Raw genomic sequence first — 115,343 nt, forward strand, 5'->3', positions numbered from 1 at the left:
AGTAGTAGAAGATAGTTGAACTAGCTAGAAAATTAAAAGGGACAAGGGTTAGAGATTTTTTCAATTAAATATAAACATTCTTGAGAGATACTTGCTCATCTCTTGTGGGTTCATTTATACAAATTTCTCTCATTTTTGTTCTCGTAAATAAAACGAGAACAGTTTCTTCGGAATTTTAGGCTTCACTTTCCCTTAACCGAGCAGTATTGCCACCACTCTTGCCCAAGCTATTCAACGAGACGAGGCGATCGCCCGTAGTGTTTTAGAAAGATTAGTTGAGGCAGGTTTAGTAGAAGCACATGGAGTCAAAAAAGGACGCACCTACACCTTAAGTCCTCAAATATACCGAGAATTAGGACAGTCAGCCGATTATGTTAGACAAGCAGGCTTTAATTTGATACAGCAAGAGCAAATGGTTCTGAGTTATGTAAAAACTCATGGCAAAATTACTAGACAAGAGGCAATAGAACTGTGTCGCATTAGTCAAGATCGAGTAACGCGCTTACTGCGGAGGTTAACAGACGCTCAGCAATTAAAATTAGTTGGTCAACGTCGGGGCGCACACTACGTCATTCCATAGCTTAGAAATACGCGCCGCGCTTTTTTCAGTCCGTTTTAGCTAAAACCAAAAGAAGCCCCAAGTTACAGCAATTTTCGCTCTTATTAGACCACATGGAGTGGGGTGGGGCCACATGGAGTGGGGTGGGCGTCCTCGCCCGCCCTCTATGATGTACGGGCGGGGACGCCCGTTCCACAAGAGCATAGTGTGGTTCATTTATTTGAAAACTGCTGTAACTTTAGTTGTGCCGACTTACTTAACAACAAGCAAATCTCCACCTATATGCTCTATCTATAGGACAGTAAAAGAAGTTTATTTAATCTTATTTTTATGACTTTGGCTAGAAGAAATGATTGCAGAAAATCCTTTAATCTAACTACAGACTTAACCGATTAAAAAGTACTTGTCTACTTAATCTATGTTTCATCAATAGAATAGATAGAAAATATGGCAAAAACGTTTCTTGAATTTCTTAGATTTACTTGCCAAGAAATGTAAATTTTCTGTTGTTTTGAAAACCAATATTTATTGAACCATGAATCTAGGTAATAAAAGCCCGGTAAAAGTGGATGTAAGTAACAAAAGCCAGGTTAATGGAGACGCTATGTCTAGCACTAAGGATATGTTTCAAAACCTTTGGAATGCAAAGGTAGTCTTAGCCACAGCAGTGTTGGCGTTGTTTGTTCGATTGGGGTACGGTAGCGATTCAGCTTCACCTCCAGGGCTTGCTAGTACATATGATATCAGCAGCAATACCGATGATTATATTGGTAGAACCGTGACCATTATTAGCAAGCCTTTTGAAAAAGTTAGTTCAAGCTCTTTTACAGTCAGTGATAGTCGATTTATGAGCGGTGAGCCTTTTGTGGTCGTAAACGCCACAGGTGTCCCTTTTGATTTACCTAAAAATAAAGATGTAAAAGTTCAAGTTACTGGTCAAGTTCGTAATTTAGACATTCCACAAATCGAGCGTGACTACCAGTTAAATTTGCAGGATGAATACTACAAAGACCATGTCAACAAACCTGCAATTATTGCTCAAGAGATAATACAAGCACCAACACCCGGTCAAATTACGAGCAAACCCACAAGATTCTATGGTAAAACTCTTGCAGTTAGGGCTGAAGTTGACAACGTTCAAAGTCCGGCTTTATTTACTCTAGATGAAAATTATGTAATAGGTGCAGAGGATTTGCTAGTTTTTCTCAAGCCTGAGCCACAAGAGGAGATTAAGAAGGCTCAAACTGTGATGGTTATGGGTGAATTGCGTCCTTTTAACGTTAATGAAATTGAGAGAGCCTATAACGTTAGGTGGGATGAAAAAGTGAAAACCCAGTTAGACGCTGATTATAGAAATAAGCCCGTATTGGTTGCTGACGCTATCTATCCATAAAGTAAGTGTTTAATTAAAAAACATTCCACCTTTTTCTTGTAGGATGGGCGTCCTCGCCCGTCCTATGACTCAATACAGTTCAGTTAAGCAGTTATTTAGAAACCCAGTATCTTGGAGATACCGGGTGTGGTGCTCCCCTCTCGACCCTTAACTGAACCGTATTGTCCTATGACTTGGGCGGGCGAGGACGCCCACCCCACAAGATAGATTGATTTCTTGGGACTGGTGTACTCAGTTCCCCCTGAGCTAATTTTTTATCTAGCACGATAGGTGAATAACATACCTTGAGATAGGTGTATTGTCATTACCTTTAGAGATACTACTGTAATTGAACCTACCTTTTTACCAAGGAGATATGTTCGTTCTTACGGTAACGGATATAACTCGTTGAAGATACTATTGATAAAGTCAAGATATTAGGTAGGATATACAATGTTGTAATATTTTTGACTAACAATGAATCCGGAAAAAGCAATTATTGTAGAGCAGACTCTTAGTGAGCCACCTCAAAATTCTGCGTCAAGAACAGAGTTGGTGATTCCCAGTGAAAGTGTATTTTTAATTCCTCTCTTTTTTTTACTCATTTTCTCAATTGCTTTTTTAAAGCAAACTAATTTTACACAAGCTTTATATCAAAAAATAGTTACTTCAAAACTTTACTCTCGAATTCCGTGTTTTAGATGTCAGTTTTTTAAACACAATCAATACTTACAATGTGCTGTGCAGCCTTGTTTAGTCATGACAAAAGCAGCTAGTGACTGTCCTGATTATTTACCTCAAAAAGGTAATTAATTTGTGTTTTTCAGAGAATTGATCAGTCAATTCACACAAGTCTCTTAAAATAAGTGGCAAATCAATATTGTTGAGAAGAGGAGGTTTGATGAAAGACCAGTGGTACAAAAACGCGATCGCATACTCTCTGGATGTCGAAACGTTTATGGACTCAGATGGCAATGGTATAGGTGACTTTCAAGGACTAACTCACTGCTTAGACCATCTTGCTGGACTGGGTATTACTTGTTTATGGCTCCTACCTTTTTATCCTTCCCCGAATCGAGACAATGGCTACGATGTGATGGATTACTACAATGTAGACCCTCGATTGGGAACACTGGGAGATTTTGTGGAGTTCATGTATCAAGCACGAGAGCGTGGGATTCGGGTTATGGTGGATTTGGTGGTGAATCACACCTCCAATCAACATCCCTGGTCCCAAGCAGCGGGAGCCGATAAAAACTCTAAGTACCGGGATTATTACGTGTGGACAGATAAACTTCCCGAACACGAAGTAGAACCTGTTTTTCCTGATGTTGAACGCAGTGTTTGGGAGTATGACGAAACTTCCCAAGCCTATTACCTGCACCACTTCTACAAAGAACAACCAGATTTGAACATTGCTAACCCCGCAGTGCAAGAAGAAATTTATAAAATTATGGGTTTTTGGTTGGAACTAGGGGTGTCTGGTTTTCGGATAGATGCTGCTCCTTTCTTGATAACGGGAATTGGGATTGAAGGTGCAGACGAAAAATGCCTGCAAAATTTCCTCTCTCATATGCGGGAATTTCTTTCGTCTCGCAGTATTGATGCAATCCTGCTTGCAGAAGCAAATGTAACACCAGACAAATTCTCCGTGTACTTTGGAGATGGCGATCGCATGGATATGCTATTCAACTTTTTGTTGAATCGTCATATGTTCCTCGCTCTTGCTCGTCAGCAAGCCGCACCTTTGATTGATGGGTTAAAGTCAATACCAAAAATTCCTCAAATTGGGCAATGGCTTAACTTTGTGCGAAATCACGATGAACTCGATCTTTCTGGGTTGGCTTCAGAAGAACTAGAAGAGGTCTTTGCGGCTTTCGCTCCTGAAGAAAATATGCGGAGTTTTGGACGGGGTATTCGTCGCCGACTACCACCTATGCTAGAAGGCAATTGTCATCGTATAGAACTGACCTATAGTTTGATGTTCAGCTTGCCCGGTACTCCCATGCTACGTTACGGTGATGAAATCGGTATGGGTGATGACTTGTCTCTAGAAGGTCGCGAAAGCGTTCGTACTCTGATGCAGTGGTCAGATGAACCCAATGGTGGTTTTTCCACTTCCCCTGAAAAGAATCTTGCCAAACCAACTATTTCACAAGGCAACTACGGTTACACACACGTTAACGTTGCTACCGAACAGCGCGACCCGAATTCCTTAATGAATTGGATGGAACGCCTTATCCGTATTCGCAAGCAATGCCCAGAATTTGGTCGGGGAGAGTGGCAAATTCTAGAAACCGATGAACCTTGCGTTTTTGCTCACTGCTGTGAATGGCAAGGTAGAGCTGCGATCGCAGTTCACAATCTTGCAGATCGAGAGTGTATCGCCACCATCAAAACAAAAAAGTACAAGCACCTGATTGAGTTATTTTGCGATCGACAATACGAACCAATTGAAGGCGAGTTATTTTCCATTCCTTTATCAGCATACGGTTACCGTTGGTTCCGAGTCAACACGATGCGTTAAATGGCTAATACTATTTTGGATTTTGGATTTTGGATTTTGGATTGGGAAAGCTTTGCTTGGACTAAATTTCACACTACGATCTGTCGCATTCTTTTTTCAACTTTATGGTAAAAATTGGTTGTCAGGCTTCTCACGAACAATTTAAACCCAGCGAACTGCTTAAGTACGTCCAAATGGCAGAACAAGCTGGCTTCACTCATGTCCTATCTTCCGATCACTTCCATCCGTGGAGCGAACAACAAGGACAAAGCGGTTTTGCCTGGTCTTGGCTAGGTGCTGCAATGCAAGCCACCCCCACACTTTCCTACCGAGTGGTTTGTGCTCCAGGTCAGAGGTATCATCCTGCGATCGTTGCTCAGGCTGTAGCAACTTTATTAGAAATGTTTCCCAATCGCTTTGTGTTAACGGTTGGTAGCGGTCAAGCACTCAACGAACAAATTACTGGAGACGGTTGGCCTACCAAATCTCAACGAAACGCTCGCCTCAAAGAGTGTGTTGATGTGATGCGTGCTCTTTGGACAGGAGAAACAGTCACTCATCACGGTTTAGTTTGTGTCGAAGAGGCAAAACTATACACCCGTCCGGAAACACCGCCTCCAGTTATTGGAGCTGCTATCACCTCTAAAACAGCAGAATGGCTTGGCAGTTGGGCTGATGGGCTGATTACTATTTCTCATCCACTTCCCAAGCTGAAAGAAGTTGTTGAGGCTTTTCGTCGTGGTGGTGGTGAAGGTAAACCCATGATTTTAAAAGTGCAGCTTTCTTACGATCGCAATGAGGAAGCAGCACGGCAAAAAGCACACCAGCAATGGCGCAACAATATTTTTGAAAATATTTTGATGACAGAGTTGCGGACTCCACAGCAATTTGATGCGGCTGGAGCATTTGTTCAACCCCAGGAGTTGGATCTACACGTCCGCATTTCCTCAGATCCACAACAGTATATTGAGTGGCTTCAGGAATACGTTGAACTCGGATTTGATGAACTTATCCTGCACAATGTTAACCGGGAACAGGAGAAGTTTATTGAAGTTTTTGGTGAAAAAGTGTTGCCAGTAGTAGCACGTAATTAATTTTCAGACCAAATAGGCAATTGATTCACTTTCTGCACGGTTAACTCTACGTAAGAAGTTTTCTTTCCTTCCACAGGTGCTGTCCCAAAATAGCCTTCAGGACCATCGTGAGCATGGGGTCCGCTACTAACGACGGTATAACGTCCTTGTTGCTGTGCTTGATTAAAGGGAGAACCAACAGTTATGGGCCAACGTGACGCAAACAAGAAACGAGCTACATCCTCAACCCAATCTCGACGACCTTGAAGGTGATACACATGATGAACGGTCTCAAAGCCAGTGTTTCCATCAAAGCTACCCCCAACAGAGATAACGATTAACTTGGCATTCAACCAATCCTCTAGATAGGAGACTGCACCAAGAGACACTTGTGCTCCTCCACTAGTACCAATTAAGATGAGTTTAAGGGGTTGCTGCGATCGCGAAATAGGATATACGGCGTTCATGCGATCGACGATTGCTGTTGCAATTCCCTGGTTATAAACAGAACCGTAACGTTCGTCTGCGGAAATGGCAAACCGCCAGAGATTGCGAATTTTAATTAAAATATCGGCATTTTTTAGCCAACCATCTGCTTCATCTGCAGCACGCCATAAAGGACTGAGAAACCTCTGTCCTCCCAAACTCTCGTTTGCAGCTGAATAAGGAAAGACATCCCGAACAGTCACACAATTAGAATGAAACTGTTCCAATCGATTTAGAAAGAATTCTTCGCCTGGAGTTAACTGGTTAGCTGAAAAATCTCCCACTCCTGGCAAAAAGACAATGTAGCAGTTAATTTTTGCAGACCGAGTACTTCCACCCGATTGATTAGCACCTGATAATAGTTTCTTTGTCCGATCTTGATTTTTTAAACCCAAACTTTCCGCACCTTCTTGCAACCACCAAATCAAAGTTCCCACAGGCGCTAAGGTTCCCCAAGCTAGAAGCAAAACTCCTGCCAAAACAAGTAGCTTTAAAGTATCACCTTGTACCCTTAGCAATATCTGTTGAATAAATCGAAGCATTTTACAGTTAGTGGTTAGTTGTTAGTGGTTAGTGGTTAGTGGTTAGTGGTCACTGATTACTGGTCACTGGTCACTGATTAGTTGTTAGTGGTAAAATAATCATATTATCAGACTTGTACCCACTAAATATTAACTCTCAACTATTAATCACTAACTACTAAATATCAATTCTGAACTACTAACAACCAACAACTAACCACTAACAACCAACAAATGATAGAATCAAAGCAGGGGTTTTGGAAAACTCTTAAAGATGCTTTATTGTTAAATTCTAGCCTTTATGAAAATGCTCGTAACACTCCACAAACTCGTCAGTTAGCCTTATCTATCGTGATTTTATCTGCTCTTTCTCATGCTTTGGGAAGTAGTGTTATTTTGATCATCAATCTTGTTTCTTTGCCAATCGCGATCGCAGTGCTTGTACTTGATATACTCTCAATCATAGCAGGCTACTATTTTTGGACTTTTACGATTTGGAAAATTGGACAGTGGTTAAAGCCAATAGATCCAACTTTTGGTGACTTATTGAGTCCTATCGGATTTGCTTATGCACCACAAGTCCTCAATTTTTTAACTTTGATACCTTTACTGGGACGACCAATTGAGTTGATATTAGCAGTATGGAGTTTGCTGGCGGCGATCGTAGCAGTTCGTCAAGGGTTAGATATTAGCACCACTCAAGCAGCGTTAATATGTTTGGTAGGTTGGCCTTTGATTCAGATTGCGATCGGTGTGTTGCAAGTTACAGAGCAACAAGTTATAAGATTTGTACGATTATGAAGGTTGCATCTCTATGACATCATGACTAGAAAGTAGGATTTCTTGCTTTTTTGTGAAACACATGGCAACGCCCTTTTCATAGTACGCAGCTTCATTGATAAATATTGGATAAACAGTTGACTCTCCTACATAAGGAATCTCTTTACCATCGAAAGTAAGAAACATTGGATCGCCAGGATGAAGAGGTTCGTAATCTCTAAACTGAAGCTGAGGATGAATCATTGCTTGAATCTCTCCCCGCTCATTTCTGGGATAATCCACATCACTTATAGTAAAATAAACCGTAACTGCGCTGGGAGATGGTGGTGCTGTTCCTTGGTTGCTAGAATCTAAATAATTCAAGATAGTATATATGAGTTCTTCGGTTTTTTGAAACCATTCTGCACTCAAAACACTTTGTGCAACCGGACCTACCTCAACAACAAAGCCTAATTCGCAAAGAGAACGGAGAAAACTACTTTCTCTATCGGAAGCAGCACAACAAACTTTTACCAATGGATTAATTGAACTTAAGTAAGCAGCTAACTTAAGTAAAAAAGGATGCTCGTTTTTCAAAATAATGCTGAGTCCCATGTTTGTAGTTGTCGAGTGTAAATCCACAATGACATCTACTTGGGAGTTTCCTTTTGGCCCTAAAATTTTGTGTATATTTTTTGCGCGAATGTCTTCATAACTAGATAGTGTGGTATCATGTAGGTCTTTTTTCAAAAAACAACGATTTAAGTCTTTATCAATATACCGCCTACTTTCTTCAAAAGCTCTAGGATTTCCCAGTAATGTGAAGGTTTCAAAGCTATGGCGTTTAATTAAAGCAGGATATTTTTCAAACTTTTTAATTAAATAGATTCCTGTAAATTCATTTCCATGGGTTCCGCCTACTATTGCAGCCCTTTTGATTTTGGTCATGCTACGAGATCGCCAAAAATGAGGATGAGCACTTAAGAACTGCCTTTAATTATAAATAAAGACAAGGAAGTTCAACACGTCAGATCCCCGACTTCTTTAAGAAGTCGGGGATCTTGGAGGATCTTGCAACTCAAAAGGTTAAGCTTTACACAAAACTTCTGGTCTAGCGAAAGTCTCATCCCAGTATTGAGTACACAATTCTGGACGCTGCGGAGGATTGGCAGTGTAAACAAAAAACAGCGCTGACCTGTCTTGTGTTCTCAAAGTTCCATGATGCAAAGCGCGTCTTGGATCTACAAAAATAACTGTACCTGCTGGTCCGGGACATGATTTCCAGTACTTTTTAGGAATAATGTCCTGCAACTGCTCATCGTTAATCCCTATATAACCAGACCGCCAAAGCTTGTAATAAATCCGGTAATAATTCAAGTTAGGCAGTGAGGTTAAAGACAGGGGTATATATTCAAAAGGTCCGTGACGATCTTCTACATCACTTAGATAAACAATAATTTTGACAATACGACGGTCTTCGGAGTCTTTGTGCCAAAGCAGAGTCCCAAATTGGTTCTCGTTAGGAAAGTCTTTACGCAAATGCACTCCATGAAAGGCAACCGGAAGTCCGATATAGTTTTCAATTATCGAGAGTAATTTTTTTTCTTGTGCCCATTGAGAAAACTCAGACAAATCTGTCATCGTGTAAATTTGCGGTAATCTTTCAGTTTTTTCGCTGTGATTTACCGACAACATTTCAGACAAATAATTGTGTGCTGTTTTGAGAAGAGTGGAAGTAGAGCTTATTTTCAATTCTTCAAGAGAAGTAACGTAAACTCCTTCTGTGTTCAGGGCATCTACAATTTTGCGATCGCTATCTTTCAATACAGGAACTTTTCCTGCATGCTTCAGAAGTTCTCCCCTATAGATTAATTGAGACTGTAAGTCAATTACTTTACTTTTGATTATGTTTCCAATGCTGCTAATCATGACATAACTATTGGCTAAATTTTAAACTACTTTTTTGTTATTTTTACCCTAGATTATATCTCATAATTTGATAGATTTTTCGTAGATAATTCTGGGTTTTCTACTCCATTTATTTGGCGATTACCTATTATATCTAAAATAGATAAAACAACTAGAGTAAAGAAGGGAACAACAGTCTTTATCGTAAATAAAGGCCATCTCCTTAATGCACCGAAGAGAACTTTCAAGTTAGCTTCTTGGAAGTTCTTCCAAACCATCTGCCTGCAATATTGCCTAGAATAACCGTTTTGTTCTAGTTTCATCAACACTTCAGATATATGTTTGTATTGCATTAACAGTGCTGACTTTTGCTCTTTCTGCCAATAGCTTACACCAACGATACATTCTACGTAAGTCTTTTTAGTCACAATGACTCTGCCATTAGCAGCACAATAGCCTGCTATGTACGCTAAAGATATCCAGTTTTGTGCTGCATCTTCCCATTTTTGAAGAGATTTATGTACTAGATTGGTTCTATATATAGAAGCTGTCAGAAAAATCACTGCTCCCACGCTCTTGGAAAAACAGTGTTCAAATACAGCTTTTCCGTCGCGATCGCCATCTTCACTATCAACATCAAACCAACGGTTTCCAACTATTGTTGGTGGATGAACTGGTTCACCAGTGGTTTTGTTGCGACCGGAAAAATTGAGAAATAATAGCGCTAAATTCTCATGCTTTTTAATTTTTCCCAAGGCATATGACACTGCCTCATTTTCAATTGGATCGTCATCACCAATTGCCCAAACATATTTTGTTGTTGCTGATTTTAGGCAATTGATGATGTTGGGCATTACACCAAGATTTTCGGAATTTCTGTTTGACTTAAATGTGATATGGCTGAGTTGAGTTTGCCATTTTTTGATGATTTCCTGAGTATTATCAGTTGAACAATTATCTGAGACAAAAATTTCGCAGTCAGACTCAAAACCTTGGATGGCTTGAGCAATCCATGCCAATTGTTTGTCAAGTAGTTCGGCACGATTGTAAGTGGGGATAGCGATAGTCAGTAATTTATTCACAGTCTTCACAGTTTACGACGAGTACTTTTACACCCTGTGCCGCTCGGCTAGCTCTCAGATTTTCCATGTATCAAAATGGAGGCAATTGAACTAAAAAAACCTTAGACCGATAGCTTGTACAGTAATTCGGTTGGGGTTTCCATCATTTTTCGCTTGCTATAAGAAAGCTTACAATTATCCCTTAACAAAACTGTGTAAATCTTATGACGAAATTGTGACTATTTTTTGAGATTCAAAAGTTTATTTTTATTTTTTTATCGAATTTTTTTTCCTCTGACATAACTCATCATACTATTTTTTAGATTAATTTTTTATGTTAATAAACAGTGATTTTCGTAAATTTCTTATAAAGTAGTTGATTGGATGTAATTCTTTGAAAATAGCATAATAATTGTATCTAAAAATACTGAAGTTCATTTAATTAATCCAATCTTTGTTAAAATAGCGTATCTCAATGGGTTATAAATGAAAAAATTCTGTTACTTAGACGAAAAGTGAGCAAGGTTAGCCTGCGATGGCGATTACTATTCTCCCACGCTATTGTAATGTTAGTTGGGTTGAGTACCCTGGTGATAGTGGGCAGGTTCTTCTCGCCCCACCTGTTTGGATTGCATTTAAAGTCTTTAGAGGGAAGGGGATTTGACCTAAGTAAAATTCGCCACGAATTAGTTGAGGAGTTTGAAACAGCCTGGAACAGAGGAGCTTGGTACTCTATACTAACAGGTGCAACTGTAGCAGGTGGCTTAAGTTACCTAGTTGCACGACGAATTGTACAACCTCTCAATCAAATGGAGAAGATTACTCGGCAATTCGCGCAAGGAGATTTAAAAGCACGAATACCTAAAAATGAGATTCCAGAGTTAAATCGTCTTGCCACTAGCTTCAATCGAATGGCCGCCAACCTTGAAGGGGTGGAACAGCGCCGTCGAGAACTTATAGGAGACTTAACCCATGAACTCCGTACCCCTCTGACAATTTTAGAGGGGTACTTAGAGGGTTTAGCAGATGGCACAATTGAACCTTCAGCAGAAGTTTTTCAGCGATTGGCCAGGGAGACAACTCGATTACATCGATTGGTTGATGATACACAAGAACTTTCTAAAGCCGAAGCAGGATATTTACCTATCAACATACAACCCGTTAATCTATATCCACTGTTTCTGTCCCTAATTCAGCGATTCTCCGATCAACTTTTAGAAGAAGGTCCGGTGTTGTGGTTGGACTGTCCGCCCAATCCTCCCTTAGTCTCTGCCGATCCCGAACGAGTTGAGCAAATTTTGGTCAACCTGCTTGGCAATGCGGTACGCTACACTTTGGAAGGTTCCATCACAATAAAAGTTTGGAGCGAACCTCCTAAATTATGGATTGCAGTTATTGATACAGGTCATGGCATTAGTACAGATGATCTAAAATTTGTCTTTGACCGCTTTTGGCGCTCGGATCGTTCTCGTGTTCGCAGCCCAGGAGGTACCGGAATTGGCTTAGCTATTTCGCGTCGTCTTGTAGAGTTACAAGGAGGGGAAATTCAAGTATACAGCAAGCTAAATGAGGGAAGCACGTTTCAATTCTCGCTGCCATTAGTTTGAAAAATCATTGCACCAATACATCAGTTATTCTTATAGATGCCTGAAAATATCTCATTGACAAGGTTAGATTTATTGTGATAAATGTTATACCTAGCTCGCGTACATATAGTCTAAGTAAATTAACTCTTAGTATTAGGTGCAATTTACCGTGTTAGAGTATCTAGCATTTGGCTCGGAGTCAGTATTTTTGCTGCGAACTCTCTGCTGTACGCAGAAGAAAATTTCCCCATTCTTTTCCCTAGATTGCTCTTCCCTAAGAACTTCTCTAAACTCTAGTTTTAATTTTTGGGTAGTTTTAAAATTGTGAAGATTACGAGAAGAATGATGAAAAACAACATGATGGGTTTGCTTGTTCCATCTTTCTGTTTTAAAGTTATATGAGAAACTAAAAGCTTTATATTGTTGACAAGGCTTGACTTTAAGTAGTAAGCAATGAAGCAGCAGAAGAGCTTAAAATTTTGAAGAGTTGGGTGTATACTCCAATCGTTATCTATATGTTATCAGATTAACTTTTCGTAGATTATAATGCAAAATCCCGAATGCTGAATCAGTATTAAATAAGCATCTTAATATACATATCGTTTTGATTTACCAGGGTTTACAAACGGGATTATAATCGCAGGGGATCTGATGGCTTTAATGTGGCTGTGCAAACTTCACAATATATGATGAAGTTGCGACTTGGCATATTTACATTGTTGCGATCGCATTGATGCAACTTTGCTTACAGCTATTTTCAAGTAGATAAACTGCATCTTTGTTACCTCACATAAAGGTGCAAAGATGAGGTTTTGCGTTGCCGAGCATAAGCTTTGGACGGGTGTCCTGACTTGTTCGTGTAGCGTCTCCTTAAGGAGATAGCTATGAGTACTATCATGTCCTCTACTTTGATGTCGATGGTACAGGTAGCGCATAGAGCGTGCAACTTCTCACCATGCCTTTGGCACCCAATCTCAAATTTGAAAGAGGGGAGTAGTGAGAGTTGCAAAAACAAACTAGTACGACTTAATAGTGTACATTAAGTCCGTTCAAGTGAGCTAAAATTCTTGATTCTTTTTGAAAGGAGCAATTTATGGTAGTCAGAAACGGAACACTGGAATCAGATACTCTTCAAGGTTCTAATCAAGCCGACACTCTGCGCGGTCAAGCAGGTGAAGACCTTTTAATTGGCTTAGGCGGTAATGATCTGCTCCAAGGTGGACTCGATAAAGACACTCTGTTTGGTGGAGACGGTACCGACAGATTGTTTGGGGATGATGGTGAAGATGAACTGTATGGTGAGGATGGTAATGACAGCCTCAATGGTGGGCTAGATAAAGACACTCTGTTTGGTGGAGATGGTGCTGATAGCCTACGTGGGGATGCAGGCGAGGACGAACTCTATGGTGAAGAAGGCAATGACACCCTCAATGGCGGACAAGCTCTGAGTGATGACAAAGACTTCCTAGATGGAGGTGCGGGCAATGACTATCTCTTTGGTGGATTTGAGGATACTGTACTTGGTGGTGAAGATGCAGACACGTTGATTGGTAGCAGCTCTGATGACTTGCTTTACGGCGATGACACAGAAGGATTGATTGAAGGTGGTAATGACATCCTCTTAGGCGGAGGTGGCAACGATACTCTCTATGGTGGAGGTGGTGATGACAGTCTGAACGGTGAGGCTGGCAGTAGCACTTTGTATGGGGAGGGTGGCAATGACACTCTCCAGGGTGGCACTGAAGGTGATTACCTTGAGGGTGGAGAAGGTGTTGACAGGATTTTAGGTGCAGGTGGCAATGACACTCTCTACGGTGATGGCGAGGACAGTCTTGGTGGTAATGACGTCCTTGATGGCGGTGCTGGTGATGACTTCCTTGATGGTGGTGCTGGTACCGACAGGATTATAGGTGGATCTGGCAATGATACCCTCACTGGCGGTGAAGAGGACGGAGTCGTTGACACTCTCATTGGTGGAGCAGGTACTGACATCTTTGCATTATCATTTGTTGATTTTGAGCCTGGCGATCCTGTTCCACAAGGCGATCGGATCAATGATTTTCAGGATGGCGTAGATTTCTTCGAGGTTGATTTACCGTTTGGGGATCTTTCTCTCACCCGTGTCACGATTGATGGTCAAATTAGTACTCGGATATCAGTGACTGAAACTCGCGAAGTCTTAGCGAACGTCATTAACGTGCGTCCCACACTGATTACTGAAGCAGATTTTATCGCTTAGGAAATGGGCAACCAGGCGGATGAACTTAGATAGCTCCGAGACACACGCGCCTGAGAAGTTACCCTGAACAAATTCACTGTCTTTATTTTAGTATCTTCTGCTGTCTCTTACCAAAGGGACAGTGGGATTGAAATCACAAAAAGAATTCGGAATTCCGAACTTTATATTTCCGAGTTCATTTCACTCAACCAATCATGCGAATTTTATTCCTGCACCCCAATTTCCCAGCCCAATTTCGTCACGTTGCTGCGGCTTTAGCTCAAGACAAACGACACCAAGTGGTTTTTGGCACCACCCGTCGCGAGGGTAGTATCCCTGGTGTTCATAAGGTCATCTATACCTCAAAACGAGAGGCGCGACCAGAAACCCATCACTATGTCAGACCTTTAGAAAATGCTGTGCTTCAGGGTCAGGCTGTTTATCGCATGGCGGAACAACTTTCTTCTCGTGGGTTTGTTCCGGATGTTGTCTACGGTCATTCCGGTTGGGGTCCAACTCTGTTAATTAAAGATATTTTCCCAAAAGCGCAATTACTTTGTTATTTTGAATGGTTTTACCACGCTCATGGCACCGATGCCGATTTTGACCCCAATGAACCCCTGAATGCTGACGATGAAGCCAGAATTCGGCTGAAAAATGCGCCCATCTTAATGGATTTATACAGTTGCGATCGCGGTCTTTCTCCCACCAATTGGCAAAGGCAACAATTTCCTCCAGAATATCACAGTAAAATTACTGTGTGTCATGATGGCATTGATACCAAATTTTTTTGTCCCAAGCCAGGAGCCAAATTGGTATTACCACGCATCAATTTAGACCTGTCGCACGCAAAAGAACTGGTGACTTATGTAGCAAGGGGCATGGAACCTTATCGAGGTTTTCCGCAGTTTATGGAGGCGGTTGCCTTACTTCAAGAGCGGCGACCCCAGTGTCATGTGGCGATTGTGGGAGAAAACCGGGTAGCCTACGGTAAAGCATTGCCAGAGGGTAAAACTTACAAAGAGGCGATGCTGGAAAAATATGACCTCGACCTCAACAGAATTCATTTTACAGGTTGGTTGCCTTACTCTGAATACCTGCAAGTTCTTCAAGCATCCTCTGTACACGTTTATCTCACTCGTCCCTTTGTTCTGTCTTGGTCAATGTTGGAGGTTTTATCCGCCGGGTGCTTGCTAGTAGCTTCCAACACTTCCCCTGTTACCGAGATCATCCGAGATGGTGTCAACGGTTTGTTGGTAAATTTCTTTTCACCACAAGAAATATGCGATCGCGTAGAAGAAGCACTCCAGCATCCAGAAAAAATGGCTGCCATTCGCGATCGAGCAAGGCAAACAATTCTAGAGCACTATGACTTGTCGCATTTGTTACCTCAACACCTACGATGGATACAGCAACAAGAAGAGAACAACAACCGCAAACAAGTAGTGCATTACCTACATCAAGTAAATCCAGGGAACATAGAGACGCGCCATGACACGTCTTTACAAGTTTTTGTCAGTTAAAAACCTCACAGAATTAATGGGTCAGATTGCTCATTCTCTTACATCTCTAGCTCACACCAATTAGATTTTTTATGTACAAAATATGGCAGTTTTAAACTTTAGCGAACAAAGATTGGAAGGAAGAAATTTCAACGGTCGAGACCTCAATGGCTCAACATTTTTCAAAGCCGAGTTGTACGGTGTTCAATTTGTTAAGACGTTATTAAGCGGCACTAATTTTGAAGAAGCAAAGCTGTTCAATGTGAATGCATCGGATGCCATCTTTAGTCCTAACAGTAGCTTTCGTAAACCTGTTAATTTCTTCAAGGCAACATTAGAAAATGTCAATCTCAGTGGAGCTAGACTACAACAAGCCAATCTGTCAATGATTGAGGCGAAAGTCATTAACCTGTCTAAAGCCAACCTGACCAATGCTAACCTGCGAGAAGCAAATCTCAGTGGCGAACAATCCGAACGAGCAAATCTGAGAGGGGTAAACCTGACAGGAGCCGATCTCTACAAGGCGAAGCTAAAAGCTGCTGACTTAACGGGTGCCACGCTAGTGAATGCTAAGTTGGAAGAGACCGAGCTGGAGTCCGCGCTTCTAGTCAATGTCAATGCCACGGGTGCTGATTTCCGAGAGGTAAAACTCACAGACTTTACCGTGCAAAACTCTATCTTTGACCGAGCTAATCTCAGTGGTGTATCTTTCAGTGACGTAGAATCACCAGATCCAAATCAACCAGCTAATGTCAGGTTTCGTGGCGCTGATTTAAGCAACTTTACATTAGATGATGTTATTTTGCCCGGTTCTGATTTTAGTCCTCATATAGATGCCAATGGCAATGTGACAGTTACAAACCTGACTGGAGCCAAACTGGCTGACAGCAATTTAAGAGGATCGAATTTCACCAATGCCAACTTGAGAAATGCTGACCTGTCTAAAACCGACTTCACAAATGCTATCTTCGTCGGAGCTGATCTCACGGGTGCGATCGCAGTTGATGCTATTGGTCTAGTACTTGGGACTTCCAGTCAGGATAACCTAACTGGAACAAGCGCCAAAGATAACTTTTTCGGCGATGATGGTGACGACAACTTCAACAGTCAGGGAGGGAATGATTATCTTGACGGAGGTGACGGCAATGATACTTTAACAGGTGGTAGCGGAAATGACATTTTCTTTGGTGGTGCTGGCAATGACATATTCAATGGTGGGACTGGTCGCGATACAATTCTCTACAGGAGTGGCGATGGCCAAGACCGGGTTAATGGATTTACAACAGGAACAGGGGGAGATGTCCTATCCTTCAGTGATATTGACGCAATTGATGTGCGTATAGTCAACGGTAGTAGCCAGTTCCGAGTTGGAGATGGCACTGCTGGAAACGCAGGCTTTGGCACAGGTGATTTGTTACTCACCCTTGTTAACACCTCCTTTACCAGAGCACATGTCAGCACCAACATCGATTCAGTCAACAGGCCTGTCTTCCAATTCTCTTAAGAAACAGGGGAGTGGGGAATAGGGAGTAGGGAGTAGGGGAAAGAGTGTTTCTTTCATTCGTAGCGGGCGGTGCGCCTCCCGTGGAGTTGCTCCTAAGAGCGTGATGTTTGGAATCCCCACCCTTAGCCTCTGGCAAGGTGGGGAAGATATCAATCTTTTTTCATCCAACTAAACATGGCACGTAAATCTTTGCCAACAGCCTCAATGGGGTGTTCGGCTTCTTGACGGCGCATGGAGGTAAAACCCGGTTTACCTGCTTGGTTTTCTAAAACGAATTCTCGTGCAAATTGACCGGATTGAATTTCTTTGAGAATGCGGCGCATTTCTGCTTTGGTTTGGTCGTTCACAATCCGAGGTCCGCGAGTGAAGTCTCCATATTCAGCAGTGTTTGAAATGCTATCGCGCATTTTAGCTAAGCCGCCTTCTACAATTAAGTCAACAATCAATTTGACTTCATGGAGACATTCAAAGTAAGCCAATTCTGGCTGATATCCTGCTTCCACTAAAGTTTCAAAACCAGCTTTGATGAGGGCGCTTAAACCACCGCACAGGACAGTTTGTTCGCCAAACAAATCCGTTTCTGTTTCTTCGCGGAAAGTCGTTTCCAGAATTCCCGCACGAGTACCGCCAATACCTTTAGCATATGCCATTGCGCGATCGCGTGCTTGACCGCTAGCATTTTGATAGACCGCAAACAAAGCAGGTACGCCTTGTCCCTGTTCGTAGGTTCGCCGTACCAAATGTCCCGGTCCTTTGGGTGCAACCATCACCACATCCACAGTGGGAGGTGGTACAACTTGACCAAAGTGAATATTAAAGCCGTGAGCAAATAATAAAACGTTTCCTTCTTCCAAATGAGGTTCAATCTCATCTTTGTAAATAGTTTTCTGCACCTCATCTGGCAGCAAAATCATAATTAAGTCAGAAGCTTTAGCCGCGTCGGCAACATTCTTAACGGTCAATCCAGCAGCTTCAGCTTTTGCCACTGACTTACTGCCCGGATATAGTCCAACAATTACATTCAGACCGCTATCTTTGAGATTGAGGGCGTGGGCATGACCTTGGGAACCATAGCCAATAATAGCGATAGTTTTTCCCGCCAAAAGGTCTAAATTCGCATCTTCGTCGTAGTACATCCGGGCCATAATTTAGCTTCTCCAGTCACCAAGCATCATCTTCGTTGCAAACTTGTTATTATACCGGATTATGATGCCGTTTCTCGATCGATTCTTTGAACTTCATCTTCAGATAATTTTACGTCAACAGCACGAACTGAATCTTCAATGCTGGAAACTTTGCTAGCACCGGGAATTGGTAAAATACAAGGTGACTTGGAACGCAACCAAGCTAAAACAATACAGTAAACCGATACACCTTTTTCTTTTGCTATTTTGGCAATTGTAGGAAAATCAGCCAATCCCTGGTGACGGCGGCTACCACCAAAGGGACTCCAAGGTAAAAATGTCAAGCTTTCTTTTTCGCAATACTCTAACACTCCGTCAAACTCTGGTTGACGGTACCAAGGATTGTACTGGTTTTGCACGGAGACAATATCGACTATATCCCGCGCCCGCTTGATTTGTTCAACAGAAAAGTTGGAAACTCCTACAAACCGAATCATACCCGCATCCACTGCTTTTTTTGCTGGTGCAAGAGATTCCTCAATGGTGTAATTTGGATCGGGAGCGTGATATTGCCAAACATCAATGGGTTTTTGTCCTCCCAATGCCTCAAAGCTGATACGGATGGTTTCCTGTAAGTGCTTGGGTTCCCCGTTGCGAGTCCAGTTACCGTTGGGACGCATCAAACCGCCTTTGGTTGCGATCGTAACGCGATCCGGCTTATCGCCTTTATAAGTTTGCAATGCTTGGTGAATCAATCCTTCGCTGTGGTGCTTGTCTGATTCGTCTTTACAGTAGGAGTCAGCCGTATCAATGAATGTAATACCTAAATCCAAGGCGCGATGGATAACTTCTATAGATTCTGACTCAGGAGGACGACTACTGAGTGACATTGGCATAGTCCCCAAACCAATCGCACTGACCGATAAACCTGTTTTTCCTAGCTGTTTTGTTTCCATGTTTCTCGCTCTAGATTTCAGTGTTATTCATCCACTTGGATGATACCTGCCTTAGCGATTATAAATCCCACGGCAGGTGCTAAAACGGGCTGATTCACGGATTTGCTTAGTTTGCTTAGGTTCTAGCGGTTCAATCGGTGGCAAGCACAGTCGGTCGAATTCGCGCAATGTGACCCGATCCATCACGCCAGCTTTATGTAGTCCTTTAGCCGTTTCTTGAACGGCTTCAAGAATCGCTGATTTAGTTTTCTGCATTATATTATCAGTGTATAATTTCTCTTTTAGGAGGATGCTAAATGACTCAAAATCGTAATAAAAATTCAGAAAATAAACCTCCCAATAACAATTTTCAGAAAATACTGTTTATTTTGGGTTTTTTGGTTATCCTCGTAGTTTTTGTAGGTGGTGTTGCAACGACTTTAGTCATTCTGAATTGGAAGAAAATTTTTGGCGATATTTCACTGACGCCTAATGTTAATCCATTGCCCACAGCAAGTTCATCTCCTACGCCATCATCTACAGTTGTACCATTGCCTTCTCCATCTCCATCCCCTACAGAAAGTTCATCTCCATCTCCATCCCCTACAGAAAGTTCATTGCCTTCTCCATCTTCAGCACCGGAAATAAAGTCTCCAATTAGTGCGATCGAGCAACAAGATATTTCCTTTGAACTTCTAGGTTGTCAAAAATCAACTACAGATACAACAGCGCAGAGGATACAGTGTTCTCTCAACATAATAAGTACGCGAGAAAACGCTAGAGTTTCTTTGTATCCTAATTCTAATGAGTTGAGGAGAACGAGAATATTTGATACAGGAAACGAAAATATTGCTACACAAGTTGAATTTGGTAGTAATACAGGTCCGTATAGTGTAAGTAACAACTTGATTAAAGATGTTGCATTGAAAGCCATTTTTTCCTTTAACAGAGTTCCAATAGAAGTCAACAAAATAGAAGTTTTAGAAATCAGTTCTTATTTGGAGAGTTCTTACTACCAAGGTGATATTAAAATTGAGTTTCGCAATGTTCCTTTGTCTAATCCGTAATTATATGCCTTGGCAAATAGAATTTGCGGCTATACAGGCAAAACCCACCTGCGTGGGTTTCGGGCTTAAAAGGATGCCACTTAGGGACTTCCAAATCAAAAAAATCTCCCAAAATTTCTTTAGAAGCAGCAGTTTCCGCCAAGGCAACGCAACCGGCTTTTGGTTCGCAAGTACAAGAAGCTTGGAATAATTCTACTCACTCTTTGGGAGAATTCACTGTTGGTTTGCTGAAGTTGGGTATTTGGTTGCTGGTCTACAGCCCCTATTTGTTGGTTCTGGTAGCTGCTGGCTATGGTTTGACTCGGTGGAGGCGTAATTCTCAACGTTTGGTACAAACACCCGACTCTTCTGGGCTGGATCGAACATAATAAATACAGGAGAGAAAAATAGTAAATTGAAAATTAAAAATTGAAATTGCCTATTGTGCAGCTAACAATTTTAATTAAAAATTAAAAAATCTCTCCTAATTGTTCTTTGAGTCGATTATTTTCTTGTTACCTTCCCTCTTCGCTCCTCATTTGTACTAATTAAGACTAAATGATGAGCCTCTAGAATGCCAAGATATGTAGCAGAAGCATATTTATACATCTTATGCCGGAATTACGCCAATCCATTGCTCAGCACTACCACGAACGGACTAAGTATGACCCTCAGACCATTGCCTCTAAAAATAAGGGGTTGGATTGGTCTAAGCAACCAGTACCATTTAAAGAGTACAAAATTGGCTCTGTTTTTGACCTCAAGCCTTACATCCAAGAAAAGCCAGAAGCATTTGCTGGTAACCCAGAAAGTCAGTGGTGGCAGAGGCTGGCGCGGTTGCTATTTTGCAGTTACGGGTTAACGGCAAGAATGCCTTCTATGGGAAGTGGGGTGTATCTTCGTGCTGCACCTAGCGCCGGTGGCTTGTATCCTGCGGAGATGTACTTAGTGTCTCGTGGAACACCGTTGTTGCCGCCCGGTCTGTATAATTACCAATGCCGCACTCATTCCTTAATGCATTATTGGGAAAGTGATGTTTGGCAAAAGTTGCAGGAAGCCTGTTTTTGGCACCCTGCTTTGGAAGCAACTCAACTGGCGATTGTCGTCACTGCCATTTTCCATCGTTCGGCATGGCGCTATGAAGACAGGGCTTACCGACGGATTTTTTTGGATACAGGGCATCTCCTGGGGAATATCGAGTTAGCTGGCGCTATTACTGATTATCGCCCCCACCCAATCGGTGGTTTTATTGACGAACAAATGAACGAACTGCTTTATATCGATCCGCTACAGGAAGGTGCGATCGCAGTTCTTCCCCTAGCAGATTTACTGGATATCAAACAGAACTTATCCACAGGGCGCACGACTTTACCTTCCGCGACAGAGACGAATTTTCCTCACATTCCTGATGGAGAACTGCTGAAATATTTTCATCGCGCAACAGAAATTAAACCGGGTACAACTGGTAAGCTCAATTTACCTACAGTCAAGCAAGAAAAGTCTTTAGAAGACAAATACAACTTTTCTTTTTGCGAAAAAATTCCCACTGCAAGCCAACCGATTGATTGGGGAGAAAAACTAGAGGGGTTAGAAGTTACTATTCTTAAGAGACGATCGACCCGCGCCTACAGTGGTGAGGAGTTAACTTTTGAGGAACTGAACGCTTTACTTGATTTTACTTATCAACCTGAAAATTACATTTACCAAGGTTTTGATAGTTCAACCGATTACTTTGACCTAAATTTAATAGAAACATTTATTACTGTATCCGGGGTCAAAGGGCTAGAAACAGGCTGTTACTATTACGCACCTAAAGCACAAGAATTACGACAAATTCGCTTTAAAAACTTCAGAAGAGAACTCCACTTTCTCTGCTTGGGACAAGAGTTGGGGCGAGATGCAGCAGCTATTGTTTTTCATACAGCCGATTTAAAATCAGCAGTTGCTCAGTATGGCGATCGCGTTTATCGATACTTACACATGGATGCCGGTCATTTAGGTCAAAGATTGAATTTAGCAGCAATTCGCCTTGGTTTAGGCGTAAGCGGTATAGGTGGCTTTTTTGACGATCGAGTCAATGAAGTCTTAGGTATTCCTAGTGATGAAGCAGTTTTATATATGACAACATTAGGAAGACCAAGGTAATTTTCCGGTACCTTATAACTTTTTACGGGGTTTGGGAGTAGGAAGTTTATTTCCCTCTTGTCTACTTGGAACCCCCCTACCTCTTGCTTTAGCAGCACTTTGTACTATAGCTTTATCTTGCTTGGATGCTTTAAGAAATTTAGGTGCTGTTTCCAATGGTTCTCCTAATTGCTCAACAAAACCAAAGACATCGCGATGGGGCAAAAATTTGGCTTTGATAGAAACAAATGCAGGGTGTCCTTGTTGCTCTTTCTCAGCTTTGGGATTAAATCTAAATGGTCTAACTGGTCCATCCCTCCAAAGCACAGGAAGATGGCTAGCCTTCATAAATTTAACTTTCTTCGCTGGTTCAGCTTGCTTGATATAGTCCAGTCTTTCACGAGTAAAATTGCGGAAAACTGAAATGCAGGGAGTGGGACAGACAGGAATAAACTGCCACAATCCTGAAATCTTGAATTCCAAATCTTGAAGTTCTCCTGAGATTGCCTCTTCTTCCCGTCCCTTGTCAAAGCCAACGAGTTGAAAAGCGATCTGATGCGTTTGTTCTCTGCGCGGAAAATGAATGACTTTTGGATAGACAACCAATCTTTGATTGTATTCGCCAGTTGCTTCTATTTCTTTTTTGAGAGCTTCAAAAGCTCTCTGTTTTCGTGGAGCATAGAAAAGTGGGTATTCCCTTTGACCGATAGTGAGAGTGCTTTTGTTCTCATCAGCAAATTTAACAATCCCAATAACGATCCCAACAGCTTGAAACAAGGGTCCGGAATCTTTCGCACTGTTTATCTGCTCTTGTGTATTTGTTGTCAGGAGTTCGGAATCTGATTCCACTTGAGTCGTCGGGATAACTTCTGTAGGTTCATTGGGGATAGGGTCAGGGAACGTCATAATTATTACTCGAAAGAATTTTGCCCAGAGAAAAGCAAGTTTCTCTATTATGCCTCTACTAATTCAAGAAAGCGGAGAGCAACTCAATAAATATTAGGAGTGAAAAACATTATCCTAGTTTCATGCGCTTTTTAAATTCTTCTGCTCTTTGTTGATGAGGGATTTCTGCCATCAAAGCTTCTACAAGCTGGCTGGGTGTCATGTTAGGGAATTGGGTCAAAGTTTCTTCAATAAGAAGATTAGCAAATGGTCCTACAGAACGGGTAAGTTCTTGACGGCAAAGTTCTAAAAACTCTGGATTAATAGGAGTTATTTTAGAAGTTTCTTTTTTCAAATTTAGCGTCGGAGGAATTCCTACAGTTTGGGTAGCTTCATTGCTAATGGTATATCCCAATGCAGTTGATTGGAGCGCAGAAAACACTTCATGAGCTGACTGATATCGTTGTGCTGGTTGCTCTGCTAGCATTTTGTCCAGTATCTTACCTAATGGCTCGCTGATACTGATATGGGAGCGCCATTGCCACTTCAGTGTGAGATAATCAATTAATACATTTGGCGTTTTTCCTGTCAGAAGAACAAGCGCACTCACTCCTAGCGCATAAATATCGCTGCAAGGATAGCATTGTCCCATATAAATCTGCTCTGGTGGAGAATAACCAACTTTCCCCACTATTGAACCTTGGGCAAAGGGAGAAGCGTTTTGCTCGGTTATCGAAAAAATTTCCGTGACTTTTTCTTTAACCACTCCAAAATCAATCAGTACAGGTTTAGATTGTCTGTTAGAGAACATAACATTATCCAGTGAAATGTCTCGATGAATAATATTTTGCAGGTGGATATATGTCAGCACTGGCAATAAATCCTGCAGCCACTGAATAACCTCAGCTTCAGAAAATGGTCCTTTTTGCTGAGAAAGACGCTCATACAAGAGTTCGGAGTAGGTTTTACCTTGAATGTACTCCTGCACAATAAATAACCGATCTTCCTCAGTTAACCAAGCCAGAAACTTGGGAATTTGGGGATGGTTAATTTGGTACAAAATTTTAGCTTCCCGCTCAAATAACTCGCGGGATTTACGCACTAAGTCTTCTTTTGTGTTTTCTGGGACAAATTCTTTAAGAACACAGGATTCACCAAAACGCTGAATGTCGAATGCTAGGTAAGTTCTCCCAAAGCCTCCCTGTCCTAAAACTTGCTGAATTTGGTAGCGATTGTTGATTAAAGTTCCTGGGTTAATTTCTTGTAACATTACGGCATCGCTGTTTGGTGAGTGTGTCTTGCTTTTAACAACCTTTCGGGTAAGGCTGTGAGTGGGTAGAGAGAGGGTATGGGCATAGTAAAAATAATTTATTGCCTACTACCCCCCCATTTTTGTGTGTCCTGGTATATACACTTCGTTTAGAACTGACAAATTGTCTTCTTCAGGTTATTCTTTATACAAAATTAAGCTTAAAATTTTAGTAAATAATTATATCGTTTTTGATAATAAATATTTAATTATTAAACAATTGTTATTGTAATCCGTTATATTAAAGCGTCAATACCGTAAGTATATGTAGGTCAGTTCGTGATGGCGATCGCTCTGACAACAGTAGAGGATGGTCATGACTTGATTCAAGTCCAACTAAATTTTAATTGACCAATAAAAAATTGAGTGTGTAAAAATGAACACTGGTTCTTCTTCTCGATCCATATATCAATTCCTTGAAGAAGACCCATACCTTAATAAACTCGTTTTCTTTTACTAACCTCTAGCCCTTATTACTCGCATGCTAACTCAATATCGCAAGACCGTTTGTCTATCCCTCATGTCTGTTGACTTGCCAGTTTCTTCTGTTGTAGAAACTGCTGCTACACTCTATCAAAAAGACCGCAATAGATTTCATTTGCTCTTGAGCGCACCACCTGTAAATATTCTAGATTCAGAGAATATAAATAACTTAGAGCAAGACGATGCTAACTCCTCTAACAACACCCAACAATGGTGGTTGGAAATAACTCCCGAACAAGCTATTATGACCATACAAGGTAATGGCCGATTGAGTTACCGTCATTTTTGGCAACAGGGAGCATATGGCAGAACTCGCTATTGGTTGCCCAATGAATCATCACAGCAAAACGAACCTATTCGCTTGCATAATTTTACCCGTCATCTCACACTTAATGGAGACCCTTTTCCAGAAAATTTGCGTATAGAATACGAGTTATGGGCTGGAGAAGTTCAACTAGGTAGTTATATTCTCAATTTAGAAATTCGACATTAACATATCATTATTAATAGTTAATTGCAATTAGCAGTTAGCAATTAACTATTAGTATTCTAAGTTTAGACTACAAACCAAAGCAGCAACATCCCCTGTTGAAGCGTCTGGAGTAGCAATAGCTTCTATGTTAAGTTGTTTGATCGCTCCAAGTGGAACAGATTTTACTAATTTATCTTGGCTGTCGTAAACTTTTGCTTGTCTGTATGTAGTATATTTGGTACTGCAATTAGTAACTCCCTGGGCTAATATCTTAGACCATCCCTGGGGACTTGGTTTATTGACAGTTACGTATAGCCAAAAGGTTTTTGTATTACCTGTATGGGTAATACTGTTCACGTCTAAATAAGTAGACCCATCTGTTCTATTGTTAATAGGTATCCAAAGCTTATCTTCATTCGCTTGGGCTGGAAAAGGGCTGTTCAGGGTAATGATAGCAGTGACTGCTAAGATGCCTTTGTAAAAAAAGCTTTTCATATGTCCGTAGAAATATTTAAACCTAATTTACTTTATTTAGAGTAAATAATTTTAATAGAATCAAGAAATATGTTTAAAGTTTTCATTAACTCCATGTTTCTACGGAGAGACGTATCTTAGTACAGACCTGTATTTTTTAGGCATGGTGGCTGAACTTGGGAATATGGGAAGACTGAGTGCGGTATCTGTAACTTTCGTCATACGTGTACGTGATAGTAATCACTTACATCAAACTTCCTATATTGTATATTTTTCGACATTATATTGTAAAAATAGAAAAGAAAAGTAAACAGCATATGAAGGAAGTCAGTTGATGAAGAAAAGACAATGGCTTAAATTAGCTTTACAGATTAAAGGCTCTGTTATCCCATCAATTTATCATCGAGTGATTTTCATTGGTGCGTTTGCTATTTTTATTTCTGTACTTTACCACTTTAAAATTCCTGTATCCCAACCTACTTTCGGATCTGTTATTCCCAGTGTAGTGTTAGGCTTATTACTAGTTTTCCGAACTAATACCGCTTACGATCGATTTTGGGAAGGTCGTAGGTTGTGGGGGATTATAGTCAATGACTCCCGTAATCTGTCTTGGCTAATTTGGGTAACAATTAACAACATTGAACGAGAAGATAGAGCTAAGAAAATTGCAGCAATGAGACTAGTAGCTGCTTTTTCCGTAGCAACTAAATTACATCTAAGATCGGAACTTGTAAATAGTGAATTAGAAGAATTGATGCCTAGATCTCAGTATTTACGTTTAAAAAGCATCAAACATACACCGTTAGAAATTGCTATTTGGATAGGAGATTATCTTCAACAGCAATATCAACATAAGTGTGTAGATTCCGTGCAAGTGACTGCTATGCAAGCCACACTGAAGAGTATGATCGATTGTGTAGGAGGTTGTGAGCGCATTTTGAAGACGCCTCTACCTCTAGCTTATAGCATTCACATCAAGCAATTGTTATTAATTTACTGTCTGTTATTGCCTTTTCATCTAGTTCAAGATCTGGGTTTGTTTACAAGTCCAGTAGTTGCTTTAGTTAGTTTTACCGTATTTGGCGTTGAAGAAATTGGTCTGGAAATAGAAAACCCTTTTGGTCACGATCCCAACGACTTACCCTTAGATGCTATTTGTACCACAATCCGAAGCAATATTGAAGAATTGATCGCTGAGAATTCCGACATTCAATGATATCAAAGCTTGACCGGAGCATCCCGAATGTGCAACAACCTTACCTACCCTCATCCCCTAACCTCTGTTCCCTGTTCCCTGTTCCCCATTCCCTTGTTTTTGTAAAATACCCCTTAGGTTTTTACCCAAGGGGAGGTTAACATAAGTGTTTAGAAATAGAAAGTTAGCATATAAGGCTCAAAAACAAATCTTGTTTGGAACCTATTCTTTACTGTAAACAGACAAAATGAAGAACTTGTGAAGGTCTTTCAAATAGACACATCATTTTTAATAGCGATCGCACGGATTCTGCGATAATCAGCTTTCCATATGCCATTTTGATAAAGCACTGGTTTTAAACGCTGTTCCACAGCATGAATAACATGGGTTTGTTGCTCAAGAGACAGCCCGGACAAAAAGCGATCGCCAAACATCCGAATCCAATTTGCCAAGCCTGTATCTCCATCTTCTAATGGTGTGGGGCGATCGAACAGAACTGCATAACGCACTTCAAATCCATGCTGTTCCAAAGAAGTTGCGTACTCACCAATACTAGGAAAATACCAAGGGTTTAACTGTTCGGGCGATCGCAAACCATTTTCTCTAGCAACATCATAAAGAGCTTCTGCGATCGCTTGAATATTTCCTTTACCACCAAACTCTGCCACAAAACGACCCCCAGGTTTCAGGGCTTGATAAATACAGCGAATCACTGCGTTTGCTTCTGGAATCCAGTGCAGTGCTGCATTAGAGAAAACAGCATCAAATGGTTCATTGACTTGAAAATCTCGCGCATCAGCGACTAAAAATTTCAACTGAGGATAGTTTTGCCTTGCTTTTTCAATCATCATCACATCGGTATCAATCCCCATCACAATAGCCCCTGCATCTGCGATTTTTGCCGCAAGCTGTCCGGTACCACAACCAACATCCAAAATGCGCTCTTCAGGTTGTGCGGATAATAATTGCAACAATTCTTCACCGTAATGCCACACAAAAGCATGTTTTCCCTCATACAGGGATGTATCCCATTGATTCTGAAGCACGATAAACGTCTCCTAATATTTACAGAGCTTGCTCTCAAACATTAACTTGAAAAGGATCAATTTTTGAGTATTTGACGAGTTGATACAATTCACTCTAGATTTCTTTTGTTATCCATACGACAAGGGAGGGTCGGTCTTGACTTGCAAAATCCCTTCTGTAACAAAACGTGTAATAAGCGGTGCAATGTCACCATCTAAATCCATTTCAGGTGCCCAATCGGCAATGTCATATAGACTAAACTCATCTCGATTAAATAAATTTTCCACGAGATTCACCGGAACTCCCTTGAGGTCAATTTGTTTCGATCCTACCTGCACTTGATAGTGTTCGGAGCCGATTTGCTTGACGCGAATGCGGTGCAACGGAGACCACGCAAACTCAGTCATGAATCCATATTGAAAAATGTCAGTTCCTATCTGGGTAGGTAAAGTAACTGCAAGCGGCGGCTGCTTGCGATAAGTTAGAGACTCAGTATACCTGCACAAAATGTCAGGCTGATGTAGGGTCTCAATGAGATGCAGGCGCAACGCACTTAACTGCTGTTGCATAGCATTCGTGTCGCCATCTACGATCGCGGGTAAGCTTTGCCGCCACGAAGGATTCTGTTGTATGTCACGGATGAGCCGCCCCAGCCAGTCAAGCCCTGTCTGGCATTCAATTCCAACAGTAAGATGAAGAGATGGTTGTTCGCAAGCAACAGCATAGTGCCAGTGTCCTCGCGGTATGTAAAGCAAATCACCAGCTTTAAGCATACACTCCAGATAAGGAGGTTCTTTAGGTTGAAGTTGTTCTGACGATCCCATATCTGAGGTTGGATAAAGCACCGTTTCTCGGTAAACGAACCACTGCTTTTCACCGTCAATCTGAAGGATCAGCACATCGTGAGTATCGTAGTGACAATCAAACCCCTGCTGTTTAGCTGGCGAACAATACAAATTTATATGAGTTTCATAGCCAATGTCATGTCGAAGATTTGCCGCCAGTTGAGCTACTGTTGGAACACGATGATGCACGCCGTTGACGATGAGAGTCGCTCCTTGTCGCACGAGATCGCTCCAGTCTTGTGGATTACGAGTCTGAGGCAAGGATTTGCCATTCATTGAGAAGCGTAAATCTGGTTCTGTAAGTCTGTGATAGTTGAGCAGATAATTAAGATCGTTCCATGAAAAGATGGTCTGAAACTTTTGAGAATCACCCGCACAAATATGAATTGCCTTTTGTGTCCAGTTTTCTGCCAAAAACTCATCGGTTGGATACGGCGCAAGTAGCTGTTGCAAAGTCTTCATGACATATTTAATGCCTAAACTTAACTCAAGCCAAGGAACCCGTCCACGGCGATGACTCCCCTAACACATTGAGCCTTACTACCACCAGGACTACTAATCATTATCATTGCGGTTGCTATTACTGTTGCTATTGCTATTACTGTTACTGTTACTGTCACTGTTGCTATTGCTATTACTGTTACTGTCACTGTTGCTATTGCTATTGCTATTGCTATTACTGTTACTGTTGCCCGCTAGGATGAATTCAGGAGACTTACGGTCTAAATCAACTACTTCAACTTCAATGAACCTTTGCCGTGCATACGTAGTCTGTTCTGAGAGTGTAGCGGAAGTAGCCGATGGGCTTACTATAGCTAACAGCAGCCCAACATTGGCACTCATGAATAAGCCAAAGATGAATTTAGGATTCATATGCCTATGCTGTTCTATCATCTGCAACTTTAATTTGGAATTTGTATACTTACATTATATCCCATACTTTAGATACCCAGCGCTCGTATAATTTTGGCGGGCAAGATGCTCCGCAGTCGCCTCAACGGGGACGGCTGGTGCTTTAACGGGGGGAACCCTTCCTTGGCTACAGCGCCCAAGGAACCAGCATCTTGAGCGTAAAACACATCAGCCGGGCTGTTCTTACCTTCTTCAATAAGAGCGATCGCTAATTCAGTAGAGTCCCCATAGCGCACTTCAATATCCATTCCAAATCTTTCTCAGCTTTTTCGATCAGGGGACTCATGATTTTTTCTTCTCGCCCTGAATAAATTGTGAGCTTTTTCGGTGCAGCCTGCGCCGAAATTTCGACTCCCCATACTAACAGCGTAGCAGCAATAACAAATGAGATTTGCTGTACTTGAGTTGGCATCATCAATTGACCTCCGATTTCAAAGCTAATTACAGACAATTGCTTTAAAAGTTCTTGTTATATTGCAAGTATGTAGGAAATTAACGGCTATCTTAGGTAAGGGAAGGTTACATTAAGGTATTAATTTGGTTAATTTTAGCCAATCGATAGGTTAAGGGATATGGGGCTTTGCGACTAGAAGTCGCGGCTATACAGGCAAAACCCACCTACGTGGGTTTTAAAACCTTGATTCTTTAATAGTTAGATTTTTAAAACACCCTCTAAAGCAGTATAATTAGAATATTGAAGATAACCAATCAATTTATAGGCTCGACCAAACACTTAATGTTACCGGATTAACCCCAGAACAAATTGAGCAAATCAAAGCCATAATCGAGGTATTTCACGCTAAAAATCAATTAATTCGTAATGAGACTAGCCAAGAAGAACAATCAATTTACACTAATAATCAAGATGTTAACATGAGCGATATATTTTTTGTTAGTGAAATTTTAGCACCCACAACATCACCAAATTTATAATTGGTCATATTCAGCATCATCGGGGTTACCCCATATTTTTTCCAAAGTTGGCTCAGAAAGCTTTGCAGCTGCTAGAGTGAGGCTGAACTCCGTATTTTGTTGGTATAGGGAATCGATAAAATTTTCAACTAGCACGATTTGTTCAGGAACTAACTGACGAATTTTTTCAAGTAATCTTTGCTCTAATATTTTGTCAGCTTGCATTTTTCGCACCTTCTTATTACCAAATAGTTTGAAGAGTTGTTAGTCCTTGGATTCGTAAATCACAGGTAACTACGGGAAGACCTAAAGAGAAAGCAGTAGCTGCTATAATCCTATCTGGCATATCAGGAACAGTTAATCGGTCTATTTTTCGAATATCTGCCGAAATATTCCGATCCAAAGGTGCTAGTACGATACCTACACTGGGGTTATCTAAAGCATTTAGAATTCGTGTTAATACCTCTTCAGAAATGCGTCTCTTTTCAACTAGATAAGCAATTTCTACCACTGAAATTGCTGATACATAAATAGGATTACCACCACTAACTGCTTGCTCCAAAGCTGTTAAAGCAGTTTTCGATAGTCTCTCTAGGTCAAAAATATACCAAATTAAAGTGTGTGTATCAGCCACTACTGATGTCATTAGACGATATCCCTTGGAAAATTCCCCCACATTTCTTGACGCGCTTGGGTAATGTCTTCTTCTGTGATATCTATTGCTAAATCAGCACATAACCCTCTAATACTACGTAGGGGAGTTTTAGAAGTATTTTTTTGATATAAAAATTCTGCGAAATTCAATAACTCTTGCTGCTTATCCACAGGTAACTGGCGGAATTTTTCCAAGACGGCTTGTTCAAGGCTCATGATTTTAAAAAAGTGTAATCAGTTATCTTACTTGTATTTTATAGCAGATTCTTCCATTTCCACATGTACACCCCCCTTTCATCCCCCCTTGGTAAGGAGGGACAGAGGGGGGTAATTTTTGTACCTCACCAAGTTGAAATTTGCTGTAATTCTATTTTAATCTCTAAATCCAAAACTTCAGCCTCTTATATCTTGCATTTTTTGTAAAATATGATATTAAATTACATTATTTAAATGTAAATGATTTTGTCATGTTCGCGATCGCAGTTCCCAACAACACCAAACCACAGCCCAATATCATTGTCATCGTTACGGTTTCTTGCAGTACGATCGCACCCCAGAGCATTGCAAACAGGGGAATAAGATAAGCCACTGTTAAAGCTTTAGTCGAGCCAATATTTTGAATGAGTCTAAAGTAGAGAAAATAAGCAAAAACTGTTGATAGCAAAGCTAAGGCAATGACTGATACAACTACAGCAATGGATGGTATTTGTTGAGGTATTGTGAACGGTAACATAGGTAAGAGTAAGAATGCTGCACTAAGTTGACTGCCAGTTGTAATAACTAGTGAAGGAACACCTGTGAGATTTTGTTTGATATAGGGGGCTGAAATTGCATACATCAAAGCTGCACATAATCCAGCTAATACTGCCATAAAGAAAGTTGGTGTGGCTACAACAGCTTTCCAACCAACCAAAATGACTACGCCTATGAACCCTAACACAAAGCCAATCATTCGAGTTGTAGTTAATTTCTCCTTCAACCAAACAGAAGCAATAATCGTGCCAAATAAGGGTACTGTAGCATTCAAAATGGAAGTAAATCCAGCAGGAAGAGACACTGATGCAAAAGCAAGAAGTAAAAACGGAATAGCAGAATTCATCCAGCCAACGACAACGATTGGAATGAGATTTCGTCGAATCTCCTGCAAAAGATCCAATCGCATCAGGATTGGTAGTAATATTAATCCAGCTAATAATACTCGAAACTCAATTAACCAAACAGGACCTAACACAGGGGCTGCAATTCGCATAAACAGGAACGAGCCACCCCACAATGCTGCAAGCAACAAAAGCTCAAGGGTATCTGAGATTTTCATGATGTTGGATTAAAAAACTAGAAATTCTGAACAGTAAGGGCTTTAGCTTACATTAAATAGAGCGATCGCTCTCACTGGATTAAATGTTTGCTCGTGCTGAAGTAACCATTGCTTGCGATCGAGTCCACCTGCCGCTAACCGACCCACTGCATCAATTTTAGCTTGTCCTGGAGCCAATTCAGGACGGCAGCGCAAGCAAGGACGGTAACCATCTTGTTCTGCTGCGGCTGCACTGGGATAGAACGTACAGTTTTCACGACGGGGTGTTTTAACCGTACAAATCGTGCGACAGTAAATGCCTGTACTAGAGACGCCAACAAAAAAAATCCCATCGAAACGCCGATCTCGGCTCAAAATAGCACGATAACATTGCTCGTCGGTCAGCATAAACTTATGTCGAGTAGAATAAGGGACTTCCAAATAAAAAAAATAATCAACTTTTTCTTGTGGTACGGGCGTCCCGCCCGTCACTAGTTTAGAACGGGTGAGGACGCCCGTACCACAACATGGATAATTGAACGGGTGAGGACGCCCGTACCACAACATGGATAATTGAACGGGCGAGGACGCCCGTACCACAACATGGATAATTGAACGGGCGAGGACGCCCGTACCACAACATGGATAATTTATTTCTTGGAAAACCCTAACCTCAGCATAAAAGGAATTTCACTCACCGTCTCGCCATTTTCGGACATTATTAGCAATTTAGGGAAATATCGTCCGGGAGAAGGAGTCTGTGAACTGAAAATTAATGATTATCTTGATTACCAAGTTTATTTGAACTCGAATTTTGCTAGTGCATAAGTTAATCTCGCTTACTCCTATATAAAAAGTAGAAGGAGGGCTTATGTCCTTCCTTGCCAATATTAGGTATTTCATCAGGGTTGATTAGAACTATCAGGTCATTGCCAAATTTTCGATTTCATAAGCTCCACGAATATGACCTTTTCTCATGAATCATTTAGGATTACTATATATAAATTCTAGAGATAAAAATAATGTTGAAAATAGAAGATTTAGGAAAATTGGTTGAAATTTTGAAAAAATTAATGCCCGGTATAGAATTATCTGGTGTTAAATTTCAAGACTTGCTCTCAATTAAAGAGCTTAAAGTAGAATTAGGAAACAAACAACAAACATACAATGCAATAAATGTTAACATTGGATTAATAAGTAGCCACAATGAGTTTATAGCTACAGATAGTCTCAAGCAACCAATAAATACGAAATCAATAGAGAAAACTTTACCAGAAAATACACCAACAATAGACTCTCAAAGTCTTCCTTTTACTTTTAGTAAGGGATTTCATTTAATAATTAATCAGAGAAATTGGTGGCATCAAGAGGGAGAGGAGGATAAATCAGTTTTAATTCGATACATTAAATTAATTCCTGCATATAAGACAGTTTGGTCTTATGTCAGGACAATCGAAAATAAAAATCGTTTTGGATTCAAAATAGATAAAAATGGGGAAGTATATGTAAAAATTTGGGCAAATCAAATAAATGGGGTAAAGACGACAGAATTATCACCACCGTTTTCGCAATTATTTAAATTTGAAGAATACTCTTCTGGTGACATAATACAGTTTGAAACTTTTCCGGAAATAGTAATCTCATTAGAGAAAAGTGTTGTTGAAAAGGCAGTGATTGTTAGATATAACCCTAAAAACAGTCAGTCAGAATATTTCGTATTTATCTTAGTGAAGGAGTAAAGTGTTATGAAGTTACAATTAAATGATTATAATGACAATGCTCAGAGAAATAGATATTCGTTTAAAGACCAAGAAAGCGAGCAAATCTTTTATTTAGAAGTTGACAATAATAACGAACCTATTAAACTTGGTGACGGAACTTTTGGTGTAGTATTTGCAGCCTCAAATCGTGTAAATGATAAATTAGCTGTTAAAGTTCTTTACGAATATTCTGCTCCTGGTGTTAGCAATGAAAATTCCTTATCTATGCTAGATAAGGAAAATACTAAATCTACACCAGATGGTATAAAAGAACGTTTTGAAAGTGAAATTCAATCTACAAAACATATTTTAGAACTTAGCCCTGACTCAAAGCTTACTCGTGTTATTAAAATAGTAGGTTGGACAAGAAATTTTCAAGAATCAGAACTATATCAAGAATTAAAGAGTAAGTTTAGCTCCTTGAATCTCTCAAACTATGCTCTTGTAACAGAGAGATACGACTCTACACTTAAAAATCTTTTAGAAGAAGGTATTGGAAAATTTATAGAGCTACCGACTGGAAATAAGCCTTCAAATTCTCGCAAAAAATCAGAAGAAGAAAAACAAAAGAAAAGCAGTACAAATGAAGAGAAAAAAATAAGATACGAGCGGACAGGTTACGACATTCTAAGACATATGACTTTTGAAGATCGTATAGCTACTATACTCCCGTATTTATTGGATATTGCTCAAGGTCTTGAAACTATTCATAAAGCAGATTTATATCACCTTGATTTGAAACCTGCAAACATCTTTGTTAAAGCAGATGGTCTTGAGGTTAAGAGTGTGATTGGTGACTTAGGTTTCCTTTATACAGGGGAGCAGCCAAAATTTGAAGCTTTGCCAGTAGCTAATTTACAACTACCTCTTGGTACCCGTCACTATCGTTCACCCGAACAAAAAGATTATTTCGATATTTGTGATGTAGAAGTTGAAGTATGCGATCGCAATGGAGACAATTGTGATGTCAAGCTAATTACTTACGATCCTAAACTTCGCGATACAATTATTGAGAACGATGATTATATAGTCTTCAGTAAGAATAGAAAAGCATATCGTATTAAGTCAATTGTTATTGATAATAAAACTGAAAATTCACCCATATATATTACTTTAAATACAAAAACAAATGATTTAACTAATGATAAAAAAACTCAAATTATTTTGTACAAAATGCAAACAATACGAACTGACTTGTTCGGTTTTGGAGCTATTGTATATGACTTAATCACTTGTGGTGAATCACCAGAACGTTTTTATGAGAATATTAGAGTGATTTACGATCAGGAAGGGAAAAATGTTAAGGATATAATGGAAGACTATCTTAAACTTTCTGATTTTCAATCTAGCGAACCAAGTTTAGTTCAAGTGTTTGAGCCATTTAAACTTAATAAAGCTTCGTCATCTTATGCTCCATCTGATATTGTTGAAATTATTTTGCAGTGTATGCTTTATAAGGTAGATAATACTTTTTATTCTTTAAGTAAGGCTAATAATTCCGAACATAAATCAAAAAGCGCAGTGGGGATTTTGCTAGAAAGCTTATTAAAAATAACTGAGGATCGCGGTGGCAAGTATAAAGTTAAAAACAGAAATAATCCTCTTTTTGAACGCGAGTGGAATAGCGCAAAATCTTCACAAAATCTCGGGTTTTTGGAAACAATAAAAGAGTTACAAAACATGGAAACAGATAAGTTATGGGAACGATTTGTGAAAGGATTTTGGTATTTAGATGAAATCTGTAAATTAGTAGAAGAATTACTTAACTCTCAAGATGAATCTAGCAATTTTTCATTTAGCGAGCTACTGCCAACAAATTTTGCTATTTCTAAAAGGAATAATCTACCAAATGCTCTAAATATTAAGTTTAAACTATATCAAACAAAAACATTTTATGAGAGAGATTTGAGAAGTGATTTTGTATACACTAAAGTTACACGAGATATAGGAAATCCTTTTGTGCCTAATTATTTAGCATTTATGCGTCGAAAAATAGTTTTAATAAAAAATGCGAGTAACGAAAAGATAACATATAGGTTTCTTGACTCATCACCCTATGGAGATGTTATTGGAAAAGACGATTGGATTATATTAAAGTCCAAAAATAGCAATAATTTATTATTTAAAGTTGGAGGGATCTTTAATAATAATACTATAGAGAGTGTTATGTTAGTCTCTAGTGATAAAAGTCCTACAGAACCTACAAATATTAAAGATCATATATCTAATAGCGAAGAATGTGTATATTATAAATATATAGATCCTTGTGTGTATTATTTAAATATGATTGGAATATATATTTATCAAATTTTTTTTGTTAATATTGATAACAATACACAAAGTAAGCCATACATTACAGACCTTATTAATAGTAAAATTAATATGCTCAAAATAAAGGATACAAATATTGAAGTTGAAATAACAATTAAAGAAAAACTAGTAAATGAAGAAGGTTTAAAAAACTTTTTTCTGAAAAAAAATTCAGATCGGAAACTTTTAATTTTTCAAGAAGTTATAAAAATAATAGTTTCTATATATCTAAAATTAACTTTTACGGAAAGTAAAGACTCTTATTACAAAAAAGGAAATCCTGATATCTCTATGATGGATTTATTGTTTAAAGATCTTAAAAAACTAAAAGAAGCAATAAATGACGCCACAAATATTGATATTAGAAAATATCCTGAAGATAAATTCCCTCCATTTAAAGATGAACTTAAGAGTATTTTAAAACCGTTTAATGAGATGACTTTGGAACTGATGGAAGTAAATAAGAAAAATTAAAAAAGGTAAGATAACTTTTCCAAGAGCAACTCTAAAGTAAGCGTTTAGTAAAATGGGTGTTCAAATGGTTGCTTTGTTTTCTGAAGTTCGGATTAGGGTGCATAGCAAGAAAACTGCTGATGCGGAAGCTGCAAAAAGACTACTCTACGCTTACATTAGGGAAGAATAAATCCCCAGGCATTCAACTGGGGTCGCTTGACTTTATTGAGAATAAGCGTGCAAACTATTAACATAAATTCGCCAGTTTAGCAAGATTCAACTTCTAACACTGGTTACTGGTCACTGCTCACTGGTCACTGTTCACTGATTTCTTGCCAATATTTATAAGCTGCATACGCCAAGGTAACGACTCCAGTAATAATGGCAGATTCGTCTACATCAAAAAGGGGATGGTGCAATGGGTAATTTAAAATTCTATCTTTGAAACCTACACCCAATCGAAACATAGAACCAGGAGCGTGTTCTAAATAGACAGAAAAATCTTCAGCACCAAGGGATGATTCGGGAAGTACTTGGACGCGATCGCTACCCCAAGCTTCTTCAGCAGCTGATTGCAGCAGTTGCGTCAAAAAGTAATCGTTTTGCACTCCCGGTACACCCTGACGGTAATTCACTTGATACTTTGCGCCGTAAGAATTACAAACACTCTTCACGATTTTTTCGATCCACTGTGGTAGATTGGCGCGGGTTTCAGGATGGAGAGAACGCACGGTTCCCAGTAACTGTACCTTATCAGCAATGATATTTGGCGCTCTACCACCCTCAATCTTTCCAATCGTTACAACTACAGGACGTAAAGGATTTTGTGTCCGACTGATCGCTTGTTGCAGGGTTGTTATAATTTGTGAAGCTATCCAGATAGCATCAACCGCCTCATGAGGTCGAGCACCATGTCCCGATTCACCAATAATGATAATCTCTAAATCGTCAGCTGCCGCAGTTAATGCGCCATAACGAACACCAATAGAACCTGCGGATATTGATGGAAAAACGTGAACGCCTAGTATACTGGAAACACCTTTCATTGCTCCATCAGCTACCATCCAGTTAGCCCCTTGAGCAATTTCTTCGGCGGATTGAAATAAGAATCGTACTTTACCAGGTAATTCCTCAGCTATCTGAGACAGTACCATTGCAGTTCCCAAGCCAACTGTTGTGTGGACATCATGACCGCAGGCGTGCATGATCCCTTGAGTGCGAGAAGCATAATCTAAACCAGTTTGTTCGCAAATTGGCAAAGCATCCATGTCAGCACGTATTGCTAACAATCGGTCTGAATTGCCAGTTCCTTTGAGTTCTCCAATAACACCCGTTTTGCCAACGCCTTCCTTGACGGAAAGACCACTCGAAGATAAAACACCAGCAACAAAAGCAGCTGTTTGTGACTCTTGACCGCTCAGCTCTGGATGGGAATGAATGTGGCGGCGAATTTCAATTAAACGAGGTGCGAGTGCGATCGCTAAATCTTTGATGCGAGTAAGCATTGGTCAACCAGTTTACCATTTTTCTTTAATAATAAGGTTGATGGCGTTAAACAATGTGCCACTTGAGACAGTAAATGACATTGAATTTGAAAGACTTAGAACCCCGACTTCTTTGAGAAGTCGGGGTTCTGAACAAATTCACACCTCAAATTTGGTATGCTAAACTACTTTTGTTTAATTACTCTGTGTAGCAGGTTGTACCAGTAGCGCGTTCCAATTTGAAAGCGTTACAGTCTTTAAGGCTTTCGCGTTGTAACGACCATCCATAAGGTTTGTCAGAAGTGACATTACCAGTAGGCATAGTTGTTAGGCGAAAGTGTGCGCCTCTAAAATTAGTGAACTCTATTTTCGCGCCTTTAATATTAGCAGCTTCTAAATTAGCGCTCATAAAACCTGCATACCTGAGATTGGCATTTTCTAGAGAAGCTGATTTAAGATTCGCGCCAATCAACGAAGCACCTGTAAGATTTGCAGAAGTTAACATGGCTCCTTGCAAATTGGCACCTGTTAAATCCGCATTTGCAAGATTGACTCCAGATAAATTAGCACCTTGTAGGTTAGCGTCTCTCAAACTTGCTCTACTGAGATTGAATTGAGTGAGATCGGCATTAGTTAGATCGCAACGCGGACAGGCATTTGTTGCTTTTAACTGTTCCAAATCTTGGGGATTTTGAGCCAAGGCTTGTGCTGTCAAGCCAAAACAAGTTAACAACGCAGTCATAAAAGCTATTTTGACGTTCATAGTTTTTTTCAAATAAATCCTTTCTTAGAGAATTTGGCGTACTGCTATACTTACATACAGAAGTTATTATGCATATCTTAAGAGTAAAGCAATAGTAAAGAAAACGTGAATATACCGTAAAATCTTGTGAACAAGGTACTCAAAAATAAGTTAGCAGAATAGAATTAAATCATCGACGAAATATACCGAAACTCTATAGCCTACGATTTATGATTCCCCTCAGCCTAGTATAAGAAATGGCTGGGGGGAAAATTTTTTGGGCATGGGGCATTGGGAATTGGGGTTTTCGTAGCAGAGGAACAAAAAACGTCGTTAAGCGCCGCAGAGAACAATAGGTTCGATGGGAACCGTAAAGTGAAACTGACTGCCTTGATTTTTGCCTTTTGACTCAGCCCAAATCTGTCCCCCCAGCCCAAGAATAATTCGGCGACAAATCGCTAAGCCCAGTCCCGCGCCACCAGTGAGGCGTCGCAGATACCCCTCCTCCTGGGAGAAGCGGTCGAAAATCGCTTCTAGCTGATTCGGCTCAATGCCTCGACCTGTATCGGCGATAATCACTTCTACCACTGTCATAGGGCTAGAACTCACGAATTCATCCCGAAGAGCTTTCGCCTTGCGTTTCTGAGCGCGAATGCTAATTTTACCTTTGGAGTCGGTAAACTTACATGCATTATCTAGGAGTTTTGTCAAGACTTCCACAAGCCCTTGCCCATCCGCGAGGAGAAGAGGCAACTTGGGGGGCAGGTTGACTTTAATCTGAGCTAGGGTTTTTGGTGACCAGTAGGAGCGGAGGCTACTGAGAGCTAAATCTAAACATTCCTGGAGTGAAATAGGTTCCCGTTGCCAGCGCACCTGACCACTTTCTAACCTTGAGAGGGTGAGAAAATCCTGAGTAAGTTGGCGCAGGCGCTCCGAATCCGTCAAAGCGGTTTGTAGCATAGACTGCTGCAACTCTTTTGACATTTCCGGTTCGCTGGCTAATGTTTCCAAACAAACTTGGATAGTAGACAAGGGGGTACGCAATTCATGACCAACGATCGCAATCAGGTTACTGCGCGTGCGCTCTAGAGCTTCTAGTTGGCAGTTGAGTTCTTCTAGGCGGGTATAAGCTTGTGCTTGAATCAACGCCACCCCAATGGCATCGGCGATCGCCTCAACTAGAGAAATATCGTCTTTGAGCCAGATATGAGGTTTTGCACCACTGTAATGTACTTCCAGCATCCCCAACAGAGTTTCTTGATAAAGTACAGGCACTAACAGCCAAGACCGAATTCCTAAGCGCTCGATTAATGGTTTTAAAACTGAGTGACTTTGTAAATGAGGGGCTTTGCTGACATCAGCGACAGCGATCGCTTTATCCTGTGCTATGGCTGCTTGAAACAGCGGATTATCTATCAAAGACCAAGTTTCTCCCCCAACAGAGGGTATTCCAGGGGCTACAGTTTCATACTCAATCGCGGCATTCTCACTCTTGCGATCGCAACGGTAAAGCAAGCAGCGGCAATTGTCAAAGGCTCGACCTAACTCAATTACAGCGATCGTGAGAATCTCTTGAGGATTCAAAGAGCGACGAATAGCAGCTGTCATGGAATTAACAAGACGTTCTTTGCGTTCGGAGGTAGCTATGAGCTGATAAGCTTTCAGGAGTCGATACTGATTAGCTTGCAAATAACTTACCAGGCGCTGTGCAAAGGTGACAGAATCAATAGCTTGCAGAGTTGGAGTTTCAACAGCATTTTTTTCTACTTCAAGACCATAACGCTGCCATGCCTGTCTCACCTGAGGGTCTAACTCCGGTCGATAAACTGCAATTCGTTCCAGTAAGAGTCTCGCAGCAGTCACGCTTACCTGACGGTCGAAGCTCCAAATTCCCTCAAATTGTCGAGCTTGATCTATCACTGTTGGTGCATCTAGTATAGAACATTCTCGACAAATTAAACAAGCGGTATATTGCTTCCCCACAACCACCAAGTGCCACTCAAGAGCTAGATCGTCACTTGGGTCAAAGGGAATAGTTGCCAATGGTTCAGTTAACGCTGCAAACTCAGACTCTGGTGCAGCCATCACATAAACATGGTCTGTGCGCTGAGCAATTTGTTGATAGCGGCTGATTTCTTGGCGATAAAACCGCTCGTGTTGAAAATTGGCAATCACCAAAGGCTGGTCTCCTCCTACCAACACTAGGTCTTCCATCGCGTGTGAAAGAGCCATCAAGGAAGACTTGAAATACTTCTCTTGATGCAGATGCGGTAGCGCTTGGAGTAAATCCTGCAATAAAGAACTTGAAATCCTCATCACCAACTGCTTATAAAACTTAATTTTTAATAAAGTTCAACAAAAAGACGGTTAACTCTAGACCTAGTGTCGCCTTTGACTTGACTCACCAATCAGGTTTGTTTGAAGTAAGTTTGTTTCAGCTAGACTAGCTCCTGTGAAATCTGCTAACTGAAGGTTAGCTCCAGTCATGTCTGCTAACCTCAGATTGGCGTAACGTAGATCGGAGCCTGTCAGATTAGCTCCTGTCAAATTGGCTCCTGTCAGGTCTGCTAGCCTCAGGTCTGTCCTCATTAGGAAAGCTTCTTGAAGATCTACTTGGCTAATGTTCGCCCGGATCAGAATTGCTCCATTTAATATTGCTCGATGCAGAGTCGCCCCAACCAGGTTAGCTCTCCATAAGGTTGCACCAGTGAGGTCAGTCTCATTTAACTTTGCTCCCCACAAGTTGGTTCTAGTGAGGTTGGCTCCAACTAAGTCTGCTCTTGTGAAGATTGCCCCACACAGGTTGACCTCACTCAGGTTGACTCCCCGCAGGTTGGCAAAACTAAAGTCTCTTTCTCCTTTAGCATAAAGCTCTAGAAGCATATCACCATTCATAACTATCTGCCTCAAAATTTCCTACGCATGACTAGCTTGAAAAAGGGAGTAGGGAGTAGGGAGTAGGGAGTAGGGGGTAGGGGATGTTCCCGTGAATGACTGTCTTGTGGAACGGGCGTCTCGCCCGTTTTAGGTGGGCATCTTGCCCACCCCACAACAACTGTCGCGGGCATCTTGCCCACCCCACAACAACTGTCGCGGGCAAGATGCCCGCCCCACAACAACTGTCTTGGATACAAGTCAGAATAACTGTATTGGATGCAAGTCAGAAGCGCCGATCGCGTTCTACACAGGACGCAGATTTAGTAGTTCTTGGGGAGATGCCAGCATATCGATCGCCACGAAGACAATCTTGCCTTCGGGATTGAGTAAGAAGCGCCACGCAATGTTCATCCCAACATTAACACCGAACCAAGGAGTTTGTACTATGCCTGTGACCTTAACCTGCTTAGAGCCATTTGGTAGACTCTCGGATATACCTTGCTGCGGCATGATATTGAGTCCCTGTGCTTCTGCACGCATATATCTCTTGATTGCCTCATAACCGACAATAGGCTTCTGGAATGGTGGTTGCAGAGCACCGTCGGGAGTAAATAAAGCAATAGCAGCATCAAAGTCATCTTTGTTGAGGGCTTCAAGATAGCTCAATATTGTAGAGTCTGTGATGCCCTCGACAGCGATCTTAGCAGGAGCAGGGGAAGTGCGTGGGAACAAAGGTTCGGCATCTGTTTGAACACTCTTAGCAACATCGCTCCCGAATCCCATGTCTACTACAGCATTGCGAAGGACTGTAATTTGCTGACCTGGATCGAGTTGCTTGATTGCTTCTAACACTATAGAGACACCTCTAGACATTTGATAGCCAGCCGGTACAGGAGCCACAATGCCCTGTTTCATCAACTCTCCTAACTCGTACCAGAAAGCCAGCTTAGTGTTGACACTGAAGACGCCATAAGAACGGCTGATGGGAGTGTCGGCACGGTTAGCAAGCTCGCGCATGACTTGGAATTGGTCATCCGTAGACATCTGCTTAATTTGGTTTAATAAACCTTCTGCAAACTGTAGACGTGCTACTCCTACAGCTGCAGGAGTGATTGAACGACCCATTTCAGTGTAAGCATACCAAAGTAATGCTAGTTTGTCGTCAACGCTGAGTTGCTCGAACAGTGCTAGAGTTGCTGGAATCGGACTAGGAACTTGAGTGCTAGAGAAAATACTTTGGGCGGACTCGATAGTAAAAGTCATTGTCAGAATCTCCAAATTTGTCTATTAACGAGTTGCTTTTAACAGCCATTGAGGTTAAAGCATCAGAGAGCTTAGCTAAAGCCTTATTCAAGCCGTGCCAAGTAAGAACAAACCAGCGCGGTTATCAAAACTCCTGACGGGAGTCTAAGCTTTTCAAAATGGCGCAGTCTTCTAGTCCCTTGATTAATCTATGGGAATTAAGTGATATCCCTAATCAAGACTGCCCCATTTTTACAGCGAGTACCAGACTTGTGGTTTAGTCTAGTATGTAAATTAATGTAACAGCATTTTTAAGTTTTGTAAATATTCTTAAACAAAGAGTGACTACTATCTACTAATAGGTTGTATTGTGGACTGTTATGTATCAGCCCAACTCCATACAGTCTGAGGTTTTGTTACAAAAATTAACTAGCTAATTTCCGAAAGAGTGGTTTAATCGTAAAGTGTACCGTCGGGCATGATTGCCCCTGTTAGGGTTGCCCCTTTTAGATTGACCCCAATCATGAGTGCTCCTCTGAGGTCAGCTCTGGTCAAATTAGCACTCCTTAGATCTGTCTGATGCAGGATAGCTCTGGTTAAATCGGCTCCAACCAAGTTAGCCCAACTCAGATTAGCCTTAGTCAGGTTTGTATCTCTTAGATTGGCTTGATGTAGAATTACGTTACAAAGATTCGCTCTACTTAGGTCGGCTCCATTTAACGCTGCCATTGACAGGACGGCTGCAATCAGGTTTGCTGCATTCAAATTGGCTTCTCTCAGGGAAGCCTCGCTCAAGTCTGTTCGATGCAGAATTGCCCAACTGAGATCGGCACCCGTGAGGTCTGCAAATCTCAGAGAAGCTTCAGTTAGACACACTTCACTCAGGTTTGCTCCTCTAAGATTTGCCCCATCAAAATTTCTATGTCCTGCGGTATAGCGTCTTACAAGTTCAAAAGTGTTCATCTCTCCTGAAATTAATTCGTTCATCACTCCAACTACCTACTACTGCGATCGCTCTTATCTTGCACCTATCCGTACAAACCCAGGCAAAGTAAAAAGATACAAGGGTAAGCTACCGTCTTTTTATCGCTAAATCAGGGTTAGCGGGTTTTATACAGAGTGACTAAATGACATCAACTTTTGTTGATGCAAGATGTGACATCGCCAACTAGCGCTCACTGTGACAACAATAGGCGCAATTATGGGTATACTTTTTCAGATTTTTTTTTAAACTTTTTTAAAATTTTAACTGAGTATTTGTGCTTAGTCAACCTCAGTTGAGCCTGATTTGAGTATTTTTACTCATGATGTTCGGGATTGACCAACTCGAAGGATTACTCCCGAACCGCCAGAAGATTACCTAAACAAGTAGGGTGGGCAATGCCCACCATTCGCTATTGGTGGGCATTGCCCACCCTACAAGAATCGGTAATTTTAGAGCGGGAAAGGAGTAGTCACTGTAAGTTTTGTTGAGCACTCCTTCTTCGTTAGTTGTATACATCACTGCATTTTTTTATATTTTTATTAAAACTTGTAAAATATTGTAAATAAAACTTTGCAAAGAAACAATGGTTTCACTATTGCTTTTGCTTTAGTTAATGATAAGAAGTGCTTAATCGACCGACACCCACTCCCTACTCCCTACTCCCCACTCCCCACTCCCTACCCTAACCCCTACTTCCATCCCAAAAAGCGCAACCCAGGCACAATTAAGTAATGGCTGATTCCCAACCAAAAACTCTGCAAAACACCCATAAAGCTAAAAAAGATGACTGGAAGCAAGATTTCGCCGAGGCTAGGTGAGATCGAGAAGTTAAAGATATGTATAGGAAACCCTAAAATCACTAAGAATGCGAAGACGATCGCAGTACCAAATGCAGCCATAAAAGCGTATACTATATGATGGCTGCGAAGCCCCAAACCTAAAGTTAGCAGGGAAACAGTGGCTAAAACTAATCCTACCAAGCCCTCCGGTATCTGTTCGGGAGTCATCAGTTGTAAAACTAACCAACCGAAACCGTAGCTAATAACGCTCATAACCGACGCTACCACAAATCGTCGTCGCTGACCAAACCCACCTGCAATGGTTAATCCCCATGCAGTTCCCAATCCAGCACCGATAAATAAAAGAATCTCCGAGCCAAAAATCGTATGAGAAATTCCTGTTGCTTCAAATAACTGTTCTGACAAAAATTGGGCTAAGTAGTCGTCTAGAGAGATTTGGGATGCTAAGATAAAACCCGCGATCGCACCCAAACTAGCACCGACTCCAGTTAAAATCATTGTCCACAATGTATCCAGACAAGCTAGTATAACTGAAACAATTGTTTTGACTATAAAAAAAGTCGTTTTGCCCGCAGCTTGAGTAGAACGACTGAGGGCTTTTCCCAAAGAATCCTCAACTTGAGACAGCAAACTTCCTGCTTGACCCAGGTTTTGGCGAACAGATTTTTCAATTTGAGAGAAAACACTGGGCTGGGGTAATTGGGAAATCTTTGACAAGCGCTTTTGAAGAATTGCCGCATTTGCCGGACGCGATCGCACATCCTCCTGAATCATATCATCCAGTAAATCAGCAAACTGGGGACTGATTTTAACTTCATTGCGCCAAAAAAGTTCTCCTGTTGCTGGATTTGCCAATTCTGTCAGAGATTTGCCCGTCAACATCTCAATCGTGGTTCGACCAAGAGCATAAAAATCAGCAGGTGGTCCAACAACACCGCCAGCAATTTGCTCTGGAGGACTATAACCTGTAGAATACAATCTAGTAGAAGAAGACTGATTGCGAAATGGGTTGGAACTCACCTGTTTTGCTCCGCCAAAATCAATAAGCACCAGTCGATCTCCCTTAGTCCCCGCCCCTTTACTGTGGGAAGACCTCAGCATTAAATTAGAAGGCTTGATATCGCGATGGATAATCTTACGGCTGTGTAACTCCTGTAAAATGTCCATAGCTTGAGCCAGCCAGTTTAACACCAACTCCTGCGGACACCCATGAGAATATTGCTGAAACAGTTCCTCCAGAGTTTGACCGGAAATTTTTTCCATCACCAAACAATGAAGTTGGCATGGTTTTGATTGCGGAGAAGTTGTCTGTAACGTTTCTATGTGGAAAAAACCATCAGTTTCAACTTTTGGCACACCGGGATGTCTCAACCGAGCTAAAACTGCTGCTTCTTGGGAGAACAATTCTAGCGCCTTTGGCGAAGATTCTATCAAAACCTTCAACACCTTTTCTGTTTGAGTTTTGCAATCCCAAACAGTGTAAATCTGGGCGAAGCCACCAGATCCCAAAGGCTGTAAAGGAATATAGCGATCTAATAGCTGTAGCGGTGCGCCACAGCTATTGCAAAATTTGTTTCCCCAAAGCTGGGGATAAGGGCGAGGACATTCTGGGTTAATGCAATGAATTGCACTTTGATTTAGGTGGGACACAAGCGCTTAAAGACACAGCCTGACTCGATTGTACACAATTAGCGCTTGGTTGACAGTGACCAGTGAACAGTGACCAGTGACCAGTGACCAGTGACCAGTGACCAGTGACCAGTGACCAGTGAACAGTGACCAGTGAACAGTGACCAGTGACCAGTGACCAATAACACTTACCAAAAAGCTATCTCTGGTAAATTCACAAAACTATCCCACTGCTGACGCCCACTTTCTTCGTCTAAGACTTTGGCTACTTTATTATAGATTTCTTCCGCCTGTTGCGGTGAATCACCGATACTCGTTAGCCCTAATTTCCCAAACTGGGAAAGACATCCCATCAAGTGAAAAACTGTTCCTGTTTCGGTTCCTGTATCAAAATGCAATCTGTGATGGGCGACAATATCCATTAAATCATTGGGCATTAGACCGTGATAGCGATCTTTCTGTAGGTTATCTGTCGCAACGTAGTATTTGGGACGCCCTTGCTGACTGTAAAATAACCCAGTTGAAAGATTGTATCGTCCATTCGTTAGTAATCTTAGGGTCATAAATGGATGTGTTGTACCGCCTTTCCGTAGGTTAATTTCGATCGCTTGCATATCCCATTGTCCATCACCTCGGTCAACGGCTACAAAATCTACCCCAAATCTTTCCAATGCTCCTTTTTCTGCCAAATTTTTCCCAATTTTCAACCCTATCTGCTGCAATTGCAATCTATAAGCTTCATCTGCAGGAAACCGACATCCTAAGTATATTTGCTCATCCGAACCTCCTAAAATTTGGTCGTGGGTGGAAAGAATTTCTACATCTCCATTGGGAGTAATGCGTCCCTGTACGCTGGGAGAACGCTTGATTTCGCCTTCCACAAAAGCTTCTACTATGGCTCCCAATTCGGGAATTCTTCCAGAAAAATTATCCCAGGTTTCGTTTTTCGCTTGAAAGCGCAGAGTATCAAAACTTTTTTCCAACGCTTCTACCCTTTGAGCATAGTTCGCATTGGGGGGCGCTAAATCTTGAATTGGTTTTAAATCCAAAAGCGCATTTCCTTCCCCTGAAAATCCTTCATTTAACTTAACAACCATTCGTTTTAATGTCGGTTGGCGTTCCCATAAATCAGCAGCTGCTTCTGCTAAATCTGTGGAAGTCCAAACTCTCTGACTTCCATCAGGATGGGGAATTCCACATTCTGCAAAAATTTGCCGACTACCACTTTTTGTTCCCCAAATTTGCAAATCTGGTGCAGCAGCGTAAAGCGGTACACCCAATTTTAGCGAAAGTTCTGCTTCTATTTCTGTGGCGTTGTAGCACACCATAAATGCTTTATCATGCCTTAAGGCTTGACGTATTCGTTCTATCAAGCGAGGGCGATCTAGAATTTTTTGAGTTAAAGGTTTGACAGAAGCATCGTAAGTAGAAAGTAATAGCAAGCGATTGCGAGCATGAGAAAAGGGAATTCCAGGTAATAATTGTAAATAGTAGTCAATTACACTGGGATGTAGTGGTAGGGACGTGACGTAAATTAACCTAGTGCGAGGATTCCGCAAACGAATTAATGAAAATAATAATCTTTCCTCATAATGTTCGCAACCTTCAATTTTTCTCAATTCGCGTTGATCGATGCTAATAGAAGGAACGATCAAAATATCTGCATCACTGCTATCAAATAACTCTAATGTTTGCCAGCGATCGCGTAAAGTTTGTTGAAGGTCTCGAAAGCGATCGGGTTGTTCTAAATATGAAGAAAGACAATTGAGTGTTTGCATAGTAGTAATTTTACTTGGTTCCATCCAAGCATTGCTAATTTAGGTATATCGTACAGAACAAATAGATGCGAAGAATTTGTACACTTCTTCATTCTTACGCTTTTTTCTCTCATGATTTGTACTATCTAAAGAAGCAATATTTAACACTCCTATCTAAGTCGAAATGAAGATTAGAGCAATAAGAAACATAGGAAAGAACCACCAACCACTAACCACTGTACGGGCGCAATACCTTGCTGTAGGGGCGCAATGCCTTGCGCCCCTACCAACCTTGTGTATCAATTTAATTATGTCTTAATATTGAGAAATTTTGAGTTTATTTACATCTAAAGTGTGATTTATGACAAAGATACAATTGTTTAGGGTTTATACCAAAAACTGTTTAGAACTTGACTTTCCAAAAATTGTCAACAATCGTAGGGGCGCAAGGTCTTGCGCCCCTACAGCCTGAAACGACCATTATCCATTCATTCATATTAACGTCAATTTGTACAGTGCGTAAGTCCTAACACTATCTCCCCAGTCTTGTTGAGTTTCAAATTTGTCTACAAAATCTAATTCTTCACTAAAAACTTTTTGGCACTGGTTACACTTATTATCGTTCACCCCCTTCGCGCGGAGTTGATAGTAATAATCGAAGAAATTAGTATATAAATTAGCTAAAATGCTTGGCAGTTGAGTCGCCAATTCCTGCTTTGTCAATGATTTGTAGCGCTCCTTATGTGTCGCTGTGCCAGAGTTAGTGAATATTTGTAATGCGATGCACGCGTATTAAAAAATGACTTCGGTATCTCGACTAGCTTTTTCTTACGATACAATAGGAACAGCACTTAAGGGTCGTTATTCAAATGAAAATAAGGATAAATGAACAGTAAAAGTAAACCCTACAAGTAACTTTTATGACCCAAACACTACCACTACAAAAGCGATTTACCTTCGATGAATTTATCGAATGGTATCCAGAAAACTCACCCCTACGCTACGAGCTACACAACGGAGTTATAATTGAGATGCCCCCACCAACTGGCGACCATGAAGATGTTGTAGGTTTTTTAATTGAACAAATCGTGACTGAATTTAAGCAGTGTAAGCTACCCTATACCATTCCAAAATCTGCTTTAGTTAAAACGCCTCATGGTGAATCAGCCTACATCCCCGATGTATTGGTACTAAATCGGGACAATTTAAAGAATGAACCATTGTGGAAAAAAGAATCGACTGTTATTTACCCTGAATCTGTACCGTTGATAGTTGAAGTTGTTTCAACCAACTGGCGTGACGATTATCACAATAAATTCGGGAATTATGAATATATGGGAATACCCGAATATTGGATTGTAGATTATGCTGCATTGGGCGGGCGTAAGTTTATCGGCAATCCTAAACAACCTACGATTATTGTTTGCGAGTTGATTGACGGTGAATATCAAATGACCCCGTTTAGGGGTGATGATTTGATTGCGTCACCGACTTTTCCGCAGTTGAATTTAACCGCACAACAGGTTTTTGGCTCTGTGATTTAATTAAAAATACCTTATCGCTTTCACCAGTGATAGGGTATTTGAGCAAATCCTCTACCTTCCTGGTATGGTGGTGTGAAGTTACCAAGACTCTCGTTGGGATGGGGTTAATCATAGAAATAGAGGCTGTTGTGCGTTATTCCACCTGTCCTAGATGTGGTCAATTTAGCAGAAGTATACATCAAAATCATTGGCGGATTATCCAAGATTTACCTTGGAGTACCAAGCCAGTTTTACTAAGAATTAATCACCGCCAATTTAAGTGTAACCAGTGCCAAAAAGTTTTTAATGAAGAATTAGATTTTGTAGACCAATTTGAAACTCTAGCAGTTTATCGATAAAGATCGTCTAAAGTTAGATGCAAAAAATCAGCGATAATTACTAGTATCCAGCTATCCTAATGAGAGAAATATAACCACATTTATCGATACATGAGATAATAGTAAATAGAGCGATCATGCAGGGTTAGCGCGTCTCAAATTCTGTTGACAGGCGGATCATAGTATGGAGTTCGAGTTTGAGACAGCCGCCGCCAGTACAGAAAGCATATACTGATCGTTCATAGCGGCTCGCCGTGACTTTTGGCGAATACTGCGGCGAAAAGATGTTTCTTGTTCTAAGGCATTGAGTGCAATGCGACGTAGTAAAGCAAAATTTTGTGGGCTGTGTAGAGAACGAATCCGACATTCATCTTCATGGAAACTTGATCTAATGTCCAATGAACAGAATTTTCAATTCCCCAGTGTTGTCGAATTGCGCTACCAATCTTGTTAGCATCACTGGTGAGACTAGAGATGTAAAATTGCACCTCGTGGGTAGTTTTATTCCAATGCTGAATTGAACGCACTACCATCACCACTGTTGTCAGTCCTACCCAATCATCTTGTTCATGAAGTGCAGGAAGTTGTGACACTGACACAGTGTAAACTTGACGATTTTCGATTCTGTGATGTCCCTTTTCTACCCGTTGACTAATATTCACATCAACACCTTTAAAACCAAGAGATAGGGAAGTTTCAAACCAATTCTTCACTTGTTGGTGTAGTGTGGGATGATTATCTTTGAGGCTCAAAATATAATCAGAACCACCTTCTCTAATTTTTTTGGCAATTGATTTCTGTGTACCCATTGCATCAATAGTAATGATGCAGCCAGATAAATCTAGCATTTCTAAGAGTGCTGGTATGGCCGTGATTTCATTCGATTTGGCGCTCACCTTCGTTTGTCCCAAGACCAAACGGTGTTCTTGAGACCAAGCACTGACCATATGTAAAGCTTTCAGCTGAGATGTTCGGTCATATGAGCCTTTGAGAGCTTTGCCGTCTATGGCGACTACTTCTACTCCTAAATTCTCAACTAACGATTGCACCCACACTCGAAAACATTGCTCAAATTCTTTGGGGTTAATTCTCTCAAACACTCTCCTAAAAGTATCGGGGCTGGGGATTCCGAAGGGCAGTTCTAGAAATGTCTCCAACCATTCTTTTTTATTTATTCCATATTCTTCAATATCTTCCCAACCTTGAGCACCGGCAATGACTGCCAAAATAGAAATGGTGATAATATCAGTCAGTAAATGCCATCTCGTCCTTTCTGCTCTTGGGTCTTTTACTTGTGTGAAGTATTCTTGAAACTTACTGGTAATGTCAAAACTGTCTACGCTGGGTGTCAAAGATTTTTCAGTTTTACTTTTCTTTTCAAATCCTGTTGGCATGACGACAGATGTTGCAGCTAGATGGATTAAATCTTACCCTAGCTCAGATAGTGCCACTTTGTTTTAAACCCTATTACCGCTCAAGTCAGTCCTCTTGTCAATAGGGTTTGAGACGCGCTGACCCTGAGCATGATGTGCCCATTTCTTCATTTTTTTTTGATTGTTAGCTACTCTTTTTAAGAGACGCTTATGTTCGGATATTTGAGCAGAAGTATATACCGCAAGGTGTGCCAGAGAATCATAAAAATAGAATATAGGAACCGCCATCGATCCCACCACTCCATTTAAGTATTTTTCTGCTTCTACTACATTTTTCGCCGCTTCTTGATAGTGACCAAATAAATATGATAAATAAGCCTGATGTATGTATAAATAATAAACGTAAAACTTATTATTCTCTTTAATAAAAGTTGGCAACATTTCTCCCGATTCGTAAAATTTACCAACCAAACAGCAAGGATTTTCTGCTAAATTCATTAAATTCCAAATGACCTGTTGATACAGGTTGTTAGTCAGAAGAGAACCTCCTTGCTTTATTTGCCGAATGAGATTCATGTGAATTGTCATTTCTCGTTCAAGCACTGTGAGTTCTTTACCGCTAAAATATGAATTAAAACAGTACGTATTTAAAGAATAGTAAGCGTGTTCTAAATCTCCTGTTTCTAGTCCAATCTGATAGGACTCATGCATAAATTTTACTGTTTCTCTAAGATGCTCTTTCCAATGTCGTATACTTGTACTCATTACCTGAAGTATCCTGGTTTTATGTTTTTGATAATTGAGGCGTTTCAACAGATTCAAAGCGAGTTGTCCAAATTGATATCCAGAATCAATATCTTCCAGTACGCCGCAAAGAATGACTCCGTAACCGACATACGCATAGGCAGATTCAGGAGCATTGCCATATTTTATCGATAAATTGACTTGTTTCAACACAATGAGTGGATACAGAGATGGAGCGGCAAAATAGACAGCAGAAGTTGCTCTATCTAGGATACGCATTGCTGCCAGCTTGTAAGGATCTGTCATTTGAGGCAAGTTATTTAAATCCTCAATTCGTTTCCCAGTTAAAGCCAAGTTTGTCAAGAGCAATTTCAGTAAAGTATTCAGTTTGCTCGACTTGTTTGGAAAGTATATCCCTAATAACTTGAGAACGGAAAACGCTGTCTTCATCGTCTCCTGCGTATGCCTTTTCTGCATACAGGCTCGGAGCTTGACTTCATAGATTTTCACTTGGTCTAGTAGCGTCTTGGCTTGTTGTAGTACTAACTTAACCAATTTCTCTACCTGCTCAAAGTCGCCGCACAAATACGTTGCTTCCGTTAATTCCACATACAGTGCTAAAGTCAGTTTATAGTGAGTTTCCCAACTATCTTTTCTCAAGAGTTTAATACCAATCTTCAAGTACTTAAACGCTAGTTCAAAGGCTACTGTAGCCTGAGCTTTCTTACCAGCCATGAGATTTAAAGAAGCCAATTCATCCCACTGTATGGGCGGGTTTACAATTGTGGTTAATTCGATCCCAAAATTGAGTTGGTTGATAATATCAAAAATTTTCGCCTCTCGCATCTCTTGCGGAGTATTTTGCAACAGGAGTTGCCCCACTTGCCAGTGGACAACTTGTCGTTCCTCCTCAGGAATTAGGGAATAAGCAGCTTGCTGTATGCGGTCATGAGAAAACTTATATTCAATCGTTAATTCATCTGCCGCACTCGACACATCTAGCTCAATCTCTTTGTAAGCATCGCCTAAAGGTAAGACCAAACCTTCTACCATAGCTTCATGCAAATCAAGTGCTGTTTCTCTTTGAGATTTTCCCCGACTACTTGCCAGTATTTGCAAATCAAATTGATGACCAATTGCTGCAGCTATTTGTAACGATCGCTGCGAGGTAGCACTCAACTTTTGAATCTTGAGAGCCATCAGTTCGACAACATTATCGGTTAAATTGGCGAAGAGAATTTGGTCTAAATTCCATTGCCAACAGAGCTGCTCTCTATCGAACTCTATCAGCTTTTCGGCATAAAGAGATTTTAAAAACTCATTGATAAAGAAAGGATTGCCGTCAGTTTTCGATAGCACTAACTCTGATAAGGGAATTGTTCTTTTTGGAGGGCATTTGAAGGTGTCAGAAATTAACTCATTGACACTGGGTAAATTTAACGGTGAGAGGAAAATATTATTCACAATTCCCCCACTTTGCTGAATCTCATCAATGGTTAATCTTAACAGATGAGCCGCGCTAACTTCATTGTCACGATAGGAACCAATTAAGAACAAATATTTGCTACCTGGTGTCGTCATCAGTAACTTAATGAGTTTCAACGTTGCAGCATCTGCCCACTGTAAATCATCTAGAAATACCACCAAAGGATGTTCGGGTTTTGTAAAAACAGAAATGAAGTGTTGAAACACAATATGAAAGCGGTTTTGAGATTCAGTAGGTGATAACTCTGGTACAGGAGGTTGCTTGCCAATTATCAGTTCTACTTTAGGAATCACATCAATAATCACTTGAGCATTAATACCTAAAGCTGCCAAAAGTTTTTCTCGCCATTGGATCAGACAAGATTCAGTTTCGGTTAAAAGTTGCTGCACTAAATCTGAGAAAGCATTGACAACACCACTGTAGGGAATATTGCGCTGAAATTGATCGAACTTCCCTGAAATGAAATACCCCCGATGTTTAGTCATCGGTTTATAAACTTCCTGCACCAGAACTGATTTGCCTATGCCAGAGTAACCTGACACCAACATCATTTCTACTGAAGAATGGTCACTGGGAAATTCTCCTCTTTGAGCCACGCGCTCAAATGCTGTCAGTAAGGTTTCTACTTCCGCTTCACGTCCATACAGTTTTTGCGGGATTTGAAACTTGTCAGAAATATCTTTGTGTGCAAGGGAAAATTCTGTTATTGTACCGCTACGCTGTAATTGGACGAGACACTCCTCCAAGTCTGCTTTAATTCCCCATGCACTTTGATACCGCTCCTCAGCATTTTTTGCCAACAACTTCATAGCGATCGCGGAAACCACTTGAGGAATCTCTGAATTCACCTCATGGGGTGGAATAGGTTGTTTGGCAATGTGACAATGCACTAACTCCATCACATCAGTCGTTTCAAAAGGCAGCTTATGAGTGAGCATTTCATAAAAGGTAGCACCGAGGGAGTAAAAATCCGTGCGATAATCTAAACTTCGGTTCATCCTCCCTGTTTGCTCTGGCGATATATAAGCTAAAGTCCCTTCTAAGACATTCGGATTTTTCAGCGTAGAATGAGAGCGGGATAATTGGGTGGCAATACCAAAGTCAATGATTTTGAGTATCCCAGTTTCTGGATTCAGAACAATATTGCCTGGGTTAATATCTTTGTGGATAACATTGGCAGCATGAATATTGCCCAAAGCATCTGTAATTTTGATAGCAACTTGGAGAAATTCTGGTAAGGGCATTGGGCAATACTTCCCGACTGACTCCTGCATGAGTTTCTGTAAAGACTCCCCACCAAAATCTTCTAAAATAATGACAAGAGTTCTGTGATAGTCCTGTTGACTGTAAACCTTTATGACTCCTTCTAAATCCAAGGAGCGAGTTATTTCATATTCCTGCTTGTAGCGAACAAGTTCAGCTTTGGTAGGATAGTCTTCCTTGAGAACCTTGAGGACAACGGGTGTATTATCCTGTTTTCTTCTGCCTCGAAAAACAAGAGAATTGCTGCTTTCGTAGATTTTGACATTCCCATCAATGCTAGGTAGCGAAATCATAACTGGCACCTCAGGTTATATTCATTTTGTCTAATGATAAAGGAAAGTGGGCATTTCACCGAAATGCCCACACTCCCCTAGCATCAGGTTATTAACTTTTTTAAGATTCTATAGCTAATGGTCTATCTTGTAACCATTGTTCTAAATCAGCTACAGTAGAAAAATCCAGTAATGCTTCTGATAATTCTTCTAACTGTTCAACAGGTAATTTACGAATTTGCTCAATGAATGGGGCTTCAATCTCACCAATACGACGATTGAGTTGTCGTATAATGACTTTCTGCTCACCTATTATTTCGCCTTCTTCCCTACCTTCTTCCCTACCTTTTTCCCTACCTTCTTCCCTACCTTTTTCCCTACCTTCTTCCCTACCTTCTTCTCTAGCCAGTTGTACAGTTGGACTAACCAAAGCCATTTTTCTTTCCTCCTCAAAACGATTGATTTTGGCAACTAATCTTTTTTGTAGCTGTTGAGGCAGTGTCATCATTGTATCAATTATATCAAAAAGTTTAACAATTTGCTGTTTTGTTAAACCCCGCTCATAAAGTCCGCGAATCAACTGCCATTTCCATTCTTCCCGTTGGGTCAAATTACTAGTGGTTGCTTTAGTTTTCAGGTGTGCCATCGTAATGATGGCAAATGGATTACTATTGGATTCTAACTCATGCCATCTCTGTTCGTAATCAATAAGCTTGACAATAGGAAATGTGAAACTCAACGAACAATTTAAAACAGATTTAGCATATTGGTTAGGTCGCCATGTAGGAATAGTGTCACCTAAAACCGCCAGACTCACAACAAATTTATCGTAAAGTTCGGCAGCGCGGTAGTTATAAGTGTATATCCGCTTTTCCAAGTTAACATCATAGTAACTTTGCACCTCAACGTGGATTAAAATCCAAGCTTCTTTTTTGTCCAACTATCTAAAACTTATATCAGCCACTCCATCTCCAGTTTCTGCTGAAGCCGTAATATTCTGAAGTTCTTTATCAAGTGATTCAGGGGTTTGCGTCCAATCAATTGCTCTGTGTGCTTCGGGAAAGAAGAAGGCTAAGAAGTCTTCAAGATATTCGTTTAAAGCTTCTTTCCAGGATTTATCATAATTGGCTCTCACTTCAGTCATTTTGCTTTTACTAAATAATTTAATCTGGGAAAAATTTAGTGTTGGGTTAACTTGTTAAGCAAGCATTTGAATAGCTTTCATGGACTGAACAAGTAGAATAACTCTAGGGAATTTTAGCGTAAATTCACCAAATTTTTATTTTAAATTTATAAGTTTGAAAAGTTTTGGGCGAATATAATTCGCTACTACACAAACTAAGTCCACCTTCAATACTGCAAGGGATTACAATCGTTGAGGCGTCAGTACCCCGGTTTCTTTAAGAAACCGGGGTTCTAATTTTCGCTTATCCGAGTAGTATTGAATCGGATTCCTATATACTCCGCTTGCGGAATTGAAACTTGATAAATTTTTAAATAGGATAAAATAGGCGGAAAGTTTCATATTAATGACATCCGCTTGCAGAATTGAAACATCGTTTATTCTACGATAAAATAGCTTGTCCCAATCGCTTCATAATTTGCAATACTTCTCCCAACTCATGACGACGAGGAAATAATGAAAAAGTTCGTGATATGTCATACTGTGGTGTATCGCCAAAAACTAATTTCAAAAATACAAACTCATCACCATTGGTAGCCATCCCAAAAGCAGGTTTATCTTGTCGAGGTGTAGCAAGCATATAAGCTAATAACTGCGGTAAAGCTGCGGGAACAGGTATACTTGTGCGCTTTGATTCAACGACTAAAATCCATAATTGCTCTTGTACAACTAACGTATCAATAAAACCGCGAATTGTTTCTTCTGGTTCTTCAAGTTCTAATGAAATACCATAAGGCGAACGAATACGGAACGGTGAATCGAGAAATCCAGCCGCTTCCAAAAGTGGTGATACTACTATTAAGTTAATCGTACCTTCCAATAGCAATCCATCAACACGATGATAGTCATATCTTCGTTTAATGCGGTTGATTGCTGCTTGCTCTTCTGAGTCCAGTGCGGCTGATTCTTCTTGTAATTCGTTAAAAAATTGGTCGCTATCAGCTTGCTGTAAGTTACAGTATTTTTGTAAATCACTAAGACTTCTAATTTTGTCAGTAATTGCTGTGCAGCTTACCATGAATTTTTATCTCCAACTGGTAATTTCTTACTCCCTTTCCGGTCTAAGATTACCCATCTTCTTTTTCTTCTTCCTTCGTGCTCTTTGCGTCTTTGCGGTTCATTAAATTAAGTATTCTTCTAGCGGGAAGGGAGTAATATTAACTTTCGGCTACCTCCATGCTTCTACCCTCTGCTCTCTGCCTTTTTACAAATAATCTATAAATTGCTCTGGTACTAACTTTAATTCTCCAGACTTAAAGCGGTTAATCTCTACCCATAAAGCAGTCTTTTGACGATCGCCTTCATTAAATTCCAACTGGTCAAGCTGATAGAACTTGGGGTCAACGAAGTCACATTTATAAAGTTGAATGATTTCGTGACCGTGTTGACCGTTATATGTAAAGATGTTTTCCAAACAGCCTAAGTATTGAATATTTGTTAATTCTGCTTGAATTTCTTCTTGAAATTCCCGTTGGAGAGCTACCAAACTTGTTTCACCAAAGTCAACACCACCGCCCATGGCACGATAAAAAGTTTGTTGCTTCTTTTGGTCATAGCCTTGGGACATGAAAGTGCGTTCTCCATTTTGAATCAGCCCCAAAGCTAAGATGCGAATTTCCCCTGGTTTATGTATTGCCATTGCTAATTATCGTAAACAAACGAGCTAAGAGTATCACTATTTTCAACAGGCCAGTCTTCATTTTCGCCGCCAATGTACAATTGCTCAATAGTGACGTATTCGGCACTGAGTTGCTTGAGGGCATTTATGAGAATATCAAGAGCGATCGCATCAGAAGTTCCCAAATCGAACCAGCAACGCGCCCATGTTCCCTCATATTCCAACTCACCCATATTGTGCATCAGCGCCAGCAGACTTTTATCATAACCCTCTGGGTCATAATCCATATAACTGAGATTTACCCCAGTTTCCTGTACCTGAAGATTTTCAGCATTAAATCCGCCCAGCTTGCCCAAGTAAAACCAGGAATCAAAAACCTCTTCTATATACTGTCTTTCTTGCCTAGATGGAATTGTGCTAAATTTCAGCCAAATCCATACATTAAAAGGGTCAACTTCGCGAAACTGTATTTCCATTGCTAATTTGTGTTCAAATCACTTTTATTTACACCTAATTGTAGAAGATTGCAGGTCATTTTTTCTCAACACTGGATTTACCTTGTTTGGAAACCTTACGCGGAATTAAAAATGGAGGCATGGGACAATCCAAAGTAATGACGATCGCCCGCATTAACTCTGCTTCTTGGGGAGTGACTTGATTATCAACCATCACTGTATGGGCGCAGGCATCAACGATCGCTAGCTTCAGTTTGGGACTCGCAAGGCGCAGGCGATCGAGGCTTTTCTTAATTCCAGCAAAATTACAAGCAATTGGTACTTCTGGTTGTTCTTGTTGCCCTACTTTGGGAAGTCTAAAAACACCACTGCGAAATGCGTAGGTGACAGCATCAGGTTGAGATTGTCCGACTTTTGCTAATGCGGAAAGCACGAGGATACAATCTGACCAAATCTCTTGTATACTGTCAAATTGCTCGGCTTTAGCTGAGGATTCTGGATGGATGCAAGGTTCGAGTCGATGCCAAAGCACTAACTGCAACACAAATTCCCAGAGTGATAAATCTCCACCCACTTTAATCAAACCCTTAACGCATTTGCAGATTTGCTGGCACTTTTCTGGAGAAGATTGACGCAATGCGGGTATTGCCAAATCTACAAGAGGTAAGCGTATACCGGAATCTAACAAGGCAATTTCGTCACCGAACAATAGAGTTTCTTCTACTAACTCAGCAGGTTGTACTTCTCGCAACCACTCAAGTTGGCGATCGCGCACCTGAGAATTTGTATGATTTAATGCTAGTGAGTAAACAATAGCCATTGCACTTTGTTGCTTTTGCAAGCCCAACCGTAGAGATTCTGGTAAATCTGCCAGTATCTTTTGAGCATAAGTAAAATGCTCTGGAGCAACCCTTCCCACTTGGTTGACAACCTTTTCTGCTGAAACTGGAGCACCTGTATTGGAGGGGCTGTTACCTGCAAAACCCATTGCTGATTCGTGGGAGTGAGAACGCGTTTGGATGTGAGTTCTAGATGGTTTGTAGTTCAAGCCACGAATGCGGCGAATACGATCTGAAAGTGGTGGGTGAGTCGCCAGCATATTTTCCCAAAAGGAGAGTTGAAGCGCATTGCCGAAAAACATATGACTTGCGGCTTCAGCTGCAGGAGAATTCAACCCCGAACCCATTCTTTCTATTTTTTCGAGCGCTCCAGCAATACCATCAGCGTTACGAGTAAATTGGACGGCTGAGGCATCAGCAAGGAATTCTCGTTGTCGGGAGACTGCTGCTTTAATCAATCGCCCGCAGAATAATCCTATACCTCCAACTAACATCAATGCTAAACCAAACGCCCACAAACCTTTGTTCTCACTACGGTAGCTGCTACGAAAGCGTAAAATAAAGACTCCGCTAAGGTAAAGGAACAAAATTCCGTGGAGCAATCCTACCAAACGCAAATTCAACCGCATATCACCATTGAGAATATGGCTGAACTCATGACCTATAACTCCTTGCAACTCATCCCGATTGAGTTGTTCCATACAACCACGGGTGACTCCAATCGCCGCATCGTTAGGAGTAAACCCAGCAGCAAAAGCGTTGATGCTCAGTTCTGAGTCAAGGACATACACGAACGGTACTGAAATACCAGAAGCGATCGCCATTTCTTCTACGATATTTAACAGTTGTTGCTCGTAGGGATTAGCTATATCTGATAGCAGCAATCTTCCACCCAACTCTTGGGCGATCGCACTTCCACCATCTCTAAGGCAAGCAATTTTGTAAAAGCTAGCCAGAGCGATCGCTACTGTAGTGACACCTGTAACGCTCAGAAATAATTGTGGATGCCACCAAATTCTAGGAGCTATGCGGAGAAAAAACAGCGTGGCAATGTAAATTGCTGCAACAATTGCCACTATCGATAAAATAAACAACCCAATTAACTGTTGAGTGTTTTGGCGTGCCCGATCCTGATTTTCAAAAAAATTCATATACTAAAACGACACGCGTGGCGCTGTTCTCATTTCTGGTGTGGCTTCTTGCAACAGTGCAGCAGCAACAAAGTTAAAACTATTTGCCACCATGTTGCTAGGGAATGCTTCTAGTTTGGTATTGTAAAGCGTTACCGAATCATTGTAAGATTGGCGTGCAAAAGCGATACGGTTTTCAGTAGAAGATAGCTCCTCCATCACCCGGCTCATTGTTTGGTCTGCTTTCAACTCTGGATAAGATTCCGAAAGCACTTGAATGCGACCCAACGCACCTGCTAACACTGCTTCAGCATTTTCCAATTGCTGCATCGCTTGAGGATCGCCTGGATTTTGCGAAGCTCGACTACTTGCAGAGATAGCAGAATTCCGAGCCGCAATGACGGCTTCTAAAGTTTCCCTCTCGTGCTTCATGTAACCTTTGGCTGTTTCGACCAAATTGGGAATTAGGTCATAACGACGCTTTAATTGAATGTCAATTTGAGCGTAAGCATTTTTGTAGCGGTTGCGAAGTTTTACTAGGTCATTGTAGCTGTTGACAATAATAACAGCTACGGTGGCAATCAATACACCCAAAAAAATGACAATCCCCATAATATTAGTTTTTAAGAATAGTTGGAGTTACACATACAGCAAGCTTTTCTTGCATATGTACGTCAAGTTTATGACAGTATGCAAGGTTTGTCATCTGTATAATTAATTACGAATTTTCACTGATAATTTTGTTGAGAAGACGCAAGAACCCCGACTTCTTGAAGAAGTCGGGGGTCTGACAATCTAAGAGGATGTTTGAAAAGTCTCAGTTAATACAGCCTTGGCGATTGGAAATCGCGGCTATACAAGCAAAACCCACCTACGTGGGTTTTAATATCTTGATTTCCCGTTAGTCCGCGCAGGCGGACGAGCGTTTGTATAGTAGCGAATTATATTCGCCCAAATCTTTTCAAACATCCTCTAAGCAATCTTGCTTATTTATTTACTAGCTGAAGCCACTTCTTTTGCAGCCTTACCTCGTTCCCGTTCAATTTGTTTAACCACGCTTGCGGGGAGAAACCCTTTTTTACTCAAGGCTTTGTCGAAGTTATCAACAGCCTCCTGAATAAGTTTTGTATTTTTATCTTTTTTGCCGTGTGCTCTAAGAATTTGAGCTTTGAGATAATATAATTCTGGATTTTCTGATGTCACCTTCAGAGCACGGTTAGCATAATCTAGGGCTTGCGGGTACTGTTTCATATCTCGATAAGCAAGAGCAATTCCGCGATCGACTAAATACTGAGGAGCCGCATTTTTTTCAAATTTTTCAATAGCTTGTTCTGGATTGGAAAAAGGCAAATTAACAGCGAGCATTAAATCCATGTAGCCTTTAACCAAATTCAATTCAGGATCGCTCGCAGAAACAGCTTCAGCTAGATCCAAATACTTATAAACTTCTCGCAATCGGCTTAGGGCTTTGGGCGCACCACTGAGTGTTCCTTCACGCTGTAGAATCACAGCCCCTTCTAAAAAATGTCCGACAGCACTATACAAATTGCCACGTAGAGGGTCGCTAGAAATAAGTTTTTGTGCAGTGTCTAAGGTTTTTTTACTATACGTCTCTAGTGTATTCCAATCTTGATTCGTATATGCTAAAGATGCTTTCATCGCATAAGCTAAAGGTTCCTCGGATTCTTTGGTGAGTGCTTCTTGTACGTGAGTCTCTGCTGCTTGATAATTCCCCTGCTCGAAAATTGATTTGAAAGCTGCTTCAGTTTTGTCACCAATCTTGCGAGGTTCATTAGTCCGAAACGGATCTGCGGCTAGAGAGGAATTGACACAGATATTCAGTATTAGGGCTGCTGCAAAAGCAACTTTAGCTAGGCTAGAAAGTCTAGCCATTACAATTTTTGGCAGCACTGGCAATTGTTCAGTCATGGTTACCTCAGAAAAATTACTGTTAAAAAAATTTTTATTTGTTACTTTGAATACCAAAGAAATTGTTCTAATCCGTGTCTGTTTTTGTCAAAAGTTTCTATACTGGTTGACTTAGGCAATTTTTTTGAGTTCCCATAATTGTTGTAACTATTTTTTCAACAAGAATTTGCCACAATGGAGATAACTAGCGTGCAACAGCCGTCGGCGCAACTCTCACAAGGAGTGATTTGAAGCAAGATAGCCTTTGCTGCTAGAAATCATAAGTTAGCGAGGCAAATAATGCGCTATAAATTTTCCAGGAACTAGTTGTTCGTTGCTGTGTAATAAATAAGTAAGTTGCTGACTGTCTATTATTCTTAACAAATGCTCTATCTCAGAAATATAATTTACCATCCAACCGCCTGCCCAACTGCAATCCTCAAATCAATTAATCTAGAATTAGCACCCCAACAACTTGGTCTGATCATTGGACCAAGCGGTTCTGGCAAAACTACGTTACTTGAAATTCTGTCTGGACTAGCCGAGCCTACCTCAGGATCTATCTTTTGGCGCGAACAAGAACTGCTCGCAGAACAGATGCAACAATTGGCTGGTTTAGTTTTTCAGTTTCCCGAACGACATTTTTGTGGCGGTACTATTTTAGAGGAATTGCGCTTGGGACATCCAGAGTTGGGAACAGAGCGAGTTAAGCAAGCACTGAGTGAAGTAGGATTGGAGCATTTATCCCTCAGTACACCGCCTCATGCTTTAAGTGGAGGTCAGCAACGCCGTTTAGCTTTGGCTGTGCAGTTGATTCGTCAGCCCCATTTGCTGTTGCTTGATGAACCAACCGCAGGATTAGATTGGTCAATGCGACGACAATTGGTTAGTTTGCTGGCGAAATTGAAAAAAGATTGGACTCTACTCATCGTGACACATGATGCAGGAGATTTGTTAGCGATCGCAGATTGTTGCTGGACTCTCAAGCATGGTGAACTGCAATCAGCCGACCCAATGACACTGGTGTCAAAGGAGAGATTGGTGGTTAGTTAGGGGGTAGGGTTGGGTTAGTAGGAGCGCAAGGTTCTGCGCCCACTACAACTAACAAAATTGCCTGTTATTCAGCACTGCTTCCCCATGATCTGGAATCCACGCTAACCACTCATCTTGTGAAACCTGACACAAAAGCAAAGCTTCGTCAAAACTGTAGGGACTGGGCAGTTCTATCAATTTTACCCAGTTATTAGCCTGAAGTGAGTATGAAGGATAAAGGATAAAGGATGAAGGTATAAATTCTTTATTCTTCATACTAAGTGTACTGTCTTGGGAATTTATAAGCAGGTTTTCACTTGAGACTTCATATTTCATACTTCATCCTTGGCTGTGTTAAAACCTTATCTCATGGGCTAATTAAAAAATATTTCTGTAACTAAGACTACAAAATAAATAATTTTTTGGAAAGGAAATGTTTTATAACTTTACGCTTTTCAAAAGCATCCTTCATGGACGGACGCGAAGCCCTAACCCCTAACCCCTAACCCCTAACCCCTAACCCCTAACCCCAGAGTGTTGAGTTGTGTTGCGAGTGAGTTCTGTTGCGTCTTGATGGGCGCTAGGCTGAAAAATAGGTAGGTCAACACAATCAATCCCTGCTAGGGATGGGTATAAAATTAAACATGACAACAACTTCTTTCCCATCACTGCGCGAGCAACAGCATCCTTTAATTCGTCAATTAGCAGATTGTATAGAACAGACTTGGCACAAATACCTTGATTTGTCGCCTTATCATTTGCCTGCTGAGTTTGGTTATGTAGAAGGTCGGCTCGAAGGAGAAAAACTGACCATTGAAAATCGCTGCTATCAAACACCCCAGTTCCGGAAAATGCATTTAGAACTGGCAAAGGTGGGAAATATGCTAGATATTTTGCACTGTGTTATGTTTCCCCGCCCAGAATACGACATACCGATGTTTGGGTGCGATTTAGTTGGAGGAAGAGGTCAAATTAGTGCGGCGATCGCAGACCTTTCTCCAGTTGACGTGGAATATAAATTACCCCCATTTTATACTTCTGCACTTGGGGTACTGCCAAACCTCAACTTTTCTCAACCGCGTGAATTACCGGAGTGGGGACATATATTTTCAGAATTTTGTCTCTTTGTTCGTCCCAATTCATCTGAAGAAGAAAGTATGTTTCTCACTCGCGTACAAGAGTTTTTAGACATTCATTGTACGCAAGCTCTTATATCTAAACCAGTTTCACCAGAACACAGGCTAAACATTCTTGCTGGGCAAAGAAATTACTGCACTCAACAACAACAAAATGACAAAACTCGTCGCGTACTGGAAAAAGCTTTTGGTACAGATTGGGCAGAATGTTATATGACTACAGTTTTATTTGATATACCTGACCAGTGACCAGTGACCAGTGACCAGTAATCAGTGACCAGTGACCAGTAATCAGTGACCATCAACTCTCTTACTTTCTGTAGATTTGGTTACGTTTTTCAGTAACTTCTAAATGTAGAATTCAATTAACAAGAGAAGATGAAGCCATACAACTTACAACTGTATGGCATTACTTTTATCCATTAATACTTTGTCTATGAACTTGTTGGTTAAGTTGAGATTTGCCGATATTAATAGACAGGCAAAGAATTTATTGTATCGATCTGTATTTAGTGCATTTTAAAACCGTAATGATTTCAGCACCTTATCTTATAAGTTTTGATGGGTAAGTTTGCTAAGATCCCCGACTTCTTCAAGAAGTCGGGGATCTTGCAGCCCCTCATTAAATGCGACAGACTAGTAATTTGCTTTTTATCCAAAGAGGGGAAAATGCAATCTAACGAACAACCACCTATATCAAGGTTAACTGAAAAATCAAATTTAAGGGAACAGCTCTTTTTTGATGATGAAAAATCAAAAGTTTGGTGGTTAATTGCTGTCTCCTTACCAGTCATGGTTTCCTTTGGTGCTTTGACTATAGCGAAAGTCGAGCAAATCAGAAGGCTAAACACACCTGTACCTAGTGCGCCAGTTCCTACCAGTATTAATGCTGTGGGTCGTTTGGAACCGAGAGGGGAAGTGATTAAACTGTCTGCACCTGCAGGTCTTCAGGGTTCGTCACGAATTGAGCAAGTTTATGCGAAAGAGGGGGAACGGGTTCAAAGAGGTCAAGTCATTGCCATTTTGGATAACTTTACCAGTTCTCAAGCAGCAGTGGAAGAAGCTAGAGCTAAACTGCAAGAATCTCGTGCTAATTTAGCAAATGTCAAAGCTGGTTCGCCGAGAGATATTCAAGCTCAAAAAGCAGTCATTGGTCGTTTGCAAGCTCAGTTAGCTGGGGAAAGAGATGCTCAGCAAGCAACAATTGCTCGTATAACAGCACAGTTAAATGGGGAAAGAATTGCCCTGCAAGCAACAATCAATCGTATTCAAGCTGAAATAGAAGGGCAAAAAGATGCTTTGATAGCATCGGTTGCGCGTGTAAGAGCTGAACAACGCAATGCTCAAGTGGATGCCCAAAGATATGAAATGTTGTATAAAGAAGGTGCAATTTCCCAACAAGAACGAGACAGGCGGCGGTTGAGTTTGGAAACTAGCAATTCTTCACTTGCTGAAATTAAAGCTAACCAAAAACAAGTTATCGCAACTTTAAGACAGCAACTTGCTGAAGCTAGAGCTAACCAGCTAAAAACTGTAGCAACTTTGCAACAGCAACTGATTGAAGCTAGAGTCACGCGAGACAAAACTGTAGCAACCGTGCAAAGGCAAATTGATGAAGAAAGAGCGAGATTCAATAGAATTCAAGAAGTTCGTCCTATTGATATACAAATAGCACAGGCGCAAGTTGGTAATGCGATCGCATCTCTCAGGAGAGCAGAAGCACAACTCAGTTTAAGCTACATTAAAGCACCCATTTCTGGAGAAATTTTAAAAATCCATACCAAAGCAGGAGAAAGCATGAGCCAATACGGTATTGCTGAGATGGGACGAACCGATCAAATGGTTGTTGTTGCGGAAGTTCCAGAAGACAGTATTGGTAAAGTGCGTCTCGGTCAACAAGTTACGATCGCTAGTGAAAATGGAGCTTTTGATGGAGAATTACAAGGAACCGTCTCTGAAATTGGTAGGAAAATTGGCAAAAAAGATGTGTTAAATACCGATCCAGCAGCCGATATTGATGCCAGAGTTGTAGAAGTTAAAATTGCGCTCCCCCCACAAGATACCAAACGAGTTGCTAACCTCACTAATGCTAAAGTGGTTGTAGAAATAAATATATAGCTAATGGCTAATGGCTAATGGCAACTAACAACTAACCACTAACAACTAACAACTAACCACTAACAATGAACAAATTATTTAACAAAATCCCTTTAGCTTGGTTGCAGCTAAAGCGAGAAAAAACGCGTCTTGCTGTAGCACTTGCGGGAATTGCTTTTGCTGACATTCTTATGTTTATGCAGCTTGGCTTCCGGGATTCTCTGTATTACAGTAACGTTCGTCTTCATATGAGCTTGCAAGGAGATATTGTTTTAATTAATAATCAATCTAATGCTGTACTGTCATTAAAAACTTTTTCTCAACGGCGACTCTATAAAGCTTTAGATTTTCCAGCCGTTGAATCTGTTCATCCTATTTACATAGATTATGCTCCTTGGAAAAATCCTGTGACGGGTCGAGTTCGCAATCTTTTGATTGTCGGAATGAATCCTGAATTTAATGTGCTTAATTTATCTGGAGTTCAGGAAAATATAGATAAAATCAAATTACCTGATGTGGTTTTATATGACCGTTCTTCTAGGCAAGAATATGGTCCAATTGTGGCTGATTTTGAACAGAATAAAACTGTGACGGCAGAAGTGAGAAATCGGAAGATTAGGGTAGGAGGATTATTTACATTAGGTGCATCCTTTGGAGCAGATGGTAATTTAGTCACAAGCGATCTGAATTTTCTACGCATCTTTCCCCATCGCAGTTCGGGATTGATTGATATAGGTTTGATAAAATTAAAGCCGGGAGCAGATTCAATTGCTGTTGCTCAGAATTTGAAGACTTATTTACCTAAAGATATTAAGGTTTTCACCAAGCAAGAATTTGTTGATTTTGAGAGGAATTATTGGGCAAGCAGTACAGCAATTGGTTTCATTTTCTCCTTAGGGACAATCATGGGTTTCATTGTGGGAACTGTGATTGTTTATCAAATTCTTTATACTGAAGTGACAGACCATTTATCTGAATATGCTACTCTTAAAGCAATAGGTTATACACAAAATTATTTATTAACTGTTATTTTACAAGAAGCTCTAATTTTAGCAATTTTAGGATATATGCCCGGAATAGCTGTCACTCTATTTTTGTATGACAGGGCTAGGGCTGCTACTCTTTTACCCGTTTTTATGAGTGGGGAAAGAGCAGTTATGGTAATGATTTTGACGATGATGATGTGTTTTATTTCAGGTGCGATCGCTGTCCGGAAATTGCGTTCTGCCGATCCAGCAGATATCTTTTAAGTGAAGGGTTAGTTGTTAGTTGTTAGTTGTTAGTTGTAAAGAGTAACCACTAATCACCAACCACTAACCACTAACCACCAACCACTAATCACTAACCACTAACCACCAACCACTAACCACTAACCACCAACCACTAACATTTAATATGATGTATCCAGGACCTGTTATTTCTATCAAAAAGCTGAATCATTATTATGGCAGAGGTTCTTTAAAAAGACAAATTCTATTTGATATAAACTTGGAAATTTTTCCAGGTGAAATTGTCATTATGACTGGACCATCAGGCTCGGGAAAAACAACATTGCTAAGCTTGATTGGTGGTTTGCGCTCGGTACAAGAAGGAAGTTTAAAATTTTTAGATGTAGAACTTTTTAGAGCCAGCCAAAAAAAATTAGTCAATATTCGGCGTAAGATTGGTTATATTTTCCAAGCTCATAATTTGCTGGAGTTTTTAACTGCAAGGCAGAACGTGCAAATGGCAGTAGAGTTAAATCAGCACGTGTCTCCCCAAAACGCCATTGCTAAATCAGAAGCAATGCTGAGAGCAGTTGGTTTGGAGGAACGGATTAATTACTATCCAGAACATCTTTCGGGAGGACAAAAACAAAGGATTGCGATCGCCCGCGCATTGGTCAATAGTCCATCACTGGTGTTAGCCGACGAACCGACAGCAGCATTGGATAAACAATCAGGACGAGATGTCGTGGAGTTGATGCAGAGCCTAGCAAAAGAACAGGGAACGTCGATATTATTAGTGACCCACGACAACCGCATTTTAGACATAGCAGACCGTATTGTAGAAATGGAAGATGGTCTTTTAGCCCGTGATTCTCAGGGAAAAATAGGGAGTAGGGAGTAGGGAGTGGGGAGTAGGGATAGGGAAGAGGGATCTCTAGACCTTCTCACTCTTTACTGATTTTTTCTTTCCTGATGGACTGGGTGGCTTTGGCTGGCTTGGTAGATCTGGCTGTCCTGGAGTATTCGCATTAGGCTGACGACTTGTCCGGAAAGTCACATTTACACCCTCATTAGATTGTTCCAAAACTAACATAGGGGTAGGTTTAGCTTTTTGATCCCAATGCATATAGGCAATACGTCCTTGAATAGTTGGTTGCCAGGTATCATTATCATCAGCTGGGCTAAGAAAATTTTCAACACAGTCAATAATTTGGCTGATAGTGGCAGAAGTTGGTTGAGTGGGTAGCTTCATCATGCGGATTTGGATGCGGAACAGGACGCGCTTGACTACATTTGGCGGATTGCCAGTTTCATACTCTACGTCAAACATTTCATCGACTTGTCGTCCGTTGCTACTTGCTATACCCACAACACCCTGATTGGCTTGTCCCGGACGGAGTGCTTGCGAAACTTTTTCTTTAACCAGGATTTTAATTTGATTAACGATCGCAAAATGAAATACTTCTTCTGACATCCGCATCCGCAGATAATCCAAGTTAAACTCCCGTGAGTTAATCAAATCGGGATTTGTTTCCATTTTACGAATAGTTTCTAAGGCGAGCTTAAACTTTTTGTCCAGTTCTCGCGTGCGGAACTGTTCAAACTTAATTTTTTTCTCCAGTTTTTTGATCTGGATTTTACCATATACAATCAAAGCAACAACAACCAAAACCAGTCCTAACGAAGCGATCCCCAAGATTGGGGTAAGTATTTGAGACTCCGATGTTTGAACTTCTGAGGAAGCTTTAGTTGGTAAGGTCTTTGTTGTTGTTACAGGTTTTGGCTTTGCGGATTGAGCAACACTCACTGGGGTGGACATGATTCACAAACACAGAAATAGATTCCTTATGCTTAGGATGCCCAAATCGTCTATCCTAAATTGCGGTGTTGTTAGTGTTTTTTACACCTTTTCTTTTACCGCATATGCCAAAACTCCTCCCCCTACTTGATGCTTCATTGAATAAAACCTTTACCAACATTCGCTTGGTTGCTACTGATATGGATGGTACCCTAACCAAAGGGGGAAAATTTACCAGTGCTTTGTTGCAAGGATTGCAGGATTTAGCGGCTGCTGGCATTCAAGTTGCGATCGTGACTGGAAGAAGTGCAGGCTGGGTTAGTGGTTTAGCTTACTATTTGCCCATTGTGGGTGCAATAGCAGAAAATGGTGGTTTATTTTATCCGAACGGAAGCGATCGACCAATCGCTTTAGTACCAATTCCCGACCTCATCGCCCACCGTCAACAACTAGCTGCTGCTTTTCACCAATTAAAAACCCAATTCCCCCTACTGGAAGAATCTACAGATAATCGCTTTCGCATAACTGACTGGACTTTTGATGTCAAAGGTTTGAGTACAAATGAACTGCAAACCTTAAGCCAACTTTGCCAAGAGATGGGTTGGGGATTCACATACAGCAACGTGCAATGCCATATCAAGCCAAAGCAGCAAGATAAAGCACCTGGATTGTTAAAAGTACTGCGAGAGTTCTTTCCCGAATACAGCCCAGAACAAGTTGTCACCGTTGGAGACAGCCCCAACGATGAAAGTTTATTTGATGAGCGTTATTTTCCTGTCTCTGTAGGTGTAGCTAATGTGCTAGAGTATACAAATCAAATCCAGCACCAACCCACTTATATAACCTCCGCCACTGAGGGTGAAGGTTTTTGTGAATTAGTTTCTCTATTGAAAATAGCAACTGGGGACTAGGGACTGGGAATTGGGCAGGAGCTATTTTCATACTGCTAAAAATTAATATGAGTGGTAGATAATTTTATAATTAAATAATAAATATTTATCTTATACTCATACATTAATAATTTCATTTTCAAAAAAGCATGACTGCCGATCCACTTTTTTATGAAATATTCAAAGAAATACCTGAATTCTTTTTTGAACTCATCGGTCAACCAGGAAAAGATCCAAGCATATACAAATTCAGCGCTCCGGAAATTAAACAGAGGGGATTTCGTTTAGATGGATTGCTTTCAACCCCTGAAGCCTATTCAGATGAACCAATTTACTTTATCGAGGCTCAGTCTTATAAAGATGATAATTTCTACAACCAGTTAGCTGCAAAGATTATTCTTTACCTGACTCAATATCAACCTTCCAATGAAGAGTGGTATGCTGTCGTCATTTATGATACAAAAAGTAATGAAGGGAATTTCCCTGGATATTTGAATTTCTTTCTACCCAATTTACGTTGCTTTTATCTGGATGAATTGGCAAAAATTCCTAACCAACCCCTGGCTGTAGGAGTAATGCGCTTAATAGTCGAAAAGAAAAGCCAAGAAAAAACTGGAGAGCTTGCTAGACAGTTGCTCGGTCAAGCTCAAGAAGAATTAACAGATACCGCTTTGGAGAAAAAGGTTTTAGAATTTATTAAAGCGGTGGTGATTGATAAATTTGTTAACTTAAGTCGGGAGGAGCTTGAAGCAATGCTAAATTTAGGTTCTTTGAGAAAAAGTAAAGTTTATCAGGAAGCTTTTGAAGAAGGTATGCTAGAGACAAAGCTAAAGACGATTCCCAAACTCATGAAGTTAGGATGGAGTATTGAGCAAATTGCAGAATTCCTAGAACTAGATGTAGAAACGGTGAGGAAAAATACTCAACAGTAAAATCTAGTGCCAGGACAAGCTGTTTATAGGGGTGTTTGAGTTCAAAATACCTCTATTTACACATCAAGTTGATGATTCAATCTCTCTTTTCTTTGGACGTATCTCAAAAGCTAAATCGGAACGATAAAAACAGGTATCAAATTCTGAAAAAAAATTCATGTGTCCCAATATTAAAGGAGCATCTCTAGATTCTGTCCAGGCAAATGCAAGTAACACGGGAGAATAATTTGCAACCACAGCAGATAATATCAAACCGCGTGCCTCTAATCCAGCTAAATTTCCACTCAACTGAACCGAAGTTGTTTGCTGTTCCCAAACTGCCCCCAGTTGTAAACCAATATTGTAAGGCAGTACGTTCACAGTTGCACCCGTATCCAGTAAACCCATCACTTCGATAGAGCGATTCTCCAAACGAGAGGCTTTGCCAATGGGGTAATTTAGGGTTAGCGGTAGATATGGCATATTAATGGTAATGCCTTGATTATTTATACTTTCGACAAAAGGAAATCGTTTACCCTCAAGCATTATCTTCCTGTTTTGCCTTTGCTAAAAGCTCTCCTAATGTTTGGGCTGCTTCATGTGCGTCGTAAGGAGACCAAACGACAGCTTCAGTCGATGCAAGTTGTTCTAATAGTAACTTTTCCGACGATTCTCGTTCTAACTCAGCCAACCAACGTTCGGCAATTTCGTTTTGTTTTTCTTCTGGTAGTTGTTCGATTTTTGCAACTACCTTGCGGAGTAATTCTGTCATTCAGATAATTTTAGATGTATCGAGATTGCTAACTTATCAAACTCATTTTATTGTAAATTCTTACAGTAATGCCACGAGCGGAACAATTACTTAGAGAACTCCACGAAAAAAAATGCCCAATGGCATCTGAACGCAACTCGCGTAAAGTGAAGAATCTCATTGAAATGCTCGCGTTAAGCTTTGAGATGCTTCGTTATGCTTACACTACACTGAGCATGACAACTATTAGGAAAACCATTTTTCAAACATTTAGCAATTTTTAAATAGGTATGAGGTGAAAGAGACTGAAAAACCAAATCTAAAAATTATGGCAATTGGTTTTACTTTACAAAGTATCAAAAGGTTCTCAGTACCCCATGTCCGGAACACCATCTATCAGTGTAGCGTAAAATTAATTACACTACTCTCAGGACATTTAGCGAGCGCTGTTATTACCTGATTTATCCTCCTGTGTTATTACCAGCACCTTATCAACGCGATTTCCATCCATATCCACCACCTCAAGCCGCATACCTTGCCATTCAAAATGATCTGCAGCTGTGGGGATACGACCTAAATGGGACATCACAAAACCACCTAATGTTTGATAGCTACCCCGAATTTCGGGAGGTAAATGCTCAATATCAAAAAGATCGAAAAATGCCTCTACTGATAACATCCCATCCAACAGCCAAGACCCATCCTCACGTTGTACAATTTGCGGGTCTTCTTGATCGTCAATGGAAGGAACATCGCCAACAATTTCTATCATAACGTCGTTAAGAGTTACAAGTCCTTGAATCACGCCGTATTCATCAACCACGAGTGCCATGTGAGTTACGGTTTGCTTGAATAATTCCAATACTTTTAAACCGCGTGTGCTTTCTGGCACATATGTTGGCTGTAGCAAACCTACTGTCAAATCTAACTGTTCGCCGCTAAAACTCCGGGCTAGCAAGTCAGTAACTCGGATAATACCCAGTACGTTATCAAGCCCTCCCTGACAAACTGGATACCGGGAATAACCACTGTCAATAATTTTTTTTCGGTTTTCTTGGGGGGTATCTTCCAAGTCCAACCAAACAATATCCGGACGGGGGGTCATGAAGGAACTCGCAGGGCGATCGCCCAAGCGAAATACGCGTTCGACCATATCTTGCTCTGCTTCCTCAAAGGTTCCTTCCTCCGTACCTTGCTCGATTAGGACTCTAATTTCTTCTTCTGTCACTTGCGGTTCTGTAGATGGTCTAATACCCAGGATTCGCAATACAGCTTCAGTAGAAATACTGAGCAAATACACAATGGGTGAGCCAAATGTAGCCAGCATCTGCATTGGGATGGACAGAACTGAAGCTATGGATTCCGGGTTATTTAAAGCTAGCCGTTTTGGCACTAATTCCCCCAAAATCAGTGTTAAATAGGTAATAATTAGAATTGCTATGCCTTGTCCCAGCTGTACCTTGTAATTGTCTAGAAAAGGTATAAGACTTAAAACAGGAGAAAGTCTTTTGGCGATAGCTTCTTCGCCAACAGCACCAGACAGAATAGTGAGGAGTGTAATTCCAATCTGAACTGTTCCCAGAAATTGATTGGGAGAGGAAGCCAGTTCTAGAGCAACCCGCGCTTTAGCATCACCTTGGTTGGCAAGCTGTTGTAAGCGTGCCTTTCGGGATGAGACGATCGCCAGTTCAGACATGACAAACAGACCATTGGCGAGAATTAAAAAAAGAATTAATAGAATTTCGATTGTTGGAGACATTTGAATAATGCCGATACCATCGGCTACCTGTGCTTAACCTTAACCTCTTAGTATCTAGTATCACTGGAGATGTCATGAAACACTCTAAATACAAAAAAAGCAATTCATCCAGAACCATAGGTTAGTCATAAGTCAGTTAAAATAAGTAACACCCAACCGTATATTAGCTATTAGACAGTGCTTATTGTACTAGTTTTTTATTGACTCTACCTAAATATTGGCTGAAAAACAACGGTTTATTGAATCAGAGCGAGTCCACTTCCATTGTTGGGACTTTTAAAATGGTGAAGGTAGGTGTATCGTACTAACCTACCTTCAAGAATCATATATTTAAAAACTTATGGCATTTTCTTCCATTGTGCGTGCTTTAGGGCGATCTTCGCTCACCACTGAACTTTTATCCAAGCTCAATCGGCAACAAGAATTGCTGTTAAGTGGCATTCCTCGCTTGCCCAAAGGCTTGGTAGCATCGGCATTGGCTCAAACTGAAGGACGGAATTTGTTCGTGGTTTGTGCGACTCTGGAGGAAGCCGGACGCTGGACAACACAACTCGAAGCAATGGGGTGGCAAACAGTACACTTCTACCCCACCTCTGAAGCCTCCCCATACGAACCCTTCGATCCGGAAACGGAAATGACTTGGGGACAGATGCAGGTGTTGGCAGATTTGGTCAATTTTGGATTGCCGATTTTAGATTTTGGATTGGAGAGTGCAGGAAAATCGCAAGACAGTGTTTTTTCTGAAGCGCAAGCAGACAACCAAAATCCAAAATCCAAAATCCAAAATCCAAAATCCCAATGGGCAATTGTCGCCACCGTCGCAGCACTACAACCGCATTTGCCACCACCAGAAGCCTTTATGCCCTTCTGTATCACTATTAAGCGTGGTATGGAATTTGACCTAAATAATTTCAGTGAAGAAATTACCAAGCTGGGTTATGAACGAGTGCCGATGGTTGAAACAGAAGGGCAGTGGAGCCGACGGGGCGATATTGTTGACGTGTTTCCTGTGTCTTCTGAGTTACCAATACGGCTGGAATGGTTCGGGGACGAAATTGAGCAGCTACGAGAATTTGACCCAGCCACTCAACGTTCTACAGCCCTTGACAAAATTGACCAGAGCGTGCTGACTCCCACTAGCTTTGCTCCCATTGTGATGGAAGCACTTAAAGATAGTGCTGAATTTCAAATGCTGAGTGCTCAGTTAGAAGAGAATTCTGAATTCAGAACTCAGAATTCAGAACTATTGGAAGGTAGCCGTCGCTTCTTGGGCTTAGCTTTTGATAGACCCGCTTCTCTGCTAGATTATTTGCCTCCAAATACTTTAATTACTATTGATGAACCAGAACAATGTCATGCTCATAGCGATCGCTGGGTAGAAAATGCTGAAGAACAATGGGGAATGGGGAATGGGGAAGAGTTTTCTCCTACTCCCGACTCCCAACTCCCGACTCCCCTCCTTCCTAAAATTCATCGTTGGTTTGATGAATGTCTGGCCGATCTAGCAAGATTTCATAAATTATCTTTATCGGAATTGGTAGAAGAAGGTTCTGGGATTATCAATCTTGCCAGTCGCCGGGTACCAGTCACGCCACACCAATTTGCTAAGATTGCGGAGACACTGCGACAAGAACGCGATCGCAAATTCTCCATTTGGCTGCTTTCCGCCCAGCCTTCTCGTTCAGTCTCTCTCTTACAAGAACACGACTGTCCCGCACAGTTTATTCCCAACCCCCGCGATTACCAAGCCATTGACAAGTTACAAATCAATCACACACCTGTTGCTCTGAAGTATTCGGGGTTGGCTGAATTAGAAGGATTCATTCTTCCAACTTTTCGCATAGTCGTCATCACGGATCGCGAATTCTACGGTCAACACACTCTTGCGACTCCCAGTTATGTTCGCAAGCGGCGAAAAGCTGCTTCAAAACAAGTCGATCCCAACAAACTGCGTCAGGGAGATTTTGTTGTTCATAAAAACCACGGTGTTGGTAAATTTCTCAAACTAGAGAGTCTGACACTGAACGAGGAAACACGCGAGTATTTGGTCGTGCAGTATGCTGATGGTTTATTAAGAGTTGCAGCCGACCAAGTTGGCGTTTTGTCGCGGTTGCGTACAACAAACGATAAGCCACCAGAACTTAATAAAATGACTGGTAAGGCTTGGGAAAATACGAAGAACAAAGTCCGCAAAGCCATCAAAAAATTGGCAGTGGACTTGCTGAAATTGTATGCATCGCGATCGCAACAAACAGGATATGCTTACCCATTAGATAGCCCTTGGCAGGAGGAAATGGAAGACTCCTTCCCCTACCAACCAACTACCGACCAGTTGAAAGCCACACAAGATGTGAAACGGGATATGGAAAGCGAACGACCAATGGATCGATTGGTATGTGGGGATGTTGGTTTTGGTAAAACAGAAGTGGCAATTCGGGCAATATTCAAAGCCATCACGACTGCAGGAAAACAAGTTGCACTGCTTGCACCGACCACCATCCTAACTCAGCAACACTACCATACCTTAAAAGAACGCTTTGCACCATATCCCATTAATGTAGGTTTACTCAACCGTTTCCGCACTGCTGAAGAACGCCGCGATATTTTGAAACGATTGGCAACTGGTGAACTAGACGTGGTTGTTGGAACACACCAACTTTTAGGTAAGGGCGTTGCTTTCCGCGACTTGGGACTGTTAGTAGTGGATGAAGAACAGCGCTTTGGGGTAAATCAAAAGGAGAAAATCAAATCACTTAAAACGCAGGTTGATGTGTTAACTCTTTCTGCGACACCCATTCCCCGGACTTTGTATATGTCCCTGTCAGGAATTCGGGAAATGAGTTTGATTACAACGCCACCCCCATCCCGGCGACCAATTAAAACTCACCTTTCTCCCGTGAACCCAGAAACTGTTCGCAGTGCTATTCGTCAAGAACTCGATCGAGGCGGACAGGTGTTTTATGTCGTTCCACGAGTTGAGGGAATTGAGGAAATAGCAGGAAGTTTGCGCGAGATGATACCAGGAGCAAGAATTGTTATTGCCCACGGTCAAATGGAAGAAAGTGAGTTAGAATCAACCATGCTTTCTTTTAGCAATGCCGAAGCGGATATTCTAGTTTGTACGACCATTATTGAATCAGGTTTAGATATCCCGCGAGTCAATACTATTTTGATTGAAGATGCTCATCGCTTCGGCTTATCGCAGCTTTACCAATTACGGGGTCGTGTTGGTCGTGCGGGAATTCAAGCTCATGCATGGTTATTTTATCCCAGGCAGAGGACATTATCTGATGCAGCCCGTCAAAGGTTGCGAGCCATACAGGAATTTGCTCAATTGGGTTCTGGTTATCAGCTAGCAATGCGCGATATGGAAATTCGCGGTGTGGGTAACTTGCTGGGTGCAGAACAATCGGGACAAATGGAAGCAATTGGGTTTGATTTGTATATGGAAATGCTAGAAGAAGCGATCCGTGAAATTAGAGGTCAAGAAATTCCTAAAGTTGACGATACGCAAATTGACCTCAACCTCACTGCGTTTATTCCTGCGGATTACATAACCGATTTAGATCAAAAGATGAGTGCATACCGTGCAGTTGCATCGGCAAAAAATAAAGAAGAGTTGATGCAAATTGCTGCTGAATGGAGCGATCGCTTTGGAGCAGTTCCGACTCCAGCAACTCAGCTATTGCGAGTGATGGAATTGAAACAATTGGCGAAAAACTTAGGGTTTAGCCGTATTAAACCAGAAAACAAGCAGCATATTGTTTTAGAAACACAAATGGAAGAACCCGGTTGGAATTTATTGGCTGAGAATTTGCCGGAAACCCAGAAAACTAGATTTGTATATTCTCCTGGAAAAGTGACTGTACGCGGATTGGCAGTTGTTAAGGCAGATCAACAATTACAAATGTTGATTGATGCTTTAAATAAGATGCAAGGTGCAGTTCCAGAGGTGGCTGTTGTGTAAAAATCCGTTGGGACGTAGGTTGGGTTGAGGAACGAAACCCAACATTTACAGGCATTTGTTAAGTTTCTCCAGGGCGATCGCAACCCACAAACATTCTTATCTGAGTAGTATTGGGAAGGGAGTAATTGCGTCTTTACTCTTGTAAATTTCTAATATCAAAGAAACACAGATTAGCAAAATGGGAGAATTAATTAAGTGAAAGTTGAATCCATCTGTATTCAAAACTTCAAGCAATTTGATAGACTAGAAGTCTCATTTAAAAACAAAACCTTAGACGAGGTAAGCGATCGCTTCCTGATTTTAGGCGACAATGGTAGTGGTAAAACAACTCTCTTACAAGCAGTTGCCCTACCTTTAGCTCTTGGAACTGGACGTATTCGGAATATTGCTGATTTTGATTGGACGGGGTTTTTGCCGGGACGATACTGGCGGTGGGGTACACCACGGATTGAGTTAGAGGTTTCTTTTGAAGAAGAAGAATTGCTTGCTACCCGTGAAATAGCAAGGAAATGGTACGAAGCTCAGCCGCTTGAACGCAAGTCAGACTCAAAAGAATTTGTTGAACCAGATAACAGCCCTCTTGTTCGAGTCATTCTTGATGGAGATTTTTGTAAAGTTGGAAACTCCAAGGCTGAGTCGGAACAATTTCGGGGGCGATACTATGCTCAGTGGTTTATTAACAAAGGGGATCAATCTGTCCGTTCTTTGTTTTCTCAATTGCCTGGAGTTTTCTGGTTCGATCAATTTCGCAATCTTGGTTCAAATTCTAATCAGGAATCTGTGGGAGATAGTATAAAAGAGCGTAGTACTGGTATTTCTTTTGAATTTGGTGTAGGTCGTTTGCGTCAGTTTTTAGTTGACTGGAGACGCCGACAAGAGTCGGGTAAAAATTCTTCAGTAGATTATCTAGGTCAATTGGAAACTCTTTACCAAAAAGTCTTTCCCAATCGTTACTTTTGGGGACTAGAAAATCTCCCTAGTCCTGATTCGCCTACAGAAGAAACTACATAGGGCTTGCTGAAAAAGAAAAAAAGGAGACAGTCTCTAAATTCTCAGACTATAGAAGTATATTCAGGTGCAAGAGAGGAGGGTAGAATAGCCAAAAATGCTTGCATCACTGCGATCGGCAGCATCAAGTATGCTGTTAGTAACCATGTACCGAAAACAGGGACAAACTTCAATCCCAACTGAAAACTTTGAACTCCCGTTCGAGGGCAAGTTATCAGAAGATAATCGTTGGGTAATGATGGCTGCTTTCATTCCTTGGACAGAATTTGAAGAAGAATATTCTTCATTTTTCTCAGTAGAGATGGGAGCACCTGCCAAATCTTTTCGGATGGCATTAGGGGCATTAATAATCAAAGAAAAGTTGGGGATAAGCGATAGAGAAACAGTAGAGCAAATTAAAGAAAATCCTTATCTACAGTACTTTATAGGAATGTCATATTATAGTAATGAAGCTCCATTTGATGCATCAATGTTGGTACATTTTCGGGAAAGAATTAGTGTGGAGCTTGTTAACAAAGTGAATCAAGAAATGGTGAAGAAGATGCTAGAAGCAACATCTTCTAAACTATCTGAAAAAAAAACAGAATCACCAGAAGAAGAAGGTGAGACACCCAAAAATCGGGGAAAATTAATAATAGATGCAACTTGTGCTCCGGGTGATATCAGCTATCCGACAGATTTAGAGCTACTCAATCAAGCAAGAAAACAGACAGAGAAAATTATAGACTTACTTTACGAACAGACTTTGGGTCAATTAGAGAAAAAACCAAGAACCTATAGAGAGAGGGCTAGAAAGGATTATCTAGCAGTCGCTAAAAAACGTCGCGTTTCCCAAAAAGACAGGAGAAAAGCAATTAGAAAACAACTTCAATATATCAAAAGAAACTTATCTCATATTGAACAGCTAATTATTTCAGGAGCCTCTCTGGAAGATTTAAGTCACAGACAATATAAGATGTTGCTTGTAGTTGCAGAAGTCTACCGTCAACAACTCTGGTTGTATGAAAATAAAAAACAGAGTATTGACGACCGCATTGTCAGTTTAACCCAACCACATATCCGTCCAATTGTCCGAGGGAAAGCTGGTAAATCGGTAGAATTTGGGGCAAAATTGTCTGCTAGTTGCTTTGAAGGATATATATTTTTAGACCATATAAGTTGGGATAATTTTAATGAATCAGGAGACTTAAAAGCTCAAGTAGAAGCCTTTAAAAATTACACAGGGTACTATCCAGAATCTGTTCATGTTGATAAAATTTATCGCACAAGAGAGAACCGAGCTTGGTGTAAAGAAAGAGGTATTATAATGAGCGGACCTCCTTTAGGAAGACCCCCAGCTAATGTTAGTAAAGAAAAAAAGAAACAAGATTTAGAATCTGAGAGAATTCGTAATTGTATTGAGGGAAAATTTGGACAGGGGAAAAGAAGATTTAGCCTCAATCGCGTGATGACGAAACTTGCTCATACTTCTGAAACTGCAATTGCTATTACTTTTTTAGTGATGAATCTTTCTACTCAGCTCTCGCGGCTATTTTATGCTTTTTTATGTCTATTTTTTAAAACTACACCTTTTTCCCCATTTACTATTATTGAAAATAATCAGTCCTTAAATCATAGATAGCATCTGCTTATATTAGACCCTTGTTGAGTAACTAATCAATTCTTATCTTGCTGTTTTCTGACTTTTTCAGCAAGCCCTATTTACGGAGCGCTGTTCGTATATTGACAAATGAGACTGAAATAAAAGCCGTATGGATGAAGCTCCTGTATGTTCGGGAAACAAAACTAAAAATTCATCTAAAACATAGATAGTTTCATGAATGAGATATAAGGAAACATCGTTTGATAAAGCATCTCGACATAACTTTTCTGCTACTGGGGCATATTTATCTTGATAAGCCAAACAGTAAAAAGCCAAACGAAGAGTATTCAGCCAATCGCAAGGATCTTTCTTGTACTGTGGTTCCGCCAATTCTATAGCTAGCTTGAGATCGGCTTGTGCTCTATCTTCTTGATTAAGAGATCGGTATGCTAATGCACGTTGAGACAAACACCAATGTTGCTCGGATTTTAAATTAAGAGCACGAGTACAGTCAACAATAGCTTCATTGTAACGCCTAAGCATAAGATAAGTTGTACCGCGAACAGCCAACGTCCAAGCAGCATCGGGATTCAGTTCAAGAGCACGATCTAAATCATTGAGCGCTTTCTCATAATGCCTCATTTCCCGATACATTAAACCACGATGACCTAGCGTCCAAGCAGAATCGGGGTTAAGTTCAAGAGCACGATCCAAATCCTGAAAGGCTTTTTTAGAAAACCGCATTTGATGAAATACTACTCCTCGATTGGATAATGCCCAAGAGTAATCAGGGTTAAGTTGAATGGCGCGATCTAAATCTTTAAGTGCTTCTTCGTAACGATCGAGTTGACGATATGTCGCACCCCGATTGGCTAATGCCCAAGGGTAATTGGGGTTAAGTTCAATGGCACGATCTAAATCTTCGAGTGCTTCTTCGTAGCGCTCGAGTTGACGATATGTCGCACCCCGATTGGCTAATGCCCAAGGGTCATTGGGGTTAAGTTCAATGGCAAAATCGAAATCCTTGAGCGCTTCCTCGTAATGATTCAGTAGGGAGTGGACTCTACCACGATACACAAAATATTTAGCTTCTTGGGGGGTTAATCTTACAGCTTCAGTCAGATCTTCTAAAGCTTTTGAGTACTCCTCAAATAGCCAAACGAGCCATGACTTCTAACACGCTTTTTTCTGCTTCATCCGTGTAAGCTGTCAAGAGTTTTTCATCTACAGCAATTTTGCGAAACTGTTGTACAAGGGTAGTTTTACCAACACCACCTTGGCCCCAAATATTGAATATAAAGCGGCGGTTTTCGTCTTCTATCGGTAATCGCAAGTTCTGTTGGAATAGCTTAATTTGCTCTTCACGTCCCCCAAAAGCTGATTGTTGGCGTTTTTTAAAAATATCCTGGAAACTCTGGGGTTTGTTTTGTGGATTCATTGCAAGATTAATTAAAAAGTTAAACTGAGTACACAGCTAGTACTTGTATACCGCTTAGCACCTGTTGTATGCGATTTTATCTAATAATTTTAGTAGGATCTAGGTTCTGGCAATAATTTTGAAACAGAACCCAATTGGAACCTGGAATAACCAGGGAATCGCATTACTCCTATAAAAAGCGACGCGATCTTCATGACGCATAGATACAGAAGATAAATTTTGCGTGTGTTGTAGTAACTGTTATTTGTTAGGCAGAGAGTATATTTGTTATGTAAAGTTAATTTAGATGATAAATCTAGAACAGTTCGGTAACGCGAACTCATATACATGACTGCTATTCTACCCATTGCTCAACAAACAGAACCATTTTATCCAAGTGCTGATGGAGAACCAGTGGCAGAAACCTACGACCACCTGTATTGTTTGTTAACAACCTTAGAAGTTCTCCGACAGTATTTAGCGTCACGTCAAGCGACGGTGTTGGGAAATCAATTTCTGTACTACGCTCAAGGTTTTCCCAAGCTACGAGTAGCACCAGATGTGATGGTGATTTTTGATGTGCCACCAGGTGGTCGCGATAACTATAAGATATGGGTAGAGGGTCAAGTACCGACGGTCATTTTTGAAATGACATCACCAGGAACAAAAGACACTGACCAAATTTTGAAAAAAACCTTATACGAACAGCTTGGTGTCCAGGAGTACTGGTTATTTGACCCCAAAGGTGAGTGGATAGAAGAAAAACTCCGGGGATATCGCTTGCGAGGGGAAAGCTACGAATTGATTGGGGAGAGATGCAGCGAACCGTTAGAGTTACGTTTGCAAGTCGAAGAAAAGCTCATCGGATTTTATCGTCAGGATACAGGGGAAAAGTTACTATTACCCGATGAACTAGCACAGGCGCTACGTCAAGAAGTCATCGCAAGACAACAAGCTGAGGAACGCGCCGAACAGGAACGTCAACGCACCGAACAGGAACGCCAACGCGCCGAACAAGCAGAATTAGAGGTACAACAGTTAAGAGAGAAACTGCGCTCTTTAGGTGTCGATCCCAATACCATATAGTAGGGTCAAATTCCTATTCAATCGTTGCTTTGCGTCTGATAAGGTGAGCGGGTTTTTCGGATTATGTGTAAACTAAAAGAGTTCCGGAACGCGGACAGAACGATATGACAGCGATTCTAAAAGTTGCTCAACAAACAGAACCATTTTATCCAAGTGCTGATGGAGAACCAGTGGCAGAAACCTACGACCACCTGTATTGTTTGTTAACAACCTTAGAAGTTCTCCGACAGTACTTAGCACCGCGTCAAGCAACGGTGTTGGGAAATCAATTTTTATACTACGCTCAAGGTTTTCCCAAACTACGAGTTGCGCCAGATGTGATGGTGATTTTTGATGTGCCACCAGGTGGTCGCGATAATTATAAGATCTGGGAAGAAGGTCAAGTCCCAAGTGTAATTTTTGAAATGACCTCACCAGGAACAAAAGACAATGACCAAATTTTGAAAAAAACCTTATACGAACAGCTTGGTGTCCAGGAGTACTGGTTATTCGACCCCAAAGGTGAATGGATAGAAGAAAAACTCCGGGGATATCGCTTGCGAGGAGAAAGTTACGAATTGATTGGGGAGAGCCGCAGCGAACCGTTAGAGTTACGTTTGCAAGTCGAAGAAAAGCTCATCGGATTTTATCGTCAGGATACAGGGGAAAAGTTACTATTACCCGATGAATTAGCACAGGCGCTACGTCAAGAAGTCATCGCAAGACAACAAGCTGAGGAACGCGCTGACCAGGAAAGCCAACGCGCCGAACAAGCAGAATTAGAGGTACAAAAGTTAAAGGAAAAACTGCGCTCTTTAGGTGTCGATCCCGATACCTTACAGTAGGGACAAATCTCTAGCTCAAATGCAGAGTCAACGAGTTTCATGAAATATTTTCCTAGTTGTGCAAGGTTTTGAGTTATTTACATATATGCAAGTACAAACCCCCAAAGTCTACTTTCCAGAAGAATATTTAGAGCCATTGCCAATAGAAGTGATGACTTTGCCACCATTACCAAAACCAGTATCTAAGCTGCCATTGATGTTGTAACGTGTGAGAGCAATATCATAATTGCTACCGTTATAGGTAGCTCCTGCAACCACAATTTTGCCATCTGGCTGTAACGCAACACTGTAGCCCTCATCAGAACTATAGTCTGTGAGCGTTATGGGCGTCATCACGTCCTGTTTATCTGGTGGGATTTTATGATGTGTGAAGACGCGCCACGGCGCGTCTCTACATGGGTGGTTAGCTATTTAAAACAGTAAAATCGTTTTCTGCGATCGCACTGGAATTGATACCACTTAAAGTCGCTAAGATTTCACTTGTGGAGGTATTCCGAATGTAAGTACTGCCACTACTGTAGGAAATCGTCAAAGCGCCATAAGTTAACCCACCAGATAAGCCAAGTTTATCAATACCATCTTCAAAGCTATAGATGGTATCGGTTCCTTTACCAGAGGCGAGAACAAAAGTATCTGCACCGAGGTCACCGTAAAGTCTGTCATTACCCGCATCACCGTTTAGCAGGTCATCACCAGCACCGCCATATAAGGTGTCATTGCCTACACCACCATTGATGATGTCATTTCCATCTTGCCCGTACAAGTAATCATTGCTTGCACTTCCGTTGATGGTGTCGTTACCTGCACCGCCGTAAAGATAAACGCTACTTAAACTAAATGCTGATGCATCAATGGTGTTATTCCCAACACCACCTGTTAGGCTGACGCGTTCAATGTTGCTGAGGGTGTCAGTACCAAGACCCGTGAGTTGAGTGTTGGTGAGGGTAAAGTTAACATCTGCTGATTCACTCAGTGCATCAATGCCATCTCCACCATCAATCGTGTCATCGCCCAAGCCACCGGACAGAGTATCATTGCCTATGCCACCATTGATGATGTCATGACCATCTTGCCCATATAAGGCGTCATTACCTGCATCGCCATTCAGGGTGTCATCGCCTGTAGCCCCAGCTAGTTGGTCATTGCTATCTTTACCGTTGAGGATGTCGTTACCATCTTGTCCGTAGAGGTAATCGATGGCTGTACCACCGTTGATGGTGTCGTTACCTGCACCGCCGTAAAGATAAACGCTACTTAAACTAAATGCTGATGCATCGATCGTGTTGTTCCCAACACCACCTGTTAGCGCGATCCGTTCAATGTTGCTGAGAGTATCCGTCCCAAGCCCTATGAGTTGGGTGTTGGTGAGGGTAAAGTTAACATCTGCTGATTCACTCAGTGTATCAATCCCATCTCCACCATCAATCGTGTCATCACCCAAGCCACCGGACAGAGTATCATTGCCTATGCCACCATTGATGATGTCGTTACCATCCTGCCCGTACAAGTAATCATTACCAGCATCACCATTTAGGGTGTCATCCCCTACAGCCCCATACAGATAGTCATTCCCATCGTTGCCGTTGAGGATGTCGTTACCATCTTGTCCGTAGAGGTAATCGATGGCTGTACCACCGTTGATGGTATCGTTACCTGCACCACCGTAAAGATAAGCACTACCTAAACTGAATGCGGATGCATTGATAGTATTGTTCCCAATACCACCTGTGAGGTTGACGCGTTCAATATTACTGAGAGTGTCGATACCAAGCCCTGTGAGTTGGTTGTTGGTGAGGGTAAAGTTGACATCTGCTGATTCACTCAGTGCATCAATGCCATCTCCACCATCTATAGTGTCATCACCCAAGCCACCGAACAGAGTATCATTACCAACACCACCATTGATGATGTCGTTACCATCCTGCCCGTACAAGTAATCATTACCTGCATCACCATTTAGGGTATCATCGCCTGTAGCACCGTACAGATAGTCATTCCCATCGTTGCCGTTGAGGATGTCGTTACCATCTTGTCCGTAGAGGTAATCGATACTTGTACCACCGTTGATGGTATCGTTACCAGCACCGCCGTAAAGATAAGCACTACCCAAACTGAATGCGGATGCATTGATAGTATTGTTTCCAATACCACCTGTGAGGCTGACGCGTTCAATGTTGCTGAGGGTGTCGAGCCCAAGCCCTGTAAGTTGAGTGTTGGTGAGGATAAAGTTGACATCGGCTGATTCGCTGAGTGTATCAATCCCATCTCCACCATCTATAGTGTCATCACCCAAACCGCCGCTAACAGTATCATTACCAACACCACTATTGATGATGTCATTTCCATCTTGCCCATACAAGGCATCATTACCTGCATCACCGTTAAGGGTGTCATCTCCTGTAGCCCCAACTAGGTAGTCATTACCATCGTTACCGTTGAGGTTGTCGTTACCATCTTGTCCGTAGAGGTAATCGTTACCTATACCACCGTTGATAGTATCGTTACCTGCACCACCATACAGGTAATCGTCTCCTTCATAACCATTTATGGTATCGTGGGCTGCACCTCCAGTGAGCTTGTCGTTTGCAGGTGTACCATTGAAGGTATTTTCTATGACATCCTTGAGGTTAACTGTCACAGTTTGTGCATTGCTTGCGATCGCACCATCGCTGACTGTTACTTGCAATTGGAAGCTAGGATTGCTTTCAAAGTCTAACTCGTCGCCATCGCTGACTGTAATTTGTCCGCTATTAGGGTTAATGCTAAAAGCAGCTTGACCATCGCCATCTTTGTCAAGATTACCACTTGCGATCGCCCAGTTAGAGAAGACTGTGCTATCTACGTCAGTAGCAACTACAGTTCCCACAACTGTGCCAATAGCAGCATTTTCACTGACACTAAAACTTTGATTTGAGGTGATAACCGGAGCATCGTTGACAGAAATTACGTTAACGCTTCTTAAGACAGTTTGACTCGTACCACCATCACCATCAGTCAGCACAAAGCTAACGTTACGTGGATTTGTACTGGGATTCTCTGAAACATTGGCATAAGTGATATTATTCAACAATGCCTGTACTGCTGCTATCGTAGCTTTACTGGTAAAAGTAATAACTAAAGGCGTCATACCAGTACCTCCAGTGAAAGCAGCTATTGAGCTAGTCTCGTAAAAAACTGCATTACCGGAAACACTGATTTGACCCGTACCCGTGCCTTGATTGCGAATGGCAAGACGGTCATCTGTAGTACCACCAGAGCTAAAACTGACAGTGAGCTTACCTGTATCGAAGTTGGGAGAGTCTTTATCTGCGATCGTACCATTGGAAACAAGGTTGATGGGAGAGGCGTTTTCCGTGTATGAAGCGGTCGTTGCTGTATCTAAATTAACAACTGGTGCTTGATTCTTAGCTTGTCCCAAGTAACGAACGACTGCAAAATTATTATTGCTATTTCCAACAACGACAATGTTGCCATCGGATTGCAACGCAAGCCCATATGCCATATCAACAGTATTACTGATAGGGGTGATAACTTTGCCACCATTACCAAAGCTAGAATCCAGGCTACCATCTGCGTTATAGCGTGTAACGGCAAATTCGGTGAAGTCAGTAATACTACCTGTAAATAGATACCCAGCAGCTACAATCTTACCATCAGACTGAATAGAGATACTTTCAATCCCACTGGTAGAACTACCCATATCAGTAATAACCTTACCGCTATTGCCAAAGGTAGTGTCTAGGCTACCATCAGTGTTATAGCGTGCTAGAGCAAATTCATAGTTACCTTGTCCTGCCACGATAATTTTGCCATTTGACTGAATGGCGATACTAGAAACCCAGTCATAGGCTCCACTAATAGGGGTAACGATCTGACCTCCATTGCCAAAGCTGCTATCTAAACTACCGTCGGGATTGTAGCGTACCAAGGTAAAGTCGCTATTAGTAGCATTATTATTAGCGGAACCTGCAACTACAATCTTGCCATCGGATTGAATAGCAATGCTTTCAAACACGTCGTAACTATTGGCGACAACCGGGGTGATAACTTTACCACCATTACCAAAACTCGTATCTAAGCTGCCATCAATGTTGTAACGTATTAAAGCAGAGTCATGATTGCTACCATTATAGGTAGACCCTGCAACCACAATCTTACCGTCTGCTTGAATGGCAACACTGTAGCCCTCATCAGTGTTCGTACTTATGGATGTTGTGACTTTGCCGTTACTACCAAAACTACTATCTGGTGTACCGTCAAGATTGTAACGTGCTATTAGAAAATCATTGCTATTATTTCCCGTATAGCCACCACCAGCAACTAGGATTTTGCCATCTGGCTGAAGGACCACTTGATGATTTTTGTTGTTATTACGACTAATGTCGGTAATAATTTTACCACCAGTACCAAAACTATTGTCCAAACTACCATCAACGTTATAGCGTGCGATCGCATATTCATTGTTGGGGGTAGTGGGATCGTTAGCATAACCTAGCACTACAATCTTGCCATCGGACTGCATAGCAACGCTAGAGGCGCGATCGCTATTACTGCCGAAGTCTGTAATCACCTTACCACCAATGCCAAAACTGGGATCGAGGTCGCCTGCTTGAGGTAAAAGTTTTATAGAGACCACTTCATTAGCACTAGTGGTAGTACCATCACTGACATTAACTTGAAGATTTAAGCTAGGGTTAGTTTGGGAATCGAGATCGTCAATATCGTTAATGGCGATTTCACCAGTGGTGGTGTGAATGCTAAAAGCTGCGTTGCCATCATTATCGCGATCGACATTGCCCCCTGCAATTGTCCAATTAGAGAAGGTCGTGTTAGTATCAACATCAGTAGCAGTTACTGTGCCGATAATTTTGCCATTACTTGGGTTCTCAGGAATACTAAAGCTATAATCGCGTACAACAACTGGCGCATCATTGACAGCATTAACAGTAATGGCTATAGTATCAGTCGCACTACTAAAGGGACTCGTACCACCAAAAGTCGTTGTTTTAAAAGTGCTGCCATTAGTTCCACTGGTGCGATCCCAAGCACGGAAAGTCAAGGCGTTGCTGATAGTGCCGTTATAGTTAGCAATAGGGCGGAAGTAAATTCGGGTGTTAGCATCTGCTGCTAACAAGAGGGGAGTGTCTTGAAACACCGAACCCAGAGCGTACCAATTTACGCCATTGTTAAGACTATAGTACCAATTGCCGTAGTGGGGATAGACAGAGGTAATGGCAATACCAGTCACTGCACCACTATCGGGATCGCTGACATTCTTACCTAAACCCACCAGAGACGAGACAAGAGTACCTACTGCTCCAGAAGGTCCGCTAGCATCTTCGTTGACTGAGTTAAGAGTCACAACAGTGTCTGTTAGACTTGGAGCGGTGTTAGCGGTGATGGGAGTTGTGTTCTCAGAAGCTCCGTGATATCTTGTTAGGACAAACTCGCCATTAGCACCGCCAGCGACCACAATCTTGCCATCCGACTGAATTGCAGCGCCGACAGCAAAGTATTCTTGCGGATGGATGGAAGGACCAGAACTACCAACTGAAGAGGTAACCTTACCACCATCACCAAAAGTAGTATCTAAAATACCGTTGGAATCGTAGCGTGCTATAGCAAAGTCATAGAGGTTGTTGCTATTTTGGGCTTCGCCTACGACTACAATCTTACCATCTGACTGAATAACTACCTTGTAAGCTCTGTCAGTACTCATACTGATGGAGGTCACAGTTCTACCACCATTACCAAAGCTAGTGTCTATAGTGCCATTAAAGTTATAACGAACAAGGATAAAGTCACTACCGATAGATCCAGCTACCACAATTTTGCCATCTGACTGAATAGCAACACTAGATCCTTCTTCATAAGTCGGACTAAAATCGGTGATGACTTTACCGCCATTGCCAAAGGTAGTGTCTAAGCTGCCATTTATGGAATAACGTGCTACGGCGATATTACTATTAGCAGACCCTACCACGACAATTTTGCCGTCAGACTGAAGAGTAGCGCTTCGAGCAACTTCTCCAGTACCAAAGTCAGTCATGACTTTACCACCATTACCAAAGGTGTTGTCCAAGCTTCCATTGGCGTTATAGCGCACCAAAGCAAAGTCGCTGGGATTAGAGTAGACATTGGCAACTACAGAGCCAACCACAAGAATCTTGCCATCTGGCTGAACAACAACACTGTTAGCAACCTCGTCTATGCTAATTGTGGTAATAACCTTACCACCCGTACCAAATGTCGTGTCTAATGTGCCATTGATGTTATATCGTGCTAAGGCAATGTCATTGTTATAGCCACCAGTCGCATTGTAAGCAGAACCAGCCACTATAATCTTCCCATCTGATTGAATAGCAATACTTCTAACGATGTCATTGTTATTGCTGCTCATCGGCGTGAGAACTTTACCCGCATTTCCAAAGCTCGTATCTAAACTTCCATCTAGGTTGTAACGTGCTAGAGCAAAATCATTACCGTTGACACTGTCGCTGTATGCAGAACCAGCGACCACAATTTTGCCATCCGATTGAATGGCGACGGTGTAACTCGATCCTTTGAATGCTGTCGTAACTTTACCTTGGATACCGAAGCTGGTATCAAGATCGCCTGCAGTACGGACAAGCTTCACTGTGACAGTTTGGTTAGCGCTGGTGGTTGTACCGTCACTGACATTAACTTGTAAATTTAATTTTGGGGTAATTTGAGGGTTAAGGTCATCGCTGTCGCTGACAGTAATTTGCCCCGTACTGCTGTTGATAGTGAACGCCGCTTTACCATCGCCATCTCGGTCAATGTTACCACCCGAAATTGTCCAGTTGGAAAAGGTATTATTATCTACATCTGTAGCAGTGACAGTACCAAGTATCAAGCCATTGCTAGGACTACTGCCAATGTAAAAGTTTTGATTGGGTGTAATAACAGGAGCATCATTAACAGCATTGACTGTAATCGAAGCGGTGTCTGTAGCACTGCTAAAAGCAGTAAAGTCTCCGTTAGAGGTGGTATCAGCAGTATCGCCATTGAAACCATATCTTCGATCCCAAGCACGAAAAGTGAGGGCGTTGCTCACTGTACCGTTGAAGTTGGTGTTGGGGCGGAAGTAAAGGCGTGTATTGGCATCTGCGGCTAGCAGGCGAGCGTTACTGTTGGATAGCGTACCTACAAGAAACCAGTTTGCACCATTGTTAATGCTGTAGTACCAACTACCGTTGGCGCTATTCGTAGAGGTGATAGCAATGCCAGTAACGGCTTCAGTGTCAGGATCGCTAACATTGCCACCCAAACTGACTATTGAAGACACTAATATACCAACTGCTCCAAAAGGTGAGCCAGCATCTTCGTTGACTGTATTAAGAGTTATATCTGTGTCTGTTAGAGTAGGAGCCGTGTTAGAGCCAGGAGTAAGATTGGGGGTGAAAGCGTAATTTAGGGCAATGTCGCCTGTAGAATTTGAATATCCATCAACTGCAATGTAGTATGTGGTTCCGCCTGTAGCTGTAAAGCGAACGCGACTGGTACGATTTCCGTTAGCATCATCATTGGAAGCAACAAGAGCCAAACTGTTGATGCTATCACCCGTGTAAACAGAAAGATAAGTATCAAAAAGACTACCAATAGTATCAAAAGAAACTAAACCCGAAGATGGAGCAATCCAGCTCCACCAAACGGAGTTGGTGTTGGATGATTGGGTAGGTTCACCTGCTTCAGCTGTAGCTCCTACATTGTTGCTAGTGCTGCTACCGGAGTTTCCTGTTAATACAATCCGGTTTTCAAAGTTGTCATTGGAGGGAGGAACAGTCATAATTAATGGCAATTTTAATGTGAGTAGGGTGAATAAAAATAGGCAACGGAATAATGAAGTACAAAGGGTTCTTCACTCACTTTTGAGCAGAAGCCCCTGAACTTCTAAAAAACTCTATTTTCTTAAAGCTATATTGACCGATCGCAAGCCACATTCACCTTCAGGAAAATGCTGAAATATTAACAACCATTTTTAAATTTTTCTTGATAAAGAGAACAATAACGTAGTTAACTCAAGGTGACCAATGCGATCGCGCTTCCCAGGATGTACAGATATTTTTGTAAAGACAAGATAAAAATCACTCCCGATTCCAATACTTGTCGGTTAAGGATAGTTGAGGTATCAGAACCCCGGTATCTTTACGATACCGGGGTTCTAATTTCCGCTGAGGAGAGTAGTATTGCTCGCGGGCGGGGACGCCCGCACCACAAGATCGATGAATTTATTTCTTGGAAATCTCTTATCTTTCTGACTTTTTAGATATATATACTTATCTAATTTATTTATACCTTTATATTTTGTAACATATCCTACAATTTCCTAACCAAGGGATAGCCTAGAATCGATAGTCCTGATACTAAATCTTGGTGAAATCTAGCCTAAGTATGAGCAAAATGAGGATTTTGTTTAAGAAGTTACAACTCAAGGTACTGTTTGATTTAAGCAGAAGTCATTTACCTTTTAAGTATAAAACCGTTGTAATCGATATGAGCATTTCATCCGCCAAAACAGGACGCTTTAGATTATTTTAAGAATTTTGTATTAAGCTGGACAGTTTTTCACATCCCAGTCAGTTTTAATAACATTGTTCGCGGTATTTGCTGGGTGAATATCTATGTAAATGCTGCCGTAAGATGATACCATGCTGTTATTAGCCAGCGTGCATTAAACTGCTGCAATTGATGGTTTGGTTAATGACAAAACATAATTCCTAAATGGAGCCTGACAAAAACCATGCTTGAAACGAACAATCAAAACATATACTTCCCTGCTTTTGTAAATCCCGCTGTTGAAAACGAGCAAACTGTACATCGCGATCGCTTGGCTAAGCCTAGATTAGATGTACTGCAACCATTGCGTGATTGGCTTGATTCATTGGATATTCAGAATCGAAAATTAGCAAGATTCATTGCTCAAACGATCCCCGCCCAATGCCCCTTTGAAAGAAATATCGTTTTGTTTGGTCGTAAAATTGCTCACATCCCCCCTTTGTGCAAACTTAACCCGCTCTATGACCAACTGGTTGGTTTGCGTTTCCGTGCTTTGTGTTACTTAGCAGATGTTTGTGGTGAAGATATCCGCTCTTATTGTTAGAGTTAAACAAATAATTTGGCGATCGCTTAAACTGCAAAAACAGGGGAAATAGAAAAAGGCGAACACAATCCACGAGACAGCGCTATACACCTGTAGATTGCGTTCACCTGTAAGGCAAAACTGAACTTTTAAAATTCTTCACTCATTCATATTTTTGAGTGTTGCTACTGCTGAAGGTGATATCTGATTCAGATAGCGGAAAATCCAATACTTGACTATGGTATCTAGAAGAACAGGGAATGTTGCAATAAAAAGGAAAATCATATTCCTATCTGCAGGAACACCTAAATGACTAGCCGTACTTTCCAAAATGACTTCCCATCCATGTTGTGAGTGGAATCCCACAAAAATGTCTGTTACTAAAATAATGATGAATGCTTTGGCGCTGTCACTCAAACCATAGACAATCTCATTGAGAAAAGATTTAATCGCTGCTATCCCTCTTCTATTTGTCACTATAACGCCTGCAAAAGCAATTAAACCTAGTAAATCTGAAAAAACGTTCGCAACCGCGCTATTGCTTTTATGTTTGAACTCTTTAGCTATCTCATCTATCTTGATTGATAATTTTTCTTCAATAGCTTCTGCAGAAATATGAGGAGAATGTTTCAGCAATCTCTCAAACTTTAATTCTTCTTCAAAAGACTGCAATTCTTTGAAGGCTTCCTCTTTCATTTCCGAGTGAAGAAAAATAGGTGTACTTTCACTACCACGAAAATGTTCGACAGCAGGAAGTATCAAAAACTGCTTTGAAACGGATTGAGTCACAAGAGGAGTAATGATTAATAATATCAAACAGTTTATAGCAAGCCTAGTTGTTTGACGGGACACCTGAAAGTTTCTCACTAAATCTTCTTGAGAATTCGGACCCATATCATTTGTGATTTTCCGAATTGTTCTCCCAATCGATCGCGGAAGAACACCAGTTTTCTTGGTAACAGATTCCACACCGTTCAAATTTAGTTGAGATGCACTTTTTAAGCGTGGTTGTTGATTTTCTATCGTTAGAACAATAGATTTTTGAGTAGAATCTATAACTTTAGGTTTAGGTACCTCAAGATCCCAATTGTTGTATCTTGTAAGAACCTCGTCAATCAACTTTAGTTTATCTAGAAATGCGTAATTAGAGTTTTTTTGAAAAAGTCGGCTTGTCTTAAATTCTACAAGCCTTATTTTGATAGTATTTAAATATTTCTCAACATCTATTTGAAAACAATCCAATAAATTTTGACTGTACTCACCTGACTGAAGAGACACTTTGTCACCCCCAAAATGTGTCAACTCTATCTCTTTAATCTTTAATGCCATTTGATATGCTTGTTCTAATGCTCTTTCAGGTGTATTAAAAAACCATTGATAACTTTCATGAACAGCACTATTGATTTTGTTGACTAGCTTATCTGACCTCGAAGGAGTTATGTAGTTCTTCATATTTTTGGTAGATGTTTGATTTTGCAAAAAAAGTAGGTAGAGAATATTTTACATGAGATCAAAAAAAGTGAAATTTTGAAAAATGTTTGTCTTGAACTTTACTCTATATTGTCTACCTAAATAGAAAAAGGGAGTGGTGAGTAGGGAGTAGGGAAAGAGAGATTTTCCATAATTAGCTAACTTGAAAATAGGGCAATGAGTATTAAACATCGGGCATACTTAAGAAGTAATTTCTTGCCCCTTGCCCATAACCCATTACCCATTGCTCATCTTATACGTTCTGGCATGCACAATTCATGATGACTACTTAGAGTTTATTCAAATTTAGTGATTGACCCATTTAGCATCAGTAACCAGACACATGCCTCCTAATTTTTTCAAAGCAGGAGTTATTTTTTGTACTAAGTTGTCCAACTGTTTGTCATTTGTACAGATTGTCATGACATAACTCGTGCTAAAACAGTCTATGTCTGGACATGATAAACCTCTCTCATCTTTACCGGAGGTGTCTTTAATGATTGTGTATCCAGACACTGAAACACTTTCTAAAATTGTTAGAGTGTCTTCAATGTAAGAGCTGTCTATGACAATTTCTACCTTCTTGACCTCTTGCATAACAGCAATTTCTAAATCCATCTTTGGGGAAAATTGGTCTGATATAGCTGAATTAGTCTCAGTTACTAAACAGATACCACCAACTCTTTTGATTATAGGTAAAATGTCACCTATTAGATAATCTAGTTGTTTCTGGGTTGTGCAAATAGTTGAAATATAACTATTGCTAAATTCTCGACCTAAATCATTGTAGCAAACACCTCGTTCACCTTTCCCTGAAGCATTTTCTATCAATGTATATCCACAACCTCTGATTGAATCCAAAACGTCTATGACTTTTCTTAGTTCTAGGGTGCTCACAATAATTTCCACTCGATTAACGAGTTGTATATTTTACACCCCAACCAGATGCAGAAGTTGTAAGTAGAGAGGAATTCCGACAACAATATTGAAGGGAAATGTTAAAGCGAGAGCCATAGAAACATAGAGACTGGGATTAGCTTCGGGAACTGTTAATCTCATAGCTGCAGGAACAGCAATATAAGAAGCACTTGCACATAAAACTGCAAACAATAGACCATCCCCTGCTCCCAACCCGAGAAGTTTTGATACTAAAACTCCCAAGATTGCATTCGCAACTGGAATGAAAACGGAAAATGCTATCAAGAAAGAACCCGTTTTACCCAAGTCTTTAATTCTTCTAGCTGCGACTAATCCCATGTCGAGTAAAAAGAAAGTCAGTGCGCCGTAAAAAATTTCATGAGTAAACGGGTGTAACTTCTCCATACCCTGTTTTCCCGTAAGTAATCCAACTAGCAGACTGCCAACTAGTAGAAAAACAGATCCATTTAAAAAAGCCTCTTGTAGAACTTTTCCCCAAGAAAACTTTTCTCCGTCTTGTGCCTTGCTGCCGAAGACTCTCACGAGAATTAAGCCAACAATAATAGCCGGAGATTCCATTATGGCTAACGCTGCAACCATATGCCCGCCGTAGGCAATGTGCAATTTTTCCAGGAAAGAGCTAGCTGTAATAAAAGTGACTGCACTAATGGAACCATAGGTGGCTGCGATCGCAGCTGCATTATAATTGTCAAGCTTGAGTTTCAGGATAAAGAAGGTATATACTGGGACGATTGAAGCCATGATTATAGCAGCTATGATAGTAATTGCTATTTCTGGGTTCATCCCACTTTCTGCTAGTTCATGTCCTCCCTTAAATCCAATTGCCAAAAGTAAGTAAAGAGAAAATAATTTGGGCAAAGGTTGAGGAATTTCTAAGTCAGATTTCAAAAAAACCGCCAGCATTCCCATGAAAAAGAATAAAACTGGTGGATTAAGAATGTTAGATAGGACTAAACTGCCATCCATTGCTTTTTCTGCTCTAAGAGTTACACAACTTGATGATCTGGTGTATAGGTTAATTCAGATCTCTTAAGAAAATCGTGAGAACAAATTAAGAATATTCTTAGGTTGTCCGGATTTTTAAAAGGGCAATTTTACTGTAAAATTTGTGAGTTGATCGGGCTGACTCGTGACGTGGATGGTACCCCGATGCAAGCGAACAATTTCATGGGAGATCGCCAGTCCCAATCCCGATCCTCCTGTATCGCGGGAACGATCGCTCTCTGCGCGGTAGAAACGCTCAAAGAGATGGGGTAAATGTTCGGCTTTAATTCCTTTACCCGTATTAGTGAAAATCACTTTAACATGTCCTTTTTCCCCCTGTGCTTTTACCGTAACTTGACCTTCACTGTCCGTATACTTGATGGCATTATCCAGTAAATTTAAAAATAGGCGGGTTAAGTGGTCGGCGTTGCCAACAACGTGAAGTGAAGGCTCTATACTCATGCTTATCGTAATATTCTTAATTTCTGCCATAGGCTGAATTTGCTCTATAAGGATTTCTAATAAATCACTCAAGTCAACATTACTCAAGCTAAATTGGTAGTCGGATTCGCTTTGCTCCAAACGAGTTAGGAAAAGCAACCTATTAGTCAGGCGAATCAAGCGATTCACTTCCTGTTGCAATTCTTGTAGCGTACTCTCGTATTCTTCTACACTGCGAGATCGACTTAAAGTGACACCAAGTCGTCCTTTAATCACTGTCAGCGGTGTGCGTAACTCGTGAGATACATCCGCCGTAAATCTTCGTTCATGCTCAAATGCTGCTTGCAGGCGATCTAACATCTTATCTATAGTGATAGCTAATCGTCCTACTTCATCTGTTGAACCTCGATCGCCAATGCGTTGGGTAAAATCATTGGGACCAATAGCTTGTGCGGTGTGGATAATGCGATCGATGGGACGTAACGCCCGTTCAGCCAAAAATAATCCCCCAAATCCTGCAACTAAAAGAATCAGAGGACAACTAAAAAGCATCAAAATCAGCAGATGTTCTGTTGCTTCAGAAATTGGTTCAAGGGATTGAGCAACTTGCAACCAACCGATGGTTGGAGATAAAGGTAATGGTTGAGTGTAAACTCGCCAAATTGTATTGTGTGTGGTGACGTTAGTGTAACCCGTTTTTATTTCCACAAGCGGTGGTACAAGTTGATAACTACCAATACCATCCCATATTTCACCTTTGGGAGACACTAACCATACAGCAAAGCCAGCATTAGCTAGTTGACGGGTGATCGTTTCTGACTGGTTTGTGATCTTAAAAGCAGGATGACCATCCTGCTCAACCAACTCGGCGAAGGTTTCAGTTGCAGTGACTTGCAAAGCTGTATCTAATTGATCTAGTAGGCTATTTTCTAATTGAATATGTAAGCAGGTACCAAAAAGTATTAGAGTACACCCCAAAAGTAGTATGTACCATGCTGTTAAACGCGTCTTGATAGTACTTTTATTAAATTGCAAAAAAAACATAAAAATTAACTCATGGAATAAGACTTCAGACAATATCCTACCCCTCTGACTGTATGGAGTAGTGGCTGGTCAAAACCTCGGTTTATTTTCCGTCTAAGATAACCGACGTATACATCAACAATATTGGAATCGCTGTAGAAATCAAAGTCCCAAACATGTTCTCCTATCTGGGTTCGGGTGACTACTGAATTGGAGTTCCGCAACAAATATTCTAAAAGTTTAAATTCTAAGGGGCTGAGTTCAATCAAACGCCCTGCACGATGAACTTCTCTTTTAACGACATCCATAGTTAAATCGCCAACTTGCAAAATAGTATTAAATTGTAGTGGAGGGCGACGTTGTAAAGCCCGCAAACGTGCAAGAAGTTCTGAAAACGCAAAAGGTTTGACTAAGTAGTCATCTGCGCCCCGATCTAATCCCGCCACTCGATCTTCTACAGTATCCCTTGCTGTCAGCAGTAAAACTGGAGTTTGAATTTTTTGACTCCGGATTTCTCCAAGTAGCTTTAACCCATCAATCTTGGGTAGCATGATGTCTAAGATGATAATATCGTACTCAGCAGAGGAGGCATATTCCCTACCCTGTTTACCATCGCAAGCAATATCCACAGCGTAACCTGTTTCTCTTAGACCTTGACTGATAAATTGAGCGATCCCTGGTTCATCTTCAACTAGCAAAATCCGCATATCGAGTCAGTTTACATTAGTTGGATGTTTGTTGACTTTGTCATCAAAATAACAGAATTTTAAGAGGCATTGGGCATTGGGCAATGATTTTTTACTATGTCCCATTCCCTATGCCTATGTATCCTGAGAGTAAGGATAATATCTCTAGTGCTTTTTAATAGCAACCGTAATGACTAGAAGCCAAAATACATACTAATTTATAGAATTTTCCGGAATTATCTTAAGAATGTGGTATGATTAAATAAGTAATACCACAGCAAATATGACAAGATATGTTACACCGCGAGAAGCGATGCAAATCCTCCAAGTCTCAGAAAAAACCCTTAGAGACTGGGACAAAGCCGGAAGAATCAGTACAATTAGAACTCCTGCTGGGCATAGAAGATACGACATCGACAGCGTTCTTGACCCAAAAAATACAAAGCAACGAAAAACCGTTCTCTATTGTAGAGTTAGCTCCCACAAACAAAGAGACGACCTCAACAGACAAGCAGACTACCTACAATCTCTCTTCCCAAGTGGGGTTGTCATCAAAGAAATTGGTTCGGGACTCAACTACAAGCGGAAAGGTCTACAAACCCTTTTGGGGCAAATTCTGTCTGGAGATGTCGAACAGGTTGTATGCAGCGATTTCGATAGATTGGCAAGATTTGGAATCGAAATCATTGACTATATCTGTAAGCAAAACAATACAAAACTCGTGGTTCTCAACCGCATTGATTTGTCTGGTGAAAGAGAATTTGTCGAAGACATCTTGGCAATTATTCATGTCTTCAGTTCCAAACTCTATGGACTCAGGAAATACAAACAGAAAATCAAAGAAGATCCAGATTTACCCGGAAACCAATCTCAAAATAGTTTATAGAAAATGGTTGGCTGCTTGTTGCTGGTGCTATAACCAAGCTATTGCTTACCAAAGAGATTGTTTTGTAAATGGAGAAAAACAACCGACTAAATTTCAGTTACGAGAAACTCTTTTAAAATCTTGTCCTGATTGGATATCAGAAAGCCCATATTCACCAAGAGAAGAATCGATTTTTGATGCTAAAGTAGCTTTCTCAAAAACTAAAGACAAGGCAAATCCTAGATTTAGATCGTGTAGAGACCCTGTAAAAAGTTTCCGAATTTGTGCTAAATATTGGGGCGCTTTTTATTTTGGTAAAGGTAAAGATAAGCAAATTGCGGGTTTTACTCATTACGCAAGCAGCAAGGCGTTTATAAACGGTGAAAGCATTGCTATAAAAAGCTTGCAGATAAATCCCTCAGAGCCTTTGTGTGAGGAAATGCCATCAGAATTTACTATCTTGCTTGATAAAGGTAAGTGGTTTATCTGTTTTGCAATTCCGCTCTTAATTAAAGACAACAGCTTAACTAACTGCATTGGTTTAGATCCTGGTGTTAGAACTTTTTTAACGGGGTTTGACGGTGGACAATTACTAGAAATAGGCAACGGTTCTATTTCTAAAATAGCTGTTTTGTGTCAAAGATTGGACAAGCTGCAATCTCAAATTGCCAAAGCTAAAGGTAGTATTAACAAAAGATTGAGGTGGAAACTAAGAAGACAGTCAGAGGTGTTAAGAACTAGGATCAGAAACCTTACTAACGAGATTCATAACAAAGCTTCAGTCTTCTTAACCAAAAATTACAAACACATTTTCTTGCCAACCTTTGAAACCTCTCAAATGGTTGTTAAGAAGAAACGTAAGCTAACCTCTAAAACAGCTAGAAATATGCTTACATGGTCGCACTATAGGTTTAAACAAACTCTCAAGTTTCACGCCTTAAAACGGAATTGCGTTGTGCATGATGTAACAGAAGAATACACAAGCAAAACCTGCTCAAAGTGCGGACATATTCATGAAAAGTTAGGAGGAAACAAAAAATTTGTTTGTCCTAATTGTAATCATGAAATACCAAGAGATTGGAATGGTGCCATTAATATTTTCATCAAATCAATTAATGATTTGGTAAATGCCTTGACTACGGTTGAGGCTGGGGAGGATACACCCCAATACACGGTAGAATTTGGTACTAGTTACTAGATTTTACCGGGTTAAATGGTATCCGTATGGAGGAAAGCAAAATGGAAATCAAGATAGAGCACCAGCCCAGCCAAGAACGCCTCCAGGAGTTAGATGTCTTCCAATGGTCAATTTGGACTAAGGAAGTCTCGACATTTCCTTGGACTTACGACGACCAAGAAACTTGTTATTTTTTAGAAGGGGATGTCGTTGTGACTCCTGATGGCGGTCAGCCAGTGCAAATGGGCAAAGGAGATTTAGTCACTTTTCCGGCTGGAATGTCCTGCAGGTGGGACATTAGAAGCGATGTGAAAAAACATTATTGTTTTGATTAGAAAAAATGCTGTTACATTTAAGTACTTGGCAAGAAGTAGAAGCATATCTACAGCAGTCTCAAGGTATTATTTTACCCATTGGATCTACGGAACAACACGGACCGACGGGACTGATTGGTACAGATGCAATTTGTGCAGAAGCGATCGCACGTGGTGTGGGAGAGTCAACTCACGCAATAGTGGGTCCAACGATAAACGTTGGCATGGCATTACATCATACAGGATTTCCCGGCACAATCAGTTTGCGTCCCAGTACGATGATTCAATTAGTGCGGGACTACACCACCTCTTTAGCGAAAGCTGGTTTTACCAAGTTTTATTTTATCAACGGGCATGGGGGTAACATTGCTACCCTCAAGGCAGCTTTTTCTGAAACCTACGCTCACTTGGAAGATTTACAGATTCTCAATGCCCATAAAGTGCAATGTCAAATTGCTAACTGGTTTATGTGTAGTTCTGTTTACAAGCTGGCAAAGGAATTATACGGAGACCAAGAAGGTTCTCATGCAACACCGAGTGAAGTGGCTGTAACTCAGTATGTTTATCCCGAAGCAATCAAACAAGCACCTCTTTCTTCAGAAGTTGGTAGGGGACATAAAATTTATGGTGCAACTGACTTTCGTCAAAAGTATCCAGATGGCAGGATGGGTTCAAATCCTGCCTTGGCAACGCCAGAACACGGTCAGCAGTTCTATGAATTAGCTGTCAAGGAACTGAGTCAGGAGTATCTGGAGTTTTTGAATAATTAACTTCTGGCAATACCTTCTTGACGTGCAGCACGTTGCACGGCACCTGCAACAGCTGTCACGACACGTTCATCAAACACGGAAGGAATGATGTGTTCTTTGTCAAGATCTGAAGGCTTAACTAAAGATGCGATCGCAGTTGCAGCTTCCAAGTACATACTAGTCGTAATTGTTGCTGCCCTGCAATCCAAAGCACCTCGGAAAACACCAGGAAAAGCCAAAACATTATTGATTTGATTTGGGTAGTCACTGCGACCTGTTGCTATAACAGCAACATCATCTTTGACTAATTCTGGTTGAATTTCAGGAATTGGATTTGCCATTGCAAACACTATCGGATCTTTTGCCATAGAACGCACCATTTCTGGTGTTAAGACTCCCGGTACGCTAACGCCGATAAAGACATCTGCACCTTGTAATGCACCAGCCAAAGTTCCTTGGGCTTTGACGGCAAATTCGCGCTTTTCTTCTGTGAGGTCTGTACGATTGTCAGAAAGAATACCTTTGGAATCGCACATCCAAATTTTTTCTGCTCCTGCTTTGCGGAGCAATCGAGCACAAGCGACGCCAGCTGCGCCTGCACCGTTGACAACGATGCGAACCTCTGCGATGGATTTATGAACTAGCTTTAAAGCGTTCAACAACGCAGCTAAAGTGACGATCGCCGTACCGTGTTGGTCATCGTGAAAAACAGGGATATCGAGTTCCTGTCTTAGTTTGGCTTCAATTTCAAAACAACGAGGAGCGGCGATATCCTCTAAATTTACTCCCCCAAATACTGGAGCAATATTTTTGACAGCCTCAATAATTTTGTCAGTATCTTGAGTCGCCAAGCAAATGGGAAAAGCATCAATCCCTGCAAATTCCTTAAATAGCATAGCTTTGCCCTCCATAACTGGCAAAGCCGCCGCCGGACCGAGATTTCCCAACCCCAAGACGGCACTCCCATCGGTAACAATAGCTACAGTATTTTGTTTAATGGTTAAATTGTAAACTTCTTCAGGATTTTGGGCAATAGCATTGCATATACGCCCGACTCCTGGCGTGTAAGCCATTGCTAAATCGGATACGCTCTTGAGAGGAATTCTACTGGCAATGCTAATTTTTCCACCACGATGCAAATTAAAAGTGCGGTCATAGACATTCAACACCTTTATATCTGGTAGAGATTTAATCGCTTGCACAATTGTCTCTGCATGCTCAGTGCTCGCTGCATCGACGGTGATATCGCGAATCGAAATAGCTCTTGTCTGTTCTATGAGGTCAATTAGACCGAAGTTACCGCCACTGGTTGCGATCGCTTTGGTTACAGTCGCCAACATTCCAATGCGGTTGGGGATTTCCACCCGGATTGTCACGCTAAAACTAGAATTAGGGGTCAGGTCTGCCATTCTTTGTTGATTCTTTCAGGATTTATAGAGTGAGATGCTCAATCTAGGTTAAACTTTAAAACAAAATTTTTTACTCTGAGAAGTCAAATTTTAGTAACAATTTAGTATACATAGTGACAATCCAGTATACAAGATATTCCTATTCAGCCACCAAAATCACCTAACTAGCTGGACGTACCACACGAATCAGTTTTCCCTGTAAAGTTCCCTCTGCTGTTAGGGACTTCCAAGAAATAAATTATCCATCTTGTGGGATGGGCGTCCTCGCCCGTCCTATGCTGGTGGCGGGCGGGGACGCCCGCACCACAAGAAATTTTGGGAGATTTTTTTATTTGGAAGTTCCTTACCAGAGCACTCCACTTGCTTAGAATAATATTTATTATTCATTTGTAGGATTCTTAACAATCCCTCATTAACTTAGCTTTAACCACAAATTGGCTGTTACTTGACATATTGTTAATGTTCACTTGGTAATGTCTTTACTTAACATTGATCGGGACAACTCCGGTTTAGGTGAGATTAATAATTCTGTAGAAACTCCACGAAATCACTCCTCTCAATGTCCCCGATTTTCTCCCAAATCTGAAGGAGGTATCCGTGCGCCGTTCAAGTTTTGAGCATTATTTGTCAGCAAAAATCAAACGCAGAAACCTGTTGATTGGTGCTGGTGGTTTCTTAGGTTTTACAATAGCTAGCCAATGGTCACACAAAGTCCTAGCTCAACCAAAATTTTCTGCTTATCCTTTCACTCTTGGTGTTGCCTCTGGAGATCCATTACCAGATGGAGTTGTTTTGTGGACGCGTTTAGCACCTGACCCGATTAACGGCGGTGGTATGCCACAGGAAAATATTCTTGTACGGTGGCAATTGGCAGCTGATGAGAATATGAAAAAAGTGGTGCAGAAGGGATTTGCTGTAGCAAGTCCAGAACTAGCTCACTCCGTACACGTTGATGTTCAAGGCTTAGAACCAGATAGGGTATATTGGTATCAATTTAAGGTCGGAAATGAACTTAGCCCTATCGGACGCACTCGTACTGCACCTGCTTTAAGAACACCTGTTAGCCAATTGAATTTTGCGTTTGCTTCTTGTCAGGAATACCAAAGTGGTTTTTATACAGCCTATAAATTTATGGCTGAAGAAGATTTAAACTTTGTTGTTCATTTGGGCGATTATCTTTACGAAGGCGGAATTAGCACCAGCCCTACAAGGGTACGCGAGCACAATAGTCCAGAAATTATTACTTTGGAGGACTACCGCAACCGCTATGCCTTGTATAAGAGCGATGCTGATTTACAGGCATCTCATGCAGCGTTCCCTTGGATTGTAACGTGGGATGACCACGAGGTAGATAATAACTGGGCAGGTTTTGTCCCAGAAGACCCAGATAGACAGTCTCCAGAACAGTTTCTCCTGCGTCGTAGAGCGGCTTTCCAGGCATACTACGAGCATATGCCCTTGCGCTTGAAATCATTTCCAACAAGTGACGATCTTAGACTTTATCGGCGGTTTGCATTTGGTGACTTAGCTTATTTCCATGTTCTTGATACTCGCCAATATCGTTCAGATCAAGTCTGCTTGCAAACTTTTCCCTCTGCACCAGATTGTCCGGATAGACTCGATCCTTCTCTGACAATGACTGGCAAAGAACAAGAAGAATGGTTGTTTAAAGGATTGGCGCGATCGCCCGCTCGTTGGAATGTTCTAGCTCAACAAATCTGGTTTGGACAAATTGATTATCAACCAGGAACAGAAAAAGCATTTAATATGGATCAATGGGATGGTTATCCTGCTGCAAGACAAAGAATTCTAGACTTTATAGAAAACCGTCGTCCATCCAATCCTGTTATTATCACAGGTGACTGGCACTCTTTCTGCGTTCAAGATATCAAGAAAGATTTTAATGACCCAATTTCTGAAACCTTAGCAACTGAATTTGCTGGTACATCAATTAGTTCTCTTTGTCCTTGGGCTCCAAACGTCCAAGCAAACTTGTCAGAAAACCCGCACGTCAAGTTTTTTAACGGTGATGTTCGCGGTTATATCAGCTGTCAAATTACACGCAATACTTGGCGGAGTGATTATCGAGTTGTTTCCACAACTGCTAACCGAGATGCTGCTACTATTCGCAACATTGCTTCGTTTATCGTTACAAGTGGACAACCGGGCGCTCAGAAAATTTAACGAAATTTTTGTCTGATTATCTTTTGTAGAGACGAGACATCTCACGTCGTCTTTACAAAAGATAATTACTATGCGTCATCCTACTTATTCTGATGGGGTTTTTATTTGCAAGTCGTCTTTTTGTTGTCTAACTGAAAAGTCTGTCTCCTGTTTGCTGGTTTGAGCCAAGCCAGCAGCACCAGCGATCGCTGTACTAGCTAGTCCAAGACCAGCAGACCACTTTGCCTCACTAGTTCCTGGTGAGAATAAAGCAACAATACCAATAAAAGCTCCAACACTTGCCAGAAATATGGGGGTGAGAGCGCGAATTACTTCAGGATTGAGAGATTTCATAAAGCTCAGTTCTATAGGTGTGGACATTTATTTATACGTCAAAATAATCTTTAAGCCCCATTTAGCAACGATGTTTATGTAAAATTAATTTTGCCGAGGTACTTATAGATTTGGTTTTAAGCTTTCAGTAAATACACGCTTGAAAATTTCAATTCCCGAATTTATAACCAATTTTTTTTACTGGAAGTAATTAACGCCGACTCGGTTTTAACGGAACTTAGACAAAAATTAAGCTCAAATTAAGCTCAAATGAAACCCAAACTGACTTCACATCCTAGGATGATACTTAGAAAGCTGATACTGTCATGGCACACTTAAGCAAAGTTTTGACTTAACTCCCTCTGCACTTATACGTAATATTTTGAAAAAATTATATAAATATACAAAGTTTTTATCAAATTCTGAAAATTGAACAAGGGGTAATTGAATAACTTTAAACAATTCCCTATGCCCAATTCTCAAATCTAACGCACCTACACTTGTCTTACTGTTCCCTGATTTGGAAGCTCAAAAGATACAGTCGTAGTAATTGGTGCATTAGGATCGGGGACATTTGGTTCGTTGGGTACAGACTGTGGTAACAATCTATAATCACTTCTCCAACGTTCGCGAGTCAAGTCGCAACGAACATAACCGCGTTGTCGTCCATTGAAATACTTCACCCATGGGCTTTCAGGTAAAGCCGCTTCAATTCTGTCGCTTGCGCCAAAACCAGAAGTAATAGAAGTGCCTACAAACTCAGTCCCTACAACCTGAGAATGGGGATTGTTGAAGTCTGCTAAAAGGTCGCTAACCCAACTTGAGTGAGTGTCACCAGTGATAACCACTGGATTGGAGGGTCGGCGTTGATAGAAGAAATCAAGGATGCGTTGACGGTTTGCCACATAACCATCCCAAGCATCAATGTTAAACGCTGACTCTTCCCCTGCAGTCCAATCATGTTGGGTGAAGACTATCTGTTGAGCGAGGACATTCCAACGAGCCTTGGAGCGATCGAGACCATTAAACAGCCATTTCTCCTGTTTGGAACCAGTCAAAGTGGCAGATGGGTCTAAAGCCCCTTCACATCGGGGTTTAATACCATCATCACAAGGCTGATCGGTACGATACTGGCGAGTATCTAGCACGTTAAATTCTACCAAGTCACCAAAAGTGAGACGCCGATAAAGTTGCAGATCGATACCTTCTGGTTTTGACAACGGACGTAGTGGCATATGTTCGTAATAAGCTTGGAAAGCAGCAGCACGTCGTGCAAGAAACTGTTCTCTTGACTGTAATTGTGGGTCTTGAGGAATTTCATCTGCCCAATTGTTATCGACTTCATGGTCATCCCATGTCACAGCCCAGGGGAAAGCTGCGTGAACGGATTGTAAGTTTTCGTCAGTTTTATATAAGGCGTGACGGTTGCGATACTCTTCAACCGTAATGGGTTCTGGTCCGTTATGCTGTCTGATACGAGTGGGATTTGCCGCTCCTTCGTATATATAATCGCCAAGATGAACGACGAGATCGAGTTCCTCTTTTGCCATATGCTTATAGGCTGCATAGTAACCATCTTCCCAATTCTGACAAGAAGCAAATGCAAAGCGGAATCGTTCTATTTTTTGCCCAAGAGTAGGAGCTGTGCGAGTACGTCCAACAGGGCTAATTTCATTCCCTGCTTTAAACTGATACCAATACCATCGAGCAGGTTGCAATCCTTCGACAACAACGTGTACTGAGTGTCCTAATTCGGGAATTGCATAAGTTGTACCACTCCGCACAACCTTTGTCATTTTCTCATCAGTAGCAACTTGCCATTGTACGGGAATATTTTCTGATGGCATTCCGCCTCCGTTGAGTGGATCTGGAGCCAACCGCGTCCAAATAACAACACTTTTGGGATAGGGTTCTCCTGATGCGACACCAAGACTAAAGGGATAGTTAGAAAATTTGGCTTGAGCATTGACTTTGTTTGTCCACTGGGTTGTCAGTGCTAAACCTGTTAAGAATCCACCACCAATTAAAAGGTTACGACGCTTCAACGGAGTTGATAGCAATCGTTCGATATGCAAGTGCTTCATGACAAATCTCGCCTCTTGGTATTTAGCAGGACTTTTTTCTCAACACTGAAATAACTTTATCTAGATCCCCGACTTCTCAAAGAAGTCGAGGATCTCATGAGTTCTGACTTTATAAATACGCATCAAAAGATTAACAATTTAACGTCTAATGTAGAGTTAAGAGACTGTTAAATATTGCTTAATGTTATTAGATATCTCTAGAAACTAATTATGCATTACCCGAAAGTCTTAGTAGGGGCGCAAGGCATTGCGCCCTTAAATTTTTTCTGGAGATGTCTATTTGAAATAATTATGCACTTTTAGGATTAATATAAATATTAAGTCTGAGATTATATCAATATGAGTCTACTTAAACATCTTTCTTTGGTACTAGTAATTGCTATATGCTTTTTCTTCGCACTTCCCGCATATGCATCTTTTTGTCGCAATGACAATGGGCATCAGATTTGTATTATTGATATCAAACGAAGTGCCAAAAATTATTGGGAATATAGGGCTGTTCTCAATGTTGATGGGGTGAAAAGACCTGTTGAGGTTTATAATTGTCGCGATCGCAAGAAAATTCAAAAAGACGGAACTGCTTTACCTTTTGGAAAAAACGATCCCGGAGAGATTGTTTGTCGTCTTTTTAAGAAAACGCGATCGCCTTTGGCGCAAGCCGTACCCGGCTTATCGTCTGCTAATCAGAATAGCGGATAGTGCGTGTAGAGCAATGGGTTATGGTCGTGAGTGCGATCGCTCTTCATTTAAATTTATCCAAACAAGCGTGACATCTATCACCAGATTTTCTCCATTCGCAGAACAAATCCTGGTAACACCAGTTCGCCGCTAACTATTTCGGGATTATCTAGAATTTCAGGTTCTCGATTGGGACGGTAGATATGAACTTTACGGTTTTTGCGATCGATTAACCATCCTAACGATGCACCATTATCAATATATTCCTGCATTTTGGATTGTAATTCATCAAGGCGATCGCTCTGTGAACGTAACTCAATTACGAAATCCGGACAAATAGGAGCAAATGAAGCTTTTTGTTCCTCACTTAAGGCATTCCATCGCTCTAGTTTAATCCATGAGGCATCAGGGGAACGAGTTGCCCTATTGGGTAAGGTAAAGCCTGCACTGGAATCAAAAGGCTCACCTGTTCCATCTTGTTCTGCCCAGTTCCCCAACTGTACAGCTATCTTAAAGTTGCGGTTGCCTGTGTCTGAAAAGGCTGGTGGCATAACGATGACTTCTCCACTGACATTGCGCTCAATTCTCAAATCGGGATTGGCTTGACAGAATTCGTAGAACTGTTCTACAGTCATCGATTTGATAGAAGGAAGATTGACTGTCAGTGGGACGCTTTGGGTTTGAATTAATAGCGTCGTCATTTGTTGTTCCTCGTTTTGTTATTCGTCATGCAAGTCTATGCTATCTTAAGTCCGATCGGGATCGCGATCTTATTTTAAGATCGATTTAAGTTGATAAAAACTCACACCAGTTGTGTAGGAAAACAGTATCTATGGTAATGAGTGCGATCGCTCTTCGTTTAGAGCCAGGTCAAAAAATAACTTTGCAACCCGTGTCTTGGCAACGTTTTGAAGAAATTTTAGGTCAGTTAGACAACAAGCGTTCCTCAAGAATTGCCTATGCTAAAGGAATTTTACAAATTATGTCACCCTTACCAGAACACGAACGTACCAAAGTTATACTTGCTGATATGGTCAAAATCTTGCTGAAAGTGCAAAAACGAGCGTGGGAACCTCTTGGCTCTACAACCTTTAAGCGAGAGAGTATGGTAGCTGGAATTGAACCAGATGATTGCTTTTATATTCAAAACTATAAAGCTGTTATAGGCAAAACAAGACTAGATTTGTCTCAAGATCCGCCACCCGATTTAGCATTGGAAACCGATCTGACATCAGAAACGGAAACAGATGCTTATGAAGCATTGGGAGTACCAGAATTATGGATATACTCTCGTGGCACATTAACAATCAATGTGCTGCAAGAAGGTAAGTATCTTGAATCCTTAACATCTCCTATATTTCCTAATATAGCACTTATAGAAATCATCCCAAGATATATGGAACGTGCCAAAATTGTTGGAGCCAGTCAAGCTTTACAAGAATTTGAATTATTTATTAACAACCAATTTTGATAAATAAGTCAGCAAAACTCAATTTAATTTGTCATTAGTCATTTGTCATTTATCATTTGTTGTTTGTAAGGATTTATTATAATTCGATTTATTTCCACCTAACTACCAATAACTTAATGGGAGGATGAGAGCCTTTGAAGATGTGTTTCGTCATAGAGACACATCTGTGCTTTAGCCTGCATGGTGAAATCCGACTCAACAGGTTTTAACCTGTTGTATCCGTTATACTATTTGCTTTTTTGATTCTCAATGTATTTTCGCACAACCTCAGTACTAACTTGCCCGGTAGAAGCTACAAAGTAACTGGGACTCCACAATGACGGCATTTTTAAAAGTTCGGGAAATTCTTTTCGCAGGTGATGACTGGCTCGTCCCTTAATCCATCTCGCTATGTCTGCTGGTGATTCCTGTGTGGGTGCGTTCAGAAAGCAATGTACGTGATCTGGCATGATCTCAAGTGCTATCAATTTCCATCCATGCTCTTGTGTTAGTTCAAATATGATTGCCTGTAATCGTTGAGCAATATCTTTAACCAACACAGCTTTTCGCCGTTTAGGTACAAATACAAATTGATAGTTTAGGGAAGATACAGATCCTTCAGTTCTACGGTATTCGTAATCTTGTAAAGAAAGTTTAGCCATAATGGACTTTATGTTGTCGCTTTACGTTGTTACTACTATACTAAACAAGATAAGGAGGCTCGCTCTTGAGAAAAGGCAGCTTTGGTTAATTCTAAAGCAACGATCGCATCACCCCTTTGACGGGCTAGAAATGCTTGGTCAACAAGCTCCATTGCTTCTCGATGAAGAATTTCTACGTCTTGCATTTTTCAACTATCTGAGTACGTGGTGTGCTAAATTCAACAACGCAGACGTAGCCAGGAGACAAAGTATCCGAGGCGCTAATCTGTTCTAATTTCATGTTAACTCTAGATTGTATTATGCTTTCAGAGCCTCTGCGGATGCCAGAAACTTCCAATCCAAAATCTAAAATCCAAAATCCAAAATTGTTAAGCCCATTCCCGGAAAAAACTACTATCTTGCCAAACAGAAGCAGTCCGTTGTTCGATCGCCTGTAATTCCTGCTTTGAAAGTGACTGAAAAGCGCTTGCCACTTTAACATTTTGCTCCAGCAACTTTACATCTTCTGCGGCAATAATACAACAGTGAACGCCCGGTTGAGACAAAGCATATCCCATCGCTTGATGCATTCCATCCAAGATACCAGGTTTAAACAGACGACCGTAAGCAGGCACTTTCATAGCAATGATACCAGTATTGTTTTTTTGAGCCACTGGTAGCACACCTGTAATAAACGGGCTGGGAGTATGTTTGTCAGCAGCATTGATGGGGATAAGAGCGGTGTCAAATGGATAGCGGCGAAGTGCTTGAGCAATAATTGCCGGGTTATTGTGTCCCGTAATACCAACAAAGCGCACTATTTTTTGCTCTTTTGCTTCCCGTGCAGCTCTTATTGCACCATGTTTGGAATTGAAAATGGCATCCAAATTCCAGTCAAAGGAAACAGAATGAAACTGCCACAAGTCAAGATAATCAGTTTTTAAACGTTTGAGAGATTGCTCTAATTCTTGCCATGCGCGATCGCGATCCCTAGCATTGCTTTTACTTGCCAAAAATATTTCCTTGCGATAGGGTGGTAGGACTTTACCCAAACGTTCTTCACTCGGTCCGTAATTAGAAGCCGTATCAAAGTAACGAATCCCCAATTCATATGCTCGTTCAATAATTGCTATGGAGTTAGCTTCCTCATCTTCTTGAAGACGAGAGAGAGGAGACGCAGATCCTCCCAAACCAAGGATAGGAACTGTGACACCCGTGCGACCCAAAACTCTTTGCGGCATTTTTTCTAAAGATGTACTAGATACTAAGGTAGATACATCTTGCGAGTTCAGATCTACTGTAGAACTAGAATTCTCCACCGGTTCAACCGTGGAATTTGTGAGTTGCTGACAAGCTGAAGTTCCCACAATTCCACCAGCAACAGCCGCGCTAGTTTTCAGAAAATTGCGCCTAGTTGTCTTGTTGCTTGCCATGGTGCTCACCCAATAGATGTTACATACTATTTTCTCTGCTACCTGTCAAGTAAAAAATCTATCTCTCGATACTAATCAGGAAAGCTCAACAATTTAAAATTCTAAATCAGCGATCGCAAAATTTTCCCTATGACTGGGAGCATCCCAATTTGGAACAAACACCCAAGCGATTGAAATCGCGGCTATACAAACTAAGTCCGCGTAGGCGGACTTAAATATTAAGTTCACGCAGGTGAACTTTGTTTGTGTAGCCTCAGAATTCTATTCTGAAGGCATATTTGCCAAAACGGGATGTTTCCGTACTACATTTTAACGCAAGCGATCGCACAATCTTGCATTATTGTTGTTTAGACAGTATTGAGCAAACAAAATTCGCCTGGGCTTTAAGAAAAAATGCAAGCGTTAGATGCGATTATTTCCTAATGCCAATACCATCACACAACTTGCGATCTTCTTCCTTAGCATTGGGGTTATTTTTAAGATAATTATACGTCCAATAGTCATGAATCCAAACACAGCCCTTTGCCAGTAAATCATCCAAATCAAAATTCCACAAGCGTACCGTACTGTCAGAACTTGCAGTGGCAATGGTCTTGCCATCTGGGCTGAAGGCTACGCTATTGACAGTACCGCTATGCCCTTTGAGGGTTTGAAGGGATTCACCTTTGAGATTCCACAAGCGTACCGTTCTGTCAGAACTTGCTGTGGCAATGGTCTTGCCATCTGGGCTGAAGGCTACACTATTGACAGTACCGCTATGCCCTTTGAGGGTTTGCAGGGATTCGCCTTTGAGATTCCACAAGCGTACCGTACTGTCATCACTTGCTGTGGCAATGGTCTTGCCATCTGGGCTGAAGGCTACACTATTGACAGTACCGCTATGCCCTTTGAGGGTTTGAAGGGATTCACCTTTAAGATTCCACAAGCGTACCGTACTGTCAGAACTTGCAGTGGCAATGGTCTTGCCATCTGGGCTGAAGGCTACACTATTGACAGTACCGCTATGCCCTTTGAGGGTTTGAAGGGATTCACCTTTAAGATTCCACAAGCGTACCGTACTGTCATCACTTACTATGTCAGAACTTACTGTGGCAATGGTCTTGCCATCTGGGCTGAAGGCTATACTATTGACAAACTTGCTCTGCTCAGTGAGGGTTTGAAGGGATTCACCTTTGAGATTCCACAAGCGTACCGTGTCATCATTTACCGGACTGTCAGAACTTACTGTGGCAATGGTCTTGCCATCTGGGCTGAAGGCTACACTATTGACAAACTTGCTCTGCCCAGTGAGGGTTTGAAGGGATTCACCTTTGAGATTCCACAAGCGTACCGTACTGTCATCACTTGCTGTAGCAATGGTCTTGCCATCTGGGCTGAAGGCTACACTTCTGACAAAATCGCTATGTCCTTTGAGGGTTTGCAGGGATTCGCCTTTGAGATTCCACAAGCGTACTGTTCTGTCATCACTTGCTGTGGCAATGGTTTTGCCATCTGGGCTGAAGGCTACACTAGAGATATATCCGCTATACCCGGTGAGGGTTTGAAGGGATTCACCTTTGAAATTCCACAAGCGTACCGTTCTGTCATCACTTACTGTAGCAATGGTCTTGCCATCTGGGCTGAAGGCTACACTTCTGACAAAATCGCTATGTCCTTTGAGGGTTTGCAGGGATTCGCCTTTGAGATTCCACAAGCGTACTGTTCTGTCAGAACTTGCTGTGGCAATGGTCTTGCCATCTGGGCTGAAGGCTACACTATTGACAAAATAGTTATGCCCTTTGAGGGTTTGCAGGGATTCACCTTTAAGATTCCACAAGCGTGCCGTTCTGTCAGAACTTGCTGTGGCAATGGTCTTGCCATCTGGGCTGAAGGCTACACTATTGACAGTACCGCTATGCCCTTTGAGGGTTTGCAGGGATTCACCTTTGAGATTCCACAAGCGTACCGTACTATCATCACTTGCTGTGGCAATGGTCTTGCCATCTGAGTTGAAGGCTACACTTCTGACAGTACCGCTATGCCCTTTGAGGGTTTGCAGGGATTCACCTTTGAGATTCCACAAGCGTACCGTACTGTCATCACTTGCTGTGGCAATGGTCTTGCCATCTGGGCTGAAGGCTACACTTCTGACAAAATCGCTATGCCCGGTGAGGCGATTTCGTTCTTTGATCTCGTAAACGATTCTATGTAAAACAGAGATTGCCTTGGATCGAGTATCACCTTCTAATGTCTTGCTTTTCACCTTTTTTCCCAATTTCACCCCTGCGGCTAATGTATCAAGTTCAGGGTAGGAAGCTAGCAAGTTTTCTGTAGTCAAACTTTGTGCCAGAATTTCCGCATTGGCTTGTAGTTTTTCGGCTTGTGTTTTAGCATTGTTTGCGTCTGTTTCTTTTTGCTTGGCAATATCTCGTTGCTTTTGCGCTTCGCGTTGGCGTTGTACAGCTAATTTTTCAGCAGCTTGGGTTTTTTGAAGAGAATTAGCTAACTGTTTTCCACGTTGTTCTGCTATTTGGCGTTGCCTTGCTTCTGCTTGTTGAGCCAGTTTGGTTTTTTGCAGAGAATCTGCTATTTGTTTTCTCCGTTGTTCTGCTATTTGGCGTTGTTTTACTTCTGCTTGTTGAGCCAGTTTGGTTTTTTGCAGAGAATCAGCTAACTGTGTTCCACGTTGTTCTGCTATTTGGCGTTGCTTTTGTTCTTCTCGTTGTGATGCTTCAGCACGTCTTTGAGCTTTTTCTGCTTGTTGCGCGTTTTGTTTTGCCAACTTTTCATTTTTTATAGCTTCTTGTTTTTGTGTTAGTGCTTCTCGACGTTGCTTTTCCGCATGCAACGCTATTGCCACTACCACAACAGAAAATACTGCTGCTGTCATAAGTATAGGTAGTGATGGCTTGAGGCGTTCCCACAAATCTCGCAACTTTAACGGTAAATGTTGATTAACCCACTTTAAATCAAATACCCTGTGATAAATTTGATTCCGCACCTTCAACACCGCATTCTCTCGCTTGACTACACCTGAAAG

General features: G+C 41.2%; 101 protein-coding genes and 2 pseudogenes (1 of these 103 only partly in view). 39 read left to right on the plus strand and 64 right to left on the minus strand.

Translation table 11 applies throughout. From position 1 onward, the window contains the following. Positions 1 to 394: 394 nt before the first annotated feature. The 5 genes from WA1_RS58645 (at position 395) to WA1_RS11500 (ending at position 5,531) form a co-directional block, all read left to right on the plus strand. Positions 395 to 580: a hypothetical protein gene (locus tag WA1_RS58645; protein WP_201789086.1), complete on the plus strand. Its 186-nt coding sequence runs from the start codon at positions 395 to 397 to the stop codon at positions 578 to 580. 514 nt (positions 581 to 1,094) lie between these two features. Then, positions 1,095 to 1,952 (plus strand): hypothetical protein, encoded by an 858-nt coding sequence (locus tag WA1_RS11485; protein ID WP_033336685.1) that lies wholly within the window; start codon positions 1,095 to 1,097, stop codon positions 1,950 to 1,952. Between the two features lie 456 nt (positions 1,953 to 2,408). Continuing rightward, positions 2,409 to 2,744: a hypothetical protein gene (locus tag WA1_RS11490; RefSeq protein WP_017749152.1), complete on the plus strand. Its 336-nt coding sequence runs from the start codon at positions 2,409 to 2,411 to the stop codon at positions 2,742 to 2,744. Between the two features lie 88 nt (positions 2,745 to 2,832). After that, a complete protein-coding gene (locus WA1_RS11495; RefSeq protein WP_066612847.1) occupies positions 2,833 to 4,458 on the plus strand; it encodes an alpha-amylase family protein in 1,626 nt (541 codons plus the stop codon). 104 nt (positions 4,459 to 4,562) lie between these two features. Beyond that, complete coding sequence (locus WA1_RS11500; RefSeq protein WP_017749155.1) at positions 4,563 to 5,531, plus strand: TIGR03885 family FMN-dependent LLM class oxidoreductase; 969 nt, start codon at positions 4,563 to 4,565, stop codon at positions 5,529 to 5,531. Here the strand turns inward: WA1_RS11500 and WA1_RS11505 are convergent. Then, positions 5,528 to 6,538: a hypothetical protein gene (locus WA1_RS11505; protein WP_017749156.1), complete on the minus strand. Its 1,011-nt coding sequence runs from the start codon at positions 6,536 to 6,538 to the stop codon at positions 5,528 to 5,530. The two genes, WA1_RS11500 and WA1_RS11505, sit on opposite strands and share 4 nt — an antisense overlap. 213 nt (positions 6,539 to 6,751) lie before the next feature. Between WA1_RS11505 and WA1_RS11510 the strand changes: the two genes are divergently transcribed. Then, positions 6,752 to 7,318, plus strand: a complete 567-nt coding sequence (locus tag WA1_RS11510) for a YIP1 family protein (protein WP_017749157.1) — start codon at positions 6,752 to 6,754, stop codon at positions 7,316 to 7,318. On the opposite strand, the gene WA1_RS11515 is transcribed toward WA1_RS11510, so the two are convergent. From WA1_RS11515 to WA1_RS11525, 3 genes are all read right to left on the minus strand, one after another. Next, positions 7,313 to 8,224: an aspartoacylase gene (locus WA1_RS11515; protein WP_017749158.1), complete on the minus strand. Its 912-nt coding sequence runs from the start codon at positions 8,222 to 8,224 to the stop codon at positions 7,313 to 7,315. The two genes, WA1_RS11510 and WA1_RS11515, sit on opposite strands and share 6 nt — an antisense overlap. A gap of 138 nt (positions 8,225 to 8,362) precedes the next feature. Then, complete coding sequence (locus WA1_RS11520) at positions 8,363 to 9,205, minus strand: phytanoyl-CoA dioxygenase family protein (protein ID WP_017749159.1); 843 nt, start codon at positions 9,203 to 9,205, stop codon at positions 8,363 to 8,365. A gap of 53 nt (positions 9,206 to 9,258) precedes the next feature. Then, on the minus strand, positions 9,259 to 10,266 hold the full coding sequence (locus WA1_RS11525) for a glycosyltransferase family 2 protein (protein ID WP_017749160.1): 1,008 nt from the start codon (positions 10,264 to 10,266) through the stop codon (positions 9,259 to 9,261). Between the two features lie 545 nt (positions 10,267 to 10,811). Here WA1_RS11525 and WA1_RS11530 point away from each other — a divergent pair. Beyond that, positions 10,812 to 11,852 carry a sensor histidine kinase gene (locus WA1_RS11530; RefSeq protein WP_017749161.1) on the plus strand — a complete coding sequence of 347 codons (1,041 nt, stop codon included), beginning with the start codon at positions 10,812 to 10,814 and terminating at the stop codon, positions 11,850 to 11,852. A 656-nt stretch (positions 11,853 to 12,508) separates the two neighbouring features. Here the strand turns inward: WA1_RS11530 and WA1_RS54870 are convergent. Then, the gene (locus tag WA1_RS54870; RefSeq protein WP_148662672.1) at positions 12,509 to 12,766 is read right to left on the minus strand and encodes a hypothetical protein; all 258 of its coding nucleotides are present in this window, start codon (positions 12,764 to 12,766) and stop codon (positions 12,509 to 12,511) included. Positions 12,767 to 12,924: 158 nt separating this feature from the next. Between WA1_RS54870 and WA1_RS11535 the strand changes: the two genes are divergently transcribed. The 3 genes from WA1_RS11535 to WA1_RS11545 all read left to right on the plus strand — a co-directional run bounded on the left by WA1_RS11535 (position 12,925) and on the right by WA1_RS11545 (position 17,055). Next, the gene (locus WA1_RS11535; protein ID WP_017749162.1) at positions 12,925 to 14,070 is read left to right on the plus strand and encodes a calcium-binding protein; all 1,146 of its coding nucleotides are present in this window, start codon (positions 12,925 to 12,927) and stop codon (positions 14,068 to 14,070) included. A 194-nt stretch (positions 14,071 to 14,264) separates the two neighbouring features. Further along, complete coding sequence (locus tag WA1_RS11540; RefSeq protein WP_017749163.1) at positions 14,265 to 15,572, plus strand: glycosyltransferase family 4 protein; 1,308 nt, start codon at positions 14,265 to 14,267, stop codon at positions 15,570 to 15,572. An 82-nt stretch (positions 15,573 to 15,654) separates the two neighbouring features. Then, positions 15,655 to 17,055, plus strand: a complete 1,401-nt coding sequence (locus WA1_RS11545; protein ID WP_017749164.1) for a pentapeptide repeat-containing protein — start codon at positions 15,655 to 15,657, stop codon at positions 17,053 to 17,055. Between the two features lie 149 nt (positions 17,056 to 17,204). On the opposite strand, the gene ilvC is transcribed toward WA1_RS11545, so the two are convergent. From ilvC to WA1_RS11560, 3 genes are read right to left on the minus strand one after another with little or no spacing between them, the layout of a single operon-like run. After that, the gene (gene ilvC, locus WA1_RS11550; protein WP_017749165.1) at positions 17,205 to 18,200 is read right to left on the minus strand and encodes a ketol-acid reductoisomerase; all 996 of its coding nucleotides are present in this window, start codon (positions 18,198 to 18,200) and stop codon (positions 17,205 to 17,207) included. Between the two features lie 59 nt (positions 18,201 to 18,259). Then, complete coding sequence (locus WA1_RS11555) at positions 18,260 to 19,135, minus strand: aldo/keto reductase (protein WP_017749166.1); 876 nt, start codon at positions 19,133 to 19,135, stop codon at positions 18,260 to 18,262. Positions 19,136 to 19,186: 51 nt separating this feature from the next. Beyond that, positions 19,187 to 19,390, minus strand: a complete 204-nt coding sequence (locus tag WA1_RS11560; protein ID WP_017749167.1) for a hypothetical protein — start codon at positions 19,388 to 19,390, stop codon at positions 19,187 to 19,189. Between the two features lie 41 nt (positions 19,391 to 19,431). Here WA1_RS11560 and WA1_RS11565 point away from each other — a divergent pair, with 41 nt between their 5' ends. From WA1_RS11565 to WA1_RS11575, 3 genes are all read left to right on the plus strand, one after another. Continuing rightward, complete coding sequence (locus tag WA1_RS11565) at positions 19,432 to 20,181, plus strand: hypothetical protein (protein WP_017749168.1); 750 nt, start codon at positions 19,432 to 19,434, stop codon at positions 20,179 to 20,181. Positions 20,182 to 20,204: 23 nt separating this feature from the next. Next, positions 20,205 to 20,549 carry a DUF4349 domain-containing protein gene (locus WA1_RS11570; RefSeq protein WP_017749169.1) on the plus strand — a complete coding sequence of 115 codons (345 nt, stop codon included), beginning with the start codon at positions 20,205 to 20,207 and terminating at the stop codon, positions 20,547 to 20,549. 223 nt (positions 20,550 to 20,772) lie between these two features. Beyond that, complete coding sequence (locus WA1_RS11575; RefSeq protein WP_017749170.1) at positions 20,773 to 22,305, plus strand: SagB/ThcOx family dehydrogenase; 1,533 nt, start codon at positions 20,773 to 20,775, stop codon at positions 22,303 to 22,305. Positions 22,306 to 22,317: 12 nt separating this feature from the next. Here the strand turns inward: WA1_RS11575 and WA1_RS11580 are convergent, their stop codons facing one another. Further along, positions 22,318 to 23,190, minus strand: coding sequence for a hypothetical protein (locus WA1_RS11580; RefSeq protein WP_017749171.1), 873 nt, complete (start codon positions 23,188 to 23,190; stop codon positions 22,318 to 22,320). 109 nt (positions 23,191 to 23,299) lie between these two features. Continuing rightward, a complete protein-coding gene (locus WA1_RS11585; protein WP_017749172.1) occupies positions 23,300 to 24,439 on the minus strand; it encodes a serine/threonine-protein kinase in 1,140 nt (379 codons plus the stop codon). A 520-nt stretch (positions 24,440 to 24,959) separates the two neighbouring features. Between WA1_RS11585 and WA1_RS11590 the strand changes: the two genes are divergently transcribed. Further along, complete coding sequence (locus WA1_RS11590; RefSeq protein WP_026135288.1) at positions 24,960 to 25,454, plus strand: hypothetical protein; 495 nt, start codon at positions 24,960 to 24,962, stop codon at positions 25,452 to 25,454. Between the two features lie 48 nt (positions 25,455 to 25,502). Here the strand turns inward: WA1_RS11590 and WA1_RS11595 are convergent, their stop codons facing one another. After that, complete coding sequence (locus tag WA1_RS11595; RefSeq protein WP_017749174.1) at positions 25,503 to 25,928, minus strand: surface-adhesin E family protein; 426 nt, start codon at positions 25,926 to 25,928, stop codon at positions 25,503 to 25,505. 313 nt (positions 25,929 to 26,241) lie between these two features. Between WA1_RS11595 and WA1_RS11600 the strand changes: the two genes are divergently transcribed. Next, on the plus strand, positions 26,242 to 27,123 hold the full coding sequence (locus WA1_RS11600; protein WP_017749175.1) for a bestrophin family protein: 882 nt from the start codon (positions 26,242 to 26,244) through the stop codon (positions 27,121 to 27,123). Positions 27,124 to 27,371: 248 nt separating this feature from the next. Here WA1_RS11600 and WA1_RS11605 read toward each other — a convergent pair whose 3' ends face one another. The 10 genes from WA1_RS11605 to WA1_RS58650 form a co-directional block, all read right to left on the minus strand. After that, the gene (locus tag WA1_RS11605) at positions 27,372 to 28,148 is read right to left on the minus strand and encodes a class I SAM-dependent methyltransferase (RefSeq protein WP_017749176.1); all 777 of its coding nucleotides are present in this window, start codon (positions 28,146 to 28,148) and stop codon (positions 27,372 to 27,374) included. A 108-nt stretch (positions 28,149 to 28,256) separates the two neighbouring features. After that, on the minus strand, positions 28,257 to 29,435 hold the full coding sequence (locus WA1_RS11610) for a cupin domain-containing protein (RefSeq protein WP_066612849.1): 1,179 nt from the start codon (positions 29,433 to 29,435) through the stop codon (positions 28,257 to 28,259). A gap of 93 nt (positions 29,436 to 29,528) precedes the next feature. Further along, positions 29,529 to 29,867, minus strand: a complete 339-nt coding sequence (locus tag WA1_RS11615) for a hypothetical protein (protein ID WP_201789087.1) — start codon at positions 29,865 to 29,867, stop codon at positions 29,529 to 29,531. A 47-nt stretch (positions 29,868 to 29,914) separates the two neighbouring features. Continuing rightward, complete coding sequence (locus WA1_RS59655) at positions 29,915 to 30,133, minus strand: hypothetical protein (protein WP_272819119.1); 219 nt, start codon at positions 30,131 to 30,133, stop codon at positions 29,915 to 29,917. Beyond that, a complete protein-coding gene (locus tag WA1_RS11620) occupies positions 30,094 to 30,300 on the minus strand; it encodes a hypothetical protein (RefSeq protein ID WP_017749179.1) in 207 nt (68 codons plus the stop codon). Before WA1_RS11620 ends, WA1_RS59655 begins: the two co-directional genes overlap by 40 nt. A gap of 512 nt (positions 30,301 to 30,812) precedes the next feature. Further along, on the minus strand, positions 30,813 to 31,022 hold the full coding sequence (locus tag WA1_RS11625; protein WP_017749180.1) for a hypothetical protein: 210 nt from the start codon (positions 31,020 to 31,022) through the stop codon (positions 30,813 to 30,815). Between the two features lie 16 nt (positions 31,023 to 31,038). Continuing rightward, positions 31,039 to 31,443: a type II toxin-antitoxin system VapC family toxin gene (locus WA1_RS11630; RefSeq protein WP_017749181.1), complete on the minus strand. Its 405-nt coding sequence runs from the start codon at positions 31,441 to 31,443 to the stop codon at positions 31,039 to 31,041. Beyond that, positions 31,443 to 31,667, minus strand: coding sequence for a DUF2281 domain-containing protein (locus tag WA1_RS11635; RefSeq protein ID WP_017749182.1), 225 nt, complete (start codon positions 31,665 to 31,667; stop codon positions 31,443 to 31,445). Before WA1_RS11635 ends, WA1_RS11630 begins: the two co-directional genes overlap by 1 nt. A gap of 226 nt (positions 31,668 to 31,893) precedes the next feature. Continuing rightward, complete coding sequence (locus tag WA1_RS11640; RefSeq protein WP_017749183.1) at positions 31,894 to 32,766, minus strand: DMT family transporter; 873 nt, start codon at positions 32,764 to 32,766, stop codon at positions 31,894 to 31,896. A gap of 42 nt (positions 32,767 to 32,808) precedes the next feature. Continuing rightward, entirely contained in the window at positions 32,809 to 33,345 is a 537-nt protein-coding gene (locus WA1_RS58650; RefSeq protein WP_201789088.1) for an Ada metal-binding domain-containing protein, read from the minus strand. A 422-nt stretch (positions 33,346 to 33,767) separates the two neighbouring features. On the opposite strand from WA1_RS58650, the gene WA1_RS11650 reads away from it, so the two are divergent. Beyond that, positions 33,768 to 34,484 carry a hypothetical protein gene (locus WA1_RS11650; protein ID WP_017749185.1) on the plus strand — a complete coding sequence of 239 codons (717 nt, stop codon included), beginning with the start codon at positions 33,768 to 33,770 and terminating at the stop codon, positions 34,482 to 34,484. 6 nt (positions 34,485 to 34,490) lie between these two features. Further along, on the plus strand, positions 34,491 to 37,289 hold the full coding sequence (locus tag WA1_RS11655) for a protein kinase domain-containing protein (protein ID WP_017749186.1): 2,799 nt from the start codon (positions 34,491 to 34,493) through the stop codon (positions 37,287 to 37,289). Between the two features lie 293 nt (positions 37,290 to 37,582). On the opposite strand, the gene WA1_RS11660 is transcribed toward WA1_RS11655, so the two are convergent. The 11 genes from WA1_RS11660 to WA1_RS11695 all read right to left on the minus strand — a co-directional run bounded on the left by WA1_RS11660 (position 37,583) and on the right by WA1_RS11695 (position 48,805). Further along, complete coding sequence (locus tag WA1_RS11660) at positions 37,583 to 38,773, minus strand: M20 family metallopeptidase (protein WP_017749188.1); 1,191 nt, start codon at positions 38,771 to 38,773, stop codon at positions 37,583 to 37,585. 178 nt (positions 38,774 to 38,951) lie between these two features. Further along, positions 38,952 to 39,515: a pentapeptide repeat-containing protein gene (locus tag WA1_RS11665; protein WP_017749189.1), complete on the minus strand. Its 564-nt coding sequence runs from the start codon at positions 39,513 to 39,515 to the stop codon at positions 38,952 to 38,954. A gap of 312 nt (positions 39,516 to 39,827) precedes the next feature. Beyond that, positions 39,828 to 41,810 (minus strand): DICT sensory domain-containing protein, encoded by a 1,983-nt coding sequence (locus WA1_RS11670; RefSeq protein WP_017749190.1) that lies wholly within the window; start codon positions 41,808 to 41,810, stop codon positions 39,828 to 39,830. A gap of 63 nt (positions 41,811 to 41,873) precedes the next feature. Continuing rightward, positions 41,874 to 42,389, minus strand: coding sequence for a pentapeptide repeat-containing protein (locus WA1_RS11675; RefSeq protein WP_017749191.1), 516 nt, complete (start codon positions 42,387 to 42,389; stop codon positions 41,874 to 41,876). Between the two features lie 11 nt (positions 42,390 to 42,400). Continuing rightward, on the minus strand, positions 42,401 to 42,562 hold the full coding sequence (locus tag WA1_RS56870; RefSeq protein ID WP_158516631.1) for a hypothetical protein: 162 nt from the start codon (positions 42,560 to 42,562) through the stop codon (positions 42,401 to 42,403). Between the two features lie 112 nt (positions 42,563 to 42,674). Then, on the minus strand, positions 42,675 to 43,634 hold the full coding sequence (locus WA1_RS11680) for an orange carotenoid protein N-terminal domain-containing protein (RefSeq protein WP_017749192.1): 960 nt from the start codon (positions 43,632 to 43,634) through the stop codon (positions 42,675 to 42,677). A gap of 432 nt (positions 43,635 to 44,066) precedes the next feature. After that, complete coding sequence (locus WA1_RS11685) at positions 44,067 to 44,600, minus strand: pentapeptide repeat-containing protein (RefSeq protein ID WP_017749193.1); 534 nt, start codon at positions 44,598 to 44,600, stop codon at positions 44,067 to 44,069. Between the two features lie 373 nt (positions 44,601 to 44,973). Next, on the minus strand, positions 44,974 to 45,114 hold the full coding sequence (locus WA1_RS56875) for a hypothetical protein (protein ID WP_017749194.1): 141 nt from the start codon (positions 45,112 to 45,114) through the stop codon (positions 44,974 to 44,976). Positions 45,115 to 45,287: 173 nt separating this feature from the next. Beyond that, a complete protein-coding gene (locus WA1_RS11690; RefSeq protein ID WP_017749195.1) occupies positions 45,288 to 47,048 on the minus strand; it encodes a serine/threonine protein kinase in 1,761 nt (586 codons plus the stop codon). Between the two features lie 6 nt (positions 47,049 to 47,054). Then, complete coding sequence (locus tag WA1_RS59660; protein WP_272819478.1) at positions 47,055 to 47,222, minus strand: hypothetical protein; 168 nt, start codon at positions 47,220 to 47,222, stop codon at positions 47,055 to 47,057. Continuing rightward, on the minus strand, positions 47,216 to 48,805 hold the full coding sequence (locus WA1_RS11695) for a peptide ligase PGM1-related protein (protein WP_033336688.1): 1,590 nt from the start codon (positions 48,803 to 48,805) through the stop codon (positions 47,216 to 47,218). The genes WA1_RS59660 and WA1_RS11695 overlap by 7 nt, the downstream gene beginning before the upstream one ends. Positions 48,806 to 49,704: 899 nt before the next feature. Between WA1_RS11695 and WA1_RS11705 the strand changes: the two genes are divergently transcribed. Beyond that, positions 49,705 to 50,328: a Uma2 family endonuclease gene (locus WA1_RS11705; protein ID WP_017749198.1), complete on the plus strand. Its 624-nt coding sequence runs from the start codon at positions 49,705 to 49,707 to the stop codon at positions 50,326 to 50,328. A gap of 64 nt (positions 50,329 to 50,392) precedes the next feature. Further along, positions 50,393 to 50,639, plus strand: a pseudogene (locus WA1_RS11710) (transposase family protein); the annotation flags it as partial. Positions 50,640 to 50,822: 183 nt separating this feature from the next. On the opposite strand, the pseudogene WA1_RS11715 reads toward WA1_RS11710, so the two are convergent. From WA1_RS11715 to WA1_RS11755, 10 genes and pseudogenes are all read right to left on the minus strand, one after another. Next, positions 50,823 to 52,039: pseudogene (locus tag WA1_RS11715) on the minus strand (ISAs1 family transposase). Between the two features lie 63 nt (positions 52,040 to 52,102). Further along, a complete protein-coding gene (locus tag WA1_RS11720) occupies positions 52,103 to 55,804 on the minus strand; it encodes an ATP-binding protein (RefSeq protein WP_066612851.1) in 3,702 nt (1,233 codons plus the stop codon). Positions 55,805 to 55,904: 100 nt separating this feature from the next. After that, positions 55,905 to 56,723: a DUF4351 domain-containing protein gene (locus WA1_RS11725; protein ID WP_017749201.1), complete on the minus strand. Its 819-nt coding sequence runs from the start codon at positions 56,721 to 56,723 to the stop codon at positions 55,905 to 55,907. Then, the gene (locus WA1_RS59665; protein ID WP_017749202.1) at positions 56,724 to 56,927 is read right to left on the minus strand and encodes a hypothetical protein; all 204 of its coding nucleotides are present in this window, start codon (positions 56,925 to 56,927) and stop codon (positions 56,724 to 56,726) included. It abuts the gene before it with no gap. A gap of 421 nt (positions 56,928 to 57,348) precedes the next feature. Then, positions 57,349 to 57,984 carry a hypothetical protein gene (locus WA1_RS11730; RefSeq protein WP_017749203.1) on the minus strand — a complete coding sequence of 212 codons (636 nt, stop codon included), beginning with the start codon at positions 57,982 to 57,984 and terminating at the stop codon, positions 57,349 to 57,351. Positions 57,985 to 58,170: 186 nt separating this feature from the next. Continuing rightward, a complete protein-coding gene (locus tag WA1_RS11735) occupies positions 58,171 to 58,599 on the minus strand; it encodes an NUDIX hydrolase (RefSeq protein ID WP_026135290.1) in 429 nt (142 codons plus the stop codon). Between the two features lie 8 nt (positions 58,600 to 58,607). Continuing rightward, entirely contained in the window at positions 58,608 to 59,060 is a 453-nt protein-coding gene (locus WA1_RS11740) for a DUF3531 family protein (protein ID WP_017749205.1), read from the minus strand. Positions 59,061 to 59,115: 55 nt separating this feature from the next. Then, positions 59,116 to 61,029 (minus strand): M48 family metallopeptidase, encoded by a 1,914-nt coding sequence (locus tag WA1_RS11745; protein WP_017749206.1) that lies wholly within the window; start codon positions 61,027 to 61,029, stop codon positions 59,116 to 59,118. Between the two features lie 3 nt (positions 61,030 to 61,032). Further along, on the minus strand, positions 61,033 to 61,620 hold the full coding sequence (locus tag WA1_RS11750; protein ID WP_017749207.1) for a LemA family protein: 588 nt from the start codon (positions 61,618 to 61,620) through the stop codon (positions 61,033 to 61,035). A gap of 378 nt (positions 61,621 to 61,998) precedes the next feature. Beyond that, entirely contained in the window at positions 61,999 to 62,937 is a 939-nt protein-coding gene (locus WA1_RS11755; protein ID WP_017749208.1) for a Sll0314/Alr1548 family TPR repeat-containing protein, read from the minus strand. Between the two features lie 363 nt (positions 62,938 to 63,300). On the opposite strand from WA1_RS11755, the gene WA1_RS11760 reads away from it, so the two are divergent. Next, positions 63,301 to 63,969, plus strand: coding sequence for an ABC transporter ATP-binding protein (locus WA1_RS11760; protein WP_017749210.1), 669 nt, complete (start codon positions 63,301 to 63,303; stop codon positions 63,967 to 63,969). 48 nt (positions 63,970 to 64,017) lie between these two features. Here the strand turns inward: WA1_RS11760 and WA1_RS11765 are convergent, their stop codons facing one another. Beyond that, the gene (locus WA1_RS11765) at positions 64,018 to 64,284 is read right to left on the minus strand and encodes a hypothetical protein (protein ID WP_017749211.1); all 267 of its coding nucleotides are present in this window, start codon (positions 64,282 to 64,284) and stop codon (positions 64,018 to 64,020) included. Between the two features lie 308 nt (positions 64,285 to 64,592). Here WA1_RS11765 and WA1_RS11770 point away from each other — a divergent pair, with 308 nt between their 5' ends. The 4 genes from WA1_RS11770 (at position 64,593) to WA1_RS11785 (ending at position 69,290) form a co-directional block, all read left to right on the plus strand. Beyond that, positions 64,593 to 65,333 carry a phycocyanobilin:ferredoxin oxidoreductase gene (locus WA1_RS11770; RefSeq protein ID WP_026135291.1) on the plus strand — a complete coding sequence of 247 codons (741 nt, stop codon included), beginning with the start codon at positions 64,593 to 64,595 and terminating at the stop codon, positions 65,331 to 65,333. A gap of 444 nt (positions 65,334 to 65,777) precedes the next feature. After that, entirely contained in the window at positions 65,778 to 67,202 is a 1,425-nt protein-coding gene (locus WA1_RS11775) for an HlyD family efflux transporter periplasmic adaptor subunit (protein WP_026135292.1), read from the plus strand. A gap of 65 nt (positions 67,203 to 67,267) precedes the next feature. Continuing rightward, complete coding sequence (gene devC / locus WA1_RS11780; protein WP_017749214.1) at positions 67,268 to 68,431, plus strand: ABC transporter permease DevC; 1,164 nt, start codon at positions 67,268 to 67,270, stop codon at positions 68,429 to 68,431. 148 nt (positions 68,432 to 68,579) lie between these two features. Further along, positions 68,580 to 69,290, plus strand: coding sequence for a DevA family ABC transporter ATP-binding protein (locus WA1_RS11785; protein ID WP_017749215.1), 711 nt, complete (start codon positions 68,580 to 68,582; stop codon positions 69,288 to 69,290). Between the two features lie 33 nt (positions 69,291 to 69,323). Here the strand turns inward: WA1_RS11785 and WA1_RS11790 are convergent, their stop codons facing one another. Next, positions 69,324 to 70,208: a hypothetical protein gene (locus WA1_RS11790; RefSeq protein WP_017749216.1), complete on the minus strand. Its 885-nt coding sequence runs from the start codon at positions 70,206 to 70,208 to the stop codon at positions 69,324 to 69,326. Between the two features lie 104 nt (positions 70,209 to 70,312). Here WA1_RS11790 and WA1_RS11795 point away from each other — a divergent pair, with 104 nt between their 5' ends. Continuing rightward, positions 70,313 to 71,098: an HAD family hydrolase gene (locus WA1_RS11795; protein WP_017749217.1), complete on the plus strand. Its 786-nt coding sequence runs from the start codon at positions 70,313 to 70,315 to the stop codon at positions 71,096 to 71,098. 128 nt (positions 71,099 to 71,226) lie between these two features. Continuing rightward, the gene (locus WA1_RS11800; protein WP_017749218.1) at positions 71,227 to 72,009 is read left to right on the plus strand and encodes an Rpn family recombination-promoting nuclease/putative transposase; all 783 of its coding nucleotides are present in this window, start codon (positions 71,227 to 71,229) and stop codon (positions 72,007 to 72,009) included. Positions 72,010 to 72,072: 63 nt separating this feature from the next. Here the strand turns inward: WA1_RS11800 and WA1_RS11805 are convergent, their stop codons facing one another. The 3 genes from WA1_RS11805 to WA1_RS11815 form a co-directional block, all read right to left on the minus strand. Continuing rightward, the gene (locus WA1_RS11805; RefSeq protein WP_017749219.1) at positions 72,073 to 72,534 is read right to left on the minus strand and encodes a pepsin/retropepsin-like aspartic protease family protein; all 462 of its coding nucleotides are present in this window, start codon (positions 72,532 to 72,534) and stop codon (positions 72,073 to 72,075) included. Beyond that, the gene (locus WA1_RS11810; protein ID WP_017749220.1) at positions 72,527 to 72,760 is read right to left on the minus strand and encodes a hypothetical protein; all 234 of its coding nucleotides are present in this window, start codon (positions 72,758 to 72,760) and stop codon (positions 72,527 to 72,529) included. Before WA1_RS11810 ends, WA1_RS11805 begins: the two co-directional genes overlap by 8 nt. Before the next feature lie 415 nt (positions 72,761 to 73,175). Beyond that, entirely contained in the window at positions 73,176 to 74,498 is a 1,323-nt protein-coding gene (locus tag WA1_RS11815; protein WP_017749221.1) for a hemolysin family protein, read from the minus strand. Positions 74,499 to 74,838: 340 nt separating this feature from the next. Here WA1_RS11815 and mfd point away from each other — a divergent pair, with 340 nt between their 5' ends. The 3 genes from mfd (at position 74,839) to WA1_RS11830 (ending at position 81,094) form a co-directional block, all read left to right on the plus strand. Then, positions 74,839 to 78,465: a transcription-repair coupling factor gene (mfd, locus tag WA1_RS11820; protein WP_017749222.1), complete on the plus strand. Its 3,627-nt coding sequence runs from the start codon at positions 74,839 to 74,841 to the stop codon at positions 78,463 to 78,465. Positions 78,466 to 78,660: 195 nt separating this feature from the next. After that, complete coding sequence (locus tag WA1_RS11825; protein ID WP_017749223.1) at positions 78,661 to 79,476, plus strand: ATP-binding protein; 816 nt, start codon at positions 78,661 to 78,663, stop codon at positions 79,474 to 79,476. A 142-nt stretch (positions 79,477 to 79,618) separates the two neighbouring features. After that, positions 79,619 to 81,094 (plus strand): IS5 family transposase, encoded by a 1,476-nt coding sequence (locus tag WA1_RS11830; protein ID WP_026135401.1) that lies wholly within the window; start codon positions 79,619 to 79,621, stop codon positions 81,092 to 81,094. A gap of 66 nt (positions 81,095 to 81,160) precedes the next feature. On the opposite strand, the gene WA1_RS61660 is transcribed toward WA1_RS11830, so the two are convergent. Together WA1_RS61660 and WA1_RS11840 are read right to left on the minus strand one after the other, a co-directional pair. After that, a complete protein-coding gene (locus WA1_RS61660) occupies positions 81,161 to 82,132 on the minus strand; it encodes a tetratricopeptide repeat protein (RefSeq protein ID WP_081402880.1) in 972 nt (323 codons plus the stop codon). A gap of 70 nt (positions 82,133 to 82,202) precedes the next feature. Further along, entirely contained in the window at positions 82,203 to 82,493 is a 291-nt protein-coding gene (locus tag WA1_RS11840) for an ATP-binding protein (RefSeq protein ID WP_017749091.1), read from the minus strand. Positions 82,494 to 82,820: 327 nt separating this feature from the next. On the opposite strand from WA1_RS11840, the gene WA1_RS11845 reads away from it, so the two are divergent. Both WA1_RS11845 and WA1_RS11850 read left to right on the plus strand, forming a co-directional pair. Beyond that, the gene (locus WA1_RS11845; RefSeq protein ID WP_017749092.1) at positions 82,821 to 83,558 is read left to right on the plus strand and encodes a Uma2 family endonuclease; all 738 of its coding nucleotides are present in this window, start codon (positions 82,821 to 82,823) and stop codon (positions 83,556 to 83,558) included. A gap of 104 nt (positions 83,559 to 83,662) precedes the next feature. Next, entirely contained in the window at positions 83,663 to 84,382 is a 720-nt protein-coding gene (locus WA1_RS11850; RefSeq protein WP_017749093.1) for a Uma2 family endonuclease, read from the plus strand. Between the two features lie 108 nt (positions 84,383 to 84,490). On the opposite strand, the gene WA1_RS11855 is transcribed toward WA1_RS11850, so the two are convergent. Both WA1_RS11855 and WA1_RS54875 read right to left on the minus strand, forming a co-directional pair. Continuing rightward, a complete protein-coding gene (locus WA1_RS11855) occupies positions 84,491 to 84,715 on the minus strand; it encodes a delta-60 repeat domain-containing protein (protein WP_017749094.1) in 225 nt (74 codons plus the stop codon). A 70-nt stretch (positions 84,716 to 84,785) separates the two neighbouring features. Beyond that, positions 84,786 to 92,192, minus strand: coding sequence for a beta strand repeat-containing protein (locus WA1_RS54875; protein ID WP_017749095.1), 7,407 nt, complete (start codon positions 92,190 to 92,192; stop codon positions 84,786 to 84,788). Positions 92,193 to 93,146: 954 nt separating this feature from the next. Here WA1_RS54875 and WA1_RS11865 point away from each other — a divergent pair. Next, on the plus strand, positions 93,147 to 93,506 hold the full coding sequence (locus WA1_RS11865) for a Mo-dependent nitrogenase C-terminal domain-containing protein (RefSeq protein ID WP_017749096.1): 360 nt from the start codon (positions 93,147 to 93,149) through the stop codon (positions 93,504 to 93,506). A gap of 138 nt (positions 93,507 to 93,644) precedes the next feature. On the opposite strand, the gene WA1_RS11870 is transcribed toward WA1_RS11865, so the two are convergent. From WA1_RS11870 to WA1_RS11890, 5 genes are all read right to left on the minus strand, one after another. Beyond that, positions 93,645 to 94,937 (minus strand): proton extrusion protein PcxA, encoded by a 1,293-nt coding sequence (locus tag WA1_RS11870; RefSeq protein ID WP_017749097.1) that lies wholly within the window; start codon positions 94,935 to 94,937, stop codon positions 93,645 to 93,647. Between the two features lie 324 nt (positions 94,938 to 95,261). Next, positions 95,262 to 95,864, minus strand: coding sequence for a P-II family nitrogen regulator (locus WA1_RS58655; RefSeq protein ID WP_419183589.1), 603 nt, complete (start codon positions 95,862 to 95,864; stop codon positions 95,262 to 95,264). Positions 95,865 to 95,885: 21 nt separating this feature from the next. Further along, on the minus strand, positions 95,886 to 96,860 hold the full coding sequence (locus WA1_RS11880; protein ID WP_017749099.1) for a sodium-dependent bicarbonate transport family permease: 975 nt from the start codon (positions 96,858 to 96,860) through the stop codon (positions 95,886 to 95,888). A 114-nt stretch (positions 96,861 to 96,974) separates the two neighbouring features. Then, positions 96,975 to 98,363, minus strand: a complete 1,389-nt coding sequence (locus tag WA1_RS11885; protein WP_017749100.1) for a sensor histidine kinase — start codon at positions 98,361 to 98,363, stop codon at positions 96,975 to 96,977. 5 nt (positions 98,364 to 98,368) lie between these two features. Next, positions 98,369 to 99,049, minus strand: a complete 681-nt coding sequence (locus WA1_RS11890; RefSeq protein ID WP_017749101.1) for a response regulator transcription factor — start codon at positions 99,047 to 99,049, stop codon at positions 98,369 to 98,371. A gap of 262 nt (positions 99,050 to 99,311) precedes the next feature. Here WA1_RS11890 and WA1_RS11895 point away from each other — a divergent pair, with 262 nt between their 5' ends. The 4 genes from WA1_RS11895 to WA1_RS11910 are packed head-to-tail and all read left to right on the plus strand — an operon-like array spanning position 99,312 to position 102,154. Beyond that, positions 99,312 to 99,914 carry an IS607 family transposase gene (locus WA1_RS11895; protein WP_017749102.1) on the plus strand — a complete coding sequence of 201 codons (603 nt, stop codon included), beginning with the start codon at positions 99,312 to 99,314 and terminating at the stop codon, positions 99,912 to 99,914. Next, positions 99,817 to 101,091 (plus strand): RNA-guided endonuclease InsQ/TnpB family protein, encoded by a 1,275-nt coding sequence (locus tag WA1_RS11900; protein ID WP_272819120.1) that lies wholly within the window; start codon positions 99,817 to 99,819, stop codon positions 101,089 to 101,091. Before WA1_RS11895 ends, WA1_RS11900 begins: the two co-directional genes overlap by 98 nt. 41 nt (positions 101,092 to 101,132) lie before the next feature. Then, the gene (locus tag WA1_RS11905; RefSeq protein ID WP_017749104.1) at positions 101,133 to 101,405 is read left to right on the plus strand and encodes a cupin domain-containing protein; all 273 of its coding nucleotides are present in this window, start codon (positions 101,133 to 101,135) and stop codon (positions 101,403 to 101,405) included. Positions 101,406 to 101,410: 5 nt separating this feature from the next. Beyond that, entirely contained in the window at positions 101,411 to 102,154 is a 744-nt protein-coding gene (locus tag WA1_RS11910) for a creatininase family protein (protein WP_017749105.1), read from the plus strand. On the opposite strand, the gene WA1_RS11915 is transcribed toward WA1_RS11910, so the two are convergent. After that, complete coding sequence (locus WA1_RS11915) at positions 102,151 to 103,542, minus strand: malic enzyme-like NAD(P)-binding protein (protein ID WP_017749106.1); 1,392 nt, start codon at positions 103,540 to 103,542, stop codon at positions 102,151 to 102,153. The genes WA1_RS11910 and WA1_RS11915 overlap by 4 nt on opposite strands. A 597-nt stretch (positions 103,543 to 104,139) precedes the next feature. Here WA1_RS11915 and WA1_RS11920 point away from each other — a divergent pair. Then, on the plus strand, positions 104,140 to 105,726 hold the full coding sequence (locus WA1_RS11920; RefSeq protein ID WP_017749107.1) for an alkaline phosphatase D family protein: 1,587 nt from the start codon (positions 104,140 to 104,142) through the stop codon (positions 105,724 to 105,726). Between the two features lie 84 nt (positions 105,727 to 105,810). Here the strand turns inward: WA1_RS11920 and WA1_RS11925 are convergent, their stop codons facing one another. After that, positions 105,811 to 106,086 carry a hypothetical protein gene (locus WA1_RS11925; protein WP_272819121.1) on the minus strand — a complete coding sequence of 92 codons (276 nt, stop codon included), beginning with the start codon at positions 106,084 to 106,086 and terminating at the stop codon, positions 105,811 to 105,813. 446 nt (positions 106,087 to 106,532) lie between these two features. Next, on the minus strand, positions 106,533 to 108,122 hold the full coding sequence (locus tag WA1_RS11930) for an alkaline phosphatase D family protein (protein ID WP_017749109.1): 1,590 nt from the start codon (positions 108,120 to 108,122) through the stop codon (positions 106,533 to 106,535). 339 nt (positions 108,123 to 108,461) lie between these two features. Between WA1_RS11930 and WA1_RS11935 the strand changes: the two genes are divergently transcribed. Next, positions 108,462 to 108,821 (plus strand): hypothetical protein, encoded by a 360-nt coding sequence (locus WA1_RS11935; protein ID WP_017749110.1) that lies wholly within the window; start codon positions 108,462 to 108,464, stop codon positions 108,819 to 108,821. Between the two features lie 77 nt (positions 108,822 to 108,898). On the opposite strand, the gene WA1_RS11940 is transcribed toward WA1_RS11935, so the two are convergent. Further along, the gene (locus tag WA1_RS11940; RefSeq protein ID WP_017749111.1) at positions 108,899 to 109,501 is read right to left on the minus strand and encodes a Uma2 family endonuclease; all 603 of its coding nucleotides are present in this window, start codon (positions 109,499 to 109,501) and stop codon (positions 108,899 to 108,901) included. 131 nt (positions 109,502 to 109,632) lie between these two features. Between WA1_RS11940 and WA1_RS11945 the strand changes: the two genes are divergently transcribed. Then, a complete protein-coding gene (locus WA1_RS11945; protein WP_017749112.1) occupies positions 109,633 to 110,271 on the plus strand; it encodes a Uma2 family endonuclease in 639 nt (212 codons plus the stop codon). Between the two features lie 227 nt (positions 110,272 to 110,498). On the opposite strand, the gene tnpA is transcribed toward WA1_RS11945, so the two are convergent. From tnpA to WA1_RS11965, 4 genes are all read right to left on the minus strand, one after another. Further along, positions 110,499 to 110,912 (minus strand): IS200/IS605 family transposase, encoded by a 414-nt coding sequence (gene tnpA, locus WA1_RS11950; RefSeq protein ID WP_017749113.1) that lies wholly within the window; start codon positions 110,910 to 110,912, stop codon positions 110,499 to 110,501. 35 nt (positions 110,913 to 110,947) lie between these two features. After that, positions 110,948 to 111,097: a hypothetical protein gene (locus WA1_RS56885; RefSeq protein WP_017749114.1), complete on the minus strand. Its 150-nt coding sequence runs from the start codon at positions 111,095 to 111,097 to the stop codon at positions 110,948 to 110,950. Positions 111,098 to 111,280: 183 nt separating this feature from the next. After that, entirely contained in the window at positions 111,281 to 112,324 is a 1,044-nt protein-coding gene (locus WA1_RS11960) for an aldo/keto reductase (protein WP_017749115.1), read from the minus strand. 412 nt (positions 112,325 to 112,736) lie between these two features. Further along, on the minus strand, positions 112,737 to 115,343 hold the 3' portion of the coding sequence (locus WA1_RS11965; RefSeq protein ID WP_272819122.1) for a WD40 domain-containing protein. Its footprint extends 981 nt past the window's final position; only the last 2,607 of its 3,588 coding nucleotides appear in the window; its start codon lies off the right edge, out of view; its stop codon occupies positions 112,737 to 112,739.

It is taken from the genome of Scytonema hofmannii PCC 7110 (assembly GCF_000346485.2).
Taxonomy (GTDB): domain Bacteria; phylum Cyanobacteriota; class Cyanobacteriia; order Cyanobacteriales; family Nostocaceae; genus Scytonema; species Scytonema hofmannii.

What these genes read in the sequence shown, in the direction of transcription:
- WA1_RS11765 (WP_017749211.1), bottom strand. Translation starts at nt 64,284, where the DNA reads ATGAAATATGAAGTCTCAAGTGAAAACCTGCTTATAAATTCCCAAGAC.
- WA1_RS59655 (WP_272819119.1), bottom strand. Translation starts at nt 30,133, where the DNA reads ATGGATATTGAAGTGCGCTATGGGGACTCTACTGAATTAGCGATCGCT.
- WA1_RS11660 (WP_017749188.1), bottom strand. Translation starts at nt 38,773, where the DNA reads ATGCTTACTCGCATCAAAGATTTAGCGATCGCACTCGCACCTCGTTTA.
- WA1_RS11785 (WP_017749215.1), top strand. Translation starts at nt 68,580, where the DNA reads ATGTATCCAGGACCTGTTATTTCTATCAAAAAGCTGAATCATTATTAT.
- WA1_RS11615 (WP_201789087.1), bottom strand. Translation starts at nt 29,867, where the DNA reads ATGATAGAACAGCATAGGCATATGAATCCTAAATTCATCTTTGGCTTA.
- WA1_RS11885 (WP_017749100.1), bottom strand. Translation starts at nt 98,363, where the DNA reads ATGTTTTTTTTGCAATTTAATAAAAGTACTATCAAGACGCGTTTAACA.
- WA1_RS11755 (WP_017749208.1), bottom strand. Translation starts at nt 62,937, where the DNA reads ATGACTGAACAATTGCCAGTGCTGCCAAAAATTGTAATGGCTAGACTT.
- WA1_RS11685 (WP_017749193.1), bottom strand. Translation starts at nt 44,600, where the DNA reads ATGAACGAATTAATTTCAGGAGAGATGAACACTTTTGAACTTGTAAGA.
- WA1_RS11945 (WP_017749112.1), top strand. Translation starts at nt 109,633, where the DNA reads ATGGTAATGAGTGCGATCGCTCTTCGTTTAGAGCCAGGTCAAAAAATA.
- mfd (WP_017749222.1), top strand. Translation starts at nt 74,839, where the DNA reads ATGGCATTTTCTTCCATTGTGCGTGCTTTAGGGCGATCTTCGCTCACC.
- WA1_RS11625 (WP_017749180.1), bottom strand. Translation starts at nt 31,022, where the DNA reads ATGCAAGCTGACAAAATATTAGAGCAAAGATTACTTGAAAAAATTCGT.
- WA1_RS11695 (WP_033336688.1), bottom strand. Translation starts at nt 48,805, where the DNA reads ATGCAAACACTCAATTGTCTTTCTTCATATTTAGAACAACCCGATCGC.
- WA1_RS11795 (WP_017749217.1), top strand. Translation starts at nt 70,313, where the DNA reads ATGCCAAAACTCCTCCCCCTACTTGATGCTTCATTGAATAAAACCTTT.
- WA1_RS11705 (WP_017749198.1), top strand. Translation starts at nt 49,705, where the DNA reads ATGACCCAAACACTACCACTACAAAAGCGATTTACCTTCGATGAATTT.
- WA1_RS11505 (WP_017749156.1), bottom strand. Translation starts at nt 6,538, where the DNA reads ATGCTTCGATTTATTCAACAGATATTGCTAAGGGTACAAGGTGATACT.
- WA1_RS11840 (WP_017749091.1), bottom strand. Translation starts at nt 82,493, where the DNA reads ATGAATCCACAAAACAAACCCCAGAGTTTCCAGGATATTTTTAAAAAA.
- WA1_RS11555 (WP_017749166.1), bottom strand. Translation starts at nt 19,135, where the DNA reads ATGGAAACAAAACAGCTAGGAAAAACAGGTTTATCGGTCAGTGCGATT.
- WA1_RS56875 (WP_017749194.1), bottom strand. Translation starts at nt 45,114, where the DNA reads ATGTATACAACTAACGAAGAAGGAGTGCTCAACAAAACTTACAGTGAC.
- WA1_RS11805 (WP_017749219.1), bottom strand. Translation starts at nt 72,534, where the DNA reads ATGCTTGAGGGTAAACGATTTCCTTTTGTCGAAAGTATAAATAATCAA.
- WA1_RS11905 (WP_017749104.1), top strand. Translation starts at nt 101,133, where the DNA reads ATGGAAATCAAGATAGAGCACCAGCCCAGCCAAGAACGCCTCCAGGAG.
- WA1_RS11670 (WP_017749190.1), bottom strand. Translation starts at nt 41,810, where the DNA reads ATGAGGATTTCAAGTTCTTTATTGCAGGATTTACTCCAAGCGCTACCG.
- WA1_RS11640 (WP_017749183.1), bottom strand. Translation starts at nt 32,766, where the DNA reads ATGAAAATCTCAGATACCCTTGAGCTTTTGTTGCTTGCAGCATTGTGG.
- WA1_RS11915 (WP_017749106.1), bottom strand. Translation starts at nt 103,542, where the DNA reads ATGGCAGACCTGACCCCTAATTCTAGTTTTAGCGTGACAATCCGGGTG.
- WA1_RS11900 (WP_272819120.1), top strand. Translation starts at nt 99,817, where the DNA reads ATGTCTTCAGTTCCAAACTCTATGGACTCAGGAAATACAAACAGAAAA.
- WA1_RS11770 (WP_026135291.1), top strand. Translation starts at nt 64,593, where the DNA reads ATGACAACAACTTCTTTCCCATCACTGCGCGAGCAACAGCATCCTTTA.
- WA1_RS11960 (WP_017749115.1), bottom strand. Translation starts at nt 112,324, where the DNA reads ATGGCAAGCAACAAGACAACTAGGCGCAATTTTCTGAAAACTAGCGCG.
- tnpA (WP_017749113.1), bottom strand. Translation starts at nt 110,912, where the DNA reads ATGGCTAAACTTTCTTTACAAGATTACGAATACCGTAGAACTGAAGGA.
- WA1_RS11855 (WP_017749094.1), bottom strand. Translation starts at nt 84,715, where the DNA reads ATGACGCCCATAACGCTCACAGACTATAGTTCTGATGAGGGCTACAGT.
- WA1_RS11750 (WP_017749207.1), bottom strand. Translation starts at nt 61,620, where the DNA reads ATGGGGATTGTCATTTTTTTGGGTGTATTGATTGCCACCGTAGCTGTT.
- WA1_RS11790 (WP_017749216.1), bottom strand. Translation starts at nt 70,208, where the DNA reads ATGTCCACCCCAGTGAGTGTTGCTCAATCCGCAAAGCCAAAACCTGTA.
- WA1_RS11560 (WP_017749167.1), bottom strand. Translation starts at nt 19,390, where the DNA reads ATGCAGAAAACTAAATCAGCGATTCTTGAAGCCGTTCAAGAAACGGCT.
- WA1_RS11585 (WP_017749172.1), bottom strand. Translation starts at nt 24,439, where the DNA reads ATGTTACAAGAAATTAACCCAGGAACTTTAATCAACAATCGCTACCAA.
- WA1_RS11745 (WP_017749206.1), bottom strand. Translation starts at nt 61,029, where the DNA reads ATGAATTTTTTTGAAAATCAGGATCGGGCACGCCAAAACACTCAACAG.
- WA1_RS11630 (WP_017749181.1), bottom strand. Translation starts at nt 31,443, where the DNA reads ATGACATCAGTAGTGGCTGATACACACACTTTAATTTGGTATATTTTT.
- WA1_RS11740 (WP_017749205.1), bottom strand. Translation starts at nt 59,060, where the DNA reads ATGGAAATACAGTTTCGCGAAGTTGACCCTTTTAATGTATGGATTTGG.
- WA1_RS11680 (WP_017749192.1), bottom strand. Translation starts at nt 43,634, where the DNA reads ATGACTTTTACTATCGAGTCCGCCCAAAGTATTTTCTCTAGCACTCAA.
- WA1_RS11830 (WP_026135401.1), top strand. Translation starts at nt 79,619, where the DNA reads ATGTACCGAAAACAGGGACAAACTTCAATCCCAACTGAAAACTTTGAA.
- WA1_RS11490 (WP_017749152.1), top strand. Translation starts at nt 2,409, where the DNA reads ATGAATCCGGAAAAAGCAATTATTGTAGAGCAGACTCTTAGTGAGCCA.
- WA1_RS11545 (WP_017749164.1), top strand. Translation starts at nt 15,655, where the DNA reads ATGGCAGTTTTAAACTTTAGCGAACAAAGATTGGAAGGAAGAAATTTC.
- WA1_RS11890 (WP_017749101.1), bottom strand. Translation starts at nt 99,049, where the DNA reads ATGCGGATTTTGCTAGTTGAAGATGAACCAGGGATCGCTCAATTTATC.
- WA1_RS11935 (WP_017749110.1), top strand. Translation starts at nt 108,462, where the DNA reads ATGAGTCTACTTAAACATCTTTCTTTGGTACTAGTAATTGCTATATGC.
- WA1_RS56885 (WP_017749114.1), bottom strand. Translation starts at nt 111,097, where the DNA reads ATGCAAGACGTAGAAATTCTTCATCGAGAAGCAATGGAGCTTGTTGAC.
- WA1_RS11810 (WP_017749220.1), bottom strand. Translation starts at nt 72,760, where the DNA reads ATGACAGAATTACTCCGCAAGGTAGTTGCAAAAATCGAACAACTACCA.
- WA1_RS11565 (WP_017749168.1), top strand. Translation starts at nt 19,432, where the DNA reads ATGACTCAAAATCGTAATAAAAATTCAGAAAATAAACCTCCCAATAAC.
- WA1_RS11930 (WP_017749109.1), bottom strand. Translation starts at nt 108,122, where the DNA reads ATGAAGCACTTGCATATCGAACGATTGCTATCAACTCCGTTGAAGCGT.
- WA1_RS11730 (WP_017749203.1), bottom strand. Translation starts at nt 57,984, where the DNA reads ATGGTAAGCTGCACAGCAATTACTGACAAAATTAGAAGTCTTAGTGAT.
- WA1_RS11590 (WP_026135288.1), top strand. Translation starts at nt 24,960, where the DNA reads ATGCTAACTCAATATCGCAAGACCGTTTGTCTATCCCTCATGTCTGTT.
- WA1_RS11940 (WP_017749111.1), bottom strand. Translation starts at nt 109,501, where the DNA reads ATGACGACGCTATTAATTCAAACCCAAAGCGTCCCACTGACAGTCAAT.
- WA1_RS11845 (WP_017749092.1), top strand. Translation starts at nt 82,821, where the DNA reads ATGACTGCTATTCTACCCATTGCTCAACAAACAGAACCATTTTATCCA.
- WA1_RS11540 (WP_017749163.1), top strand. Translation starts at nt 14,265, where the DNA reads ATGCGAATTTTATTCCTGCACCCCAATTTCCCAGCCCAATTTCGTCAC.
- WA1_RS54875 (WP_017749095.1), bottom strand. Translation starts at nt 92,192, where the DNA reads ATGACTGTTCCTCCCTCCAATGACAACTTTGAAAACCGGATTGTATTA.
- WA1_RS11515 (WP_017749158.1), bottom strand. Translation starts at nt 8,224, where the DNA reads ATGACCAAAATCAAAAGGGCTGCAATAGTAGGCGGAACCCATGGAAAT.
- WA1_RS11850 (WP_017749093.1), top strand. Translation starts at nt 83,663, where the DNA reads ATGACAGCGATTCTAAAAGTTGCTCAACAAACAGAACCATTTTATCCA.
- WA1_RS11655 (WP_017749186.1), top strand. Translation starts at nt 34,491, where the DNA reads ATGAAGTTACAATTAAATGATTATAATGACAATGCTCAGAGAAATAGA.
- WA1_RS11495 (WP_066612847.1), top strand. Translation starts at nt 2,833, where the DNA reads ATGAAAGACCAGTGGTACAAAAACGCGATCGCATACTCTCTGGATGTC.
- WA1_RS11895 (WP_017749102.1), top strand. Translation starts at nt 99,312, where the DNA reads ATGACAAGATATGTTACACCGCGAGAAGCGATGCAAATCCTCCAAGTC.
- WA1_RS56870 (WP_158516631.1), bottom strand. Translation starts at nt 42,562, where the DNA reads ATGCCCGCGACAGTTGTTGTGGGGTGGGCAAGATGCCCACCTAAAACG.
- WA1_RS11910 (WP_017749105.1), top strand. Translation starts at nt 101,411, where the DNA reads ATGCTGTTACATTTAAGTACTTGGCAAGAAGTAGAAGCATATCTACAG.
- WA1_RS11815 (WP_017749221.1), bottom strand. Translation starts at nt 74,498, where the DNA reads ATGTCTCCAACAATCGAAATTCTATTAATTCTTTTTTTAATTCTCGCC.
- WA1_RS11800 (WP_017749218.1), top strand. Translation starts at nt 71,227, where the DNA reads ATGACTGCCGATCCACTTTTTTATGAAATATTCAAAGAAATACCTGAA.
- WA1_RS11500 (WP_017749155.1), top strand. Translation starts at nt 4,563, where the DNA reads ATGGTAAAAATTGGTTGTCAGGCTTCTCACGAACAATTTAAACCCAGC.
- WA1_RS11650 (WP_017749185.1), top strand. Translation starts at nt 33,768, where the DNA reads ATGTTGAAAATAGAAGATTTAGGAAAATTGGTTGAAATTTTGAAAAAA.
- WA1_RS11925 (WP_272819121.1), bottom strand. Translation starts at nt 106,086, where the DNA reads ATGTCCACACCTATAGAACTGAGCTTTATGAAATCTCTCAATCCTGAA.
- WA1_RS11600 (WP_017749175.1), top strand. Translation starts at nt 26,242, where the DNA reads ATGAAGAAAAGACAATGGCTTAAATTAGCTTTACAGATTAAAGGCTCT.
- WA1_RS11575 (WP_017749170.1), top strand. Translation starts at nt 20,773, where the DNA reads ATGCCGGAATTACGCCAATCCATTGCTCAGCACTACCACGAACGGACT.
- WA1_RS11865 (WP_017749096.1), top strand. Translation starts at nt 93,147, where the DNA reads ATGCTTGAAACGAACAATCAAAACATATACTTCCCTGCTTTTGTAAAT.
- WA1_RS11720 (WP_066612851.1), bottom strand. Translation starts at nt 55,804, where the DNA reads ATGATTTCGCTACCTAGCATTGATGGGAATGTCAAAATCTACGAAAGC.
- WA1_RS11595 (WP_017749174.1), bottom strand. Translation starts at nt 25,928, where the DNA reads ATGAAAAGCTTTTTTTACAAAGGCATCTTAGCAGTCACTGCTATCATT.
- WA1_RS11610 (WP_066612849.1), bottom strand. Translation starts at nt 29,435, where the DNA reads ATGAAGACTTTGCAACAGCTACTTGCGCCGTATCCAACCGATGAGTTT.
- WA1_RS11535 (WP_017749162.1), top strand. Translation starts at nt 12,925, where the DNA reads ATGGTAGTCAGAAACGGAACACTGGAATCAGATACTCTTCAAGGTTCT.
- WA1_RS11485 (WP_033336685.1), top strand. Translation starts at nt 1,095, where the DNA reads ATGAATCTAGGTAATAAAAGCCCGGTAAAAGTGGATGTAAGTAACAAA.
- WA1_RS11530 (WP_017749161.1), top strand. Translation starts at nt 10,812, where the DNA reads ATGTTAGTTGGGTTGAGTACCCTGGTGATAGTGGGCAGGTTCTTCTCG.
- WA1_RS54870 (WP_148662672.1), bottom strand. Translation starts at nt 12,766, where the DNA reads ATGCGCTACCTGTACCATCGACATCAAAGTAGAGGACATGATAGTACT.
- WA1_RS11520 (WP_017749159.1), bottom strand. Translation starts at nt 9,205, where the DNA reads ATGATTAGCAGCATTGGAAACATAATCAAAAGTAAAGTAATTGACTTA.
- WA1_RS11665 (WP_017749189.1), bottom strand. Translation starts at nt 39,515, where the DNA reads ATGAACGTCAAAATAGCTTTTATGACTGCGTTGTTAACTTGTTTTGGC.
- WA1_RS11635 (WP_017749182.1), bottom strand. Translation starts at nt 31,667, where the DNA reads ATGAGCCTTGAACAAGCCGTCTTGGAAAAATTCCGCCAGTTACCTGTG.
- WA1_RS11675 (WP_017749191.1), bottom strand. Translation starts at nt 42,389, where the DNA reads ATGAATGGTGATATGCTTCTAGAGCTTTATGCTAAAGGAGAAAGAGAC.
- WA1_RS59665 (WP_017749202.1), bottom strand. Translation starts at nt 56,927, where the DNA reads ATGACTGAAGTGAGAGCCAATTATGATAAATCCTGGAAAGAAGCTTTA.
- WA1_RS11870 (WP_017749097.1), bottom strand. Translation starts at nt 94,937, where the DNA reads ATGAAGAACTACATAACTCCTTCGAGGTCAGATAAGCTAGTCAACAAA.
- WA1_RS11760 (WP_017749210.1), top strand. Translation starts at nt 63,301, where the DNA reads ATGCTCTATCTCAGAAATATAATTTACCATCCAACCGCCTGCCCAACT.
- WA1_RS11510 (WP_017749157.1), top strand. Translation starts at nt 6,752, where the DNA reads ATGATAGAATCAAAGCAGGGGTTTTGGAAAACTCTTAAAGATGCTTTA.
- devC (WP_017749214.1), top strand. Translation starts at nt 67,268, where the DNA reads ATGAACAAATTATTTAACAAAATCCCTTTAGCTTGGTTGCAGCTAAAG.
- WA1_RS11880 (WP_017749099.1), bottom strand. Translation starts at nt 96,860, where the DNA reads ATGGATGGCAGTTTAGTCCTATCTAACATTCTTAATCCACCAGTTTTA.
- WA1_RS11580 (WP_017749171.1), bottom strand. Translation starts at nt 23,190, where the DNA reads ATGACGTTCCCTGACCCTATCCCCAATGAACCTACAGAAGTTATCCCG.
- WA1_RS11620 (WP_017749179.1), bottom strand. Translation starts at nt 30,300, where the DNA reads ATGATGCCAACTCAAGTACAGCAAATCTCATTTGTTATTGCTGCTACG.
- ilvC (WP_017749165.1), bottom strand. Translation starts at nt 18,200, where the DNA reads ATGGCCCGGATGTACTACGACGAAGATGCGAATTTAGACCTTTTGGCG.